102 protein-coding genes, 1 pseudogene and 1 riboswitch are annotated in these 101,288 nt (G+C 70.9%); of the genes and pseudogenes, 43 read left to right on the forward strand and 60 right to left on the reverse strand.

Annotation, left to right across the window (positions count from 1 at the left end; all coding sequences use genetic code 11):
- Positions 1–160: 160 nt before the first annotated feature.
- From ACGFZW_RS32130 to ACGFZW_RS32145, 4 genes are all read right to left on the reverse strand, one after another.
- Positions 161–538 carry an RNA polymerase-binding protein RbpA gene (locus tag ACGFZW_RS32130; protein WP_026170122.1) on the reverse strand — a complete coding sequence of 126 codons (378 nt, stop codon included), beginning with the start codon at positions 536–538 and terminating at the stop codon, positions 161–163.
- A 303-nt stretch (positions 539–841) separates the two neighbouring features.
- The gene (locus tag ACGFZW_RS32135; protein ID WP_393896904.1) at positions 842–2,197 is read right to left on the reverse strand and encodes an MFS transporter; all 1,356 of its coding nucleotides are present in this window, start codon (positions 2,195–2,197) and stop codon (positions 842–844) included.
- A 79-nt stretch (positions 2,198–2,276) separates the two neighbouring features.
- Positions 2,277–3,077 carry a glycerophosphodiester phosphodiesterase gene (locus ACGFZW_RS32140; RefSeq protein ID WP_393896808.1) on the reverse strand — a complete coding sequence of 267 codons (801 nt, stop codon included), beginning with the start codon at positions 3,075–3,077 and terminating at the stop codon, positions 2,277–2,279.
- Positions 3,074–3,760 (reverse strand): YitT family protein, encoded by a 687-nt coding sequence (locus ACGFZW_RS32145; protein WP_393896809.1) that lies wholly within the window; start codon positions 3,758–3,760, stop codon positions 3,074–3,076. Before ACGFZW_RS32145 ends, ACGFZW_RS32140 begins: the two co-directional genes overlap by 4 nt.
- A 101-nt stretch (positions 3,761–3,861) precedes the next feature.
- On the opposite strand from ACGFZW_RS32145, the gene ACGFZW_RS32150 reads away from it, so the two are divergent.
- A complete protein-coding gene (locus ACGFZW_RS32150; protein WP_393896810.1) occupies positions 3,862–5,367 on the forward strand; it encodes a PLP-dependent aminotransferase family protein in 1,506 nt (501 codons plus the stop codon).
- 73 nt (positions 5,368–5,440) lie between these two features.
- On the opposite strand, the gene ACGFZW_RS32155 is transcribed toward ACGFZW_RS32150, so the two are convergent.
- Positions 5,441–7,054 (reverse strand): hypothetical protein, encoded by a 1,614-nt coding sequence (locus tag ACGFZW_RS32155; RefSeq protein WP_393896811.1) that lies wholly within the window; start codon positions 7,052–7,054, stop codon positions 5,441–5,443.
- A gap of 130 nt (positions 7,055–7,184) precedes the next feature.
- Positions 7,185–7,379 carry a hypothetical protein gene (locus ACGFZW_RS32160; RefSeq protein WP_393896812.1) on the reverse strand — a complete coding sequence of 65 codons (195 nt, stop codon included), beginning with the start codon at positions 7,377–7,379 and terminating at the stop codon, positions 7,185–7,187.
- 197 nt (positions 7,380–7,576) lie between these two features.
- Between ACGFZW_RS32160 and ACGFZW_RS32165 the strand changes: the two genes are divergently transcribed.
- Complete coding sequence (locus ACGFZW_RS32165) at positions 7,577–7,999, forward strand: YchJ family protein (protein WP_393896813.1); 423 nt, start codon at positions 7,577–7,579, stop codon at positions 7,997–7,999.
- A gap of 43 nt (positions 8,000–8,042) precedes the next feature.
- Here the strand turns inward: ACGFZW_RS32165 and ACGFZW_RS32170 are convergent, their stop codons facing one another.
- Together ACGFZW_RS32170 and ACGFZW_RS32175 are read right to left on the reverse strand one after the other, a co-directional pair.
- Positions 8,043–8,417 (reverse strand): RNA-binding S4 domain-containing protein, encoded by a 375-nt coding sequence (locus ACGFZW_RS32170; protein ID WP_393896814.1) that lies wholly within the window; start codon positions 8,415–8,417, stop codon positions 8,043–8,045.
- Positions 8,418–8,481: 64 nt separating this feature from the next.
- Positions 8,482–9,621 (reverse strand): Ku protein, encoded by a 1,140-nt coding sequence (locus ACGFZW_RS32175; RefSeq protein ID WP_393896815.1) that lies wholly within the window; start codon positions 9,619–9,621, stop codon positions 8,482–8,484.
- 30 nt (positions 9,622–9,651) lie between these two features.
- Between ACGFZW_RS32175 and ligD the strand changes: the two genes are divergently transcribed.
- Together ligD and murJ are read left to right on the forward strand one after the other, a co-directional pair.
- Positions 9,652–10,542, forward strand: a complete 891-nt coding sequence (gene ligD, locus ACGFZW_RS32180) for a non-homologous end-joining DNA ligase (protein ID WP_393896816.1) — start codon at positions 9,652–9,654, stop codon at positions 10,540–10,542.
- 264 nt (positions 10,543–10,806) lie between these two features.
- The gene (gene murJ / locus ACGFZW_RS32185) at positions 10,807–12,375 is read left to right on the forward strand and encodes a murein biosynthesis integral membrane protein MurJ (RefSeq protein ID WP_393896905.1); all 1,569 of its coding nucleotides are present in this window, start codon (positions 10,807–10,809) and stop codon (positions 12,373–12,375) included.
- A 37-nt stretch (positions 12,376–12,412) separates the two neighbouring features.
- Here the strand turns inward: murJ and ACGFZW_RS32190 are convergent, their stop codons facing one another.
- Complete coding sequence (locus tag ACGFZW_RS32190) at positions 12,413–12,973, reverse strand: hypothetical protein (protein ID WP_393896817.1); 561 nt, start codon at positions 12,971–12,973, stop codon at positions 12,413–12,415.
- A 213-nt stretch (positions 12,974–13,186) separates the two neighbouring features.
- Here ACGFZW_RS32190 and ACGFZW_RS32195 point away from each other — a divergent pair, with 213 nt between their 5' ends.
- The 4 genes from ACGFZW_RS32195 (at position 13,187) to ACGFZW_RS32210 (ending at position 17,078) form a co-directional block, all read left to right on the forward strand.
- The gene (locus ACGFZW_RS32195; protein WP_393896818.1) at positions 13,187–13,879 is read left to right on the forward strand and encodes a class I SAM-dependent methyltransferase; all 693 of its coding nucleotides are present in this window, start codon (positions 13,187–13,189) and stop codon (positions 13,877–13,879) included.
- A gap of 372 nt (positions 13,880–14,251) precedes the next feature.
- Positions 14,252–15,118 (forward strand): endonuclease I family protein, encoded by an 867-nt coding sequence (locus tag ACGFZW_RS32200; RefSeq protein WP_393896819.1) that lies wholly within the window; start codon positions 14,252–14,254, stop codon positions 15,116–15,118.
- A 214-nt stretch (positions 15,119–15,332) separates the two neighbouring features.
- Positions 15,333–16,541, forward strand: coding sequence for a D-alanyl-D-alanine carboxypeptidase family protein (locus ACGFZW_RS32205; RefSeq protein WP_393896820.1), 1,209 nt, complete (start codon positions 15,333–15,335; stop codon positions 16,539–16,541).
- A 333-nt stretch (positions 16,542–16,874) separates the two neighbouring features.
- Entirely contained in the window at positions 16,875–17,078 is a 204-nt protein-coding gene (locus ACGFZW_RS32210; RefSeq protein ID WP_393896821.1) for a cold-shock protein, read from the forward strand.
- Between the two features lie 93 nt (positions 17,079–17,171).
- Here the strand turns inward: ACGFZW_RS32210 and ACGFZW_RS32215 are convergent, their stop codons facing one another.
- Positions 17,172–17,747 (reverse strand): GNAT family N-acetyltransferase, encoded by a 576-nt coding sequence (locus ACGFZW_RS32215; protein WP_393896822.1) that lies wholly within the window; start codon positions 17,745–17,747, stop codon positions 17,172–17,174.
- 133 nt (positions 17,748–17,880) lie between these two features.
- Positions 17,881–18,075 (reverse strand): antitoxin, encoded by a 195-nt coding sequence (locus ACGFZW_RS32220; protein WP_393896823.1) that lies wholly within the window; start codon positions 18,073–18,075, stop codon positions 17,881–17,883.
- A 230-nt stretch (positions 18,076–18,305) separates the two neighbouring features.
- On the opposite strand from ACGFZW_RS32220, the gene ACGFZW_RS32225 reads away from it, so the two are divergent.
- Positions 18,306–18,584 carry a hypothetical protein gene (locus ACGFZW_RS32225; protein WP_393896824.1) on the forward strand — a complete coding sequence of 93 codons (279 nt, stop codon included), beginning with the start codon at positions 18,306–18,308 and terminating at the stop codon, positions 18,582–18,584.
- A gap of 21 nt (positions 18,585–18,605) precedes the next feature.
- On the opposite strand, the gene ACGFZW_RS32230 is transcribed toward ACGFZW_RS32225, so the two are convergent.
- From ACGFZW_RS32230 to ACGFZW_RS32250, 5 genes are all read right to left on the reverse strand, one after another.
- Positions 18,606–21,656, reverse strand: a complete 3,051-nt coding sequence (locus ACGFZW_RS32230) for an alpha-mannosidase (protein WP_393896825.1) — start codon at positions 21,654–21,656, stop codon at positions 18,606–18,608.
- A 250-nt stretch (positions 21,657–21,906) separates the two neighbouring features.
- Positions 21,907–23,205 carry a glycosyl hydrolase gene (locus ACGFZW_RS32235; RefSeq protein ID WP_393896826.1) on the reverse strand — a complete coding sequence of 433 codons (1,299 nt, stop codon included), beginning with the start codon at positions 23,203–23,205 and terminating at the stop codon, positions 21,907–21,909.
- 73 nt (positions 23,206–23,278) lie between these two features.
- Entirely contained in the window at positions 23,279–24,142 is an 864-nt protein-coding gene (locus ACGFZW_RS32240) for a carbohydrate ABC transporter permease (protein ID WP_393896827.1), read from the reverse strand.
- Positions 24,139–25,104, reverse strand: coding sequence for a carbohydrate ABC transporter permease (locus tag ACGFZW_RS32245; RefSeq protein ID WP_393896828.1), 966 nt, complete (start codon positions 25,102–25,104; stop codon positions 24,139–24,141). Before ACGFZW_RS32245 ends, ACGFZW_RS32240 begins: the two co-directional genes overlap by 4 nt.
- A gap of 11 nt (positions 25,105–25,115) precedes the next feature.
- A complete protein-coding gene (locus tag ACGFZW_RS32250; RefSeq protein ID WP_393896829.1) occupies positions 25,116–26,408 on the reverse strand; it encodes an ABC transporter substrate-binding protein in 1,293 nt (430 codons plus the stop codon).
- Between the two features lie 472 nt (positions 26,409–26,880).
- Between ACGFZW_RS32250 and ACGFZW_RS32255 the strand changes: the two genes are divergently transcribed.
- On the forward strand, positions 26,881–27,957 hold the full coding sequence (locus ACGFZW_RS32255) for a LacI family DNA-binding transcriptional regulator (RefSeq protein WP_393896830.1): 1,077 nt from the start codon (positions 26,881–26,883) through the stop codon (positions 27,955–27,957).
- A gap of 3 nt (positions 27,958–27,960) precedes the next feature.
- Here the strand turns inward: ACGFZW_RS32255 and ACGFZW_RS32260 are convergent, their stop codons facing one another.
- Complete coding sequence (locus ACGFZW_RS32260; RefSeq protein WP_393896831.1) at positions 27,961–28,845, reverse strand: endo alpha-1,4 polygalactosaminidase; 885 nt, start codon at positions 28,843–28,845, stop codon at positions 27,961–27,963.
- Positions 28,846–29,438: 593 nt separating this feature from the next.
- Between ACGFZW_RS32260 and ACGFZW_RS32265 the strand changes: the two genes are divergently transcribed.
- Positions 29,439–30,158 carry an alpha/beta hydrolase gene (locus tag ACGFZW_RS32265; RefSeq protein WP_393896832.1) on the forward strand — a complete coding sequence of 240 codons (720 nt, stop codon included), beginning with the start codon at positions 29,439–29,441 and terminating at the stop codon, positions 30,156–30,158.
- Positions 30,159–30,323: 165 nt separating this feature from the next.
- Here the strand turns inward: ACGFZW_RS32265 and ACGFZW_RS32270 are convergent, their stop codons facing one another.
- The gene (locus ACGFZW_RS32270; protein WP_393896833.1) at positions 30,324–30,728 is read right to left on the reverse strand and encodes a MerR family transcriptional regulator; all 405 of its coding nucleotides are present in this window, start codon (positions 30,726–30,728) and stop codon (positions 30,324–30,326) included.
- A 342-nt stretch (positions 30,729–31,070) separates the two neighbouring features.
- On the opposite strand from ACGFZW_RS32270, the gene ACGFZW_RS32275 reads away from it, so the two are divergent.
- On the forward strand, positions 31,071–32,570 hold the full coding sequence (locus ACGFZW_RS32275) for a SulP family inorganic anion transporter (RefSeq protein WP_393896834.1): 1,500 nt from the start codon (positions 31,071–31,073) through the stop codon (positions 32,568–32,570).
- 70 nt (positions 32,571–32,640) lie between these two features.
- Here ACGFZW_RS32275 and ACGFZW_RS32280 read toward each other — a convergent pair whose 3' ends face one another.
- Positions 32,641–33,153 carry a nitroreductase family deazaflavin-dependent oxidoreductase gene (locus tag ACGFZW_RS32280; protein ID WP_393896835.1) on the reverse strand — a complete coding sequence of 171 codons (513 nt, stop codon included), beginning with the start codon at positions 33,151–33,153 and terminating at the stop codon, positions 32,641–32,643.
- Positions 33,154–33,360: 207 nt separating this feature from the next.
- Here ACGFZW_RS32280 and ACGFZW_RS32285 point away from each other — a divergent pair, with 207 nt between their 5' ends.
- On the forward strand, positions 33,361–33,885 hold the full coding sequence (locus tag ACGFZW_RS32285) for a MarR family winged helix-turn-helix transcriptional regulator (protein ID WP_393896836.1): 525 nt from the start codon (positions 33,361–33,363) through the stop codon (positions 33,883–33,885).
- A 59-nt stretch (positions 33,886–33,944) separates the two neighbouring features.
- Here ACGFZW_RS32285 and ACGFZW_RS32290 read toward each other — a convergent pair whose 3' ends face one another.
- The 4 genes from ACGFZW_RS32290 to ACGFZW_RS32305 all read right to left on the reverse strand — a co-directional run bounded on the left by ACGFZW_RS32290 (position 33,945) and on the right by ACGFZW_RS32305 (position 37,591).
- Positions 33,945–34,616, reverse strand: a complete 672-nt coding sequence (locus ACGFZW_RS32290) for a DUF4142 domain-containing protein (RefSeq protein WP_393896837.1) — start codon at positions 34,614–34,616, stop codon at positions 33,945–33,947.
- Positions 34,617–34,930: 314 nt separating this feature from the next.
- Positions 34,931–35,380, reverse strand: a complete 450-nt coding sequence (locus ACGFZW_RS32295) for a spore-associated protein A (protein ID WP_393896838.1) — start codon at positions 35,378–35,380, stop codon at positions 34,931–34,933.
- Positions 35,381–35,721: 341 nt separating this feature from the next.
- Positions 35,722–36,576, reverse strand: coding sequence for a lysozyme (locus ACGFZW_RS32300; protein ID WP_393896839.1), 855 nt, complete (start codon positions 36,574–36,576; stop codon positions 35,722–35,724).
- A 448-nt stretch (positions 36,577–37,024) separates the two neighbouring features.
- Complete coding sequence (locus ACGFZW_RS32305; RefSeq protein WP_393896840.1) at positions 37,025–37,591, reverse strand: transglycosylase SLT domain-containing protein; 567 nt, start codon at positions 37,589–37,591, stop codon at positions 37,025–37,027.
- 663 nt (positions 37,592–38,254) lie between these two features.
- On the opposite strand from ACGFZW_RS32305, the gene ACGFZW_RS32310 reads away from it, so the two are divergent.
- Entirely contained in the window at positions 38,255–38,569 is a 315-nt protein-coding gene (locus ACGFZW_RS32310) for a hypothetical protein (protein WP_393896841.1), read from the forward strand.
- 117 nt (positions 38,570–38,686) lie between these two features.
- On the opposite strand, the gene ACGFZW_RS32315 is transcribed toward ACGFZW_RS32310, so the two are convergent.
- From ACGFZW_RS32315 to ACGFZW_RS32345, 7 genes and pseudogenes are all read right to left on the reverse strand, one after another.
- Positions 38,687–39,379 carry a transglycosylase SLT domain-containing protein gene (locus ACGFZW_RS32315; RefSeq protein WP_393896842.1) on the reverse strand — a complete coding sequence of 231 codons (693 nt, stop codon included), beginning with the start codon at positions 39,377–39,379 and terminating at the stop codon, positions 38,687–38,689.
- A 451-nt stretch (positions 39,380–39,830) separates the two neighbouring features.
- Entirely contained in the window at positions 39,831–40,508 is a 678-nt protein-coding gene (locus ACGFZW_RS32320; protein ID WP_393896906.1) for an SRPBCC domain-containing protein, read from the reverse strand.
- A gap of 174 nt (positions 40,509–40,682) precedes the next feature.
- Positions 40,683–40,994: pseudogene (locus ACGFZW_RS32325) on the reverse strand (ArsR/SmtB family transcription factor); the annotation flags it as partial.
- 176 nt (positions 40,995–41,170) lie between these two features.
- Complete coding sequence (locus ACGFZW_RS32330; RefSeq protein WP_393896843.1) at positions 41,171–42,091, reverse strand: alpha/beta fold hydrolase; 921 nt, start codon at positions 42,089–42,091, stop codon at positions 41,171–41,173.
- A 183-nt stretch (positions 42,092–42,274) separates the two neighbouring features.
- Positions 42,275–43,516, reverse strand: coding sequence for a beta-ketoacyl-[acyl-carrier-protein] synthase family protein (locus ACGFZW_RS32335; protein ID WP_393896844.1), 1,242 nt, complete (start codon positions 43,514–43,516; stop codon positions 42,275–42,277).
- The gene (locus ACGFZW_RS32340; RefSeq protein ID WP_393896845.1) at positions 43,513–43,746 is read right to left on the reverse strand and encodes an acyl carrier protein; all 234 of its coding nucleotides are present in this window, start codon (positions 43,744–43,746) and stop codon (positions 43,513–43,515) included. Before ACGFZW_RS32340 ends, ACGFZW_RS32335 begins: the two co-directional genes overlap by 4 nt.
- Before the next feature lie 349 nt (positions 43,747–44,095).
- The gene (locus ACGFZW_RS32345; protein ID WP_393896846.1) at positions 44,096–44,548 is read right to left on the reverse strand and encodes a MarR family winged helix-turn-helix transcriptional regulator; all 453 of its coding nucleotides are present in this window, start codon (positions 44,546–44,548) and stop codon (positions 44,096–44,098) included.
- Between the two features lie 128 nt (positions 44,549–44,676).
- On the opposite strand from ACGFZW_RS32345, the gene ACGFZW_RS32350 reads away from it, so the two are divergent.
- Entirely contained in the window at positions 44,677–45,087 is a 411-nt protein-coding gene (locus ACGFZW_RS32350) for an organic hydroperoxide resistance protein (protein WP_393896847.1), read from the forward strand.
- Between the two features lie 73 nt (positions 45,088–45,160).
- Here the strand turns inward: ACGFZW_RS32350 and ACGFZW_RS32355 are convergent, their stop codons facing one another.
- Genes ACGFZW_RS32355 through ACGFZW_RS32370 form a run of 4 tightly spaced genes read right to left on the reverse strand, consistent with a single transcriptional unit; the run spans position 45,161 to position 49,772 of the window.
- Positions 45,161–46,552 carry a GH1 family beta-glucosidase gene (locus tag ACGFZW_RS32355; protein ID WP_393896848.1) on the reverse strand — a complete coding sequence of 464 codons (1,392 nt, stop codon included), beginning with the start codon at positions 46,550–46,552 and terminating at the stop codon, positions 45,161–45,163.
- Complete coding sequence (locus tag ACGFZW_RS32360; protein ID WP_393896849.1) at positions 46,549–47,442, reverse strand: carbohydrate ABC transporter permease; 894 nt, start codon at positions 47,440–47,442, stop codon at positions 46,549–46,551. The genes ACGFZW_RS32355 and ACGFZW_RS32360 overlap by 4 nt, the downstream gene beginning before the upstream one ends.
- Entirely contained in the window at positions 47,435–48,445 is a 1,011-nt protein-coding gene (locus ACGFZW_RS32365; RefSeq protein WP_393896850.1) for a carbohydrate ABC transporter permease, read from the reverse strand. The genes ACGFZW_RS32360 and ACGFZW_RS32365 overlap by 8 nt, the downstream gene beginning before the upstream one ends.
- A 10-nt stretch (positions 48,446–48,455) precedes the next feature.
- Positions 48,456–49,772 (reverse strand): extracellular solute-binding protein, encoded by a 1,317-nt coding sequence (locus ACGFZW_RS32370; RefSeq protein ID WP_393896851.1) that lies wholly within the window; start codon positions 49,770–49,772, stop codon positions 48,456–48,458.
- A 152-nt stretch (positions 49,773–49,924) separates the two neighbouring features.
- Here ACGFZW_RS32370 and ACGFZW_RS32375 point away from each other — a divergent pair, with 152 nt between their 5' ends.
- Positions 49,925–51,316, forward strand: coding sequence for an ROK family protein (locus ACGFZW_RS32375; protein WP_393896852.1), 1,392 nt, complete (start codon positions 49,925–49,927; stop codon positions 51,314–51,316).
- Between the two features lie 98 nt (positions 51,317–51,414).
- Here the strand turns inward: ACGFZW_RS32375 and ACGFZW_RS32380 are convergent, their stop codons facing one another.
- Positions 51,415–53,193: an amidohydrolase gene (locus ACGFZW_RS32380; protein ID WP_393896853.1), complete on the reverse strand. Its 1,779-nt coding sequence runs from the start codon at positions 53,191–53,193 to the stop codon at positions 51,415–51,417.
- A 92-nt stretch (positions 53,194–53,285) separates the two neighbouring features.
- Positions 53,286–54,806: an APC family permease gene (locus tag ACGFZW_RS32385; RefSeq protein ID WP_393896854.1), complete on the reverse strand. Its 1,521-nt coding sequence runs from the start codon at positions 54,804–54,806 to the stop codon at positions 53,286–53,288.
- 409 nt (positions 54,807–55,215) lie between these two features.
- Here ACGFZW_RS32385 and ACGFZW_RS32390 point away from each other — a divergent pair, with 409 nt between their 5' ends.
- From ACGFZW_RS32390 to ACGFZW_RS32415, 6 genes are all read left to right on the forward strand, one after another.
- On the forward strand, positions 55,216–55,920 hold the full coding sequence (locus ACGFZW_RS32390) for a TetR/AcrR family transcriptional regulator (protein WP_393896855.1): 705 nt from the start codon (positions 55,216–55,218) through the stop codon (positions 55,918–55,920).
- A 726-nt stretch (positions 55,921–56,646) separates the two neighbouring features.
- The gene (locus ACGFZW_RS32395; protein ID WP_393896856.1) at positions 56,647–58,236 is read left to right on the forward strand and encodes an ATP-binding protein; all 1,590 of its coding nucleotides are present in this window, start codon (positions 56,647–56,649) and stop codon (positions 58,234–58,236) included.
- Between the two features lie 3 nt (positions 58,237–58,239).
- The gene (locus tag ACGFZW_RS32400; RefSeq protein ID WP_393896857.1) at positions 58,240–58,644 is read left to right on the forward strand and encodes a roadblock/LC7 domain-containing protein; all 405 of its coding nucleotides are present in this window, start codon (positions 58,240–58,242) and stop codon (positions 58,642–58,644) included.
- Positions 58,641–58,994 (forward strand): DUF742 domain-containing protein, encoded by a 354-nt coding sequence (locus tag ACGFZW_RS32405; protein WP_393896858.1) that lies wholly within the window; start codon positions 58,641–58,643, stop codon positions 58,992–58,994. Before ACGFZW_RS32400 ends, ACGFZW_RS32405 begins: the two co-directional genes overlap by 4 nt.
- Positions 58,975–59,595 (forward strand): ATP/GTP-binding protein, encoded by a 621-nt coding sequence (locus ACGFZW_RS32410; protein WP_393896859.1) that lies wholly within the window; start codon positions 58,975–58,977, stop codon positions 59,593–59,595. Before ACGFZW_RS32405 ends, ACGFZW_RS32410 begins: the two co-directional genes overlap by 20 nt.
- Entirely contained in the window at positions 59,592–59,861 is a 270-nt protein-coding gene (locus tag ACGFZW_RS32415; RefSeq protein WP_393896860.1) for a hypothetical protein, read from the forward strand. Before ACGFZW_RS32410 ends, ACGFZW_RS32415 begins: the two co-directional genes overlap by 4 nt.
- A gap of 192 nt (positions 59,862–60,053) precedes the next feature.
- On the opposite strand, the gene ACGFZW_RS32420 is transcribed toward ACGFZW_RS32415, so the two are convergent.
- Positions 60,054–60,608, reverse strand: coding sequence for a hypothetical protein (locus tag ACGFZW_RS32420; RefSeq protein WP_393896861.1), 555 nt, complete (start codon positions 60,606–60,608; stop codon positions 60,054–60,056).
- Positions 60,609–60,930: 322 nt separating this feature from the next.
- Here ACGFZW_RS32420 and ACGFZW_RS32425 point away from each other — a divergent pair, with 322 nt between their 5' ends.
- Both ACGFZW_RS32425 and ACGFZW_RS32430 read left to right on the forward strand, forming a co-directional pair.
- Positions 60,931–61,167, forward strand: coding sequence for a DUF6400 family protein (locus tag ACGFZW_RS32425; RefSeq protein ID WP_393896862.1), 237 nt, complete (start codon positions 60,931–60,933; stop codon positions 61,165–61,167).
- A gap of 2 nt (positions 61,168–61,169) precedes the next feature.
- A complete protein-coding gene (locus ACGFZW_RS32430; protein WP_393896863.1) occupies positions 61,170–61,400 on the forward strand; it encodes a hypothetical protein in 231 nt (76 codons plus the stop codon).
- A 95-nt stretch (positions 61,401–61,495) separates the two neighbouring features.
- Here the strand turns inward: ACGFZW_RS32430 and ACGFZW_RS32435 are convergent, their stop codons facing one another.
- From ACGFZW_RS32435 to ACGFZW_RS32445, 3 genes are all read right to left on the reverse strand, one after another.
- Entirely contained in the window at positions 61,496–62,377 is an 882-nt protein-coding gene (locus ACGFZW_RS32435; RefSeq protein WP_393896864.1) for a bifunctional 5,10-methylenetetrahydrofolate dehydrogenase/5,10-methenyltetrahydrofolate cyclohydrolase, read from the reverse strand.
- A 21-nt stretch (positions 62,378–62,398) separates the two neighbouring features.
- Positions 62,399–62,486, reverse strand: a riboswitch (ZMP/ZTP riboswitch).
- Between the two features lie 59 nt (positions 62,487–62,545).
- Positions 62,546–63,202, reverse strand: coding sequence for a class F sortase (locus tag ACGFZW_RS32440; protein ID WP_393896865.1), 657 nt, complete (start codon positions 63,200–63,202; stop codon positions 62,546–62,548).
- 154 nt (positions 63,203–63,356) lie between these two features.
- Positions 63,357–63,914 carry a hypothetical protein gene (locus ACGFZW_RS32445; protein WP_393896866.1) on the reverse strand — a complete coding sequence of 186 codons (558 nt, stop codon included), beginning with the start codon at positions 63,912–63,914 and terminating at the stop codon, positions 63,357–63,359.
- Between the two features lie 596 nt (positions 63,915–64,510).
- Between ACGFZW_RS32445 and ACGFZW_RS32450 the strand changes: the two genes are divergently transcribed.
- Both ACGFZW_RS32450 and ACGFZW_RS32455 read left to right on the forward strand, forming a co-directional pair.
- Positions 64,511–65,323, forward strand: a complete 813-nt coding sequence (locus ACGFZW_RS32450; RefSeq protein ID WP_393896867.1) for a hypothetical protein — start codon at positions 64,511–64,513, stop codon at positions 65,321–65,323.
- Positions 65,324–65,486: 163 nt separating this feature from the next.
- Positions 65,487–66,227 carry a Clp protease N-terminal domain-containing protein gene (locus tag ACGFZW_RS32455; protein ID WP_393896868.1) on the forward strand — a complete coding sequence of 247 codons (741 nt, stop codon included), beginning with the start codon at positions 65,487–65,489 and terminating at the stop codon, positions 66,225–66,227.
- Between the two features lie 86 nt (positions 66,228–66,313).
- Here ACGFZW_RS32455 and ACGFZW_RS32460 read toward each other — a convergent pair whose 3' ends face one another.
- The 4 genes from ACGFZW_RS32460 to ACGFZW_RS32475 form a co-directional block, all read right to left on the reverse strand.
- Complete coding sequence (locus ACGFZW_RS32460; RefSeq protein WP_393896869.1) at positions 66,314–67,075, reverse strand: GntR family transcriptional regulator; 762 nt, start codon at positions 67,073–67,075, stop codon at positions 66,314–66,316.
- A 109-nt stretch (positions 67,076–67,184) separates the two neighbouring features.
- Entirely contained in the window at positions 67,185–68,015 is an 831-nt protein-coding gene (locus ACGFZW_RS32465; RefSeq protein WP_393896870.1) for an HpcH/HpaI aldolase/citrate lyase family protein, read from the reverse strand.
- Positions 68,012–68,902, reverse strand: coding sequence for a MaoC family dehydratase N-terminal domain-containing protein (locus ACGFZW_RS32470; RefSeq protein ID WP_393896871.1), 891 nt, complete (start codon positions 68,900–68,902; stop codon positions 68,012–68,014). Before ACGFZW_RS32470 ends, ACGFZW_RS32465 begins: the two co-directional genes overlap by 4 nt.
- Before the next feature lie 82 nt (positions 68,903–68,984).
- Positions 68,985–70,388, reverse strand: coding sequence for an MFS transporter (locus ACGFZW_RS32475; RefSeq protein ID WP_393896872.1), 1,404 nt, complete (start codon positions 70,386–70,388; stop codon positions 68,985–68,987).
- A 310-nt stretch (positions 70,389–70,698) separates the two neighbouring features.
- Between ACGFZW_RS32475 and ACGFZW_RS32480 the strand changes: the two genes are divergently transcribed.
- From ACGFZW_RS32480 to ACGFZW_RS32495, 4 genes are all read left to right on the forward strand, one after another.
- On the forward strand, positions 70,699–71,943 hold the full coding sequence (locus tag ACGFZW_RS32480) for an MmgE/PrpD family protein (RefSeq protein WP_393896873.1): 1,245 nt from the start codon (positions 70,699–70,701) through the stop codon (positions 71,941–71,943).
- 5 nt (positions 71,944–71,948) lie between these two features.
- Positions 71,949–73,136 (forward strand): CaiB/BaiF CoA transferase family protein, encoded by a 1,188-nt coding sequence (locus tag ACGFZW_RS32485; protein ID WP_393896874.1) that lies wholly within the window; start codon positions 71,949–71,951, stop codon positions 73,134–73,136.
- 47 nt (positions 73,137–73,183) lie between these two features.
- Positions 73,184–74,383, forward strand: a complete 1,200-nt coding sequence (locus tag ACGFZW_RS32490; protein WP_393896875.1) for an acyl-CoA dehydrogenase family protein — start codon at positions 73,184–73,186, stop codon at positions 74,381–74,383.
- Positions 74,384–74,467: 84 nt separating this feature from the next.
- Positions 74,468–74,893: a VOC family protein gene (locus ACGFZW_RS32495; RefSeq protein WP_393896876.1), complete on the forward strand. Its 426-nt coding sequence runs from the start codon at positions 74,468–74,470 to the stop codon at positions 74,891–74,893.
- 127 nt (positions 74,894–75,020) lie between these two features.
- Here ACGFZW_RS32495 and ACGFZW_RS32500 read toward each other — a convergent pair whose 3' ends face one another.
- The 3 genes from ACGFZW_RS32500 to ACGFZW_RS32510 form a co-directional block, all read right to left on the reverse strand.
- Positions 75,021–75,314, reverse strand: a complete 294-nt coding sequence (locus tag ACGFZW_RS32500; RefSeq protein WP_393896877.1) for a hypothetical protein — start codon at positions 75,312–75,314, stop codon at positions 75,021–75,023.
- A 96-nt stretch (positions 75,315–75,410) separates the two neighbouring features.
- Entirely contained in the window at positions 75,411–75,803 is a 393-nt protein-coding gene (locus ACGFZW_RS32505) for a YciI family protein (RefSeq protein WP_393896878.1), read from the reverse strand.
- 609 nt (positions 75,804–76,412) lie between these two features.
- Positions 76,413–77,054, reverse strand: a complete 642-nt coding sequence (locus tag ACGFZW_RS32510; protein WP_393896907.1) for a TetR/AcrR family transcriptional regulator — start codon at positions 77,052–77,054, stop codon at positions 76,413–76,415.
- A gap of 74 nt (positions 77,055–77,128) precedes the next feature.
- Between ACGFZW_RS32510 and ACGFZW_RS32515 the strand changes: the two genes are divergently transcribed.
- A complete protein-coding gene (locus ACGFZW_RS32515) occupies positions 77,129–77,578 on the forward strand; it encodes a hypothetical protein (RefSeq protein WP_393896879.1) in 450 nt (149 codons plus the stop codon).
- A 35-nt stretch (positions 77,579–77,613) separates the two neighbouring features.
- Here ACGFZW_RS32515 and ACGFZW_RS32520 read toward each other — a convergent pair whose 3' ends face one another.
- Positions 77,614–78,846, reverse strand: coding sequence for an MFS transporter (locus ACGFZW_RS32520; protein ID WP_393896880.1), 1,233 nt, complete (start codon positions 78,844–78,846; stop codon positions 77,614–77,616).
- Positions 78,847–78,900: 54 nt separating this feature from the next.
- Here ACGFZW_RS32520 and ACGFZW_RS32525 point away from each other — a divergent pair, with 54 nt between their 5' ends.
- Entirely contained in the window at positions 78,901–79,656 is a 756-nt protein-coding gene (locus ACGFZW_RS32525; protein WP_393896881.1) for an AraC family transcriptional regulator, read from the forward strand.
- A 121-nt stretch (positions 79,657–79,777) separates the two neighbouring features.
- Positions 79,778–80,383 carry a hypothetical protein gene (locus ACGFZW_RS32530; RefSeq protein WP_393896882.1) on the forward strand — a complete coding sequence of 202 codons (606 nt, stop codon included), beginning with the start codon at positions 79,778–79,780 and terminating at the stop codon, positions 80,381–80,383.
- A gap of 75 nt (positions 80,384–80,458) precedes the next feature.
- Here the strand turns inward: ACGFZW_RS32530 and ACGFZW_RS32535 are convergent, their stop codons facing one another.
- Together ACGFZW_RS32535 and ACGFZW_RS32540 are read right to left on the reverse strand one after the other, a co-directional pair.
- Positions 80,459–81,331 (reverse strand): undecaprenyl-diphosphate phosphatase, encoded by an 873-nt coding sequence (locus ACGFZW_RS32535; RefSeq protein ID WP_393896883.1) that lies wholly within the window; start codon positions 81,329–81,331, stop codon positions 80,459–80,461.
- Between the two features lie 245 nt (positions 81,332–81,576).
- Positions 81,577–82,278 (reverse strand): TVP38/TMEM64 family protein, encoded by a 702-nt coding sequence (locus tag ACGFZW_RS32540; protein WP_393896884.1) that lies wholly within the window; start codon positions 82,276–82,278, stop codon positions 81,577–81,579.
- A gap of 356 nt (positions 82,279–82,634) precedes the next feature.
- On the opposite strand from ACGFZW_RS32540, the gene ACGFZW_RS32545 reads away from it, so the two are divergent.
- The 4 genes from ACGFZW_RS32545 (at position 82,635) to ACGFZW_RS32560 (ending at position 86,121) form a co-directional block, all read left to right on the forward strand.
- Positions 82,635–82,817 (forward strand): hypothetical protein, encoded by a 183-nt coding sequence (locus ACGFZW_RS32545; RefSeq protein WP_393896885.1) that lies wholly within the window; start codon positions 82,635–82,637, stop codon positions 82,815–82,817.
- 108 nt (positions 82,818–82,925) lie between these two features.
- Complete coding sequence (tuf, locus tag ACGFZW_RS32550) at positions 82,926–84,098, forward strand: elongation factor Tu (RefSeq protein ID WP_393896886.1); 1,173 nt, start codon at positions 82,926–82,928, stop codon at positions 84,096–84,098.
- A 180-nt stretch (positions 84,099–84,278) separates the two neighbouring features.
- Positions 84,279–85,121 carry a patatin-like phospholipase family protein gene (locus ACGFZW_RS32555; RefSeq protein ID WP_393896887.1) on the forward strand — a complete coding sequence of 281 codons (843 nt, stop codon included), beginning with the start codon at positions 84,279–84,281 and terminating at the stop codon, positions 85,119–85,121.
- 208 nt (positions 85,122–85,329) lie between these two features.
- Entirely contained in the window at positions 85,330–86,121 is a 792-nt protein-coding gene (locus ACGFZW_RS32560) for a spermidine synthase (protein WP_393896908.1), read from the forward strand.
- Between the two features lie 31 nt (positions 86,122–86,152).
- On the opposite strand, the gene ACGFZW_RS32565 is transcribed toward ACGFZW_RS32560, so the two are convergent.
- The gene (locus ACGFZW_RS32565) at positions 86,153–87,484 is read right to left on the reverse strand and encodes an MFS transporter (protein ID WP_393896888.1); all 1,332 of its coding nucleotides are present in this window, start codon (positions 87,482–87,484) and stop codon (positions 86,153–86,155) included.
- 239 nt (positions 87,485–87,723) lie between these two features.
- On the opposite strand from ACGFZW_RS32565, the gene ACGFZW_RS32570 reads away from it, so the two are divergent.
- Both ACGFZW_RS32570 and ACGFZW_RS32575 read left to right on the forward strand, forming a co-directional pair.
- Positions 87,724–88,179 (forward strand): DUF4442 domain-containing protein, encoded by a 456-nt coding sequence (locus ACGFZW_RS32570; RefSeq protein WP_393896889.1) that lies wholly within the window; start codon positions 87,724–87,726, stop codon positions 88,177–88,179.
- A gap of 352 nt (positions 88,180–88,531) precedes the next feature.
- A complete protein-coding gene (locus ACGFZW_RS32575; RefSeq protein ID WP_393896890.1) occupies positions 88,532–89,179 on the forward strand; it encodes a DedA family protein in 648 nt (215 codons plus the stop codon).
- Between the two features lie 145 nt (positions 89,180–89,324).
- Here ACGFZW_RS32575 and ACGFZW_RS32580 read toward each other — a convergent pair whose 3' ends face one another.
- The 4 genes from ACGFZW_RS32580 to ACGFZW_RS32595 form a co-directional block, all read right to left on the reverse strand.
- Positions 89,325–89,981, reverse strand: a complete 657-nt coding sequence (locus ACGFZW_RS32580; RefSeq protein WP_393896891.1) for a 1,4-alpha-glucan branching protein — start codon at positions 89,979–89,981, stop codon at positions 89,325–89,327.
- Between the two features lie 106 nt (positions 89,982–90,087).
- Positions 90,088–90,804 carry a hypothetical protein gene (locus ACGFZW_RS32585; protein ID WP_393896892.1) on the reverse strand — a complete coding sequence of 239 codons (717 nt, stop codon included), beginning with the start codon at positions 90,802–90,804 and terminating at the stop codon, positions 90,088–90,090.
- A gap of 262 nt (positions 90,805–91,066) precedes the next feature.
- Positions 91,067–91,276, reverse strand: coding sequence for a hypothetical protein (locus ACGFZW_RS32590; protein WP_393896893.1), 210 nt, complete (start codon positions 91,274–91,276; stop codon positions 91,067–91,069).
- A gap of 145 nt (positions 91,277–91,421) precedes the next feature.
- Positions 91,422–93,491: an ATP-binding protein gene (locus tag ACGFZW_RS32595; protein ID WP_393896894.1), complete on the reverse strand. Its 2,070-nt coding sequence runs from the start codon at positions 93,489–93,491 to the stop codon at positions 91,422–91,424.
- Between the two features lie 279 nt (positions 93,492–93,770).
- Here ACGFZW_RS32595 and ACGFZW_RS32600 point away from each other — a divergent pair, with 279 nt between their 5' ends.
- Complete coding sequence (locus ACGFZW_RS32600; protein WP_393896895.1) at positions 93,771–94,781, forward strand: alpha/beta hydrolase; 1,011 nt, start codon at positions 93,771–93,773, stop codon at positions 94,779–94,781.
- A gap of 422 nt (positions 94,782–95,203) precedes the next feature.
- Here the strand turns inward: ACGFZW_RS32600 and ACGFZW_RS32605 are convergent, their stop codons facing one another.
- Entirely contained in the window at positions 95,204–95,743 is a 540-nt protein-coding gene (locus tag ACGFZW_RS32605) for a gamma carbonic anhydrase family protein (RefSeq protein ID WP_393896896.1), read from the reverse strand.
- Positions 95,744–95,885: 142 nt separating this feature from the next.
- Between ACGFZW_RS32605 and ACGFZW_RS32610 the strand changes: the two genes are divergently transcribed.
- Entirely contained in the window at positions 95,886–96,740 is an 855-nt protein-coding gene (locus ACGFZW_RS32610; RefSeq protein WP_393896897.1) for an acyltransferase, read from the forward strand.
- A gap of 120 nt (positions 96,741–96,860) precedes the next feature.
- Here ACGFZW_RS32610 and ACGFZW_RS32615 read toward each other — a convergent pair whose 3' ends face one another.
- Entirely contained in the window at positions 96,861–97,730 is an 870-nt protein-coding gene (locus tag ACGFZW_RS32615) for an EamA family transporter (protein ID WP_393896898.1), read from the reverse strand.
- A gap of 105 nt (positions 97,731–97,835) precedes the next feature.
- On the opposite strand from ACGFZW_RS32615, the gene ACGFZW_RS32620 reads away from it, so the two are divergent.
- Together ACGFZW_RS32620 and ACGFZW_RS32625 are read left to right on the forward strand one after the other, a co-directional pair.
- Positions 97,836–98,408 carry an XRE family transcriptional regulator gene (locus ACGFZW_RS32620; protein ID WP_393896899.1) on the forward strand — a complete coding sequence of 191 codons (573 nt, stop codon included), beginning with the start codon at positions 97,836–97,838 and terminating at the stop codon, positions 98,406–98,408.
- A gap of 133 nt (positions 98,409–98,541) precedes the next feature.
- A complete protein-coding gene (locus ACGFZW_RS32625) occupies positions 98,542–99,087 on the forward strand; it encodes a YbaK/EbsC family protein (protein ID WP_393896900.1) in 546 nt (181 codons plus the stop codon).
- Here the strand turns inward: ACGFZW_RS32625 and ACGFZW_RS32630 are convergent.
- The 3 genes from ACGFZW_RS32630 to ACGFZW_RS32640 all read right to left on the reverse strand — a co-directional run bounded on the left by ACGFZW_RS32630 (position 99,084) and on the right by ACGFZW_RS32640 (position 101,010).
- Positions 99,084–99,596: a GNAT family N-acetyltransferase gene (locus ACGFZW_RS32630; protein ID WP_393896901.1), complete on the reverse strand. Its 513-nt coding sequence runs from the start codon at positions 99,594–99,596 to the stop codon at positions 99,084–99,086. The genes ACGFZW_RS32625 and ACGFZW_RS32630 overlap by 4 nt on opposite strands.
- 25 nt (positions 99,597–99,621) lie before the next feature.
- Positions 99,622–100,029 (reverse strand): CoA-binding protein, encoded by a 408-nt coding sequence (locus ACGFZW_RS32635; RefSeq protein WP_393896902.1) that lies wholly within the window; start codon positions 100,027–100,029, stop codon positions 99,622–99,624.
- A 183-nt stretch (positions 100,030–100,212) separates the two neighbouring features.
- Positions 100,213–101,010 (reverse strand): type VII secretion system-associated protein, encoded by a 798-nt coding sequence (locus ACGFZW_RS32640; protein ID WP_393896903.1) that lies wholly within the window; start codon positions 101,008–101,010, stop codon positions 100,213–100,215.
- Positions 101,011–101,288 lie beyond the last annotated feature (278 nt).

Raw genomic sequence — 101,288 nt, forward strand, 5'->3', positions numbered from 1 at the left:
GCCCCCCCGCACCCCCCCGGCCCGGCCCCCGGGCGCGCTCCCCGGGCGCGGACCGGGGGGGGGCCCCGCCCGCCGGCCGCTCCCGGCCACGGCCGGGCCCCCCGGGGGGGGGGGGCCCCCGGCCCTTGTACGTGCTGTCGTGCCTAAGGAAGTCCGGTTGTCAGGCGGACTTGCGGTTGCTGTCGCGCGGATGCACGGCAATGTTCATGGTGCCGGAGCGCAGGACGGCCAGCCTTTCGGCCAGCACCTCCTCCAGCTCCTCGCGGGTGCGCCGCTCCATGAGCATGTCCCAGTGCGTACGCGCGGGCTTACCCTTCTTTTCCTCAGGGCCATCGCCATCCACCAGGAGGGAGGGTGCACCGCAAACCTTGCACTCCCACTCCGGCGGAATCTCGGCCTCAACCGAGAACGGCATCTCAAATCGATGGCCGTTCTGGCATGCGTACTCCACCGCCTGGCGCGGAGCCAGGTCGATGCCGCGGTCGGTCTCGTAGCTGGTCACCACGAGTCGCGTGCCGCGAAGAGCTCGCTCACTCATGAATCGTGCCTCCCGGGCTTGTCGCCCACAGGACAGGTGTCGCTGTCGTCGTCATCCGGTCAACGTCCGGTCGGCGGTGAAGATTCCCGTAAAGGGGATGCGCCCACCCGTCGCCCACCACCGCCCGTGACGGAGGCGCTGTGCGCCGCTGCCTTCCTTCGTGCCGCCCCTTGTTGTACCCACCAGCGCCCGGTTTGTCACATCTGGCAGCAGATGTCACCCAGCGCCTCGTTTCGTTGAGCGCGCAGTAACGGTCCGCCTGGTGAGCCAAAGGCGTACACTACCGCCCCGCGCGCCCCGAACCTAAATCCGGTCCGGGACGGGATTACCCGCCTCGGCGATCGCGCGCCGCATCGGCACCCTCGCCAGCAGCACGAAGCCGATCGCGAAGAACGCCACCAGGGACAGGATCGCCGCCCGGTAGCTGCCGGTCAGCTGATAGGCCACCCCGAACACCAGGGGGCCCAGCCAGCTCACACCGCGGTCGCTGATCTCGTACGCGGAAAAGTACTCCGCTTCCTTGCCGCGCGGGATCAGATGGGAGAACAGCGACCGCGACAGCGCCTGGCTGCCGCCCAGCACCAGGCCGATCCCGACGGCCAGGGCGAAGAACCAGCCGGGCGCCTTGGCGGGCAGGAAGTAGCCGGCCGCGATCGTGAGGGTCCAGGCCACCAAGGAGCCCAGGATCGTCCGCCGGGCGCCGTACCGCCGGGCGAGCCGGCCCATCGCCAGCGCGCCCGCCGCGGCCAGCACCTGCACCAGCAGGATCGCCACGATCAGCGTCGTCTGGTCCAGGCGCAGCTCCTCGGAGCCGTACACCGACGCCTGGGTGATCACCGTCTGCACCCCGTCGTTGTAGACGAGGTAGGCCAGGAGGAAGGAGAGCGTGAGGGGATGGCGGCGCATATCGCGCAGCGTCTCCCGCAGCTGCTGCCGGCTCCGGCCACGCTGCGAGGCCGCGCCCGCCGGGATCGCGGTGGGCGCGCTCGGCAGGCCCCCCGCCGCGTACCGGTCACGCAGGCGGCGCAGCGGTATCACGGTGAAGATGCCCCACCACAGGCCGGCGGTGGCCAGGCAGATGCGCACCGCCGTGCCCTCGGTGACGCCGAAGGAGTCGTGCCCGGCGAACAGCGCCAGATCGGCGACGAGCACCAGAGCCCCGGACGCGTAGCCGAACGCCCAGCCCCGGGAGGACACCGCGTCGCGTTCCTCCGGCTCGGCTATCTGCGGCAGGAAGGAGTTGTAGAGCATCATCGCCACCACGAACGACACGTTCGCGATGATCAGCAGCGCTCCGCCGAGCAGATAGCGCTCGCCGCCCAGGAAGAACATCCCGGTCGTCGCCGCGGCGCCCGCGTACGCGCAGAAGCCCAGCAGGGGCTTCTTCCGGCCGGTGCGGTCGACCAGCGCCGCGGCGAGCGGCATCGCCAGCACGGCCAGCAGCAGCGATGCCGAGACCGCGTACGCGAAGAAGGAGCCCGCGCGCACCGGCACACCCAGGGGGTGCACAAAGCCGTGGGTGTCCGCAGCGGCCTTCGCCACCGACGTCAGATAGGGCCCGAGGAAGACCGTCAGGACGCTCGTCGAGTAGACGCTGTTGGCCCAGTCGTACCAATACCAGCCGCGTTGTTCGCGGCGCCGGGCATCCGCCTCCGCCATGCTCCCGGCCACAGTCTGCGCGCTCACCGGCACACCCCCGTATCCCTCTCCCCGTGGCGCGGCGGGCAGCCGCCGGCCCTCAGACCCAGCAGCCCCGCCCGGCGAGCACCGTGCGCAGGGTGTCGATCTGATCGGTCATGATGCCATCCACCCCGAGGTCCAAAAGGGCTGCCATCCGATCGGCGTCATTGACCGTCCAGACATGGACCTGCATGCCGAGCGCGTGCGCGGCGCGCAGGAACAGCCGGTCGACGACAGGGATGCCGGAATGCCGCTCGGGGACCTGTACGCACACGGCGCTGCGCCGCACCGCCGCGCCCAGCAGCCGGTCCAGCGGCAGCACCCCGCGGCCGTAGGACCGCATGCGCAGGCCCGCCACGCCGCCCGTGCCGAGCGAGGTCGCCATCCGCCGGCCCGCCAGCCGCTGCGCCCGCCCGACCCGGGCCTCGGAGAACGAGCCGACGCACACGCGGTCCCAGGCGTCGGTGCGGCGTAGCAGGTCGAGCAGGGGCACGAGAGCGGCCTCGGCCTTGAGGTCGACGTTCCAGCGGGCTCGGGGGAACTCCTCCAGAAGGTCCTCGAACAGCGGCAGCGGCTCCCGGCCGGCCACCCGGGCCCGGCGCACCGCACGCCAGGGGAGCGCGCGGATCTCGCCGCGGCTGTCGGTGACCCGGTCCAGGGTCGCGTCGTGGAAGGCGACCAGCTTCCCGTCCGAGGTGGCGTGCACATCGGTCTCCAGGTAGCGGTAACCGCGGTCCACCGCCCGCCGGAAGGCGGCGGCGGTGTTCTCCAGGCCGTCCGCCGCCCCGCCTCGGTGGGCGAAGGGGAGCGGAGCGGGGTGGTCGAGGTAGGGGTGGCGTATGCCTGGCTTCCGGATCACTCGGGAAGTATCGCGTGCTCCTTGCGCGCCTTCGGGCCACGGGCCACCACGGGCGACGGTGGACCGGACAGCCCCTCGATCGCGAAGTGGCGGAGGAAGAACTGGGCGAGCGGCCCGATGGCCAGCGCGTAGACCACGGTGCCCACCCCCGCGGAACCGCCGAGCAGGAGCCCGGCCGCGAGCACCGCCACCTCGATCAGGGTCCGCACCAGGCGTACCGGGCGGCCGGTGCGCAGATGCAGTCCGGTCATCAGGCCGTCGCGCGGGCCGGGGCCGAAGCGGGTCGAGATGTACAGGCCGGTCGCGGCGCCGTTGAGGAGGACGGCGAAGGCCAGCAGCGGGATCCGGGCGCCGAGCCCGTGCAGCTCGGGCACCACGGCCAGCGTCGCGTCCATCACCACGCCGAGGATCACGACATTCGAGACCGTGCCGAGCCCGGGCCGCTGGCGCAGGGGGATCCAGAGCAGCAGGATCAGCGCGCCGGACACCACCGTCACCGTGCCGATCGACAACCCCGTATGGCGGGATATGCCCTGGTTCAGCACGCTCCAGGGCTCCAGCCCCAGCTCGGCCCTGAGCATCAGCCCCATGCTGACGCCGTAGAGCACCAACCCCAGATAGAGCTGGACCAGCCGGCGTGGCAGCAGCCCCCGTCGGGCGACGGATTTCTCGGTGATGGACATGACGCGTCCCCCTCCTGGCACGATTGGACTGACGCATGACACCATGTGGCATGTTCAGGCTTACGAAGTAGAGCCAATTCGGGGAAGGTGGACTGATCTTCATGGCTCAGTGGACTTCAGCGGTAGGCGCACCTCAACTCGCCCGGCTGCTCCGGTCGCAGGACGCGGGGGATGTCGAACCCCTCGGCGGGGGGCGGCGGTTGCCCGCCTACCGCAGCCTCGCCGACGGCGTACGCCTGCTCGTCCTGGAGGGCCGGGTGCCGGTCGCGGCCCGGCTGCCCGCGGAGCGGGAGCTGGCCGCCGCGTTCGGGGTCAGCCGCACCACCGTCGCCGCCGCCTACGAGGCCCTGCGCGCCGAAGGGTTCCTGGAGTCCCGGCGCGGCTCCGGAAGTTGGACCGCCGTCCCCGCCGGGAACCCCCTGCCCACCCGGGGCCTGGAGCCGCTGCCGCCGGAAGCCGCCGGCTCGATGATCGACCTCGGCTGTGCCGCCCTTCCGGCCCCTGAGCCCTGGCTGACCCGCGCCGTCCAGGGCGCCATGGCAGACCTGCCGCTCTACGCCCACACCCACGGCGACTACCCCGCGGGCCTCCCCGTCCTGCGCCAGGCCCTCGCCGACCGCTACTCCGCCCGTGGCATCCCCACCATGCCCGAACAGATCATGGTCACCACGGGGGCGATGGGTGCCGTCGCCGCGATTTGCCGACTGTGTACGAGCCCCGGCGAGCGGGTGGCCGTCGACTCCCCGTCCTACGCCAACATCCTCCAGCTGATGCGGGACGCCGGCGCCCGGCTCGTCCCGGTGGCGCTCGGAGAGCGGCTGGCCGGCTGGGACATTCCCGTCTGGCGCCAGGTGATGCGCGACGCCGCCCCCCGCATGGCGTACGTCGTCGCCGACTTCCACAACCCCACCGGTACCCTCGCCACCGAGGACCAGCGCCGCCGGCTCGTCGACGCCGCGCGCTCGGCCGGCACGCTGCTCGTCGTCGACGAGACGATGACCGAACTCCAGCTGGACGCGGACGCCGAACCGCCCCGCCCCGTCTGCGCGTTCGACCCGGCGGGCAGCGCCGTCATCACCGTCGGCTCGGCCAGCAAGGCGTTCTGGGCCGGGATGCGGATCGGCTGGGTGCGCGCCGCGCCGGACATTATCCGCAGCCTGGTCGCCGCCCGCGCCTACTCCGACCTCGGCTCACCGGTGCTCGAACAGCTCGCCATCGCCTCGCTCCTGGAGACCGGCGGCTGGGAGCAGGCCGTCGAGATCCGCCGGGACCAGGCCAGGGAGAACCGCGACGCGATCGTCTCGGCCCTGCGCCGGCACCTTCCCGACTGGGAGTTCAGCGTTCCCCGCGGCGGCCTGACCCTCTGGGCGCGTACGGGCGGGCTCTCCGGTTCCCGTATCGCCGAGGCGGGCGAACGGCTCGGCGTACGGGTCCCGTCCGGTCCGCGGTTCGGGGTCGACGGTGCCTTCGAGGGCTTCGTGCGGCTGCCGTTCACCGTCAGCGGCGCGGTCGCCGACGAGGCCGCGGTCCGGCTGGCCGGCGCCGCCCGCCTGGTCGCGACCGGCGCTCCGGTCGCGACCGAGGCGCGGCACACGTTCGTCGCCTGACGGGCGTCTGTTCGCCCGGGGGCGGCTCCGCAGGGGCGTGGCGCCCGCCGGAGTGCCGGTCGTCCGCGCCCGATCAGCGGTGGCCGGCTCCGGGGGAGGGGGCGGGCTCGCCGACCGTGGTCTGTTCCGCGGGGGCAGCGGGTTTGGCGACAGCCACGGTGCCGAGTGCGAGCCCGCCGGCCGGAACGGTGTGCTCGGGCAGCAGCGCCAGCACCGCCTGCCGGTGTGCCTCGCTCACGGCCTCGTCGAACGGGTCGGGAGTGGCCGGCACTTGCAGCCGCAGGACGGGACTCGTGCCCAGCCGCGCGTAACCTCGGCCCGGCGGCACCTCGAAGGTGGGTGTGGTGTGCGGCGGCGCCCCGAGCACCGCCCGCACCTCTTCCGCCGTGGCGGGGCCGAGCACCACACGGGCCTTGGTGTGCGCCCGCACCGGTTCGCTCAACAGCTCCGCGCCCTCGAAGTGGTCGGCCACGATCACCGTGACGCAGGCGGCCCGGCCGTGCCGCAGCGGTACCTGGAGCAGGCGCTGAGGATCGTCACGCCCCTCCGCGGTCGCGAGGTGGGTGAGCGCTGTGGGGCGGTCCGCGATGATCCACAGCGGACGCCGGGTGTCCTCCGGCGCGGACCGGCCGGCCTGCCGCGCACGGTTCGCCGAGATCAGTCGGCGCTCCGTCTCGTGCGAGGCCCACTGCAGCGTCGCCGTCGCGCCCGAGAGGCCGCTCTCGACGCCCAGCACACCCCGGCGCCCGGCCAGGCAGGCGTACTCGCCGGTCCCGCTGCCGTCGATGATCAGCACATCGCCGTCGTCCAGCGCCTGGAGCGCAAGCGAGCGCAGCAAGGTGGTGATCCCCGACCCGGGCTGCCCCAGGGCGAGCAGATGAGGTTCGGTGGACCGTCGGCCGGCGCGCCAGAGCACCGGAGGCGCATCCCGCGACTCCTCGTCGGCGACGACGGGCACGGTCCGTCGTACGGAGTCGGGATCGGTGAAGCCGAGGACGGTCTCGCCGGGCGCGGCGACGAAGCGCTGCGCCGCGATATCGGTGGGCAGCGGGCCCAGGACGGTCAGGACGAGCTGGTTGGCCTCCTCGTCCCAGTCGAAGTGGTACTCCCGGCCGCGGCCGGACTTCGCGTGCAGCACCTGTTCGATGCGGGCCCGGGACCGCTCCTCGCCGTCGGTGAAATACGCCGGGTACTTCAGGTGGAGGCGGGCGAGGCGCCCGTCGTCGTCGAAGCTGTACTCGGTGAAGACCTGCTCCCACTCGCCGTTGTGGGTGTAGAGGGGGACCGGGTCGCCTTCGATGGTGAAGTAGGGCACGAGTGCTTCGTAGAGGGCCCGCAGCCGGTTCGTCTCGGCTTCGGTGGGGCCCGCGGGGGCAGTTTCGCGATCCCGCCCCGCCCAGGCCGCCGCTCCCATCACCGCGATGAGTGCGAGCAGCGGCCCGAAGGGCGCGAGGGCCACGACCAGGACGCACGCGGCGACGAAGAACAACAGCGGTCCGCGACGTTCCTTGGGCGTCTCGGACCAGCGCCGCCCGGCCGCGACAGCCAGCCGGCGCACTCCACGGCTGATCGTGATCAGCGGGTGGAAGACGTCGGAGGCGCTGTCGGCGGCGGTACGCGCGAATTCGCGGCTGCGCGCGAGCGGTGCGCTGTTGGTCAGGATGCGGGGCAGGGGGCGCCGGGCCACATCTGTCTCCTGTTGTTCGTGCGGTGGTCGTGGTGGCTCGCGTGGGATACGAGCCGGGAAGGATGCGGCTGAGGGAACGGGCCGGCCGGGACATGGCGTGGCCCGGTCGGCCGTTGCCCTTCACACCGCGCTAGATCTTGAGACCTCCGAGGAGACTCGCCAGGCTCGCGCCGCCGGCCTTGATGCTGGGCGCGATGGCCGAGCCGGCGAGGTAGAACCCGAACAGCGCGCAGACCAGCGCGTGGGACATCTTGAGGCCGTCTTTGCGGAAGAACAGAAAGACGATGACACCGAGCAGGATCACGCCGGAAATGGACAGAATCATGGGGGGTTCTCTCCTGGGTGGTGGGGACGGTCACCATGAGTTCTTCCAGCCTCACAGCAAGTATCAAGCCCTCAAAAGCTGCATTTGGGTGATTTATCGTTGAAACCCCCCAAACGGGCGCTGTGGTGAGGCACCCTGTCCTCCCCTTGTGCTCCGCGTGTCGCGGCCCGACCCCGCCGACCCGGCACAATCGTGGGGTGTCGAAGAAGAAAACGCGCCGCTCGGCCGCTGTCGCCCCCGCCTCGCCCTGCCCCTGCGGACGCGCGGAGACCTACCGCGAGTGCTGCGCCCCCTTCCACCGGGGAAGTGCCGCAGCGCCCACCGCTGAGCGTCTGATGCGTTCGCGCTACAGCGCCTTCGCCGTCGGCGACGCCGGATACCTCCTGCGCACCTGGCATCCCTCGACCCGTCCCGACGGCCTCGACTTCGAGCCCGCGCAGCGTTGGACCGGACTGGACATCCTCAGTACGACGGGCGGCAGCGCCTTCCACGCCGAGGGAACCGTGGAATTCCGCGCGCACTACACGCTGCACGGCGAATCCGGCAGCCAGCACGAGAACAGCCGCTTCGTCCGCGAGGGCGGGCGGTGGGTGTACGTGGACGCGCTGCCGGGGGCGTAACGCGGTCGCGGGGGCGTCGGCGACACCTGCCGTGCGCGGCCCGCTACCGGCCGCGCAGCTGCTCGATCTCGCGCCGGTCCCGCTTGGTGGGGCGGCCCGCGCCGCGGTCGCGGTGCGCGATGACCGCCACCTCCTCGCGCGGTGGGGGCGGCGGGCTGTTGTCGACGAAGCACTCGGCGGCGACCGGCGCGCCCACCCGCTTGCGCACCAGGCGCGTGACGACCACGATCCGCTCCCGTCCGGCGTGCCGCAGCCGGACCTCGTCGCCGACACGCACACCGTGGGCCGGCTTCACCCGCTCGCCGTTGACGCGTACGTGCCCCCCGCGGCAGGCTGTGGCGGCGGCCGAGCGCGTCTTGGTCAGCCGCACCGACCAGATCCAGCTGTCGATGCGGGGGATCCCCTCGTCTGAAGCCATGACACGACTCTAGGCCGTTCGGCTCCCGGTCGTTCGGCATCGAACCCGCGGCGGCGCCGGTGGTTCAGGCGGATGTCTTCTTCCCGGTCTTCTTGGCCGCGCTCTTCTTCGCCGCCGATTTCGTGCCGGTGCTCTTGGCCGTGCTCTTCTTTCCGCCGGAGGACCCGGACGCGCCGCCGCCGGCGGAGGACGTGGCCTTCGCCCGGCCGCCGGACGCCTTGGGGGAGGACGCCGCCTTCTTCGCGGTGGAGCCGGTGGTCTTGCGGGCCGGTCCCGCATCCGCCGTCGTCCGCTTCGCTGCGGTCTTCTTCGCCCCGCTCTTCCCGGCCGCGCCCGCCGTGCTCCTCTTCGCCGTCTTGCGGCCCCGAAGAGACGTCACCGAAGCCGACGCCGCCTCCCCGCCCCCGGCCGGGCCTGCCGCATCGCCGTCCGCCCCGCCCTGGGCCGCCCGCACGCTCTTCTCCAGCGCCGACATCAGATCGATGACCTGCCCGCCGGCCGGACTCTCGGGCGCGACCGGCTCCCCACCCTCCAGCTTCGCGCTGACCAGTTGCTCGACGGCCTCGCGGTAGTCGTCGTGGAGTTCGGCGGGGTCCAGTTCACCCAGGGAGTCCATCAGGGTCTCGGCGAGCTTCAGCTCGTTCTCCCGGATCGCCACGTCCTCGGGCGCGATCCCGGTCGCCGGGCGGATCTGGTCCGGCCACAGCAGCGCGTGCATCACGATCGCCCCGTCGTGCGGCCGCAGCATCGCCAGCGTCTCCCGCCCCCGCATCGCCACCTTGCCGATCGCGACCTTCCCGTGCTGCTCCAGCGCCTCCCGCAGCAAGGTGTACGGCTTGGCCGCAGCCGCGCCGTTGGGGCCCAGATAGTAGGACTTGTCCATCTGTAGGGGATCGATCTCGTCGGGATCGGCGAACGACAGGATCGTCAGCGTCTTCGAGGTCGGCATCGGCAGCCGGGACAGGTCCTCGTCGGTGATCGGCACGATGGTCTCGTCCCCGGGAACCTGATAGCCCTTGCCGACCTCCTCGTTGAAGACCTCTTTCCCGTCCAGCTCACAGATCTTCCGGTACCTGACCTGCGCGCCGTCCTTCTCGTGGATACGCACGAAGGACACCGACGACGTGCGGTCGGTGGCGCTGTAGGTCTTCACGGGGATGGTGACCAGGCCGAACGAGATGGACCCATTCCAGATAGATCGCATACTTCATCCCTTGTGTGGGATTCTCATCGTATGTCGCCGATCACCGTCGTGGAGGGGCGGCGCCTCTCGCTGACCAACCTGGACAAGGTCCTCTATCCCGAGACGGGCACCACCAAGGGCGAGGTGCTGCACTACTGGACCACCACCGCGGACGTGATCCTCCCGCACCTCCGCGACCGGCCGCTCTCCTTCCTGCGCTTCCCCGACGGCCCCGACGGCCTGCGCTTCTTCACCAAGAACCTGCCGCCCGGGACGCCCTCCTGGGTGAAGACCTGCGAGGTGCCCCATACGAGTGGGGAGACCACCCGGCAGGTCCTGCTGCCGGACCTCTCCTCGCTGGTCTGGGCGGCGAACCTGATGGTCGAGTTGCACGCCCCCCAGTGGACCTGCGACGACCCGGGCTCCGCGGACCGGCTCGTCTTCGACCTGGACCCCGGCGAACCGGCCACCATCGTCGAGTGCTGCGCCGCCGCCCGGTGGCTGCGCGACCGGCTGGCGGCCGACGGACTGCACGCCTACGCCAAGACCAGCGGGTCCAAGGGCCTGCACCTTGTCGTCCCCATCGAGCACACGTCCTCACTGCACGCCACCGCCTACGCCAAGACCCTCGCCGTCGAGGCGCGGGCGGCGTTGCCGGATCTCGTCGTGCACAAGATGACCAAGGCGCTGCGCCCCGGCAAGGTCTTCATCGACTTCTCCCAGAACGCCGCCGCGAAGACGACCGCGGTCGCCTACACCCTGCGCGCCCGCGCCACGCCCACCGTCTCCACCCCCGTCACCTGGGACGAGATCGCCGACTGCACCGCACCCGATCAACTGTCCTTCCTGTTCAGCGACATCGCTCCCCGCCACGAACGCCACGGCGACCTGATGGCGCCGCTCCTCGACCCCCGACGCGCGCGCCCGCTCCCGACGGCCTGAGCGTTCCGTCCCGGAGGCGTGATCTTTCCCGCACCGGAGCGTCGTCCGAGGGGCCCGAACCTCGCCGGGACACGTCGTAGGTTGACCACCATGGTGGAGAGAGCGAGGGACGACACGATGCCGCTGCGATCGCCGGACCGGCACTTATCCGGGGCGGCTCCCGGCCGTGTCGAGTCGCAGGACGGCGGGCCGGTCCCTCGGCGGCGCCGGCATGCCGCGCCGAAGGGGCGCGGCCGGGGCGGCATGCTGCGCGCGTCGCTGCTGATGGCGCTGGGCACCGTCGCCTCCCGGGGAACCGGGCTCATCCGGCAGGTGCTCCAGGCCGGCGCGCTGGGCACCGGGCTGCTGGCGAGTACGTACAACACCGCCAACGTCGTCCCGATGAGCCTCTACACCCTGCTGATCGGCGGCGCGCTCAACTCGGTGCTGGTGCCGCAGCTCGTCCGGGCGAGGGCGGAGCACGAGGACGGCGGACGCGCCTACGAACAGCGGCTGGTCACCCTCGTCCTGAGTGTGCTCGCGGTCGGCACGCTGCTCGCGGTGTGGGCCGCGCCGCAGATCGTCGCCGTCTACACGCCGGACACCCCCCGCACGCACGCCGCCTTCGAACTCACCGTCGTCTTCGCCCGCTTCCTCCTTCCGCAGATCTTCTTCTACGGCCTGTTCTTCGTCCTCGGCCAAGTCCTCAACGCACGCGACAAATTCGGCGCGATGATGTGGACCCCCGTCCTCAACAACCTCGTTCTGATCGCGATGTTCGGCGTCTACATCGGTCTGCTGGCGGGCTCCGACCGGATCGAGGACATCACTCGCGGACAGATCCACCTGCTCGGCATCACCACCACCCTGGGCATCGCCCTCCAGGGGGTGGCGCTCATCCCGTTCGTCCGCGCCGCCGGCTTCCGCTTCCGGCCCCGTTTCGACTGGCGTGGCACGGGCCTGCGCAGGAGCATCGCGGCAGCCCGCTGGACCCTGCTCCTCGTCCTCGCCAACCTGGCGGCGATGACCGTCGTCACGCACTACGCCAACGCCGCGGACCAGCGACTTCCCACGGCAGGCGTCGGCTACACCGCCTACTCCTACGCCCAGACGATCTGGATGCTCCCGCAGTCGATCGTCACCGTCTCCCTGGTGACTGCCCTGCTGCCGAGGATGAGCCGGGCGGCCGCCGCACACCGTCTGGACGACCTGCGCGCCGAGCTCTCCCGCGCGCTGCGCGTCAGCGGTGTCGTCATCGTCCCGGCCGCCTTCTTCTTCCTCGCCTTCGGCCCGCAGATCGCACAACTGCTCTTCGCCCACGGCACGGTCGACGCCGCGTCGGCAGAACCCGCCGGCCACATGCTCCAGGCGTTCGGCCTCGGCCTCATTCCGTTCTCCGCGCAGTACCTCCTGCTGCGGGGCTTCTACGCCTTCGAGGACACCCGCACGCCGTTCTGGATGGCCACCGCGATCGCCGCCGTGAATGTCGCCCTCGCCACGGCCTGCCATCTCCTGCTGCCCGCGCGCTGGTCGGTCACCGGCATGGCCGCCGCGTACACCGTCGCGTACGGCATCGGCCTGCTCGCCACCGCGCTGCTGCTGCGCCGCCGGCTAGCCGGCAGGCTCGACGGCCGTCGGCTGTGCCGCACCTACGGCAAGCTGACCGCGTCCGCCGCAACGGCCGGCATCCTCGGCTGGGCCGTCGCCCATGCCTGCGCCGGCGTGTCCGCCGCGGCACTGCGGACACCGGCCCTGACCCTGTCCGCGGGCGGGCTCACCATGGCGCTGGTCTTCGTGTTGTCGGCCCGCCTTCTGAAGACAGGGGAGCTGCGGAGCCTGCCCGGTCTGCGGTGACGGCGGGCGCGTGGCTCACACCGTCCGGGCGGGGCCACTACGGCCGCTGAGCGGCGGCGCCGATCCAGCGGATGACCGCGCCGACCGTCGCGTCGTCGAGCTGGGCGAGCCGGTGGACGGCGGCGCCGTCCCCTGCCATCGGGGCGACACCGGCCGCCGTGAGGGCGGCCTGCAGCTCCAGCCGGCGGCGGTCGGGCGTGCTCACGGGGGACTGAAACCGGACGCCGGGGCGCGGGGGAACGAAGTCGTCGCGACGCGGAGGCTGCTGCCGGTGCTCCGGATACGCGTACCGGTGCTCGGCAGGAGGCGGGGCGCTCTGTCCGCGCGTCTGCGGGCGGAAGGCCTGTCCGATGGCCTCCGTGTGCGGCGCGGCCGCCACGCGGTCCTCGGGGCGCGGCGGCGGCAGGAGGCGATCCGGGTACGCGGGCGGCACGAGGAACCCGGCCGGGAACGAGGCCGTGGCGAGGCGATCCTCGGCACGTGGGGGAGCGGGGGTGTAGTCCGTCGCGGCGTGGTACGCCGTGGATGCGGGGCGAGCGGGACCGTCGTCGGTCCAGGGGCCCGTGCGCCAGGGGGTCTGCTCGCAGTACGTCGACATCAGGGCCTCCACCAGTCGTGATCCGGGGATCCGAAAGATCCGAAGAACCGAAGCGGTCGCCACACCCGCATGCGGTCTCGCTTGTTCGGAGGCGTGGTCCGCCCCGCGCGGTTGCGTGAGCTGCCTGGTTTCACCCGAAGGGAGCATCGGCAGGCCCGCTGCGGTCGCATAGGGGGCCTGCCCTGGCATACGCCCCTTCGTTACGGTGGCCCGATGCCGCACTCCCGCCGACCTGCGGACCCGTACTGGAATCACAATGTGCACCACCACCGACTGGTGCTCGACGCGGTGCCGGACGGCTGCGGGCGGGCGCTGGACGTGGGCTGTGGTGACGGGATGCTGGTCCGCGAACTGGCCGGACGCGTGCGCACGGTGACCGGAGTGGACCGGTCGCCCGAGATGGTCGCCCTGGCGCGCGAGCAGAGCGCCGGGATCGGCAACGTCGCCTTCGTCGAGGCGGACTTCATGGCGGTGGACGACGACATGGCCGGACGTGGCGGCAAACCCGACGGGCCCCGAGCGGTCACCTCTGCGGGTGGATACGACTTCCTCAGCGCCGTGGCCGTCGTCCACCACCTGGATTTCGCCGCCGCGGTGGACCGGATGACCGCACTGCTGGCGCCCGGCGGCCGCCTCGTCCTCGTCGGGCTGGCGAACAACCGGACGCCCTGGGACTGGCTCGTCAGCGGCGCGGGCGTCCCAGCGGCCCGCTTCCTCGCCCTGCGGCACGGGGGCAAGCACGACCCGCCGGGGATGCCCGTGCGGGACCCCGACATGGACTGGGGCGAGGTACGGCGGGCCGCCCGGGAACAGCTGCCCGGATGCCGCTTCCGCCGGCATCTTCTGTGGCGCTACTCGGTGGTGTGGGACAAACCGCGCTGCGGAGCCGATGAACGGGTGCGCTGACGGCCGGCGCCTGCGCGGTGCGCCCGGCAAAAGGAATCTGGCATTCCATGCCCATTCCTGCCGATTGGCTGCTCTAGCGGAACTCTCGCGGTTTCTGACGGGTCTTCAATGTCTTTACGTGTACCTGGCACCGCATAGTGGTGATTGCGCTGGAAATACTGGAAAGAAGCGGGCAAGAGGTGGGCCGGGAGACGCTTTCCGGGCGCCGATTCGGATGTCGCCACGGAGTGAACACACAATCGTTTCCTGACGTACACGCTGTGGTGATTACCGCGGTGGAAAGCTGCCTGCGGCCGTACACCCAACGGCCGGTACCGGCCGTGCCCCACATCTCGCGGCCGAGTGCCACATTTCGGGGAGAGGACACCATCCGTGGACAACACCCGCGTGACCCGTCGAGGCAGGACCGCGCTGGCCGTGGCCGCAGGAACGATTCTGGTCGCCGTCGGCGCACAGATCCCGGCGACCGCCACGACCGCCCCTGCCGCCCACTCCGGATCAGGTGCCGCGTCGGCCGCCCAGCACCCGTCGCCGTCCGTCGGCGCGTACGACGACACGTATTACAAGGACGCCATCGGCAAGACCGGGCAGGAGCTGAAGGATTCGCTGCACCGGATCATCAGCACCACCCAGACCGGGAAACTGTCGTACGACCAGGTCTGGGACGCCCTGAAGGAGACCGACGAGGACCCGGACAACAGCGCGAACGTCCTCCTGCTCTACACCGGCCGTTCGCAGAGCAAGAACACCAACGGCGGCAATCCGGACGACTGGAACCGCGAGCACGTCTGGGCGAAATCCCACGGCGATTTCGGCACCGCCACCGGACCGGGCACCGATATCCATCACCTGCGCCCGACGGACGTGTCCGTCAACAGCACCCGCGGCAACAAGGACTTCGACAACGGCGGCACGGAGGTCGGGGAGGCGCCGGGCAACTACACCGACGACGACTCCTTCGAGCCCCGCGACGCGGTCAAGGGCGACGTCGCCCGCATGATCCTTTACATGGCCGTCCGCTACGACGGAGACGACGGGTTCGCCGACCTGGAGCCCAACGACAACGTCGACAACGGATCCAAGCCGAACATCGGCAAACTGTCCGTCCTGAAGCAGTGGAGCCAGGAGGATGCGCCGGACGCCTTCGAGCAGCACCGCAACCAGGTGATATTCGACAAGTACCAGCACAACAGGAACCCGTTCGTCGACCACCCCGAATGGGTCAACGAGATCTGGTAACTGATGTCTGTTCAGGTCTCCCGGGTGCGCGTGTCGCGCCCGGCCTGAAACGGCCCCGGCCGCCCGCGTGCGGGTGGGCGGCCGGGTGCCGGGCGGCGGCCTCGGGACCGCGGACACACCGGATGGAGTAGGTCAACCGGCGCGCGGGCGCGGACGTTTTTAGCGTGGACGCATGTCGTCAGCAAGTTGGCCCCCCGTCAGAGTCGGTACCGCCATGGTGGTTTGTGCCGCGAGCCTGCTGGTCACGTGCGGACCGGCCGTCGCCGATGGTCCGCACGGCATCGACGACGCGCGAAGCGTCGGCTCGGGCCCCGCCATCGGAAGCCGGCTGCACCAGCCAGGAGTGCAGTTCCTCCCCAGACCGGGTGTACCCGGTCCACCCGATGTCACGGCGCTTTCCTGGGCCGTGACGGACGCGCGGAGCGGAAGAATCCTCGCGGCCAAGGACGCCCACCGCCGTCTGCCTCCCGCCAGCACGCTCAAGACCCTGTTCGCGTTGACGGTGCTACCGAAGTTCCCGCAGCGGGCCGCGCACACCGTCACCGACGCCGACCTGGCCGGCATTCTGCCGGGCAGCGCGCTCGTCGGCATCAAGGAGGACGCGCGCTACAGCGTCGCCGACCTCTGGCGCGGCGTCTTCCTCAGCTCGGGCAGTGACGCGGTGCGCACCCTCGCCGCGATGAACGGCGGCTGGGACAAGACCGTCGCCGACATGGGTGCGATGGCGCGCCGCCTCGGCGCCAACGACACCACGGTGCGCTCCGCGGACGGCTTCGACAGCGAGGGACAGTTCTCCTCCGCCTTCGACCTGGCCGTCTTCGGCCGGGCCGGCCTGGCCAACCCCGACTTCGCCCGCCTGGCCTCGACCAAGACGGCGAAATTCCCCGAGTCCGGGGGTGAACGCGCCTTCGGCATCCAGAACACCAACCGACTGCTGGTCGGCTCGCACGGCGTGGTCCCTTACCCCGGGCTGATCGGGGTGAAGAACGGCTACACGACCCAGGCCGGCAACACCCTGGTCGCCGCCGCCGAACGCAACGGGCGGACCCTGCTGGTCACCGTCATGAACCCGCAGACCGGCTCGGAGAACGCCGTCTACGAGGAGACGCGCACGCTGCTGGACTGGGGATTCGCCGCGGCGCCCCGGGCCGCGGGCGTCGGCACCCTGCCCGAGACGGTCCCCATCGAGCCGCCACGCGAAGCCGACGATGCGGTGGGCAAGTCCCAGCACGCCGTGCTGAGCAAGAAGGCCGAGCACGCCGACGCGGCGCCCGGGATGGCACTGGCAGGAGAGCGGGACGCCCAGCGGCGCACGCTGTACGTGTGGTCCCTGGCGGCGGCCGGAGCGTCCGTCCTCGCCGGTGTCGCACTGTGGTGGCGCCGGCGCAAGCAGCACAACGCCCCGCCTGCGCCGCCGATCTGATGCTCCGCCCGTGCCGGCGCCGGGTGCGTCACGCAGGTGCCGGTGTGACCGGAGCGCTTCGCCCGTCGCACAACTGTATGAACGCTTCGGGAACCGGGGGCGGCGCGTCGGGCCCGCCCGGTGAACGGCGACGCGTCTGTCGCAGTTGTGGTGACTGCCGGGTGTCGCTCGGTGTAGCGTCCTGATCAGCTGTCGTGGTTCCGAAGTGCCGGGCGCCCGTGTCGCATTCACGGGCGTTCTTGTTGTGCTGTGCCTCTCCGGACCAGGGCGATCACCTCCGGGTTCCGCAGTACGCGGAAGCCGATTCAAGCCCATTGAACGAAGGAGACAGGTATGGCTACCGGCACGGTGAAGTGGTTCAACGCGGAAAAGGGCTTCGGTTTCATCGCGCAGGACGGCGGCGGCGCCGACGTCTTCGCGCACTACTCGAACATCGACGCCCAGGGCTTCCGTGAGCTGCAGGAGGGCCAGAAGGTGAGCTTCGACGTCACCCAGGGCCAGAAGGGCCCCCAGGCGGAGAACATCCGCCCGGCGTGATCGCCGCCCACCACGGCGCCCGCTCCCGTACGGGGGCGGGCGCCGTCGCGTGCGAAGGTGCCCGTGCCGGGGGCGTAGGTGCTCATACGCCAATCATGGGCGGCGGTCGTTGAGGATCTTCTGGAAGAGCCGGTGGTCGCGCCAGGCACCGTGGATGTGCAGGTACTTCTCGGCGACGCCGAAGGGCACGAAACCGCACTTGACCAGCACACGCTGCGAGGCCGCGTTCTCCAGCAGGGTGCCCGCCTCCAGCCGGTGCAGACCCAGTTCTGTGTCGGCCGCCCTACACACCGCCTTCAAGGCGGCCGTGGCGAGCCCGCGGCCGACGTGGTTCGCGTCGATCCAGTAGCCGACGGTGGCGCTCCGCAAGGGTCCCAGCGTGATGTTGGTCAGGGTGACGGCTCCGACGATGCCGGACGGCACGGCGGCTTCGTGGCTCTCGCGGACCATGAGCCAAGGCATCAGCCGCCCGGCGCTCTTCTCGGCCAACTGCATGCGCAGTCGCGCGGCCTGTCCGGCGGGCGTGAAGAAGGACTCGTCCCGGTCCGGCTCCCACGGCCGGAGATGCTCGCGGCTGCGCCGATAGGCCCGCGCGAGGCCGTCCGCGTCCTGCGGTGTCGGGTGCCGCAGGGAAACATCGGGGGCGATCTGGAAGGGCTCGCGCGTCATCCGCCCAGCCTAATGACGGGGCGGGGGCTCAAGTGGTCGGGCACAGCTCCGCGCCCGCGCCGCGGAGTCCGCCCGAGCTGAGACGGGCGGGCGGGGCGAGCCCGCCCGGATCGCCCCCGGCGGACCGGCGTGGTCAGGACGGCGGCGGCTGGTCCTGGTCGCCCGGTGTGCCGTACTGCTTCCGGAGCTTCTCCTGGGTCGAGTCGACCTGACCCTTGTATTTGTCGTCGGTCTTGCTGTCGGCGAAGTCGCCGGCCTTGTCGATGCCCTTGGAGGTCTGGTCCTCGTGGCCCTTCAGCATGTTCTTGAGCTTGTCCATCATGGACATAGGTCATCCTCCTCGCCGGGTTCCCCGCAGTTCCCAGCATCACCCCTGGTCGCACGATATGCATCCGCGCACCGCGACGGGCGCCCCGTCCCGCTTCCGCCGCGGGGCACCGGTGCGGAAGGCCGGGAAGACCGCCATGCTCACCCGATCGGATCAGCGCCCACTCCGCTGCGGGCGCCCGCGGGCCCGCTCGACGGGCAGGGTGCCGCGGTCCGGCCGAGAATGCAGCGGTGAGCGATGAACACCGCAGTGCCGACGACATCACGCCGCGTTCCACGCCGTGTGACGAGGAGCGAAGGCTTGCCAGGAAGGCGCTGGCCGGCCGGGCGCGGGATGCGGAAGAACTGTCCTTGCTGATGGACATGCTGGACCTGGACCCGTCGCAGGACGCCCGCCACAAGGCCGCGCGCGGCCAGGACGCCGGGCGCGGTGGCGGTCGCGAGCGCCGGAACGAGGCGCGCCGCGACACCTGCCGCGACGCGCGCTCGTGGTCACCGGGCCCCGGCTGACGCCGCACCCTCCTCGGCCTTTCAGCTGTCCGTGCGGGTCCCCGCCACGGACAGCCGCAGAGTAACGATCTGGAAGGGGCGCAGCGCCATCCGTACGGTGTTGCCGTGCCGCTCGATCGCAGGGCCGTCAGTCGTCGCCCGTTCGAGGAGGTCGGTGGTGACGGCGCCGGCCAGGTCGAAGCCCGTGGTCAGGACGGCCCTGGCCCGCCCCCCGTGCGCCTCGTGGAGACGGACGACCACGTCGCCGCTGCCGTCGTCGGCGAGCTTGACCGCGGTGACCACTGTCGCGTCGTTGTCGACGGCGATCAGCGGTGCCACCGCGCCGGTTCCGGTGATCCGGCGCTCCGGCAGGTTGATGCGGTGCCCCTCGCGGACCGCGTCGCCGATCGCGGCGCCCGGCGCGAGCGCATAGCGGAAGCGGTGCAGTCCCTGGTCGGTCTGCGGGTCGGGGAAGCGCGGGGCGCGCAGAAGGGAGAGCCGGACGGTCGTGGTGCTGCCGCGGTCGCCCTCCTCCCGGACGGTGCGGGTGACGTCATGGCCGTAGGTGGCGTCGTTGACCAGGGCGACACCCCAGCCCGGCTCCTCGACGTGCACGAACCTGTGTGCGCAGGCCTCGAACTTGGCTGCCTCCCAGCTGGTGTTGGTGTGAGTGGGCCGGTACAGATGCCCGAACTGGGTCTCCGCTGCATACCGTTCGGCGTGGATGTCCAAGGGGAAAGCCGCCTTGAGGAACTTCTCCGTCTCGTGCCAGTCGACCTCGGTTTCGATGTCGAGGCGCCGCTGCCCCCGCGCCAGGGTCAGTGACTGCACCACCCGGGAGTCGCCGAAGGAGCGGGCGACGCATACCGTCGCGGCGCCCTGCGACACCTCGCCGAGCGCCACCTCGTCCGCGTCGGTCAGGTCGGTCACGACGTTGCGGTAGAAGGCGTCGACGTCCCAGGCGTCCCACATGTTCGGGAAGTCCGGGTGGATCTGCAGCAGGTTCGCCGCTCCGCCGGGCGCGACGGTCTCCCGTTCGGCAGTGAGGTCCAACGCGGAGACGACCAGACCGCGGTCGTCGATCTCGATGCGCAACAGGCCGTTGGTGAGCACGAATCCGCCGCCCTCGCGGTCCTCGGCGCGTACCGCCGCGCCCTCCCGCGACACGGTGGCGACGGCGCCTGCGGCCACTCCCTCGCGGGTGTGCGGCGCCGAGTTCGCCACCAGCTCGGCGTCCCCACTGCCGGCGAGCGCGGTGAGCGCGGCGGAGATGAGGTCTTCGAGTTCCGCGGCCACCGTCTCGTAGGTCCGCTCCGCCTCGCGGTGCACCCAGGCGATCGAGGAGCCGGGAAGGATGTCGTGGAACTGGTGCAGGAGCACCGTCTTCCAGATGCGGTCGAGCGCGGCGTACGGATACGGGTGCCCGGCCGCCACGGCTGCCGTGGCCGACCAGAGTTCGGCCTCCCGCAGCAACTGCTCGCTGTGGCGGTTGCCCCGCTTGGTCTTCGCCTGGCTGGTGAGCGTCGCGCGGTGCAGTTCCAGATACAACTCGCCCACCCACACCGGTGCCTGCGGATACTCCGCCTCGGCCTTGGCGAAGAATTCGGCGGGCTTCTCCCACACCACAATCGGCGAGCCGTCCAGGTCACGCAGCCGGCGTGCCTTGGCGATCATCTCGCGGGTGGTGCCGCCCCCGCCGTCGCCCCAGCCGGTCGGCGCCAGCGAATGCCGCGCCACCCCCTTGTCCTTGAAGTTCCGTGCCGCATGGGCGATCTCCCGCCCGGCCATCTGACAGTTGTAGGTGTCCACCGGTGGGAAGTGGGTGAAGATCCGCGTCCCGTCGATGCCCTCCCAGCGGAAGGTGTGGTGCGGGAACGCGTTGATCTGGCTCCAGGAGATCTTCTGCGTCAGCAGCCACTTCGCGCCCGCGGCCTTGATGATCTGCGGCAGGCCCGCGGCGAACCCGAAGGTGTCCGGCAGCCACGCCTCGTCGTTCTCGACGCCGAACTCCTCCAGGAAGAACCGCTTGCCGTGCACGAACTGCCGGGCCATCGCCTCCGAGCCGGGCATGTTGGTGTCCGACTCCACCCACATACCGCCCGCCGGCACGAACCGTCCGTCAGCGACGGCCTTCTTGACCTTGGCGTAGACCTCGGGCCGGTGCTCCTTGAGCCAGGCGTACTGCTGGGCCTGCGACATCGCGAAGACGAACTCGGGCTCGTCCTCCAGCAGCGCCGTCATGTTCGATGCCGTCCTGGCGACCTTGCGGACGGTCTCGCGCAGCGGCCACAGCCACGCCGAGTCGATATGCGCGTGCCCCACCGCGCTGATCCGGTGCGCGGACGCTCCGGCGGGCGAAGCCAGCACCGCACGCAGCTGCGAACGGGCCGCATCCGCGGTGCTGTTGACGTCCTGGAGGTCGATCGCGTCCAGTGCGCGCCCCACTGCCCGCAGCACCTCCCAGCGCCGAGGGGCGTCCACCGGGAGCTCCGCCATCAGCTCGCCGAGCACCTCGAGGTCCTGGATGAGTTCCCAGACCGTGGTGTCGAACACCGCCAGGTCCATCCGGGCCAGGCGGTAGCGCGGCTCGCTGCCCGCGGTCTCGGGGTCGCCCAAAGGCGTCGGCAGGAAGGGATGCACATCCAGGATGACGGGGTTGGACGCGGCCTCCACGTGCCAGGTGACCTGCTCGCCGCCCCGGACCGGTGCGCCCACCCGCACCCACTGGTTGCGCGGGTTGATGGCCTTCACGGGAGTGCCGTCGGGCGTGTGGACCAGCGCCTCGCACTGGAAGCCCGGCATCCGTTCGTCGAAACCGAGGTCGAGCACCGCCTCCACGGTGCGGCCGGCCCATTCCTCCGGCACCGTCCCGACCACCTTGAACCAGGTGGTCGCCCAGGGAGCGCCCCAGGCGTCCCCCACCGCGACGGGAGTATGCCGGGCGGCCAGGCCCTCGGCGACGGGCACCGGCTCACCGGGCGCGACCCACGCCGCGACCTCCAGGGGGACCGATCGGGGATAGAGGGCGGGCCGGATGCGCTCGTCCAGCACACGCTGGAGGCGGGCTTCGACCAGTGCGCGATCGTCATGCATGAAAGGTCGCTCCGTCGGATCGGGGGAGGGTTGCGGGCGGCGACAGGCACCGCCCGGTGCTGCGTTGCCAGTGATGCTGTGTCAGGGCGAGGTCCGATGCGGTGAACAGCTCGTCCACCGGGCCGAGCAGGGCGGCCGCCGCGCCCGCCCCGGCGAGCACCACACGGCGGCGGGGCAGCGGCTGGGTGGCTGGGCCATGAGGAGCTCCTCCGATGACGGATGCCGGTGACGTGGGGGTGACCGACGGCTCCTACGGGGTGCCCGGCCCCGAAGGGCGGCCCTGGCGCACCTCGTCCGGGGTCCGGACCTCGGTGATCCCGCGGGACGCCAAGTGGTCCGTGTCCTGCGCGAGTTCGGCTAGGACGAGCGCCGGTCGCACGCCCTCTCCGGTGAGCTGCGCCCACGCTTCGAAGACCGCGCCACCGGGCGCGCACACCGAACGGCGCGGCGCGTCCTCCGCGCCACCTGCGTCGACGACCAGCGCGGTGCTGCGTACCGATGGCCGGTGCTCGCGGCCGCGCCACTCCTCGACCAGCGCCGCGATCGCCTTCCCCGCGGGCTTGAGCGTGCGGTCGTTGCCGAGCAGGCCCAGCCCGTACTCCAGCTCGGGGAAGTCGGCGAGGGACCGCGAGACGTCGTGCGAACACCACCACGTGACACCCCACACGTCCGGGCAGTCCAGGGCGTTGACGACGGTCGCCTCGGTGAAGTCAGCCGCCCGGTCGGCGGGGATGTGCGGGGCCGGGGCGCCGACCTCCTGAAGCCACACCGGGCGGTGCGGGTCGGCCGCCCACGCCTTGGACAGCTCGATCAGATAGGCGGCGTGGTGCTCGGTGGCGGTGCCGGCAGGACCGTGCCGCTGCGCGGTGCCGTTGAACACCCAGGAGTGCACGGCCGTCACGGCGCCGAGCCGGGCGGCCTGGGCGGGCGTGAACGGATGGCCGTCGCGGTACCACGCCGCGTCGTACTCGGCGTGCAGATGCATCCGTCCGGGCGCACCGCGTTCGCAGGCCGCCAGCATCCGCTCCAGCCATGCCGTCGCCTGGCCGCGAGTGATCCGGTCCGGGTCGGGGTGCGGTCCGTCCGAGAACTGGTTGATCTCGTTGCCGAGCGTCATCCCGAGGAAATTGGGCCGGTCGGCAAGCGCGGCGGCCAGTGTCCGCAGGTATTCCTCCTGCCCGGCGAGCACGTCGGGGTCGGTGAAGAGATTGCGGCGATGCCAGGTCCGCGTCCAGGCAGGGAGGAAGTCGAAACTCGACAGATGGCCCTGCAGCCCGTCGACGTTGACGTCCAGCCCCCGTTCGGCGGCGGCGTCCGCCAACTGCACCAGCTGCTCCACGGCACGCGGCCGGATCAGCGTGCGGTTGGGCTGGAAGAGCGGCCAGAGGGGGAAGACGCGGATGTGGTCGAGACCGAGGGCGGCGAGGGAGTCGAGGTCGGCGCGGACCGCGTCCGGATCGAAGTCCAGCCAGTGATGGAACCACCCCTGGGTTGGGGTGTAGTTGGCGCCGAAGCGCAGCGGGCGACGGGCGGTGTCCTGCACGGGCATGGGCGTTCCTGTCGGTGAGGGCCACGTTCGGGCGCCGGGCGGTCGGGGTGCGGACGGCGGTGCGGGGCCTCGGTCAGCCCTTGACGGCACCCTCGCCCACACCCCGGAAGAAGTAGCGCTGGAGGCAGGCGAACATCACGATCAGCGGCAGCACGGCGATGATGGTGCCGGCCGCGACGAGCCGCTGGTTGTCCGCGAAGGTGCCGTGCAGGAAGTTCAGGCCGATGGTCAGGGTGAACTTCGACTGGTCGCTCAGCACGATCAGCGGCCACAGGAAGTCGTCCCATGCGCCCATGAAGGCGAAGATGGCGACGACGGCGAGTGTGCCCTTGACGGAGGGCAGCGCGATCCGGACGAACCGCTGCCAGGCGTTGGCACCGTCGACGAACGCGGCCTCGTCCACCTCGTACGGCAGGCCCGCGAAGGCGTTGCGCATCAGCAGGACGTTCATCGCGCCGATACAGCCGGGCAGCAGCACCCCGATCAGGGTGTTGTTCAGCTGGAGTTCCCGCATCGTCACGAACTGGGCGATCATGATGCTCTCCACCGGCACCAGCATCGCCATGACGAAGACGACCAGCGCGGCGCGTCGTCCCTTGAAGCGCATCCGGGCCAGCGCGTAGCCGGCGAGCGCGGCGCCCACACAGTTGGTCAGCACGTTCGCGGCGGCGACCCGGAGGGAGTTCAGCGCGAAGTCCCAGACCGGAATGATCTCCGCGACCCCGGCGTAGTTGTCGAGCGTGAAGTGCTGGGGGATCAGGTCGGGCGGGTAACGGTAGATGTCCTCGCCTGCGCCCTTGAGGGACGTCGACAGCTGCCACAGGAACGGCCCGACGGTCAGCGCCAGCACGGCGAGCAGCAGCAGATAGCGCAGCAGAACCTGCCACGCCGGCATCCTCCGCCGCTCCGCCCGGTCGCGTGCGGCCGCGGCACTCATGCGTCCTCCTTGCGGTTGGCGCGCAGCACCAGCAGCATGAGGCCGAGGGTGAGGGCGAAGACCACGACGGACAGCGCCGAGGCGTACCCCACCCGGCCGCTGAGGCCGGTACCGACCTGCTGCACGAGCATCACCAAGGTGGTGTCCGCGCCTCCCGGGCCGCCGGTCGGCCCGGCCATCAGATAGACCTCGGAGAACACCTTGAAGGCGCCGACCGAGGAAAGGGCGGCCACCAGCACCATCGTGGAGCGCACCGCGGGCACGGTGACGGTCAGGAAGCGGCGTACCGCCCCCGCGCCGTCGACCGCGCAGGCCTCGTGCAGCTCGCGGGGGACACCGGCCAGCGCGGCAAGGTAAATGATCATGTAGTAGCCGAGGCCCTTCCAGACCGTGACCGCCATCGCGCTGAGCAACAGCAACCAGGGGTCGCTGAGGAATCCGACCTTGCCGAAACCGAAGGTCTCCAGCACCGCGTTGATCAGCCCGCGGTCGTCCAGCAGCCACACCCAGATCAGTCCCACCACCACGACGGAGGCGACCACCGGTGTGTAGAACGCGGCCCGGAAGAACGTGATCCCGGGCAGGTGCCGCTGGACGAGCAGGGCGAGCAGCAACGGCAGCACCACCAGCAGCGGGACGACACCCAGGACGTACAGCAGGCTGTTGCGCAGGCCGGTCCAGAACATCGCGTCGTGGATCAGCTCGCGGTAGTTGGCGCCACCGACGAACTGCCCCTCGGTGAGGGTGCGCGCGTCGGTGAAGGAGTGCGCCACGGTGCTCAGGAACGGATACAGGCTGAATCCGGCGACGATCAGCAGTCCCGGGGCGAGGAACAGCCAGGGGCTGGAGGGCAGATGGGTACGGATTCCACGGCGCCGACGGTGTGCCCGGGGCGGTGGGGGAGCGGCTGACGGAGCGGGGGCCTCGGCGGGCCCGCTCCGCGGTGTCGTGTCGGTCTGCACGGCGTCCGGCCTCAGCCCGTCGCGAGGAGGCGGTTGCAGTCGGCGACCGCACCGTCCAGGGCGGCCTTGGGGGACTCGTCGCCCTGAACGGCCTTGGCGACGGCATTGCGCAGCACGGTCTTCATCTGGTCGCTGAGCAGCACCGGCGTGTAGTTCACCGCATCCTTGAGGGAGGCCGCCGAAGCCACCCGGACCCGGGTCGCGTCGGTCCCGTCCTCCTTGGTGAAGTACGGATCGCTCAGCGAGTCCTTGGTGCTCGGGAAGATCGTCACTTCCTTGGCGAACGCCATCTGGTTCTTCGCGTCGGTGACGAAGTGCGCGAAGGCGACGGCCGCCGGCTTAACCTTGCTCTGCGCGTTCACCATCAGGCCCTGTACGTACATATTGGCCTTGCCGGTGTTGTTGACCGCGTCCGTGATTCCGATGTTCTTGTGGAGACCGGGCGCTTCCTTCTTGAAGTTCTCCAGGTCGTGTGCGCTGCCCGGGTTCATGGCCACGGACTGCTGCTGAAACTTGCGGCCGGCCGACTCGGCCTGAGCGGTGAGCGCCTGCGAGTCCAACGCACCTGCCGCGTAGAGCTCCTTGTAGTGCTGCACGAGCTCGACGCCTTTGGGCTCGTTGAAGGTGAACTCCGTGCCGGACGTGTTCATCAGCCGCACGCCGTAGCGTCCGAAATCCTCGATCGACGGGGTGCTCGCGAGCATCGCTATCCGCCGGTCGCTCTTCTTCGCCATCGATACGGCGTCCTCGAAGAGCTGGTCGTACGTGGTCGGCGGCTTCCGCGGATCCAGACCGGCCTGCCGGAAAAGATCCTTGTTGTAGAACATGGGTCCTGTGTTCAGATACCACGGGAAGGCATAGACGCCTTTCATCCCCGGCATCTCATGACTCTTCCAGGCGCCTTCCAGATACTCGCCGCGATACTTACCCGCGGCTTTTTCCAGGTCCAGCGCGATACCGGCTTTCGCCAGCGGATATGCCAGGTCGGGGGAGACGTTGACGACATCCGGCAGGGTCCCGCCTGCGGCGTCGGCACTGAGTTTCTCGGGATAACCCTCGGCAGGCTGGTCCACCCAGGTGACCTCGGCATCCGGATACTTCTTCTCGAAGTCCGCGATGACACCCTCGAAATAGTCCTTGAAATTGGCCTTGAGGTTCCAGGTCTGGAAGGTGACCTTCCCCTCGACCTTGCCCGAGACGCCGTCCGAACCGCCGGAGTCACCCGAGGCCCCACACGCGGACAGGGTGAGCGCCGAGGTGATCAGGACCGCGGTGGCGGCTGCTGTTCGGCGGGATATGCGCATGGCCGGCGGGCTCCTTTGCTCGAACCGGAAACATGTGGAGATGTTGCGCGCCGGCCACCGGAAAATCGGGTCGGCCCTGGTGCATTCTGCGTTCCGCGGAGCGATGTCGAAGCCGTTCCCCGGAAATCACGTATAGGACCGAATTCCGGTCCTGTCCTTGCCGAGTGCACCCGAGTGCACCTTTCAACGGCTCTCGCATGACGACGCGGCAGACGGTACTAATGCGTTTTAGTGAGTGTCAACACCCTAGTCGCCACCGGCTTCGCCGGACGTCGATCAGTAGGCGTCCGACGCGCTGGTCAGGCCGTACGCCACCGTTCCTCGAACTCTTCACCCGGACGTTTGACAGGCGTCCACACGCTGATCAGACTGAGCGCACTAATGCGGTTTAGGGCGTTGGGCCGGGGCGGACCCGCTCGCGCTCTGCCACCGCACGGGATGCGTACGCCCCGCCGCACGAGGAGAGCCCGTCATGACAGCGCCCGGTGAGGCCGCCCGCCGCAAGCCGGCGCGCCGGCCGACGATCAAGGACATCGCACGCCGGGCCGGGGTGTCGGAGAGCGCCGTCTCCTTCGCGCTCAACGATCGGCCGGGTGTCTCCCAGGACACCCGTGCCCGGGTACGCCGCGTCGCCGAGGAACTCGGCTGGCAGGCCAACAGCGCCGCCCGCGCCCTGTCCGGCGAACGCGCCGGCTGCACTGGCCTGGTGCTCGCCCGCCCCGCGCGGACACTCGGCGTGGAGTCGTTCTTCCTCCAACTCGTCTCCGGTATCCAGGAGGTGCTCTCGGCGCGGAAGAGCGCGCTCCTCTTCCAGGTCGTGGAGGACCTCGACGCCGAATGCGCGCTCTATCGCCGCTGGTGGGCCGAACGACGCGTGGACGGCGTCCTCGTCGTCGATCCGCGTACCGAGGACCCGCGGCCCGAACTCCTCGCCTCCCTCGGGCTTCCCGCGGTCGTCGTCGGCGGTCTCGGCGCTCCGCGGCCGGCCACCACGCACCCGCAGCTGTCCACCGTCTGGGCCGACGACTCCAAGGCCATGGCCCGGATCCTCGACCACCTCCACGGCCTCGGACACCGCCGGATCGGACACGTCGCCGGGCTGCCCGGCCTCGCCCACACCGACCGCCGGATCCGCTCCCTGCGCGCCGAAGCGGATCTGCGTGGCCTCGACCCGGACCACGTCCGGTCGGTGACCACCGACTACTCCGACGCCGAGGGGGCCGAAGCCACCCGACGCATCCTCGACGCGGCGACGCCACCCACGGCGATCATCTACGACAACGACGTGATGGCGGTGGCCGGTGCGTCGGTCGCGGCGGGGCGCGGTATCGCCGTGCCGGGCGAGCTGTCGATCGTGGCCTGGGACGACTCGGCGCTGTGCCGCGTCACCCACCCCCGGCTGACCGCGCTCGTCCGCGACACCCCGGGCTTCGGCCGGCTCGCCGCCCAGGAGCTGCTCGCCGTACTCGACGGCGGGCCCGTGCGCACCGTGCAGGGCGAACTTCCCCATCTGGAGGCCCGGGAGAGCACGGGTGAGCCGGGGGCGTAGCCGTCAGCAGGACTTGCGGACGTGACCTTCGGTGCCGGCGGGCCGCACGTCGCGGTCGCGCAAGGTGACGGACAGGGACTCCCCCCAGGACCGGCAGGCGGCGGTGAAGTCCTTGGACACGTACTCGATGTCGAAGATCCTGCCGTCGTAGGCGTCGTCGAAGTCGGCGCACTCCTGGTAGCGGGCGCATTCCTCGACGACGGCGAAATCGAAGCCGATCCGCTTGCGTTGAGGCAGGAGGTCGGAGGTGTTCTTCTGCGCGACGGCCAGATGGCGATCGTGTGCGCGATCGGCCAACAGCCGGGCGAAGGCGGCGGCATGCCGACTGGTCAGCTTGCCGTCGGACCGCTCGTAGGAGTCGAGGTTGTCCGGCTCCACCGCGTCGTACCCCGCTGTGGCGCAGCCATCGATCCATGGCCCGACGATGTCCATGAGGGCCGCGCGCCGTGCCGGGGTGGAGATGTCGAGCAAGGGCTCGTCCCAGTCCTCGTCGGTGACCGGGTCCCCGCCGTCGTCCTTCAGGAGCAGGTCCGGGTGGCGCTTCTCCCACCAGGTGACGGCCTCTCCGGGCTGCGTCTGGAAGGCGTTGACGTAGCAGATGTTGTAGAGGCCATCGGCGGGTTCGGCGGTGCGGTCGCGGGAGACCGCCCGCACCTTGCCGGCCGGCGGATACGGGTCGTCGAGCTGGTAGTCGAACTCCGCGTCGGCGGCGGGCAACCGCACCTGCCTCGGCGCGCCGGACCCCGCGCCGCCGGCGGATGCTGACGGCGATGCCGGGTCACCGTCGGCGCGGTGCGGGCCGGCGGCGGAACACGCTGTGCCGAGCGCGAGGACCGGGGCCAGAACGAGGGCCACGAGGCCGATGGTGCGGGAGGGAGAAGGGACCACGCAAGGAGCCTACGTGCGGGCCACACGGCTCCACTTCCCGGCCCGGAAGAACCGAGATCCGGCCGGTGCTTCAACGGCGCGCTGCGGGCGGCTCGTTCCGCTCGGCCCCGTGCCCGTGATCAGCGGAAGACGCAGACGGAGAAGCCGCCGCCGAGTGTGCAGACGAAACCGCCGCGGAGGGTGGCGACGAAGCACCCGCCGCATCGGCCTTGGCATCCTGACAAGCGGTGAACCCGAGTGCGGCGGCGGCGATCAGCGTGGCCACTGCGGTCTTGCGACCGAGGTGGAGCGTGGTGTGATGCGACATGATTCCCCCTGGTTGCTTCCTGTGTACGTTCCGGAGCCCGGCCCCGGGGCCCACTCCGTTCCGCGGAAACCACACTCTCCGGCGGCGCTGATGATCCACTAACACACCGCTAACACCGCGGTCGGTGACATCGGGAGAGAGCCGACCAAGCCTCCCCCCGCTCCCTCCCGCGACCGATCCACCGCCGTCTACGCTCCGAATGAACGAAGGGGAGCCCACGCTGCCCTGCGGCGACTCACCGAGGCCGGCCGGCGGCGAGCGATCCGGGGACGATGAAGGAAGTGCGATGACGGATGACGAAGCGACGGCGCGGTCCCGGCGACGGGACCGGCCGATGTCCACGCTCGTGCTGAGCCGACGACCGGAAACACCGCGGGCGGCCGTCCTGCTGCTGCACGGCGGTCGCGCCGACGGGCTGGAGGCCCCCACGCGGTGGAACCTGCCGGGGCGGCGGATGGTGCCGTTCGCCAGGGCGATCGCCCGCGCCACCCGGGAGGAGAACGTGGCACTCGGCGCGGTGCGCTACCGCCACCGTGGCTGGAACGGCACGCGCGCCGACGCCGCCGCGGATGCGCAGCGTGCCCTCGACGACCTCACCGCGCTCCTCGGCGAGCTGCCCGTGGTGCTGGTGGGGCACTCCATGGGCGGCCGGGCCGCACTGCGGGCCGCCCGGCATCCGTCCGTCGGCGGTGTCGTCGGGTTGGCACCCTGGTGTCCCGACGAGGAACCCGTCGACCATCTGACGGGCAAGCGCGTCGTCCTGCTGCACGGGGACCGGGACCGCGTCACCGACCCGCGGGCAACGGCCCTGTTCGCCGGCCGCGCACGGACGGCCGGCGCCGAGGCGTACGCCCTGACGATGCCGGGCGGCGACCACGCGATGCTGCGCGGGGCCGGCGCCTGGCACGACCTGACGACGCGCTCCGTCACCGGACTGCTCGGGTGCGAGAGCCTGCCGGAAGCGGTCAGGCGGGCGGGGCTCACCCTCCCACCTGCGACGACGTAACGCCTGCGGCGACTTCGACCACGCATCCCGCGGGCCGGCGAGCATCTCGATGCTGCCGGGCGCGCACCTGCATCGGGTCCTCGACCCGGGCGGAACCGCGACCTGGAACCTCATCGCACTCGCCACCGGTGACGCCTGACGCGGCAGGGCGCCGGCCCGCGGCGATCAGCTGGAGGGCACCGGGGCGAGGCGCTCGCGCAGTGTGCCGGCGAACTCCTCGGCGCGCGCCAGTTGCCTGCGCAGATCCGCCACCCGCTCGGCGGCCCTCCGCTCGAAGTCGCGCACCCGGTCCAAGGCTTCGTTCCGTTCGCCGTCCGACAGTTCGTCGCCGGAGTCGAGCCGGTCGGTCGCCCGCAGCAGGTCGCGCATCTCGTCCAGGGTGAAACCGAGCGGCTTCATTCTGCGGATCACCATCAGACGCGTGACGTCGGCCTCCGTGTAGAGGCGGAAGCCGCCCTGTGAGCGGGCGGAAGGGATGACCAGCCCGGTTTCCTCGTAGTGCCGGATCGTGCGCAGCGACAGTTCGGTGCGCACGGCGACCTCGCCGATCTGCATGTGCTCGCTGCTCACGTGTGCACCCCTCGTGTCCCGCGCGGAGGCGCCCGGGCGGTCGGGCGTCCATCCCTACTCTAACGTTAGGGTAGAGTTGCTGGGCAATGAGATGGTCGGCCCGGCTGACCAGGTCCGATCTCCGCGGGAGGAAGCGTACGCATGTCGCTGATGCTCAGCGCTGCCGCCTGCCCGCCGTGACCCATCGCTCTTGAGCATGCCGGGAGCGCGGTCGTTCCCTGCGCAGCCCGTGACATCGCCCGCCGTGCGCGGGCTCCGCAGATTGCCGGCCCGGCCGTCTGCGCTCCCCAGCACGCCGCATGGTGATGTCAGGTGTGCCCGAGCACGACAGGTACCGCTTCCGTGTCCACCTCCGCACTCTCCCCGGCCTCCTGGATTCCCGGCTCGCGCCCGCCGTGGCTGTCCCCGAAGGTCTTTCGCACCGAGGCCCTGGCCGGTCTGGTCGTCGGGCTGGCGCTGATTCCCGAGGCGATCTCGTTCTCGGTCATCGCCGGAGTCGATCCCAAGGTGGGATTGTTCGCGGCCTGCAGCATGGCCATGGTGATCGCCTTCGTCGGCGGCCGGCCCGCGATGATCTCCGCCTCCACCGGTGCGGTGGCCCTGGTCGTCGCCCCCGTGGTCCGTCAGTACGGCCTCGGCTTCCTGATTGCGACGGTGATCCTGGCCGGTGTTTTCCAGATCGTGCTCGGCGTGCTGAGGGTGGCCCAACTGATGCGGTTCGTGCCGCGGTCGGTGATGGTGGGCTTCGTCAACGCCCTGGGCATCCTGCTGTTCACGGCCCAGATACCCAACCTTCTCGACGTTCCCTGGCCGGTGTATCCCCTGGTCATCGCCGGTCTGGCACTCATGGTGTTCTTTCCCCGCATCACCAGGACGGTTCCGGCGCCGCTGGTGTCCATCGCGGTTTTGACGGTCGTCACAGTGGCGGCCGGCATCGCCGTCCCCACCGTGGGTGACAAGGGCAAGCTGCCCTCCTCGCTGCCCGTTCCCGGACTTCCGGACGTCCCCTTCTCCTTCCACACCCTGACCGTCATCGCTCCTTACGCACTGGCGATGGCCCTCGTCGGACTGATGGAGTCGTTGATGACCGCCAAGCTGGTCGACGAGATCACCGACACGCAGTCCGACAAGACCCGCGAATGCGTGGGTCAGGGCATCGCCAACATCGTCACCGGATTCCTCGGCGGCATGGGCGGCTGCGCGATGATCGGCCAGACGATGATCAACGTCAAGAACGGGGCGCGTACCAGGCTTTCCACCTTCCTCGCCGGGTTCTTCCTGCTCATCCTGTGCATCGTCCTGGGCCCGGTGGTCTCCAGGATCCCGATGGCGGCACTGGTCGCCGTGATGATCCTTGTGTCGGTCGGTACCTTCGACTGGCACTCCATCAAACCGGCCACCCTGAGGCGGCTGCCGGTCGGCGAGACCGCGGTCATGGTGATCACCGTCGCCGTCGTGCTGGCCACCGACAACCTGGGCATCGGCGTGGTCGTCGGCAGCGTCAGCGCGATGGTCGTCTTCGCGCGCCGTGTCGCCCACCTCGCCCATGTCACCGCGGTCACCGACCCGGACGGCACCCAGGTCGTCTACTCCGTCACCGGCGAGCTGTTCTTCGCCTCCGTCAACGACCTGATGTCGCAGTTCCGATACGCGGAGGACCCGGAGAAGGTCGTCATCGACCTGACCGCCTCCCGCATCTGGGACGCCTCGTCCGTCGCGGCGCTCGACGCCATCGAGGCGAAGTACCAACAGCGCGGCAAGAGCGTGGAGATCGTCGGGCTGAACGAGCCCAGCGCCCGCCTCCACAAGACGCTCAGCGGCGAACTCACCGGCGGCCACTGAACCGAGGGCCGCGGCTCGACCGATCCGTGCCGACCGAAGCTCCCGCGCCGTGAGCGGTGGCGACGACTGATCACGCGAGGTGCTCCGCGGCATTCGCCTCCAGGCGTACGAACGGGATGGACCGCCCGGCCTCGCGGAACGCGGCCTCGCTGCCGTCCACGTCGAATCCCATGAAGGAGCACAGTCGGCGGGCGAGCCGCGGGTGCCGGGGAGCGTAACCGGCCATCAGGGCGGCACCGTCCTCCGGGGGCAGGAAGTACGCGGTGGTGGGGTAGCGGCGATTGCCGAACCGGATCGTGGCCCGCGGGTCGTGGAGCAGGTTCTGGTACCAGGCCGCGGCGGGGCCGAATCCGGACGCGATCGTCCAGCTGAGCGAGTCGCCGTTCCGCTCGTACGCGATCACCTCCAGGACCACGCTGCGGCGCAGCCCCGTGCGGCGGCCCGTGTGGTGCAACAGGAGCAGTCTCCTGCCGAAGAGCGCGCCGAGGCCCGCGCGGTAGAGGCGGATGGGCAGGCGGGCCAGGAAGCGTCGCCATCCGGTGGGGAGTTGCGGGCGTCCGTGCGTCGAGAACCGGTGCGTCATCGTCGCCTTCCGGGATCTGGAAGCTTCCGCCCTCGGCCGTGATCGGGGAGCGAGGCCGGGGGCGGAACCTTCGACCATGCAACTTTTGCACAGTCTAAATGCACTGGGGCGAGTCGGACCTTGAACCGGTGACGGCTGCTCCCGGTGCATGGCAGTGCGGGATGGCCGGGTGAGCGCGCGGGGTGCCCAGGGCGGTAGAAATGGGGAATGAGCGAGTGTGAATCCCCTGTGCCGGACGTGGATGATGTGGACGAGGTGACCCGTGCGGTGCTCACGGCATCGCGATTGCTGGTCGCGGTGTCTGCGCGCTCGCTCGCGGCGGTCGAGGAGCGGGTGACGCTGCCGCAGTTCCGGATGCTGGTGGTGCTCTCCACGCGCGGAGTCACCAAGTTGGTCGACCTCGCCGTACTCCTGCAGGTTGCCCCCTCGACAGCGATGCGCATGGTGGACCGGCTGATCGCCGCGGGCCTGGCGGACCGGCAGACCAACCCCGACAACCGCCGCGAAACCCTGCTGCGACTCACGGACGAGGGACATCGCACCGTGGAGGACGTCACCAGCCGCCGCCGCGCCGAGATCAGCGCGATCGTTGCGCGCCTCGCCCCAGGTCAGCGCACGGCTCTCGTCAAGGCGTTGACCGTTCTCAACGAGGCGGGCGGTGAGCCGCCCGCGCGGGACCAGGAGCTGCACCCGCTGGGATGGGCCGACGCCTCGGCGCAGCATGGTGCCTGAGCCGGCGGAACGGGGGACGTCACCGGTGGGGTTCGTTCACCCGGGAGTGGCGCAGGCGTTCACTTGGGAATGGTGGAGGCGACATCGTCCAGCGTCGCGTCCGTGACGAGACCGGTGTCCTCCAGCACGTCCATGTGGTCCTGGACCGTGTTGTTGGTCTGGGTCGCCAGCCGTCGTATCAGGGCGTTCTTGGTGGTGGCGCGGACCTCGCCGATGGTGACGAAGATCTTGCCGTGGGAGGCCCGCAGCAGGTCGACGAAGAGCTGGTCGAAGGCCCGGCCCCGGACATCCTTCAGCTGGTCGACCCAGCCTTGCTGCTCGGGAGTGGCCTGGTCGGGGATCGGCGCGCTCAACGCCTCGGAGTCCTCGCGGACCAGTTGGTCGAGCTTGCTGTGGCCGTCGAGCACATGCATGCCGGCGCGCTTGATGGCTTCGCTCGATGCGTGCGTCTGGGCGAGCCGGGCGGCCGGTATCTCCCACAATCCTGCCTGCCGCACCTTGATGAGGAAGGTCTTGTCCAACTCGGTGACCGCGCCTGTGCCACCGGCCTGACGGGCAGCCGGCCCGGCAGCTGCCGCGGGGAGGTTGGCGGAGACCGACTGATCGCCTGAGCTGTCTCTCTGGGTCAGCCAGACGGAGACGGCGGCGATGGCCGCCACGACGGCGACGGTGAGGGTGAGCACACGACCGCGGCCGGCGCGCTGCCTGGGATTCCGAGCGTGAGACTTCATCATGCCTCCTGGAGCGCGGGACAATTCGCCTGCGAGCGCTGCGTCACGGCGGACTGCTGGGCATGAGTCACGCTAATCTTTGCATGGGGCAAAGGATCCGATTCAGCGATGATGCGCAAAGGCGGGCAACGCTCTGGCGCCATCGGCTACGATCCGGCCTTTTGCGTGCGCCGCTACCGCCACGCGAGGCGGTTGGCCTCGAAACCGGCAGGCTCGCGGGCCCTGTGTGATTCGGGGGCATGCACAACGGGCCCCTGGGCGCGTTGCCCGGGACCCGTCGTCGACTACTCATGCGCCGCGTGGCGGCCGTCGTGTCAGCTGTGTGTCACGACCCCAGCAGCCATACGGCCGCAGTTGGACCCCGACACGCTGACGCTGACGGTCTCGATCGTGCCGCCCCAGTCCACGCACAGACCCTTCGCCGGCAGGTAGACCGGACCCGCGTAGGACGTGTAAAGGCCGCTGTCCCAAACCGCGTCGGAACTTCCGTCGCTCGCCGCGAGATAGGTGTACATGTATACCGCCGATCCGGGGCTGTTCCGGACCGTCACCACACAGTTCTTTCCGGTTTTGGAGTTGTACGTGAGATACACCTTTCCTTTTCCGGTGATCGGCACGGAATTCACTACGCTGTAGCCGCTTCCGCAGGCTCCGTTGTAGGCGGCGGGCGCCGGAGCGGCGGATGCGGTGGTGGCAGTGGCCATGGTGGCGAGGCCGGCCACGGCCAGCACTGCGGATCCTGCGATGGCACGTGAACGCTTCATGGGAATCCCCCCGTTGGATGGTGCGCGTCGCGTGGTCATTTCACAGTGTTGGACAGGGATCGGTCAGGAATGGTTGTACCTCCGGCCGATAAACTTTCTCCCCGGCCTTCGAACACCCCCGGATGCAAGTGCGCAGAGCCCCTCCGGATAACCCCGTCCCCGCACTTCAGCGTAAATTCGCCGCTCCTCGAACGGCGTTGTCCGCAGCGGGAAAATGATGATGGAAACTGTTGCGGGAGCGCCGGTCCGGCCTGCCGCCGGGGCCGGCCCCCCCCCGCGGCCCCCCCCCCCCCCCCGGGGGGGGGGGGGCCCGGCCGTGGTCGTGCGCCGGGCCGTGGGGTTCAGCCGTTCGCGAGAGCCTTGAGGCGGCTGTAGGCGCCGTTGAAGCGGTTGCGGTCGCCGACCGGCTTCCCGGAGGAGGTGTGCTGCCAGATGGTGTGGAAGCGCCAGCCGGCCGGCAGCGTGCCGACGGACGAGGCGTACCGCGGGATCCACAGCGGGTTGGTCTTGCCGAACCGGCTGGAGTTGCCGGTGCACGTCTTCCACCAGTTGGCCGAGGTGTAGATCACCGCGTCGCGGCCGGTCTGCGCCCGGTACGTACGGAAGAAGTCCGCGATCCAGCTGACCATCCCCGCGTGGCTCTTGCCGTAGCAGGTCGCGCCGTAGGGGTTGTACTCCATGTCGAGCGCACCGGGCAGCGTCTTGCCGTCCTTCGACCAGCCGCCGCCGTGGGAGGCGAAGTACTTCGCCTGGGTGGCGCCGCTGGAATGGTTCGGCAGCGCGAAGTGGTACGCGCCGTGGATCATCCCCGCGTCGTACGCGCCCCGGTACTGCTGATGGAAGTACGGGTTCTTGTAGCCCGTCCCTTCGGTGGCCTTGACGTACGCGAAGCGCACCCCGGTCTTGTGCAGTGCCGCCCACCCGACATTGCCGTTGTGGCTGGAGACGTCCACGCCGGCCACGGAACTTGACGACGTCTGCGGCTCGGTGTCCGCGGCGCGGTCGATGCCCTCATGGGCAGCGATGGTGGAGCCCATCCAGTCCTGCTCGGGATGGGCGGGACCCTGCCCCGCCTGGGACGCCCCGGCGGAGCCCGACAGCGCGAGTGGCAGAGCGAGCACGGAGAAAAAGGAAATGAGAGTTCCGGCCGCAACGGTGCGTGTGCGGCGGGCCGGACCGGATCTGCGCAAGGGCATCGCATGCCTCCGAAGGCCTTCGGGTGGTCAGGTTCGACAGCATTTGAGCAGAATCCTGCCGATAAGAAGACTTTCTACGCCGCGAGCGCCGGTCTCCTGGGCCAACAGGCCGTCAGGCCGACGACAGGCCCCGCCATCTCACTCGTGTGGCCGTCACGTACTGCGGTCCCTGCCCGGATCCGAGCGACCTGGGGCGGCTCGCCTTGTGCGATCGAAATGCCCTCGCGATCGGGGTGTGCGCCGCCCGTGCGCGTCCGCGCCTCGTACCGGGAGACACGAAAGCGGGCCCCGGCGTGTGCCGGGACCCGCTTCGCTGGCGCAGCGGCGAACGCGCCGTGTCGCCGCGTTGCCAACTGTCCGGCCGACCGTGTCGGCTCCTTCTGTTATCACGTCATGTCACTGCCGCGTTGGAACGTCCCCCTGTTCCGCCGCGTCCGATCGATCGGGCTCAGTAGGCGGAGTCGACGTTGTCGATGGAGCCGTAGCGGTCGGCCGCGTAGTTGGCGGCGGCGGTGATGTTCGCGACCGGGTCGGTGAGGTTATCGGGCGTACCGGCCACGTGGTAGGCGTCGAACGTGGGCTGGATCACCTGCAGCAGGCCCTTGGAGGGCGTGCCGTTGACGGCGTTGATGTCCCAGTCGTTCGAGACGTTCGGGTCGCCGCCGGACTCCCGCATGATGTTGCGGTGCAGGCCCTCGTAGCTGCCGGGGATGCCCTTGGCCTTCATGATGTCCAGGGACTCACGGATCCAGCCGTCGAGGTTGTTCGCATAAGTCTTGGGGGTGTCGGCCTTGGCGGCGGCCTTCTTGGCGGCTGCCTCCTGCTTGGCGACGGCCGTGACCTTCACGTCGGCCGTGGCGGAAGTCGCCGGCTTGGAGGCGGCCTGGGCGCCGGGCGCTGCGGTGACTGCCAGGCCCGTGGTGGCGGCTGCGCCGGCCAGCAGGGCGGTGGCGATCTTGTGGGTACGGGTAATGCGGGTGGTACGGGCAGCGCGGGGCAGGGTGAAGCTACGCATGCAGAGTGACCTCTTCCAGGTATGGGGACGGGGAGGTGGCCTTTGTGGCGCTAGGGAGACCGAGTGTCTTCGCCGCGCTCGCCCATCGGGGCCGAGGTCGCAAGCTCTTCTCGGTGCGTCCGGAATCCATGGTTAACGCGGGCCGAGGACGGTGGCAAAGGTGCCTTGTACTACCGCTCTTCGTGCGCGGGACCGAAGGACCCGGGGTCAGAGCGGCTCGGGCGGGGTGGGCCCCGAAGGGCCGGAACTAAGCGCGTTCGTACGTGACCTAAGTCCTGTGCCGGGCATCACCTGACGGGGGCTTCGCAGGCCCTTTTCGCGGGGTCTCGAAGTTGTCTGGCTCACAGCGAACTGCGGTTCCGCGACGGGCTTTCGCACCCATGAGGAGCATCGCGAAAAGGGGGGCGAGAATCCCGGTGGCGGCGCTCGGGGGGCCCGGAAGTGGCGTGGAGCACTTCACCGGAGGCCAGTTCAGGCGATTCGCGCCCGGTGTGTAAGAGGAAAGGGGCCGGCAGGGGTCGGCCGTTCGTGCGCCTCGTTACGGCGATACAGCGGTGCCGCTGGTCCGTTCGTATCAGCGCGGGCGCTGTCGAATGGCCGCCCGGGCCGACGTCGCGGAAGGTGAGAGCGGACACCGTCACCACTCACCGTAAGGAACCGCTCATGCTCCGTCGTCGTCTGCCCGTCGTTCTCTCCGGCATCGTCCTCGCCGGATCCCTCGCCACCGGGGTCGCCTCCGCTGCCGCGCCCGCCGACGGCCCCCTGCACATCAGCATCCAACGGACCAGCGACAGTCCGAGGCACGTCACCGACAGGGAGAAGCACGCCACCACCAAGGAGAAGCGCATCATCGTCAACGGGCGGACGGTCAAGGACTCGGAGCCGCTCACCGCGAAGGAGCGGGCGGGCCTCCGCGTCGCGGGTCAGGTGCTGCGTGAGGTCGTCGGGAGCCTGCTTCCGCTGGGCGGAGCGAACTGACACCCGCTCAAAACGGCAAACTCCAATGGCCCTGACCGCAGAAGGCGGTCAGGGCCATTGGAGTTGCCAGGGGCGGGCGGCGCCCCAGGGGGCGCCGTCCAGGTGTGCGAACTCTGCTCAGTAGGCGGAGTCGACGTTGTCGATGGAGCCGTAGCGGTCGGCCGCGTAGTTGGCGGCGGCGGTGATGTTCGCGATCGGGTCGGTCAGCTTGTCGGGCGTTCCGGCCACGTGGTAGGCGTCGAACGTGGGCTGGATCACCTGCAGCAGGCCCTTGGAGGGCACGCCGTTGATGGCGTTGATGTCCCAGTCGTTGACCGCGTTGGGGTCGCCGCCGGACTCACGGATGATGTTGCGGTGCAGGCCCTCGTAGCTGCCGGGGATGCCCTTGGCCTTCATGATGTCCAGGGACTGGCGGATCCAGCCGTCGAGGTTGTTCGCGTAGGTCTTGGGGGCGGGCTTCGGAGCCGCCTTGGGTGCGGCCTTCGGCGCTGCCTTGGGCGCGGCCTTGGGGGCGGCCTTCGGGGCCGCCATCGGCTTGCGCTCGGTGGAACGGTTCGCGGCCTGCTGGGCGGTGTGCTCGGCGGCCGCCTTCTTCTTGGCGTCCTCGGCCTTGTCCTTCGGCGTGGTCGGCTGGCCGTCGGCGCTGACCGGCTGGACCGCGGCCGGTGCGTGCGAGGCGGAGGTGTCGGCGTCGCTCGGCGCCGCGGTGAACGCCAGGCCCGTGGTGGCGGCCGCGCCGGCCAGCACAGCGGTGGCGATCTTGTGGGTACGGGTGATGCGGGCGGTGCGGAGCAGGGTGAAGTTCGGCATGCGGAGTGACCTCTTCCAGGTGCGGGTGGCGGGTGGCGGCCTTCGGCGGCGCTTGTGCGACCGAGGGAGACTGCCGTGCTCGCCTCACTGGATGAGGTCGTCGGCTCGTTCTCGGCGCTACCGGAAACATTGGTAGCGCCCGTCCTGGATGCAGGCAAAGATGCCTTGTACTACCCCTCTTCGTGAGATGGGGTGAGATGCCCGAATCGGGCCGCATTTGGTGGTGCAGGGCCGGAAACCACGCCACTACCCCTCCTCGTACGTGACGTACGCCCTGTGCCCGGCATCACCTCGGCGCGGTATCGGAGCCCCGTGCGAAGTTGCCTGGCTCACACGGGCGAGAGCCCTTTCTTCCCGTCTCGCGCGTGTGACCCCAAGGGAGCGCCCCCTGCGCGCGGGCAGGGGGCGTGAGGTGAATCGCCGGACCGCCGGGATGCGGGCCCGGTCCTGGTCAGCCGTCCAGCAGTCGGGCCGCGAGGTGCTCGATCCGGTCATGCCAGGCTGCCAGGGCGGCGTCCGTGTCGAATCCCGGCGGCCCGGTCCGGGTGAGGACGAGGCGGGCGCCGTGGCCGGTCCCGCTCCCCAGCTCCCAGCGCACGGTCCCGCCCGGTGGGCAGGCGTACGCCAGCGTCGTCGGCGCCCGCACCTCGCTGACGGGCCCGGCGGGTACTCCCTCCGCGGTGAAGCCTTCCGGGGCAGGTGCGCCGGCGGTCGGTTCGCGGCCCTCGGTCAGTTCCGCCCAGACGGCCTCGGCGGGGCGTACGAGCTGCCGCTCGAAGCGGATCCGTGGACCGTCCGCGGTGTCCTCCACCACACCTCGGCCGAGGTCGAACTGTTCGAGGTACGCCTCGTGCAGTTCGCCGGTGTCGGGGGCCACGGCGGGCGCTTCGCCGTCCAGCAGCTGCGACAGGCCGGTGAGGCACAGGTGCCAGCCGGAAGCGAAGCTGGCACCGCCGAAGCGGTCGCCGAAGGTGTGCACCAGGGTGAGCAGCGAGCCCTCCCCGTCAGGGGTGATCTCCCAGCTCAGATGGTCCTCGCCCCAGGTGAAGGCGAACAGCCGGGGCGGGTCGACGTCGGTGACCGTGCCGGTCATGGCGGGCCCGCTCACTCCGGGCATGAAGAAGGTCATCGCCCCGCCGGGGGGTGAGTTCCACGGCGACCTCGGAGGGGAACCACTGGCCGATTCGGGCCGGGTCCGTGATCGCGGACCAGACCTTCTTCGGGGGATGGGCGAGCCGGCGCACCATGTGCAGTGCGGTCCGTCCGTCGGCGGTGGTGAGGGTGTCGGAGTGCGGATTCGTCGCGGGTCGTCCTCCGTCGCGTCGAGATGCCGTTCGAGCGCGTCGAGGCTTCCGGTCCACAGGTGCCGGTAGTGCGCGAGCCATGCGTCGAGTTCCGCGAGCGGTTCGGGGCGCAGCTCGTACCAGCGGCGCTGTGCCTCTTGTCGTACCCGCACGAGCCCGGCCTCGCGCAGCACCCGCAGATGCTTGGAGGTCCCGGGCTGGCTCAGGCCGAGCTGATCGGTCAGCTCGCCGACCAGATGGGGACGCTCCAGGAGCAGATCGAGGATTCTGCGCCGGCTCGGTTCCGCGAGGACGTCGAACGGTATGGGCATGGACTCAGTATCGCTCGGCGGTTATATAACCGCAAGGGCATGTAAAGGCTCATGCGGAAACCGGAGCCGGGCGACCGTGTGCCCGGGGCAATCGGATCGCCGAGCGGTACGTTCCGCACCCGGTGCTCGCTCGACGGGCGCCGACGAACTCGGCGCCCATCGCGCAAGTGCGTTGCTCAGACGCTGAGTTGGGCCTGGTCATGCGTGGGACGTGCCGGACGGGGCCACCGCTCGGGCCTGATCGGCGTGAGGCACGGCGCCGAGCTGAGGGGTCCGTCGGTGAAGAAGCGTGCCGCCAGGTCGGCCACTTCCTGGGGGCGTTCGAGCACCACCCAGTGATCGGCGTCCGGGATCGTCAGAAAGCGACTGCCCTCGATGGTGGCCGCGAAGTCGCGCTGCCGGGCCGGGGAGGTCACCGTGTCGTGCTCGCCGCTGAAGACGAGGGTCGGTACGCCGCTCAGGCCGCCGGAGAAGTCCGGACGGTCCGACAGTGCGCGCCCCAGCGCGTCGACGGCGTGCGGGGAGTGGCGGGCCGCATGCAGCATCGCGCGCCGGACGTAGCGGAAGGCCAGCTTGCGGCGGGTGACGTGCCGAGCCTCGTCCAGGCACATCAGACCCTCCGCGACCAGCGTGGCGAAGGTCTCGATGTCACCACTCGCGAGGTGGCCGGCGGCGCGTCGCCAGTGGTCCAGCTGCGCGGCGCTGATGTGCGCCGGCACTCCGCCGAGGGCGAGCCGCGCGACATGTCGCGGATGGCGCTGGGCGTAGCCGTAGGCGAGGCCCGCGCCGTAGGAGAAGCCGAAGACGTTGATCCGCGGGACGCCCAGATCCTCGATGATGCCCCCGATCGCCGCGCACATGACGTCGATGCTCGGACCCGGCGGCAGCGGGTCGGCGCTCCCCATGCCGGGCAGGTCGGCCGTGACGACGTCCGCGACCGGCCCGACATGATCTTCCATCTGCGGCCAGCCGAACATCCCCTGCAGCGCGCCACCCAGCACCATCACGGGCTCGGTGATCCGGTCCGGCTGGCGCAGCAGCCGGTAGGAATACGGCAACCCGCCCACTGACAGAGAGCGGATGGTTTCCTCGGACATGGCTGATTCCTTCTCGGGAGACCGGCGGGGACGGGCGGTGCCGAGCGGTGCGCCCGGCCCGGCCCGCCTCGGTCGGCAGGGGGCGCGGGCCGCCGCGGGCCGCCGCCGGCCGGCACCGTGGCGGCCCGCAGGGCGCGCACGCGGCCGGTTGCGATGGTGGGGGACCGGTACGCGGGTGGGGCGTCAAGCGCGCGTGAGGACGAGCGCGGCATTGTGCCCGCCGAAACCGAGCGACGTCTTGACCGCGCAGTCGAAGGTCGACCGCCGGGCTTCCGCGCGCACGATCTCGATCGGGATCTGCGGATCGGGCTCGTCGAGGTTGGCCGTCGGCGGCACCAGCTGATGCTCCAGGGCGAGCACGGTGAGCGCGGTCTCGATGCCACCGGCGGCGCCCAGGGTGTGCCCGGTCATGGCCTTGGTCGACGTCACCAAGGGGTGGTCGCCGAGCACCCGCTGCAGCATGGTGGCCTCGATGAGGTCGTTGACCACCGTCGACGTGCCGTGGGCGTTGACATGGCCGATGTCACCGGCCGACACCTCCGCGTCGGCCATCGCGGTCCGCAGGGCGCGCTCGATGCCGTTGCCGTCGGGATCCGGCGCCACCGCCGCGTACGCGTCGCTGGACGCGCCGTAGCCGGAGACATGGGCGCGGACGGTCGCCCGGCGCGCCTTGGCGTGCTCGGGGCGCTCCAGGACGAGCAGGCCCGCGCCCTCGCCGACGACGAAACCGTCACGGGCCGCGTCGAAGGGGCGGCAGGCGGCCGACGGGTCGTCGCGGCGGGTGGAGACGGCCTTCATCTGGCAGGCGCTGGCGATCAGCAGGCGGGAGAGGGGCGACTCGGCGCCGCCGGCGATGGCGATGTCGCAGGCCCCGGTGCGCAGCAACTGATGCGCGGTGCCCAGGGCGACGGTCCCGGAGGAGCAGGCGGTCGCCACGCCCAGGCTGGGGCCGCGCGCGCCGATGTCCATGCAGACGCTGCTTGCGGCGCTGTTGACGACGGTGAGGGGGGCGAGCTTGGGGGAGACGCGGCGGGCGCCGCGGTTGGACATGGCGACGTGCTGCTCGTCGTAGAAGGTCAGCCCGCCGTGGGCGGAGCCGATGACGACGGCGACGCGGTCGCTGTCCCAGGTCTCCGGGTCGAGCCCGGCATCCGCCAGGGCTTCCCGGGCGGCGATCACCGCGAGCTGGGAGAAACGGTCCATCAGCCGCTGCGCGGCGACTCCCAGCACTTCGGTGGTGTCCAGTCCCGCGACGGTGTACATGAAGTCGCAGGGCAGATCGGCGAGTTCCTCCTGCCGCAGCACTCCGCTCGGCGTGCTGTCCTGGGTGACGGAATGCCAGGTGGCCTTCGCGCCCACCCCGGCGGCGGTCACCAGCCCCAGGCCGGTCACCGCCGCGGAGAACGGCTCTCGGCGGCCCGTCACGCGACGAGTTCGCCGTCGACGGCCGCCACCAGCTGACCCACGGTGTCCCGCGAGGTCAGCGCCACCGCATCGAGGTCGATGTCCAGCTCCTCCTCGATGAGTACCCGGAGTTCTTCCAGCGCCAGGGAGTCCATGCGCAGATTGCGCAGCGGGGTTTCGTCGGTGACGTCGACCGGTGCGACTCCGAATCGTTGGACCAGCAAGGTGTTGACAACTTCTGCCGCATTCACGTGGCGCTCCTCCGCTTGTCGTAGGCGATGCTGCCAACCGCGTCCTGGGGTGCTCGCAGGCGGCTCCGGCTGGTTCGGCCACCCTTTATACGCCTTCTTGTGCACCTTCGTCCCCGAAGACTCCCCAACCGTGGTAGCTCAATGGGGTGATGAGTGCGCCGGGGTGTACGAGAGGCGCACAACTGGGGCGCGCACCGCGGAAGGCATCTGCCCGTCCTAACGCCCCGGGCCTGCGAGAAGGTACGGGGCGGACGCCCATGGACCGGGAAAAGAGGCACGTCCGGTCAGGGGTTCCGGTGCCCCGGGCTGCGCCGGGGGTGGTCGCGGCGAAGGGAGTCGGCCGGGCCTGTCAGGACTCGTCGAGCGCGGTGGTGACCCGGCTCAACAAGCCCCGCAGGGTGCGGAGCTCGTCGACCGTCAGGCCGGTGGCGGCCAGCATCCTGCGCGGTACCGGTAGCGCCTGTTCGCGGAGGTCCTCACCCGCGGTGGTGAGGTGGATGGTGACCGAACGCTCGTCCTCGCTGCTGCGCTCGCGGCGTACCAGGCCGGCGGTTTCCAGGCGCTTCAGGAGCGGGGAGAGGGTTCCGGAGTCCAGGCGGAGCTGTTCGCCGATGGTCTTGACGGGCTGCGGGCCGTGTTCCCAGAGGACGAGCATGGCGAGGTACTGGGGGTAGGTCAGGCCGAGGTCCTTGAGGGCGTCCCGGTAGACGCCGCCGAACGCGCGCGAGGCGGCGTGGAGCGAGAAGCAGACCTGATGGTCGAGGCGGAGGAGTTCGGCGTCGGGTACCGGGAGCGTGGCCATGCGTCCAGGTTAACGCGTCGCGGTCGATTGGGTTGTGCACAACTGAGTTGTGCTCAATTTAAAAATGTGCCACTGTGGGGCTCATCGGGCGGCCGGGGAACGGTCGCCGGCTTTCGAAGGGAACCGAGATGGACGCGCTGTACACCGCTGTCGCCACCGCCAATGGCCGAGAGGGCCGGGCCGTCAGCTCCGACGGGCAGATCGACCTCGCCCTGGCCATGCCCCCGGCCCTCGGCGGCAACGGCGCCGGCACCAACCCGGAGCAGCTCTTCGCCGCGGGTTACGCGGCCTGCTTCGCCAGCGCGATGAGCAACGTCGGCCGGCAGATGAAGATCGACACCAAGGACGTCTCGGTGACCGCGGAGGTCTCCATAGGCAAGGACGACACCGGCTTCGGTCTCGCCGTGATCATGCGCGTGGAGCTGCCGGACGCCCTCGCCGGCGAGACCGGCCGCCGGCTGGTGGAGGCGACCCACGACTTCTGCCCGTACTCGAAGGCCACCCGCGGCAACATCGAGGTGGAACTCGTCATCGAGTAACGCCGCCGGACCGCAGGAGAGGGCCGGCCCCCGCGATGCCGTAGGGGGGCCGGCCCTCTCCTGCGCCCGGGGTTCAGGCCGCGTGCGGGCTGGTGCGGCGCGGATGGCCGCGGATCAGTTCGGCGTAGTGCCGGCCGCTGTCCTTGATGGTGCGGCGCTGGGTGGCGTAGTCGACGTGGAAGAGGCCGAAGCGCTTGTCGTAGCCGTACGCCCACTCGAAGTTGTCCATCAGGGACCAGGCGAAATACCCCGCCAGGGGGGCTCCCTTGCGGGCCGCGCGGGCGCACGCCGTCACATGGTCGTGCAGATACTGCGTCCGCTCGGGGTCCGCGACCGTGCCTTCGGGGCGCACGATGTCGGGGTAGGCGGAGCCGTTCTCGGTGACGTAGATCTTGCGCGGTGCGTACTCGTGCGTGAGCCGCAGCAGCAAGGTCTCGATGCCACCGGCGTCGATCTCCCAGTCCATGCCCGTCCGCGGTACGTGCAGCCGTCGCACCTGGCGGGCGTGGGGCGGCGGGCCGGACGGCTCGGCGGTGACGACCGCTGGGAAGTAGTAGTTCAGGCCCAGCCAGTCCAGCGGCTGCGCGATGATCTGCGGATCGCCGGCGCGCTCGGGCAGCTCCACGCCGTACACCTCCCGCATGTCCGCGGGAAACCCGCGGCCGTGCACGGGGTCGAGCCACCAGCGGTTGGTGTGGCCGTCCATCCGCCGTGCCGCGGCGGCGTCCGCCTCGGATCCGGTGGCGGGCTCGACGGTACTGAGGTTGTTGACGATGCCCACCTCGGCGTCCGGCGCGGCGGCCCGGATCGCCTGGGTGGCCAGGCCGTGCCCGAGCAACAGGTGGTAGGAGGCGCGCACCGCCGCGGTGAGGTCCGTGACGCCGGGCGCCATCCGGCCTTCGAGGTGGCCGATCCAGGCCGAGCACAGCGGCTCGTTGAGCGTGGCCCAGTGGTGCACGCGGTCGCCGAGCTTTTCGGCGACGACCTGCGCGTAGGCGGCCAGATGCTCCGCGGTCTCCCGCTCGGGCCAGCCGCCGCGGTCCTGGAGTGCCTGCGGCAGGTCCCAGTGGTAGAGGGTGGCCGAGGGGGTGATGCCCGCGTCGAGGAGGCCGTCGACGAGCCGGTCGTAGAAGGCCAGGCCCTTGGCGTTGACCCGGCCGTCGCCGTCGGGCACGATCCGCGGCCAGGCCAGCGAGAACCGGTAGGCGCCGACGCCGAGTCGGCGCATCAGGGCGATGTCCTCGCGCCATCGGTGGTAGTGATCGCAGGCCAGATCCCCGGTATCGTCGTTGTCGATCTTCCCCGGGGTGTGCGAGAAGGTGTCCCAGATGGAGGGGGCGCGGCCGTCCTCCGAGACCGCCCCCTCGATCTGGTAGGCGGATGTGGCAACGCCCCAGACGAAGTCGTCCGGCAGTGCGGTGTAGTCGATCCGGTTGGTCACGGATGTCCTTTCCGGCTGGGTCATTTGACGGCCCCGGCGGTGAGCCCGGCGGCCAGGTAGCGCTGGAGGAGCAGGAACCCCGCGACCACGGGGACGCTGACGACGAGCGACGCGGCCATGACCTGGTTCCAGTAGACGTCGTTCTGTGTGGCGTAGCCCTGGAGGCCGACGGACAGGGTGCGGGTGGCGTCGTTGGTCATGACGGAGGCGAACAGCACTTCGCCCCAGGCGGTCATGAACGCGTACACGGCGACCGCGACGATCCCGGGCACCGCGGCGGGCACCACCACCCGCAGGAGCGCCCCGAGCGGACCGCAGCCGTCCACCGCGGCGGCCTCGTCCAACTCGCGCGGCACCGACTCGAAGTAGCCGATCAGCATCCAGATGGAGAACGGCAGCGAGAAGGTCAGATAGGTCAGGATGAGGCCGCCGCGGGAGCCGTAGAGGGCGAGTCCGGTGGAGTTCCCGATGTTGACGAAGATCAGGAACAGGGGCAGCAGGAACAGGATGCCCGGGAACATCTGGGTGGACAGCACCGTGACGGTGAAGAGCCGCTTGCCGCGGAAGCGGTAGCGGCTCACCGCGTAGGCGGCGAAGACCGCGATGACCACCGAGCAGACCGTCGCCGAGCCCGCCACGATCAGCGAGTTGGTGAAGTAGTGGGCCAGCGGCACGGTCCGCCAGATGTCGAGGTAGGGGCGGACGGTCAGGGTCTCGGGCAGCCAGTGGAAGGAGCCCGAGACATCCTCCAGCGGCTTCAGCGAGCTGCTGACCATGACGTACACCGGCAGCAGTACGAAGCAGGCCAGGGCGGTGAGGAAGATCCGGCGGGTCCGGACGAAGGAGCGGGGCGGGGCGGTGGGGGAGCGCCGCCTGGCGGCGCCGCCAGGGTCGCGGACGGAGGGGCTAGCCATCGGCGTGTTTCCTTCCCCGTGAGGTCACCAGGAGGTAGCCGGCCGTCACCAGGAGCAGGAAGAGCAGCAGCAGGACGGACATGGCGGAGCCGGTGCCGAAGTTCCAGGTGACGAACGAGGACTGGTAGATGTGGACGGAGATCAGGTCGGCGGCCTTCGGCGCGGCCTTCCCGAACAGCACATAGGGCGTGTTGAAGTCGTTGAACGTCCACAGGAACAGCACCAGGACGAGCACCTGGTTGACGGGTCGCAGCGCGGGCAGGGTGATCCGCCGGATCTGCTGGCGGATGCCCGCGCCGTCGAGGGCCGCGGCCTCGTAGAGGTCCTTGGGAATGTTCTGCAGGGCGGCCATCACGATGAGGAAAGCGAACGGCCAGGTCTTCCAGACGGCGACGACGGTCAGCGCGACGAAGCTGTTGTCGCCCAGCAGCCAGAAGGGCCAGCCGTCGGTGAGCCCGAGCTGGTCGTGCAGCACGTGATTGACCAGGCCGTTGTCCCGCTGGAACATGAATGCCCAGGTGATCACGGCGGCGTAGACGGGCAGCGCGTACGGCGTGAGGAAGACGGCACGCAGGAGCCCGCGGCCCCGGAAGTTCTCCTGCATGCAGATCGCCGCTGCGGTGCCGAGCAGCCAGCACAGCCCGACCGTGAGCACGCTGAAGGCGCAGGTGACCAGGAAGGAGCGCAGCAGCGCGGCGCCGATCGGTGCGTCGAGGTCGACGGCGACCCGGTAGTTCTCCAGCGCGTTCCAGGGGGCCGCACCCCAGTTGCCGATGAAGAGGTGGGTCAGCTCCTTGAAGCTCATGACGATGCCGATCACCATCGGCGCCAGGTGGATCAGCAGCTCCAGCAGCAGGGCGGGCAGCAGAAGCAGATAGGGCAGGCCGATGCGGCGCAGCCGTGCGGGGAGGCGCAGCCGGCGGCGCGCGGTGGGCTTCCCGCCGTCCGGCCGCCGGCCGCGACCCGGCGGTGCCTGCTCGCGAGCGGTCACGGTGGTGGTCATAGCGGGCCGCTCACTTCGCCATCTGCTGCTCGGCCTCGGCGAGCCGGGCCCTGACCGACGCGGTGGTCACCCGGTGCCCGGCGGCCGCATCGGCGAACAGGTCCTTGACGGCGGTGCCGACGGACGTCTCGAACTGTGACTCGTCGGCGATCTGGGGGAGTGGCGCGGCACTCCTGGTGAGCGTCTCGCGCAGCACCTTGGTGTCCGGCCGGCTGAACGCCGGGTCGGCCTGGGCGGCCTTCACCGGCGGGATGGCGCCGTAGGTCTTGTTGAGCAGTCGCTGCTCGGCATCGCTCGTCATGAACTTCACGAACTTCCGGGCGCCGTCGAGATTGTCGGTGTTCTTGAAGACGGCGATATTGATGCCGGCGATCATCGAGTTGGTCCGGCGGCCGGTGCCCGGGGCGCCGGAGGGCACGGGCACCGGCACCACGCCCCAGTCCTCGGCCTTCATGCCGTGCGCGGTGAAGGTGCTGGCCGCGGCCTGCCACAGCACCATCGCGGTCCTGCCCTTGGCGAAGTCCTGGAGCGACTGATTCTGGCCGTACTCGGCGTTGCCGGGCGCGATGATCCCGTCCTCGGCCATGAAGTCGACGTACTGCTTCACCGCGGCCACCGCTCCCGGTGAGGTGAAGGTGGGCTTCCCGGAGGAGTCGAAGAAGTCGGCTCCGTGCTGCTTGGCGAGGACGAATGCCTGGTGGATGTTGTTGGAGAGGTTTCCGCCCTCGGCTCCCAGGGCCCACTTGCCGTGCTTGGAGATCTTCTTGCCGTCCGCCACCAACTCATCCCAGGTGGAGGGTGGTTGGCTGATTCCGGCTTCCTTGAACATCTGCTTGTTGTAGTAGAGCGCATAGGTGAGCGAGTAGAGCGGCACGGCGGCCGGGTCCTTGCCCTCGGCGCCGGTGGCGCCCAGCGCCGGGGCGACGAACCGGTCGCGGCCCCCGATCTCGTCGAAGTTCTCCTTGTCCCAGGGCAGCAGGGCGCCGGTGGCCTGGAGCGAGGCGGACCAGGTGTTGCCGATGTTCAGGACGTCGGGCCCCTGGCCGGAGGTGGCCGCGGCGAGGATCCGGTTGAGCAGATCCGGCCACGGCACGACTTCCAGCTTCACCTTGATCCCGGTCCGCTTCTCGAACTTCCTCAGCTCGGGCCCGAGGATCTTCTTGTCGGCCTCGACGTTCGGCCCCTGGTTGGACGCCCAATACGTCAGCGTCCTGGGGGAGTCGTTGCTGCCCCCGCCGCTGGGAGTCGATCCGCCGCCGCACCCGGTGGCCGCTGCGGCGAGCGCGGTGACGGTGGCGGTGACGGTCGCGGCTCGGAGTATGCGCATGACGGATACGCCTCTCTCTGAGGAGTCCGGAGGTCGGCCATGTTCAGTTCCTGAACGGCCTCATGGCTTAACTTAGGGTGTGAGTTAAAGCCCGAGAGAAGGGCGCGTCAAGGGATCGGGCACGGGTATGTTGCGGGGAGGGAGGGAGCCACATGACCGAGCGCAACAGACGGACGGTGCGTGACCTGCGGAGGGCCAACCGCACCGCGGTTCTGCAACGGTTGTATTTCGACGGGCCCATGAGCCGGCAGGCGCTGGGCCCCGCAACGGGTCTCAGTTCAGGATCCGTCAGCAACGTCGTCGCCGAACTCGCCGAGGACGGGCTGCTGGAGGAGGCCGGCGTCGTCGAGTCCGACGGCGGCAGGCCGCGCACCCTGCTGCGGGTGGCGCCCACGAGCGGCTGCCTGATCGGCGTGGACGTCGGCGAGACCCGGGTGAGGATCGAGCTGTTCGACCTGGCGCTCGGCGAACTCGCGCGCGCGGAACTGCCGTTGACGCACCAGGGTTACGACGTCGGCCTGATCGTGCGCCATATCGCCGACGGGATCGCCACCGTGCTGCGGGCGGGGCGCGTCGATCCGGCCCGGCTGCTCGGCGTCGGGGTCGGAGTCCCCGGAATCCTCGACCGGGGTGGGCCGGACGGTGCCGTCGTTCACGGCCAGACCATCGGCTGGCACGCCGTCCCGCTGGAATCCCTGCTGCGCGAGGCCGTCGAACTCCCCGTGGGCGTCCGCTTCTTCATCAACAACGGGGCGAAGGCGCTCGGTCAGGCCGAGATGTGGTTCGGCGGCGGCCGGGGTGTGAAGGACGCGGTCATCGTGCTGTTCGGGTCCGGAGTCGGTGCCTGCATCGTCACCGACGGCGCCATCCAGGGGGGCGAACGCGACAGCGCCGGCGAGTGGGGCCATCTGACCGTCAGCGTCCGTGGCCGGCGCTGCCGTTGCGGCGCGCGGGGCTGCCTGGAGGCGTACACCGGGTCGGAGGCGCTGCTGGAACGCTGGCAGGAGGCCGGCGGACGCCTTCCCGCGGGCGCGGACGAGGAGTCGGCGGTGACCGCACTGATCGCCGCGGCCCATCCGCAGGACGCCGGCACCGCCCCCGATCCTGTGGCAGCCGCCGTCCTGGACGAGACCGCGGAATACCTGGGCGCCGGTATCTCCGACCTGATCAACCTCTTCAGCCCAGAACGCGTGCTCATCGGCGGCTGGGCCGGCCTCCAACTGGGCCCGCACATCCTCCCCGCCGTACGGTCCTACGCCGCCGGCTACTCCCTCGCCCACCCCGCCGGGCGCGTCACCATCGACCTCGGTCTGCTGGGCCCCGACGCCGTCACGGTAGGCGCCGCGACCCTCCCGCTCGCGGACTTCTTCGCGCACGGCGGACGACGCACCGCGCCGGTCACGGAAGAAAGCGTGCCGCCGCCGGCGGAGGGCTGGCGCACCGGCCTGGAGAGCCGCGTGCAGCGCGAGGGCGGGCCGGGCGCGAACCGGGCCGGAGTGTCATGGGGAACGGGGCCGGGCGGGACCGTCGTGCGGGAGGGGTAGGGCAACGTCGTTGTGGCAGTGGGCCGTTGGCGGGCGGGGGAGGGGTCCCGCCTTGCCGTATGTCCTTCCGCCGCCCCCGGCCCGCCGGCCCCCACTCCTTACGCGTCGTCGGCCGCGTACACCCGCCGTCCTCCGACGAACGTCTGCAGAACGCGGGTCACGGCGATCTCCTCACCGGGCCCGTCGAACGGGTCGCGGTCGAGGACGACCAGGTCCGCCAGCTTTCCGGGTTGGATGCTGCCCGTGTCGTCCAGATGATTGGCGTACGCGCTGCCCGCCGTATACGCGGCGAGCGCCGAGCCGAGGTCGATGCGCTGATCCGGCAGGAAGACCGGCGCCGAGGGCGGACCGTCCGGTGTCCGGCGATTGACGGCCACATGCAGCGCGGCAATCGGGTCGGGGGAACTGACCGGCCAGTCGCTGCCCGCCGCGAGGGTGGCGCCGGAGCGCAGCAGGTCACCGAACGGGTACTGCCATGCCGCACGCCGGGGCCCCAGGAAGGGAATCGTCAGCTCGTCCATCTGCGGCTCGTGGGCGGCCCACAGTGCCTGGATGTTGGCCGTGGCGCCGAGCTTGCGAAAGCGCGGTACGTCGTCGGGGTGCACCACCTGGAGGTGCGCGAGGTGCGGTCGGGTGTCCTTCAGGCCGTTTGCGCGCCGAGCCGCCTCGACCGCGTCCAGGGCCTCTCGTACCGCTCGGTCGCCCAAGGCGTGGAAGTGCACCTGGAATTCCGCGGCGTCCAGCTCGGTGACGTACCTCCGCAGGTCCCCGGGGTCGATGAACGAGATGCCGCTGTTGTCGGAGGCGCAGCCGCACGCGGTCAGATAGGGAGTCAGCATGGCCGCCGTGTGGTTCTCGGCGATTCCGTCCTGCATGATCTTCACGCTCGTGGCCCGCAGCAGCCCTCCGCTCAACTCCTCGCGACGGGCGATGAGTTCGGGAATCTGCTCGCTACCGCGTGAGCGGTCCCACCACAGGGCTCCGGTCACCCGCGCGGTCAGCTTCCCCTCCCGCCGGGCAGCCAGGTAGGCGGGGATCGGGTCGGCCGTACCGGGACCACGGCCCAGCATCGCGTCCTGCCAGGCGGTCACTCCGTAGGAGTGGAGAAGGCGCTGCGCCCGGAGCAGCCCCTCCGTCAGCTCGGTGAGGGTCGGTTCGGGAAGGAGGTCGGCGACCAGCCGCATGGCACCTTCCTGGAGCATGCCGGACGGCTCACCGGTGGCGTCGCGCTCGATACGTCCGTCGACCGGGTCCGGCGTGCGCGCGGTGAGGCCGGCGCGTTCCAGCGCCCGGGAGTTGGCCCAGCCGCCGTGGTGGTCGCGGTTGACCAGGAAGACGGGACGATCGGGCACGATGGCATCCAGGAAGCCCCGAGTCGGCATCCCGCCGGGGAACGCCTCCATGGACCAGCCGCCGCCGGTGATCCACGGCGCCTCGGGACGGGCGTCGGCATAGCAGCGGATGATGTCGCGGTAGGCGTCGGCGGTGACCGCCGAGCTGAGATCGCACTGGCCCAACTCCATTCCCCCGCCGACGGGATGGACGTGGGCGTCCTGAAATCCGGGCAGGAGCAGCTTGCCGTGCAGGTCGACGACCTCGGTAGCGGGCCCGATCAGGTTCGCGACCTCCGCTTCGTGGCCGACGGCGAGGATGCGGTCCCCTCGTACGGCGACGGCGCTCGCCCGGGTGCGGGCGGGGTCGACGGTGTGGACGGGGCCGGAGACGAACACGAGGTCGGCGGCGTTCCGTCCGGGCGCCCCACCCCGTCCACCGCGCGGGGCGGACGCGGCGGCGGACTCCGTCCCGGCCGGGGACGGGACCCGGCCCGGGGCAGTGGCAGGGGTCGCCGGGTCTCCTTCGGGGGTGCTGACGTCCATCGTGCTGCGGCTCCTTGTTCGAGGCGTGAGTAGGGGGTCTGGGGTCAGGGGGCGGGTGTCGCGGGTGTGGCCGGTGGAGCACGCGGTCACGGTCACGGAGGTCCGGGGGTGCCGGCCGCCGCTCCGTCCATCGGCAAGGCGATCGCGTCGGCGTCCGTACCGCGCCCGGTACGGAAGTACGGGGAGCGGCGTACCCACTTGGCCCAGGCGGCGACACCCAGGCCCGCCAGCACGAAGAGCGTGGGCAGCGTCAGCATGAACCAGCCGTTGTCCGGGCTCGCCTCGAAGTGGTCACTCATGGTCGCGTAGTTCCAGAGGAGAAAGCCGCCGAGGCCGAACAGCGCCAGCGCGCTCACCGCCGGGACGAGTACGTCCCGCAGCGCGCGGACCGGCCCCTCGCGCAGGCTCTCGCGGAAGCGCACCGCGCAGGCGAGAGCGGTGAGTCCGTAGTAGAGCGCCACGGTCAGGCCGATCGAGTTGACGGCGGTGAGGATCATGTCGTTGAGCTCGGGTATGCCGACGGCGAGCACGGCGAGCAGCGCGGCTACGGCCATGATCAGGAGCGTGCCGACGGCGGGCGACCCGTAGCGCGGGTGGACGCGCTGCCACACCGCACCGAGCGTGCGGTCCCGCCCCATGGCCAGCGCGCCGCGGGCGGTGGGGATGACGCTGGACTGGAGGGAGGCGAAGGCCGAGCACATCAGCGCCGCCAGCGGCAGGGACGCCCAGGGCTCGGGCGCCAGCCGGCCGCCCAGGTAGGTGAGCGCCTGCGGGCCGTTGCGAAGGAGCTCGTCCGTGCTCATCACCCGCTGGAAGGCGATCGCGCCGAAGAGGAAGAGGCCCGTCATCGCCGCCAGGGCGATCAGCCCACCCCGCGACGCGTCGGAGGAGTTGCGCGTCTCCTCGTTGACGCTGAACGCCGCGTCCCACCCCCAGTAGATGAACACCGCGAGCACCAGCCCCTGCGCCAGTGCCTGCGGGGAGCCGACCGCGAAGGGGTTCAGCCACGAGAACGAGAAGGGCTGGTCGCCCACGATCAGCGCCCAGCCGCAGAACACCAGCAATACCGCGTACTCGAAGACCAGCAGCGCCATCTGGAGCCGGGTCGCCGACCGCACGCCGGTGATGGCGGTGGCCGTGACGACGACGAGCGCGACCAGGCCGACCGCCGTGCTCACACCGGTCGACGTGGGATCGAGCCGGAATCCGAGCGCGCTGTGCAGCCCGAGCTTGTTGAGGAACTGCAGCACCACCGAACCCGTGACGGCGCCCGTGTAGGCCATGAAGACGACGTTGCCCACCAGCACCACCCACCCGGTCAGGAAGCCGGGCCAGGGGCCTATGGAGCGGCCCACCCAGGTGTAGCCGCTGCCGCAGTTCGGCTCGGTGCGATTGAGCCGGGCGTACGACAGCGCGATGCCCAGGATGGGGAGGGCGGCGAGAAGCAGCAGGCCGGGCGTCTGCCGGCCGGCGTAGGCGGCGAGCGCGCCCATGCCGATGCCGATGCTCGTGGTCGCTGCCGTGCTCGAAGCGGCGATCGCCACCCCGTCCTTCACCCCCAGTGAGCGGCGCATGCGCACCGTTCCGGGGTCCTGCTGCACTTCGGAGGGCATGGCACTCACTCCTTGACGGGCACCGGTCGGGCCGGGCCATGGGGTTCGGAGGCGCGGGATGAAGAAGGCACGGGACGGCAGAGATGACGGGCGGGACCGGGGTTGCCGGGGCGGATGTCGCCACGCCGAGCGCCGACCACCCGTTGCGTGCCCGACCTCGGCCGCACGGATCGCATCGTGCGGGATGCGGCACCGCGATCCGTGTCCGCCGATGAAACCGCCCGGTGCGAGCTTGTGTCAACGGTGTTGTCTTAACTTGGTGATTAACTGGACCACGTGGCGGCCCACAGGCCCCGGGCCCTGTTCCCGCCGTTGGGGCCGGTGGTCCCGAGGGCCTGTCCCGGTGTCCTCGCGGAGCGAGGAAGCCGGCGAGAGCCGGAGCGTGAGCAGCGTGGAGCGGAGGGGAACGGTGTCGGACGGTGAGCGGGTGCCGGCCGAGCGCAAGCGGCGCCGGCCGACCGGTTCAGGCGTGGTGCTGTCCGTCGATCTCATCGTCGACGCGGCACGGGACCTGATAGACGCCCAAGGGGCGCAGGCGTTCACCATGCGCAAGCTCGGCGCGGCCCTCGGCGCCGATCCATCCGCCGTCTACCGCTACTTCCGCAACGCCGAGGATCTCTTCCTCGCACTGGCCGACCGCCTCATCGGCGAGTCCATGGCGGACTACTCCCCGAGCGGTGACTGGGCCGCCGACCTGCGCGACTTCGGCCTTCGCGCCTATCGCTCGGCGCTGCGGCACCCGCAGATCGCAGTCTTCAGCACGGTCCGTGTGACGGGCAGGCCGCATGAGCAACGCGCCGTCGACGCCGGTATCGGTCTGCTCCTCCAGGCCGGTTTCGACGAGGCCACGGCCGTCCGGCACTACCACGCGCTGGTGGACACGGCCCTCGGCCACGCCGCCTTGGACGCCGGGGTGCTCCGGTTGGCCCCGGCCCAGCGCGCTGCGGACGAAGCGGCCTGGCAGGCGGCATACGGCAGTCTGCCGGCGGACGAGTTCCCCCACGTGCGCCGCGTACGGGACCACCTCCCGCTCATGGCGGGCTCGGCGGTCGAGCCCGCGCTCGATCTCCTCATCGCCGCACTGCGCCGCGAAGCGGGCGACCGGCGGGAGTGACGGTAGGTCCGGCCCGGTGCCCCTGCGCCGTGACGCGACCCCCTGCACGACAGCCGCCGTGCCGCGGCCCGTCGCCCCTTGCCCTGAGCATGTAGCTAATGGGTCGGTTGGTCGGCGCTTTCGGGTGTGGTGCGTCGTCATGAGGCGGCCGATCAGGCTTGGTTGGCGATCGAGCAGCTGCCGGCCCGTCGCCGGACGGGGCGCCAGGTTCGGGGGCGAAGGCGGGTCCTCAAATGAAATCTTGCGGAACCCCCGTCGACCTTCGACAGGATCGAAGTTCGACAGAGGTGCGCCGAGAGCGTGGGGCCGGCTCAACCACCGTCGGGGCGAGCGTCCAGCCGTCCGGGCAATTGATGGCGAATAGTTCGCCGCCAAGCGGACACACTGCCCATCCGGCCGCTATTCACCACACAATGCAGGAGATCGCCGCCACGGGTATCTTCACGAGGCGCAAGACCACCATGACCGCAGGCGCTCCGCGCCCTGCCGATCGTGGTGAGAACAGCTCCCCGAGCAGTCGCGCAGCACCTGCCGACCAGGTCAGAGGCCGTGTGTGACTGGAGATCAAGTATGGTTATAGTGTTATTAGTTGAATGCATTGGGGTGCGAACTCATTGTGCGAACCCGGACCGGTAAATAGGCCCGGGTTCGCACAATGAGTTCGACTGTTGTCGCCTGTGCCGCGCATCCCGTTGGTTCTGGATTTCTCCCTGATTGAGGATGCTGATGGTTCGTACTGCGTCGTCACCCGGAGGCCCCTCGACAGGCCTTTCCGCGGCGTGGTCGGTTCCCGCTGCCCTGATGGCCGTGGCCACGGCCATCATCGCGACGATCGCGCCGGCGGGAGGCAAGGCACCGGTCATCTGGTGCGGGGTCGTCGCCACGGCGCTTGTCGCCGCCGTCTCGGCCGAGACCGTCCGCCGCGGCCGTGCCGCCGCCGCACTGCGGGCCGAGCACGCCGCGCGTGAAGCGGCTCTGCTCCAGGACCTGCGCCGGCAGGAGGCCGCGACGATCCGGCTCGCCGAGCAGCATCTGCCGGCGGCCGTCGCCCGGCTCCAGGAAGGCGAGTTCGCCGAGGACGTCCTGCTGTCCGTCTCCGCCCAGGACGAGGGGCTCAGTCCGCAGTCCCAGGCGGCGCACCAGGCACTGCTGAGGTCCGTCGTCGAGGCCGTGCAGGCGGAGGAGAGCATGCGTGACTCGGCGCAGCGCGGTGTGGTGAACATCGCGCGCCGGGTCCAGGCAATCGTGCACCAACAGGCGACGGACCTGCGGGCAATGGAAGACCGGCACGGCCAGGAACCGGCGTTCTTCGCCGACCTGCTCCGGCTCGACCACGGTACCGCCCTCATCGGCCGGCTGGCCGACAGCATCGCCGTACTCGGCGGGGCACGGCCCGGCCGCCAGTGGGGCAAGGCGGTGCCCCTCTACAGCGTGCTGCGTGGCGCCATGTCCCGGATCCTCGACTACAAGCGTGTGGAGCTGCACACCGTCGCCGAGGTCGCCGTTGTCGGCACCGCCGTCGAGCCGCTCATCCACGCACTGGCGGAACTGCTGGACAACGCCACCCGGTATTCGCCGCCCAAGACCCGCGTCCATCTGACCGCGGTGGAGGTGCACATGGGCATCGCCATCGAGGTGGAGGACGGCGGTATCGGCCTCAGCGAGGAGGCGCGGTCGCGGGCCGAGGGGATGCTCAAGGAAGCACGGGCCGGCATCGACCTGAACGACCTGGGGGAGTCGCCGCGGTTGGGACTCGCCGTGGTCGGCCGCCTCGCGCAGGCCTACGACTTCAAGGTCGCGCTCCCGCCGTCCGCCTACGGAGGCGTGCGCGCGGTGCTGACCGTGCCGAAGACGCTGCTCACCACCGCACCCGCGACGGGGCGGGCGCACGGCATCGGCGCCTCGTCCGGGCCCCGGTCGGCGGACCGGCGGGAGGCCGCGCCGTCCCGGGCGGCAACCGAAGTTTTCGCACCGCGCTCCGCGTCCCCGCACGCCTACCGGAACGCCGGTGCGACGGTGGACACGCACGAGGCCGTCGAGACCGACCGGCCCGCCCCGGCACGCGCGGCCCGTACCGCGGAAGAGGCACCGGCCGCGACCGAACGGACGACCAGCGGGCTGCCCCAGCGCCGCCGCCGTCGTCCTTCGTCCGGCCAGGCGGCGCGGACCACGCCTCTGCCGGGACCGGCGGCGACGGCGCACGAGGAACCGGCGCCCGGCGTCTGGATGGCCGAGTTGCAGAGCGGTCTCGCAGCCGACAAGCCCAGGGCGGCACCTTCCCGGGCCAACAGTGACACGTCAGACGAGGGTGAGTAACCGATGCAGCAGCGCGCGGACATGGACTGGATGCTCAAGGATCTCGCGGAGAGCGTCCCCCAGACTCGCCACATCGTGGTCCTGTCGTCGGACGGCCTGTGCATGGCCCGCTACGACACGGACATGGACACCGCGGACCGCCTCGCCGCAGTCGGTTCGGGCCTGCAGAGCCTGTCCGTGGCCGTCGCCTCCGAGTTCCCGCACAGCGACGGGCGGATGCGGATGGTCGTCATCGAAGTCAGCGGCGGCTTCATGTACCTGATGGCCGCGGGCGCCGGCGCCCATCTCGCGGTCCTCGCCGACGAGGGGGTGGACGCCGGACTGGTCGGTCAGTGCATGCGTGACCTCGTCGCCCGGATCGGCGCGCATCTCACCAGCCCGCCGCGAAGCGACGGGCAGGTGCAGTGAGCACATCCGACCGGGACTGGGATGAGGGCGGGCCCGAGCGGCTCTACGTCATCACGGGGGGCCGGGCGGATTCATCGGAGCAGGCGGACCTGGACCTGGTCACCCTGATCGTGTCCCGGGAGGAGCCGCAGGCCGGCATCCAACCGGAGCTCGCCGCCATCCTCCGGGTGTGCCGGTCACCGGTGTCCGTCGCGGAGATCTCCGCTCACTTAACTCTGCCGGCCAGTGTGATCAGCGTGCTCCTCGCCGATCTGCTGGCCGACGGACGGGTCGAGGCCCGCAGGCCCGCCCCGTCGCGTACCGACATCGCACTGATAGAGGCGGTAATCGATGGTCTCCAGAAGCTCTGACACTGTCACGGAGCCTCGGAGCGAGGACCGGCTGCCGGCATCGGCCTCCTCCGCAGTCAAGATCGTTATCGTGGGCGGGTTCGGCGTCGGCAAGACCACCTTCGTCCGCTCGGTGAGCGAGATCAGGCCGCTGACCACCGAGGAGACGATGACGCAGGCCAGTGCCGAGGTCGACGACATCGCCGGCGTGGAGCGCAAGACCGCGACCACCGTGGCAATGGACTTCGGCCGGATCACGCTCAACGAAGAGCTGGTGCTCTATCTCTTCGGCACACCCGGCCAGCAGCGCTTCTGGTTCCTGTGGAACGGTCTGTTCGAGGGCGCGTTGGGGGCGATCGTGCTCGTCGACACCCGGCGCCTGGAAGTCAGCTTCGACGTGATCGGGCGTCTGGAGGAGGCCGACGTGCCCTTCGTGATCGCCGTCAACTCCTTCCCCGACGCGACCTCCTATCTCACGGAGGAGGTGCGCACCGCACTCGACCTTCCCGAGAGCGTGCCGATCGTGCTGTGCGACGCACGCGAGCGACCGTCGAGCCGGGACGTGCTGATTTCCCTGATGCGCTATCTGCAAACCTCCGCAGCGACCACACAGCCCACGTGACCGTCAACGCCCCCGAGCACGCGACGGGCAGCCCGGCGACTCCGCCGCCCGGCTGCCCGGCCCACGGTATGGCTTCGGAGGCGCTGCACCGCCTCTACGGCGCCGAGGCCCAGGCCGACCCGATGGGTGTACGAGAAACTGCGGGCCGCGCGCGGACCCGTCGCCCTGTGCTCGTCCACGGCGACACCGCCACCGACACGATCGTCGGCATCGCCACCCGGATCCCGCATCTCGGCGTGGCGCGGGCCGGGCTGGCCCGCGCGTAGCTGCGCGCCGTCGGCACCCGGTGCGGCGGGTCCGCGAGGTTGCTGCGAGCAGCGCTCCTGCTCGCAGCGGGGAGGCGCGGGCGGAGGCCGGCGAGAACAGTCGCGGGCCAAGAGCGGGCCGACGCCGTGCCGGCCTCTTCCGGCTGTCCGCCCGCTCCCGTCAGCCGCTTGTGGCCGTCCCCCTGCTCCGCGCTACTGCCGGGCGCCCGCCACGCAGCCACCGCAGTTGTAGTACGTGACGTCCCAGTGATCACCCTCCTTGTAGTAGACGTTCCCGCTGGCGGACTTCCACTTGGAGCCGCCGATGGAGGAGAACGTCCCGGTGATGTAGTTGGTCAGGCAGGTGGAGAGGCTGAAGTCGACCTTGTAGCCGTTCCAGTGGCTGTAGGTGCCGCTGGCGTGGCCGGTTTCGGTGCCCCCGGTGAGGTTGATCGCGCAGCCGGTGGCACCTCTGAGGGTGATCACGCCGTCCACAGTGGCGGAATTGATCTGGTCGAACGAGGTGCAGGTGGAGTTGTTCCGGTCCGAGCAGCCGCCGCTGGAGGACCAGGTGATGCCGGCGGTGCGGAACTTCCCGGTGGCCTGCGCGTGGGTGAGCTTGGCGAGCAGGCCGGCGTCGGGCTGCCCGGAGGCTCGGGTGGCGTCGGAGGCGGGGGAGGCGGCGTACGAGGTGGGGGCGGCGCCCATGAGGGAACCCGCCGCGAGCATGACAACGCCAAAGGCGGTCGCGGCCGTACGTCGGAACATGAGGACCTCCTGGAAGAAGGATGAGGGCTCCGAGAGTGGCCCGGCCGGCGGGGCGCGTCAACAAGGCCGCGGAACCGTCATTGGATCAAGCCTTTGGCACCGGATGAAATACGTCACACCGCTTACTGCATCTTAAAATGGGGCAAAACACATAAAAGGGCGGGCTTAGTGGTCCCTTTGGGGTGGATATAAGGCGACTCGTATCGTCACGCACCGAAGCCGCAGTGGTCACCCCGTCGCCCCTCGTTGCCTGACGCTTCCTCAAGCCCGCGCCTCTTGGTAGACACGTTCGCATCATCCGCACGTGCACGGGAAGCGCACCATGACCGACCGTAACGCCTCTGACCAGCAGATATTTGAGTTCGATCTGGCCGACCACGAGTCCAGGCGCCGAACCGAAGTGGTGGCGGCGCTGGGGGACACCTGGGACCCGCTCGCGGTGATGGAGTCCGAGGACGAGGCGAACCGACTCCTCTACTCCGGCCTCGACGCGGAGCAGCAGGCCACCTACGACATGCTGGTCGCCGCCGGAGTCCTGCCGGCGTCCGGGCGGGGCTGACGATGCTGCCGCTCGATCCCACAGCCGACATCGGCCGCCGGGCCTGGGTGCCCTGCCCCCGGTGCGAGGACCAGCAGGACTGCGCGACCTGCCTGGACGGCCGCACCTGCGGCGATCACTGGCGCTACCTCCTGACGAACAAGGGCAGCACGCTGCACCTGCAATGCCCCAACTGCACTCACCTGTGGGCCTGGCAGTCGGGCTTCGGGGCGGGCGGCCGGTCGGAGGGCTGACCGCGGTCGCACAATTCCGGCCGTCGAATGGCCACGTACGGGACGCCTGCGCCCGCTGAAGTAACTCTTGTGCACGAGTGGGGAGTTGCGCCATCTCACCCGGCTCCGGTGTACGCCTCCGCTCCGAGGGCGCCCAGCTGTCGGGCCGCCGCCTCGACGGTCTGGGTGAGCAGGGTGGCGATGGTCATGGGACCTACGCCGCCGGGCACGGGCGTGAGGAGACCGGCGCGACGCCGCGCACTGTCGAAGTCGACGTCTCCGACGTTGCCGGGGTGATAGCCGGCGTCGATCACGACCGCGCCGGGCCTGATGTGGTCACCGTGCAGGGCTCGGGGCCGGCCGACCGCGACGATCAGTACATCGGCCTCCCTGGTGACAGACGGGAGATCCGCGGTGCGGGAGTGGCAATAGGTCACCGTGGCGTCGCGGGCGAGCAGCAGCATCCCGACCGGCTTCCCCAGGATCGCGCTGCGGCCGACCACGACGGCACGCCGGCCGGCCAGTTCGACGTCGTGGTGCTCCAGCAGCCGCATGATGCCGCCGGGTGCGCACGAGGCGAAGCCGTCCAGGCCGAAGCTCATCGCGGCGAACGAGTGGGTGGTGACGCCGTCGACGTCCTTCTCCGGGGCGATGGCCTCGAACGTCGCGCGCTCGTCGAGGTGCGGGCCGACCGGATGCTGGAGCAGGATTCCGTGCACGTCGGGATCCCGCGACAACGAGGTGATGGCGCCGATGAGTTCGGCCTGCGTGACCGAGGCGGGCAGTGCGACATGCCGGGATCGCAGGCCGGCGCGCTCGCAGCGGTTCCGCTTCATCCGGACGTAGGTCACCGAGGCCGGGTCCTCACCCACCAGCACAGTGGCCAGGCACGGGCGTTGTCCGGTCCGCCGGGAGATCTCCGCCGCACGCTCGGCGGCGCGCTCGACCATGCGGCGCGCGAGATCGCTGCCGTCCATCACACGAGCGGTTCGGGACATGGTGCGCTCCTGGGCGTCGATACGAGTCGCCCAGGCGCACGGCACTGACCAGGTCGGTCGGGCCGCTCCCCGGTGGTACCCCACCCAAGCGCCAGTCACGGCCCGGCACCACTGTAGAGGACGAGGATGTCGAAGAACGCGCGTTCACGGCGGCCAACACATCGGGACTCAGGCGTCCTTGGACGACGCGAGGTGGGCGAAGACGACCACGTTGTCGGCGTAGTCCTTGGCCTTGCGGTCGTACTCCCCACCGCACGTGATCAGGCGCAGCTCCGCGGACGGTGTGTCGGCGTAGACCCGGTCGTTGGGGAAGTTCGCCTTGCTGAAGGTCTCCACACTGTCGACCTTGAACGTCGCGACGGTGCCGTCCTCCCGGGCGATGTCCACCGTACTGCCGCGCTTGAGCGTGCTGAGCTGGAAGAACACCGCGGGCCCTGTCTTGGTGTCGACGTGGCCCGCGACGATCGAGGCGCCTCGCTCGCCGGGCGACGCCCCCTCCTCGAACCAGCCGACCAGGTTGTTGTCGTCCGCCGGAGGCGCCGCGAGTTGGCCCGATTCCTCGATGGCCAGCGGGGTGAACGGTGCGTCGACCGCGATCTCCGGGATCGAGAGCCGCGTGGGCGCTGAGTGCGGCAGTGTCGGCCCGGGGGTGGCCGAGGCGGCCGCCGCCGGGGGCCGGGACTGTGGCTTGGGGTCCGCGGAGGTCTCGAAGGAGTTGTAGACGAGGAGGGCACCCAGTCCGACGGCCACGGCGGGCCACATCAGGGAACGGCCGGGCGGGCGTTGGGCTGTCGTGGTCCGGGGGGAGTTCTGCTGCGCCGACATGAACGGGCCTTTCGTGAACGGAAGCGGTGCGGCGTCCGGGCGCCGTCGCCTGCGGGCCGCGGGCGGGCCGGTGACGGGAAGCGCATCGCCGCGACCACCGCCCGGTCGGACGGTGGCCGCGACAACACAGCGACCTGTGGCGGATGCGGCCCTGTCAGGCTGCAGCGGCACCTGACGCGTTGCGGCGGCGCAGCATGTACGCGCCGGCGCCGAGCCCACCGAGCAGCAGCACCGAGCCGGCGGCCAGACCGCTACCGGACATCGCCAGGGCGCCGCCACCGGTGTGGACTCCACCGTGCGGCTTCTTGCCCTCCCACGACTTGTTGTGCTCGCCCTTCCACTTGTCGTGGTTGCCCTTCCAACCGCCCTCGCGGTCGCCCTTCCAGCCCTCTTCGCGGTCGTCACCGGAGGGGTAGTCGTCCTGGTCCCAGTCCTGCGTCAGCGACGTGGCCAGGGCGCCGCCGCCGGTGCGCATACCGCCGTGAGGCTTGCGGCCGTCCCGTGACTTGTCGTGGTCGTGCTTGTGGCCCTTGTGGTGCTTCCCGGACTTGTCGTGATCGCCCTTCCCGGACTTGTCGTGGTCGCTGCTGGAAGAGGACGTGCTGTCCGGGGTCCGGTCCTCGGCCGTGGTCAGGGCGTACGCGGCCGGAGCGGATATCGCGAGGGCCGCGGTGATGGCGGCCGAGGCGAACAGGGTGCGAGCAGTGCGCATGGGGGCATTTTCCTTTCGCTGCGTCTGCGAAGGCCGACGCGTCATCGGCACACGGGATCGCAGGTGCGGCGTGATCACCGTCAGCCGGATCACGGCGCGCCACCACCGGAGAACGCCGCATTCGGGCGACGCGCTGGGCTCTTCGGGTGGATAAGGGCCCGATAATCACCCGTTGAGCGGCGCGCGCTTTCGCCGTGGCGGGGTCGTTGTGCTGTAAAGGGGACTCCGGTGGACCGGCGCGTGCGTGGCGGTCGACGGCGCCGACACCGCCGGCCATCCGCCCGCCGTCCGTCACCGGTGCAGGCGTGCGCAGCCGAGCGGTGCCGGAACGGTCGGCCGGATGGGGCCGAATGGCGGGCGTGGCGTCACACGATCGGCCGGATGGGGTGTGTCGCACGGCCCACGAGGCGCTCGATCGGTAAGCCTGGGCGCCTCAGTCGTGAAGCGCCCCGAGACGGCCCACGTACCCGTAACGTTATTGTCATTTCGTGGGTGTATGCGTGCTTTGGGGTGCTTTATTGCGCCAAAACGGTTCAACCGCGTTGTTGAAACGTTGTCCGGGTATGGAGCCTAGAGAGTTGTGGGACCGCAACGCCGTGCTGGCGGAAGCGTTTTGTCTGGGAGACGAGCGGGTGCGCGAGGCGCAGGCCAGGCTTGATGAGGCGCAGGCCGACCGGTCACGGGTTCTGGCGGCGTTCGCGGTGACGGTGGGCAGCGCGGGCGCGGTGGCCGGCCTGTTCGGATTGAACGAGCGGGAAGTGCGGGTCGCCCGGCGCACGGTGGGCAAGGACGACGCCCGCGCTGTCGCCGAGGAGTTGCTGGCCGGGGGCCCGACCGCGCTGATCCGGGAACCGGAGATGCCGGAGGCGCCTGATTACTCTTCCGAGGTTCCGCCCGCCGCCGCCGCGCCTGCGCAGGGTTCCGGGGCTCGGCAGTCGGCTCCGCCGCGCGAGGCGACGAGCAGCCCTCAGGAGCAGGGGTGGTCCGCGGCGATGGATGCGGTGCTGATCGGCAGTTGGCAGACCGGGGTGGATCTGCGTGAATTGGCCACCGAACTCGGCTTGGACCTGACCCGTTTGGTCAGCCGTGCCCAACAGCTCTCGGCCCAGGGCCGTTTCCCCGGCCATGAGGGTCATGCGGGACGTCATCGCCGAGGCCCCGGTGAGATGCACGAAGCCGAATACGCCATCCCTGCCCAGCAGACAGCTGCATGGAATGCGGCGCCCACGGCGCATGCGGTGCAGTCCGCCTGGTACCAGGGCGCGGTGCCGGCGGGGGAGACGGTCCAGGATGTGGCGCTCGCCCAGGACTGGGACAACGCCCTCGCCCCGTGGGGCACGATCGCTTCCCCTTACGAGGAGGCCGCGGCCTCCCCCCAGCCTTGGACCCAGTACCACCTCAGCTCCTGATGTACCGCAGGGCCCGGCAGGAGCCGTAGTGCCTGCGGCGCGGCGATCGCAGGAACGAAGGTGGGGGGATGGGGTGGAGGGACCTGGGCCGGCTCCTCCCTCCACTCGCAGAATGCGTCAACGCATGGTTGACGACCGCGGATCGACAACCTACGGTTGACGCATGACGAATCCACTTCGCATGAACCCTCAGGTCCGCCTCGACGATCTGATCGAGGCGATCAAGAAGGTCCATCCCGACGCCCTGGACCAACTCTCCGACGCGGTCCTCGCCGCTGACCATCTCGGCGACGTCGCCGACCACCTGATCGGCCACTTCGTCGATCAGGCGCGGCGCTCCGGTGCCTCCTGGACCGAGATCGGCCGGAGCATGGGAGTGACCAAGCAAGCAGCTCAGAAGCGGTTTGTCCCCAAGGACCCCGGCGGTCCCTCGGACCTCGACCCGAGTGCGGGCTTCAACCGGTTCACGCCCCGGGCACGAAACGTCGTGGTGGCCGCGCAGGACGAGGCCCGGGCGGCGGGCGACAACGAGATCCGCCCGGCGCACCTGGTGCTGGGGCTGCTGAGCGAGCCGAACGCGCTCGCCGCCAAGTTGATGGTCGCGCAGGGCGTGCCCCTGGAGACCGTACGGCAGGCCGTGACCCGGACGCTGCCGCCGGCGGCCGAGCAGGTGCCCGAACTCATCCCGTACGACACCCAGGCGCGCAAGGCGTTGGAGCTCACGTTCAGGGAGGCCCTGCGGCTGGGGCACAACTTCGTCGGCACGGAGCACGTCCTGTTGGCGCTGCTGGAGCTCGAAGGAGGCGAGGGCGTACTCGCCGGTCTCGGCCTCGACAAGGCGGCGACCGGGGACCGCATCACCGACGCGATCGCGGCGGCCCTTGCCGCGGAAGAGCCGGAGTGACCTCGGGCTGACGTGTCGTCAGGCAGCCGGAGAGGGCCGGGCGCAAGGGCGGTGGGGCGAGCGAGCTTCGTGTGGCGATGCCGCCCTCAGCGGCGTAGCCGGACGCGGTAGGAGTACAGCTCGGGCAGGAAGTAACTGATCGCCAGCTCGATGCGGCGGCCTTCGGAGGTCGTGTAGAGGCGGTCGATCCGCAGCAGCGGATGCTGCGGCTCGCACTTCAGCTGCTCGGCGACGACGTCCGGGGCCGGGGCGACCGTGATGCTCTGCTCGGCCCCGGTGATGGGCTGTTCCAGCCGGTCGTCGAGCAGGCCGATGATGGTGAAGGTGCTGGTCGCGCCCGCCTCCGTCAGCTGGTCGACGGAGGTCAGGGTCTCGCCGACGTCCGTCGGCAGCCACACCGTGGTGTGACAGAACGGCACCTCGTCGTGCAGCCGCCGGAAGGCGAGGGTGTGCACCATGTCGCTGTCCAGCCGCAGCCGCCCGGCCGCGTCGATGTCCACGCGCCGCCGCAGCGGGCTGGTCAGCTGCATGGTGGTGTCGATGGACAGCCCCATCAGGTCGTCCACCGAACCGAACTTGCGCAGGTAGCGGCCGTCGCGCGGGGCGGCGAACGTCCCGCGCCCCGGGACCCGGTAGACCAGGCCCTCGGCGACCAGGTCGTGGAAGGCGCGGCGTACGGTCTGGCGGCTGACCTGGTAGGTCTCGGCCAGCTCGGCCTCCGTCGGCAGCCGCACCCCTTCGGGGTAGCGGTCGTCCGCGAGATCCGCGCGCAGATCGTTCGCCACCTGCTGGTACGCGCTCTGCCCACGGGCCGGCTTGTTGGCCATCACATCCTCGTCGCCGTTCACATCCGGGAAGGAACGGCCAGCCTATCGGCCCCCGAAGGGGCAGGTCACCCGCAGGGATGCGGGGGCTGCTCATAGGCGTCCGGATGCGGCGGACGGCCTGTCCCGCGGCTCAGTCCCGTGCCGCGGCCTCCAGGATGCGGCGCGCCCGCTCCACAACGGGTCGGTCCACCATGCGACCGTCGACCACGCTGACCGCTTCACCGGCACCCAGCACCCGGCGCGCCCACGCCCGCTCGGCGGTGGACGGTGCGAACCCCTTGTGAACGGCGTCCAGTTGGCATGGGTGGATGCACAGCTTCCCGGTGAATCCCATCCGGCGGGCGTGCGCGATGTCCCCCGACAAGGGTTCCGCGTCGTTGAGGTCGGTCGTGACGCCGTCCAGAGGCAGCGCGAGCCCGGCGGCTGCTGACGCACACACCACCCGCGAGCGCGCGTACGCCAACGCCTGATGATCGGCGGGGTCCACGCCGAGCTGCGCCGAGAGGTCGACGTTGCCGAAGGCGGCCCGCAGCACGTTCGGTGCCCGGCAGAGCGAAGCGGCGTTCTCGACCCCGGCGGCGGTCTCGATCAGCGCCAGCACCGGTGACCGGCCGCGCGTCTCCAGGGCGATCGCCTCCGGTACGGCCGGGTCCTCGGCCTTGGGCAGCATGAGGGGGACGCCGTGCGCGGCGGCCATCGCCAGGTCGGCCTCGAACCACGGGGTGCCGGGCGCGTTGATCCGGACCACCGCCCGGCCGCCTTCGGTCAGCCACGCGGCCACCTCGGCGCGGGCCGCGTCCTTCCCCTCGGGGGCGACCGCGTCCTCCAGATCGATGACCACGCCGTCGGCGCCCGCGGCGACCGCCTTGTCGTAGCGGTCGGGTCGGTGCCCGGGGACGAACAACAGGCTGCGGGCGGCCGCCAGAGCGGTGGCCCATGCGTCCATGTCGGCGCTGCTCATGCGAAGGTCACCTCCGCCGTGGCGTGTTCGGTCGCGCGCGGCCCGGTGACCCGCAGTCGCACGCCCCCGTCGAACGGTTCACCGCAGGCCAGCAGCTGTTCCCGGCAGAACGCCGGCTTGTGCAGCCGGTAGGACAGGGTGCGGACGGTGCGCTCGGGGGCCTGCCTGCGGACCACCTCCAGCATCATCAGCGCAAGCAGCGGGCCGTGCACGACCAGCCCCGGATATCCCTCGACGTCGGTGACGTAGGGGGCGTCGTAGTGGATGCGGTGGGTGTTCGCGGTGAGCGCGCTGACGCGGAAGAGCACGGCCGGATCGGTCGTCCACGGCAGCTGCCACGGTGCGTCGCTCCGCGGTTCGGCGTCGGTGTCCACGGTGACGGCCGCCGGGACCGGGGCGCCGCCGCCGCTGCGGTAGACGATGTCCTGCTCCTCCGCCACCCGCAGCTCGCCGTCCTGGCTGAACTCGTTGCGTACGGTGACGAACAGCAGCCCGCCGCTGCGTCCCTTCTTCGCCTGCACCTTCACCACGCGACTGGTCTGTTCGGCCGGGTGCCCGGTGGTCAGCGGCGTACGGATCTCCAGCCGGCCGCCGGCGAACATGCGGCGCCGCTCCGGCAGCGGCGGCAGGAAGTGCCCGTCGCGCAAGTGCCCGTCCGGGCCCAGATCGCTCTGCCGCGGCCAGGTCAGGAAGTGCAGCCAGTGCCACAGCGGCGGCAGCGGCCTGCCTGCCGTGGCCACCGACTCAGGCAGGTCGAGTACGGCGGAAAGCGCCGCGACCGCCGCAGGGTCCAGCGCGTCGGTGGCGTGAGCGCCGGCCGGGTGCCAGGTACGGGCGGTCTCTTCGAGAACGCTGAAGTCGGCGTCGGAGGCATCGGCGGGGGGCAAGGCGGCTCCTGTCGTGCGAGGGGCGGAACGGAGGGAGAACGGGGCGGCTGCCGGGTGGCCGGGGCCGGTCACCCGGCGGGAGTCAGCGGACGTCTGCGGTGTGGGCGGCCTGGGTGGGCACCGGTTCCTCCTGCGCGGGTCGGGCGTGCAGTTCCTCCAGTGCCGCGTCGCGGGTGTCGAGGCCGAAGAATGCCACGGTGAGGGCGGCGATGAGCCAGGCCCCGGCCACGAAGGCGAACACGCCCACGTAACCGAGCCCGGGTGACGTGTAGATGGCCGCGATGATCAGGGGGGCGACGATGTTCGCGGCCCGCCCGGCGCCGTTGCCCAGCCCCGAACCCGCGGTCCGCAGGGCGGTCGGGAAGTACTCGGGCGTGTAGGAGTACAGGACGGCGATATAGCTCTGGCTGAGCGCGGCGACCAGCACGCCGAAGACGACGATCGCGGCGGTGCTGGTGCTGAGCCCGTAGCTGATGCCGACCACGGCGACGAGGAGCCCGAGGACGACCGAGAGGTGCTTGCGCGAGAACCGGTCGATGAACGGCGCGGCGAGAAAGGCGCCGGGCACCGCGCCGATCGTGGTGATCGCCGACATCGTCATGGACTTGGCGAAGTCCTGGCCGCGCTCGGCCAGGAGGGTCGGCACCCAGGAGGCGAATCCGTAGAAGCCGGTCAGCGCGAAGATCCATACGACCATCATGACGAGGGAGTTGCGTCGTTGGCCCGGCGCGAAGAGGTCGGCGAAGCGGGCCTTCGGCGGCAGGAGCTGCTCCGCCGCGGGCACCTCCTTGTGCGGCTGCGCGGCCCCCGGGCGGAATTCCGGAACGAAGCGGCGGACCGTCTCCTCGGCCTCCTCGGTCCGGCCCCGGGAGAGCAGCCAGCGTGGCGACTCCGGCAGGCGCCAGACCAGCGGGAGCAGCAGGAATCCGAGTGCGCCCGCGACGAACAGCCAGCGCCATGCGGTGGGGTGGGACACGGTGATCGCGCGGGCCGAGAAGGCGACCAGCGGGATGCCGACGAGGCCGACACCGAGCGCGACGGCCTGGAAGCGGCCGCGGTGGGTGGCCGGGGTGACCTCGGAGAGGTAGGAGATCGCCACCGCGGTCATCGCGCCGAGACCGAAGCCGGTCAGCGCGCGGGCCGCCGCCATCAGGCCGGGTGTGGAGACCACGGCGTTGAGCAGGGAGGCGGCCGAGAAGATCAGGACAGCGGCGGACATGCCGACCCGGCGGCCCAGCAGGTCGGCGGCGCGTCCGCCGAGGACGGCGCCCACCGCCATCCCCGCGAAGCTCATCGCGGTCACGACGGCCACGTCGTGCACGGTGAACAGGTGCGCGGCCCGGATCGCCGGTGCGGCGTAGGCGAACGTGTTGAGATCGGCGAGATCGAACAGGAACATCGCGCTCACGGTCAGCAGCACCCTGCGGTGCATACGGCCGATGGGTGCCCCGCTCAGTGCGGCGAGGGCGGGGGACGGGGTCGACACTGACCTACCTCCAAGGGGTCCCGGCATACGGGCGGCGGCTCATCAGGTGAGGGGTGCGGAGGCGACGTGTCCCGCGGCGCTCACAGGCCGCACGGCGTCCTGGCGGCCATTGATGAAGCCATTTGATGTATTGCTACGTACAAAGCACCGGCATTCTGTGGTGCGCCTCACTCTGCCGTCAAGGGTGCGCCGAAATCCCCGATGGTGCCTGGATTTCGCCTCGTTGACACGGGCAACATTTGGCCGTACAAATTGCGCAGAGCCGCCGCACGGCACACTCGGCGGACGCCGAACATCGGAGGGGACCCGCATGACCGCCGCCCGAGCCCTCGCGCAGTGGGCCCACGACCACCGGCCCGACCCCGACGACCTCGTGCTCGCCGACCGGGCTCTCGCCGACACCCTCGCCGTCGCGCTCGCCGCCCGCGCCCACCCGCTGCGCCCGGTGGCCGCGCCCCTGCCCGATGCGGCGCGCTGGGCGGCGATGGCCCACGTGCTGGACTTCGACGACCTGCACACCGACACCACCACGCACATCTCGGTGGTCACCGTCCCCGCCGTACTCGCCGCCGGCGGCGGCGCCCGCGCCTACCTGGCGGGCGCCGGCGTCATGGCCCGGCTCGGCGCGATGCTCGGCTGGCGTCACTACGCGGCCGGCTGGCACGCGACCTGCACCGCGGGTGCCCCGGCAGCCGCCGTGGCGGCCGGCATCGCCCTCGGGCTGGACGTCCCCCGGCTGGCCACCGCGATGGCGCTCGCCGTACCCGCGGCCGGCGGCGTCCAGGAAGCGTTCGGGACGCACAGCAAGTCCCTGCAGGTCGGCTTCGCCGCGGACGCCGGAGTGCGAGCCGCCCGGCTCGCCCGGGCCGGCGCCACCGCCGACCCCCGTGCCCTGGACGCATGGCTGGAGCGGGTCGGCGGCACGCCCACGACGGAATGCGCCGAGCGTCCGGCCGTCCCCGGTGGTCTCGCGATCAAGCTGTTCCCCTGCTGCTACGCCATGCAGCGGCCGATCGCCGCCCTGCGCGAGATCCGCGACCGGCTCATCGGTGGTCACACCGGCGGCGACGTCACCGGCATCACCGTCACCACCCCCGCGGGTACCGTGCATCCGCTCCTCCACGACCGGCCCGTGACCGGCCTCGCGGCGAAGTTCTCCATGCCGTACGCGATCGCCACCGCGCTGCTCGACGACTACCCCGGCTTCGAGAGCTTCACGGACGAGGCGGTGAACCGGCCTGAGGCGCAGAAGATCATCGACCTGGTGACCGTCGAACGGCTGCCCGGCGAGACCACCACCCTCCTCGACGGCACCGTCGCCCTGCGCATCGACCTCGCCGACGGCACCGCGGTCCACTCCGAGATGGCCCTGCCGCCCGGCTCGCCGGGACGCCCGCCCACCGCGAGCGACCTGCGCGAGAAGTTCGCCGCCTGCGGAGCGGATGTTCCCGGGATGACGGCGGGCATCAGCTGGGAGGGCGCCGCGACACTGATGCGGACGGCGTTCCCGGCGGCGGACGCCGATCCCGCCCCGAACCCCGACCAGGAGGCGTGAGGACCGTGCAGCAGCAGCTCCCGCTCGAAGGCATCACCGTCGTCAGCATCGAACAGGCGGTGGCCGCCCCCTTCGCCACCCGCCAGCTCGCCGACCTCGGCGCCCGCGTCATCAAGATCGAACGCCCCGGTGACGGCGACTTCGCCCGCCGCTACGACCGGACCGTGCACGGCCAGTCCAGCTACTTCGTGTGGCTCAACCGCTCCAAGGAATCCGTCACCCTCGACCTCAAGGACGAGCGGGGCCAGGAGATCCTGCACCAACTCCTCGCCGGGGCCGATGTGTTCGTCCAGAACCTGGCCCCCGGCGCCGCCGACCGTCTCGGCCTCGGCCCCGACGTGCTCACCGCCCGCTATCCCCGGCTGATCCCCTGCACGGTCTCCGGCTACGGCACCAGCGGCCCCTGGGCCGACCGCAAGGCGTACGACCTGCTCATCCAGTGCCAGACCGGCCTGGTCTCCCTCACCGGCACCGCCGAGGAAACGGCCCGGGTCGGCATCTCCGTCGCCGACATCTCGGCGGGCATGTACGCCTACAGCGGCATCCTCACCGCCCTCTTCGCCCGCGCCACCAGCGGCGTGGTGCACCCGGTGGAGGTCTCGCTCTTCGAGGCGCTCGCGGAATGGATGAGCCAGCCCGCCTACTACACCCGGCACAGCGGCACCCAGCCGCCACGGATCGGCACCCAGCACGCCACCATCGCCCCGTACGGCGCCTACACCGCGGCCGACGGCAAGGACGTCCTCTTCTCCATCCAGAACGAGCGCGAATGGGCCGCGCTGTGTGCCGACTTCCTCGGCCGGCCCGAACTCACCGACGACCCGCGCTTCGCCACCGGCTCCGACCGCGTCGTCCACCGCGACGCGCTCAACGCCATCATCGCCGAGCGGTTCGCACACAGTGCTGCCGCCGACATCCTGAAGTCCCTCGACGAGGTCGGCGTCGCCTGCGCAGGAGTCAACTCCCTCACGGAGTTCCTCGAACACCCTGTGCTGGAAGGCCGCGACCGATGGCGCGACGTCGCCGTACCGGGCGCCACCGTGCAGGCCCTGCTACCGCCCGCGGACCTCGCCGGGGTCACCGCCCGTATGGACCCCGTACCGAGCGTCGGCGAACACACCGAAGCGGTCCTCACCGCCCTGGGCCACAGCCCCGAGTCCCTCGCCGCGTTGCGCGCCGACGGCACCATCTGACGCCGGCCCACCGCCCACTTCCTGCCGCCCGCACCCAAGGACCCCGCATGAGCACGCTGGACAGCCTCCCCGAAGACGAACGCTTCGTCGTCGAGACCGTGCACGACTTCGTCGACAGGGACGTCAAGCCCGTCGTCCAGGAACTGGAGCACGCCAACACCTACCCCGAGCAGCTCATCGAGAAGATGAAGGCCCTTGGGATCTACGGGCTCGCCATCCCCGAGGAGTACGGCGGCACCGCGGTCTCCACCTCCTGCTACGTCCTGGTCACCGAGGAACTCGCCCGTGGCTGGATGAGTCTGGCCGGCGCGATGGGTGGCCACACCGTCGTCGCCAAGCTGCTGCTGCACTTCGGAACGGAGGAGCAGAAGCGGCGCTACCTGCCGAAGATGGCCACCGGCGAGATCCGCGCGACCATGGCCCTCACCGAGCCCGGCGGCGGCTCCGACCTCCAGGCCATGCGCACCACCGCCCGCAGGGACGGTGGAGATCCCTCCGACGCGAGCGAAGCCGGGGGTGGCGGAGACTACCTCGTCAACGGCACCAAGACCTGGATCACCAACTCCCGCCGCTCCCAGCTGATCGCCCTGCTGTGCAAGACGGACCCGGCCGCAGCCCCCGCGCACCGCGGCATCTCCATCCTCCTCGTGGAGCACGGCCCCGGCCTCACGGTCTCCCGCGACCTCCCCAAGCTCGGCTACAAGGGCGTCGAGAGCTGCGAGGTCGCCTTCGACAACTACCGGGCCGCGCCGGACGCGTTGCTCGGGGGCGTGGAAGGCCAGGGCTTCGGCCAGATGATGAAGGGTCTGGAGACCGGCCGCCTCCAGGTCGCCGCCCGTGCGTTGGGCGTCGGGCGCGCCGCCCTGGAGGACTCGCTCGGCTACGCCCAGGAACGCGAGTCGTTCGGCAAGCCCATCTGGAAGCACCAGTCCGTCGGAAACTATCTCGCCGACATGGCCACCAAGCTGACCGCGGCCCGACAGCTCACCCTGCACGCCGCCCGTGAGGCCGACGCGGGCCGCCGGGTGGACATGGAAGCCGGCATGGCCAAGCTCTTCGCCTCCGAGACCGCGATGGAGATCGCCCTCAACGCGGTCCGCATCCACGGGGGTTACGGCTACTCCACCGAGTACGACGTCGAACGCTACTTCCGCGACGCGCCACTGATGATCGTCGGTGAGGGGACGAACGAGATCCAGCGAAACGTCATCGCCGCCCAGCTGGTCAAGCGCGGGGGCCTGGAATAGGGGGCGGAGGACGGCCGGATCCCCAGCCGTGACACGCGCCTGTCGCCCGTCCGTTTCGGCCACGGCTCACGGCACAGTGGCGGCATGAACGCAGACGACGGAAACATTCTGGCCCGGGGACGCGTGGCGACCAGGCTGCCGGCACAGGACCTGGACCGGGCACGGCGCTTCTACGCCGAGCAGCTCGGACTGGAGCCCGTGGACGAACGTCCGGGAGGGCTGCTGTACCGGTGCGGGGACACGGAGTTCGCGCTGTTCAAATCAGCGGGCGCGTCGCCCGGCACCTTCACCCAGATGGGCTGGGTGGTCGACGACCTGGGGACCCTTGTGTCGGAACTCAAGCAGCGCGGTGTGATCTTCGAAGAGGTCGACGTGCCCGGCCTCCGGACGAAGGAGGGGATCGCCGACATCGAGGGGAACTACCCGAGCAAGGGAGCACGGGGGGAACGCGCCGCCTGGTTCCGTGACAGCGAGGGAAACATGCTGGGCATCGGCGAGCCGGTCGTCTGAGCGGAGCGCCATGGCTCCGACGGACGTGCACAGATGCCCAGCGTGCACCCCCGCGCACACGCATCCAACTGTGGCGCCCGTCGGGCCACCTGGCGGGCTCAGCCACAGGCGCCCGGCGCCGCCTACGTCACGGGCATCGCTCCGCCTTCTTGACCACGCCGATCTTGATCGGGCTGCTGACGGGTGCGCCCGGGGCCGGTACCTGGGTGCAGGTCTTCCAGTTCGCGGGCCAGAGGACGTGCCTCTTGAGCCCGCTCACGTCCCGGACGTCGACCCTCGTACCGGCGTCGACGGTCCGGTAGACGGTCATGAGGGGTTGGCCCTTGTAGCTCGGCATGGGGGCGGGGCCGGTCTGAGCCTGGCCCGCCAGGCCCAGAGCGGACGCCGCGAGGACTCCTACGACGGTGATGATCTTGTTCATTACCGGTGAACGACCACTGTCGGAGTTGGTCACACGTACGCGCCGACCTGCCCGCCACCCGAGTGCGGTGGCGGGTGCTCTGCCGTGGGCCCGGGATCAGCCCGCCGTCGGGTCGGCGGGGACCGGGTGCACCTCGACCGGCTCGTTGCTCGGCGCGCCACCGGGGCCGGGACAGGCCGAGGCCCGAGCGGCGATCGCCAGGGCGCGGTCCTCGCTCTTGACGTCGACGACCCAGTAACCGGCGAGGATGCGGTCCGCCTCGGCCGGTCCCTCGCTCACCACCGGGCGCCCGTCGTCCCCGGCCCGTACGGTCTTGGCCAGCGCGGGTCCGCCCAGTCCCCGAGCCTCCACGAGCTCCCCGGCGGAGGTCAGCTCCTCGTTGAGCGCGTTCATGTGGGCGAACATCGCCTTGGTGTCCTCCTCGGAATACGCGGACATCATCGATTCCCACTGGGGGGCCGGGACGTTCAACTGGATCATGTACTGCATGATTCTCACCTTCCGGGCGGGTGCTGTGCTGTCGAAGGGATAGACGCCCGGATGCGGCAGAACTCATCGGTCCACTCCGCACGACGAGCGGATCTTCGAGACCGCGCCGCGGACGAGTGGCCCGAGCGGCTGGGGCAGCACATGTACGCCGCGATATGCGGCTTTCCCATGCTAATGGTGCGATCTCATGGGACCGGGCGCCACGCCGCCCCACCCCGAGCACCGGGACGGCAAAGGCTCCGCGCAGCCGGACGGCCCTCTTCACGCCAATGCCGGAACGGCCGGTGCGCACCGGCACTCCCGAACCGGGGCCCGCCGGCCGCACGCGGTGCGGCTTCTCCCGTGCCGCTGCCAGGCGCCCTGGCCGCGCTGCTGCCGCGCCCGCGTAGGTTCTTGACTCTGACGCCGTGTCAGGCGGTCAACTCGGCGACCCGCTGCGGCTCGTGGACCTGCCGCCCGTCGAGCAGGTCGCGACGATCGTGCGTCGCGGCTCGATGGGCGCGACCCAGCCGTCGATCCAGACCCTGGGGCCGCTGGATCGACGCCATCGGCTACCGCTCGGCGGGCTGCCCCAGGGGGGCAGTCGCCCGGATCCCCGCGCGGCTGCGATCAGTCCGCATCGCAAGGCGCGGCGGTGTCCGCATCGTGATCGATGAGGGTCACGTCCGATGCCAGGGCGCGGGCGGTGTCGGCGAAATACTGCTCGTCGGCGCCGGAGGCGAGGCCGAGAATGACGCCCTGGCTGAGGCCGACGAACAGCGCCCTGAGCGCGGTGACCAGGCGTTGCGCCTGACGCGACGTCACGATCCGCCCCTCGTGCGCTCGTCCGGCGAACAACGTGATCAGATGGCTCTCCTGCGCCAGGACGGACTCGGCGATCCGGGAACCCAACTCGGGGTCGTGCAGGGCCATGTCCAGCAAGGTGATCTGCAGCGACATGGCGGGCAACGCATCGGGGGAGTCGCAGCTGCGCCGGTAGTAGCGCGCAAAGGCTTCCACCGCCTCCAGCAGGTCCGACCCAGCGGGAACCGCCTGCTCGATCTCTTGATAGTGCGGCCGCAGGTAGTCGGTGACCAGAGCGACCACCAGGCCGTTCTTGCTGCCGAACAGCGAGTAGATGGCGCCGGTGGTCAGGTCGGCGCGCTCCGCGATCTCTTCGAGCCTGGCGCGGTACCCGTCTCGGGAGACGACCTGGAACGCGGCGTCCAGCAGGGCGCGGCGGTTGCGTTCCTTGGTCTCCGCTCTCGTCATTCTCATAATCTCATTATTATAGTAATCAAGTTATGGAAGCGACGGTCGGCAGGCCGATATCAGGGGGAACGCTCATGACCCAGACCCAGACCCAGACCCGACGCCGGGCCGTGGCAACGGCATTGACCGGCCGGATGGTGGGCGTCATCGCCGACGGCGTCGTCAAGGTGTTGCTCGGTTCCGCGTTCATCGTCGGCGCGGCGCGGATCGGCCATCTGCTCGGGGCGCCCGCCTGGCTGATGGTCGTCTCCGGCGTGGCCCTGCTGCTCGGAGGGGGGATCGAGATCAGGTACGTCCGCAGCCGTGCCATGCGCACCTTCACGCGACTCATGGTCGCCTACGACAGCGGCTGGGCGCTGGTCACGCTTGCCGGCCTGTTGATGACCTGGCAAGGGACGGGCGCCGGGGGCGAGATCTGGCTCGGATACCAGGTGGCGGCACCCATCGCGCTCGCCGTATCGCTGGTCGCAGCCGCCCCCGTGCGGGCGGCTGCGGACTCCCACGCAAGGGACTCCGGCCGCTGACGGCCGGCCTCCGGCTCGCTCAGGCCGCCGATCCGTCAGCGGAGGCCCTGGCGCCCGACGCCCGACGCCCGACCGGGAGCGACCACGGCGTCGGCGTCGCCCTCCTGCTCCGGGGCTGCCGCTGCGGCGTGCGGCACGGCCGGTTCCGGCAGGCTGCGGAACAGCAACCAGCTCAGGGCGGGCAGGAGGATCAGCGGTGCCAGCGCGGTGCGCAGGGACGTGGCGTCGGCGATGCTGCCGATGAGGGGGCTGGCCAGGCCACCGATGCTGACGGTCAGGCCGAGGGTGATTCCGCTGGCGGTGCCGACACGGGTGGGCAGGTAGTCCTGCCCGAGTGTGACCTGGAGAGAGAAGGGGACGTAGAGGGTCGCCGAGGTCAGCGCCACGAACAGGTACAGCACCGGACCGGGGATGAACACGACCCCCGCGATCGACGGGATCGAGATCAGGTACGACCAGCGGGTGACGGTGACGCGGTCCCAGCGGCCGGCCAGCCAACCGCCAAGGACGGAGCCCACCGCGCCGCCGGCGTAGAGCACGAACAGCGCCGCCGTGCCCGCCGCCGCGCTGCCGTCCATACGCTCCTTGGCGTACAGCGAGATGAAGGTGCTCAGGCCGATGAAGACGACCGACCGGAAGACCACGGCCAGCGACAGCTTCACGAACGACGCCTTGTCGTCGCGCCCGGCCACCGCCGTCGAGGGGGATCCGGTGGAACGCCGCCGCTCCAGTTCCCGCAGCACCGGAAGACACAGCACACTGCCGATGAGCGCCGGCACCACCAGCAACGGCGTCAGTCGCAGGCCCCCGGGCGCGACGACCGCGGCGACCATGAGGGGGGCCAGCGCGAAACCGATGTTGCCGCCCACCGAGAACCAGCCCATCGCGCTGTGGCTGCCCCTGCTCGCGAGCCGGGCGACCCGCGCGGACTCGGGGTGGTAGGCGGCGACGCCGACCCCGGACACCGCCACGAACACCAGCGTCAGCGCGTACGAGCCGCTCATGCCGCTGAGCGCGATACCGACACCGCCCAGGACGGTGCTCGCCGGCAGCAGCCAGGGCATCGCCCGGCGGTCGGTGAGCAGACCGAACACCGGCTGCGCCACGGAGGACAGCAGGGAAGCGGCGAGCACGATGCCCGAGACGGCGGCGTAGCTGTACGCGCGTTCGGCGACGAAGAACGGGACGAGGGCCGCGACGGCGCCCTGATAGACGTCGACGCAGGCATGCCCGACGGCAAGCAGGGTGATCGATTTGTTTTTTGCCACGTGGCCATGGTCCGCACCGAGCGAGGTGTCGTGCTTCCGATAAACTGCCAATCAATGCAGCAAATCCGCCACGAGCCGATTGCGCCGACCCGCACCCAGCAGCTGGCCCACGGGGCTGCGATCGACGCCCACCGGCACGACGATCACCAGATCGTCTACGCCGGCCGCGGAGTCCTGGCCGTCACCACCAGCGCGGGCTCCTGGGTCGCACCGGGCACCCGCGCCATCTGGGTACCGGCCGGCACGGTCCACGCCCACAAGGCCCACGGCGAACTCGAACTGCACGTCGTCGGGCTCCCCAGGAGCGAAAATCCGCTCGGACTGGACACGCCGACCGTCCTGGCCGTCAGCCCCCTGCTGCGCGAACTCATCCTTGCCCACACGCGCACCCCCGACGACGACAGTCCCGAACGCGCCCGGCTGCGCGCCGTCATGCTCGACCAACTGAGGGCCTCTCCACAGCAGCCACTGCACCTGCCCACACCAAGTGCCCCGCAGCTCCGGGCACTGCGCGAGATCCTGCACGCGAACCCGGCCGACAACCGGACACTGGCCACGTTGGGCAGAGAGGTCGGAGCGAGCGACCGCACTCTCTCCCGCCTTCTGAGAAGCGACCTCGGGATGACCTTCCCGCAGTGGCGCACCCAACTACGCCTCCATCACGCTCTGGTGCTGCTGGCAGAACACACACCGGTGACCACCGTGGCCCACCTGTGCGGCTGGTCCTCGGCCAGCGCGTTCATCGACGTCTTCCGCCGCACCTTCGGCCACACACCGGGCAGCCACCGTCCGCAGGACCAACCCTTTTGAAGCGAGGGTAGGGCCGCAGCTCCAGCCAGGGGATCCCAGCGATGGGGGCTGACTTGGGCGTCCGATCACGGCGAAATGACAATCGGCGCGCAGCTTGTGCCGTCATGGCAGAGTGACCAGCATGACTCTCTCAACGCATCGGCGACGAAGACACTTTGCCGCAGTGCTCCTCCTGGGCGCCGTGATCGCCCTGACTGCCTGCGGCCAGCAGCGTGTCGCGGCCGACGCGCCCGGCGCATCCTCCAACCCGAGCCCTTCCAGCCCGAGCCCTTCCCACCTCGGTGCCTCCCCCTATGTGGAACCCGGAGCGAACGACGGGGCCCCGCATCACGGCGAGAACAACGCCGGCCGCCAACCCCGCGAAATGTCCTCCGCCGGCGAGGAAGACGCACAGCGGGAAGCCAAGCGCATCGAGCCCGTCCTCAAACGCCTGTGGAAGCAGGGCAAGTGGGACCCCAAGAGCGTTCGCTCGGAGTTGCTCGCGCTCGGCTACAGAGACCTGCGAACCGGCCCCAAAGGTGAGCACCTCGGTGGGAACCTCGAAGTGCGTGGCATGGAATCCCGCTTCGAAACCGACCACTACGTCACACCCGAAGGTGCCCGGATCGGCCTCCACGTCCGCAAAGACGCCTGCGTCACCGCTTTCGTGCAGAAGACCAACTACCAGGTGCAGGTCAACGGGCCATACCTGGAGACCGGCTGCTTCGCACCGCCCTTTGCCCACTGAAGGGGAGCGAGTTTGCGGTCCTCTCTCGACACTCCGGTGAGCAGTGCCGAGCCTGAGAGGCGCCCCCCTTCGCCCTCAGCCCGCCGATTCGCCCGCGTGTGGGCTCAGTGTTCCCGCGGCGACCAGGGCGAAGAGCACGATGCCCAGCAGGATGCGGTAGATCACGAACGGCATGAAGCTCTTGCTGGAGATGAACTTCATGAACCAGGCGATGACCACGTAGCCCACGACGAACGCGATGATCGTGGCGAAGATCGTGGGGCCCCAGGAGACGTGTCCTTCGCCGGCGTCCTTGAGCTCGTAGGCACCCGAGGCCAGGACCGCGGGGATGGCGAGCAGGAAGGAGTAGCGGGCAGCGGATTCGCGGGTGTAGCCCATGAGCAGACCGCCGCTGATGGTGGCGCCGGAGCGGGAGACTCCCGGGATGAGGGCCATTGCCTGGCAGACGCCGTAGAGCAGGCCGTCCCTGACGTTGAGGTCGTCGAGCGACTTGCGCTGCTTGATGGCGCGGTGCCGGCCGCCGACCTCGTCGCGGGCGGCCAGTCGGTCGGCGATGCCGAGGACCACACCCATGACGATCAGGGTGGTCGCGATCAGCCGCAGGTCGCGGAACGGTCCCTCGATGGCGTCCTTGAGCGTGATGCCCAGCACGCCGATCGGGATCGAGCCGACGATCACCAGCCAGCCCATCTGTGCGTCATGGTCGTGCCGCAGTTCCCGGTTGAAGAGTGAGCGTGCCCACGTCGAGATGATCCGCCCGATGTCCTTGCGGAAGTAGATGATGACGGCGGCTTCGGTGCCGATCTGGGTGATGGCGGTGAACGCCGCACCCGGGTCGTGCCAACCGGCGAAGGCCGCTGTCAGGCGGAGGTGCGCGCTGGAGGAGATGGGCAGGAACTCGGTCAACCCTTGGACGAGCCCGAGGACGAAAGATTCAAACCAGGTCATGGAAACTACGCTATCCAGGGGTGATCAAGCGCTTACCGGCGCGGGCGGGGAGAAAGCGGGCGGCGACGGCGGATGCTCATCATCGGCCGACGGAGGGCAGCGTAACGCCCGAAGATGTCCGGGCGGCCAAAGGGCCCCGCGCACCGGGACTCCCGGACGCACCCCGCGCGCCCGGTGACGAGCCGTGAGCCGGAGGCCGCGCGTGGGGCAGGGAGGAACTGCGCGCGGGCCAGGAGGGTCTGGCCTCAGCGTCCGCGCAGCGCCTTGCGTTTGCACCACGCCACGATCAGTCCGCCGAGTCCGCTGACCGCGATGAACCCCATGGAGATGAGGAACGCCGGGGAGGTCGGAGCGGCGGCTCGTGCCCCCGCGATCACGTACGCGGCGGTGTTGGGGATGCTGCCGAGCGCCGTCGCGAGGAGGTAGGGGAGCCAGCCCATGCGGGACACGGCGGCGCAGTAGTTGCTGGCGCAGAACGGCAGGCCGGGGAAGAGACGGATGGCCAGCATCGAACGGAAGCCGTGCTCGCTCAACTGCCGGTCGGCAGCCGCCAGCCAACGTGCTCGCAGCAGCGGGCGCAGCGCGTCCTGGCCGAGCAACCGGCCGAGTCCGAAGGCCAGCCCGGCGCCCAGCACCGTGCCGGCGAGCGCGGCGGCGAGGCCGAGCCGGTCGGCGAAGAGGGCGCCCGCGGCGAGGTTGAGGATCGGGCGGGGGACGAAAGCGGTGGTGCACACGCCGTACGCCAGCGCGAAGACCACGGCGGCGGTCGGACCGGTCAGCTGTGGCGGCCAGCCGTCGGCCAGCAGGCGCTGCGGCTGCCAGAGCAGCATCGCGGTCGCGGCGCAGGCCAGCAGGGCGAGCAGCAGGCCCAGGCGCGCCCAGGGGGAGAAGAGCACACGCGTGCAGCGCGCGGCGAGGCCGTCGGGCGTTGCGGCGGGTTCGAACATTCGGGGAGCGTAACCGACAGGGGTGGCAAGGAGCCGAATGCGGGACGGGCGGGCCCGACACCGGTTCCACAGCGCCGAGGGCCACCACCCGGCCGGGTGACGACTCCCGGTCCGGCTCGCGGTGATTACGGTGTCGGGTGGGTGATGACCCCCGGTGGGAAAACCGGCTTCGTGGCTCTGCGACCCCGGCTGCCCTGCGGCGGTACGGCCATCCGTCGGGCCGGTGAACCACTCGTACGGCGTTGCGCGGAAGCGGTGGTGACAGGGCGTCGGCCTCGCCCCGGCTCGTTACGCCTGCGTCTCCCGCTCCGGTAAATCGTTCGACGTCGCAGCGACGGCCCGGCACCATATGACGCATGTTCCGGCACGCCTTCCTTCCGCTCCCGTCCGCAGTCGCGGACGCGCCGAAGGCTGCCTTCCACATCCTCGCGGCCCTCGCGGCCGCGGAGTGCGCGGCCGCCGCCTCCGTGGCCGCCGCCGCTCCCGTCGCCGCCGCAGCCGTCCCGGCCGCAGCGGCGACCGACGGCGCACGAAGCTGACCCTCTCCGGATCGTCCGGCGGACCCCACAGGGGGAGGGTCGGATCGGCCCGGGGTCCCCACGGCGCGAAGACGCCGTCCTCACCGCATTGTTGCGAGGAAGAACACCATGCCCAAGACGGCATACGTGCGCACCAAGCCGCACCTGAACATCGGCACCATGGGCCACGTCGACCACGGCAAGACCACGCTGACCGCTGCCATCACCAAGGTCCTCAGCGACCGGGGGAGCGGCACCTTCGTGCCGTTCGACCGGATCGACCGGGCCCCGGAGGAGGCCGCCCGCGGCATCACCATCAACATCTCGCACGTCGAGTACGAGACCGGCACCCGCCACTACGCCCATGTCGACATGCCGGGGCACGCCGACTTCATCAAGAACATGGTCACCGGCGCCGCCCAGCTCGACGGCGCGATCCTCGTCGTCTCCGCGCTCGACGGGATCATGCCGCAGACCGCGGAGCATGTGCTGCTCGCCAAGCAGGTCGGCGTACGGCACATCGTGGTCGCCCTCAACAAGGCCGACGCCGGTGACCCCGAGCTCACCGACCTGGTGGAGCTGGAGGTGCGGGAGCTGCTGGGCGCGCACGGCTACGACGGGGAGCACGTCCCGGTCGTCCGGGTGTCCGGGCTGCGGGCGCTGGAGGGCGACCCGCGCTGGACGCAGGCGATCGACGCGCTGCTGGACGCCGTGGACACCTATGTGCCGATGCCGGAGCGGTACGTCGACGCGCCGTTCCTGCTGCCGGTGGAGAACGTGCTGACGATCACCGGGCGCGGCACGGTCGTCACCGGTGCCGTCGAGCGCGGCACGGTGCGGGTCGGCGACCGGGTAGCGGTGCTGGGGGCGGACGCCGAGACCACGGTCACCGGGCTGGAGACCTTCGGCAAGCCGATGGAGTCCGCCGAGGCCGGGGACAACGTCGCGCTGCTGCTGCGCGGTCTCCACCGCGACCAGGTACGCCGCGGACACGTCGTCGCCGCGCCGGGCAGCGTCACCCTGCGGCGCCGCTTCACCGCCGAGGTCTATGTGCTGTCGGCGGAGGAGGGCGGACGCCGTACGCCGCTGTCCACCGGCTACCGGCCGCAGTTCTACCTCCGCACCGCGGACGTGGTCGGGGACCTCGACCTCGGCGAGCGGGCGGTGGCGCGGCCCGGGGAGACCGTGACCGTCTCCGTCGAGCTGGGCCGGGACGTGCCGCTGGAGAAGGGGCTCGGTTTCGCCATCCGCGAGGGCGGCAGGACCGTCGGCGCGGGCACCGTGCGCACCGTCGAGGACTGAGCGGACCGCACGTGTCCTGACGAGAAGAGAGGGCCGGCTGCGCCCCGCACCCCGACAGGTGCGGGGCGCAGCCGTGTGCTGTCCAGGCGATGGGCGGGGTGCGAGACTGCTTGCCCGGACCGGGCGGCCCGGACAGGCCGCGCGCTCCGGGGGGAGAGCCGGGGGAAGAAGGGACATCGCATGGCGGGTACGGCACTGGTCCTCGGCGGAGGCGGGATCACCGGCATCGGCTGGGAGATCGGCATGCTCGCCGGTCTCGCGGAGGCGGGCATCGACCTCGCCGCCGCCGATGTCGTCATCGGCACCTCGGCCGGATCGATCGTCGGCGCGCACCTGACGGCGGAGCGGCTGTCCCTGGAGGAGATGTACCAGCGGCAGCTCGCGGTGCCCGAAGGCCGCTCGGGCGCCAGGATGGGGCCCGCGGCGATGGCGCGCTTCGCCGCCATCGCGCTGCGCTCCCGGGACGTGGTCACCTTCGGCGCGCGCATGGGACGCCTCGCGGTCGCCGCCCGTACCGTCCCGGAGGCGGAACAGCGCTCGGTGATCGCCCGGACGTTGGGTTTCGACGACTGGCCCGCGCGGCGTCTTGTGGTCACCGTGGTCGACTCAGCGACGGGGAAGCGGGCCACCTTCGACGACACCAGTGGCGTTCCGCTGGTCGACGCGGTCGCGGCGAGTTGCGCGGCGCCGGGGGTCTATCCGCCGGTCACCCTCGGCGGAAAGCGGTGGATCGACGGAGGCGTGCACTCCAGCGCCAACGTCGATCTGGCCGCCGGCTACGCCCGGGTCGTCGTGATCGCGCCGATGGCCGTCAGCGGCGGGCCGATCGCCGCACCGCGGACCCAGGGCGAGACCCTCGCCCGCCAAGGCGCCCGGGTGTGCGTGGTCACCCCCGACCGCGAGGCCAGGGCGGCCTTCGGCCGAAACGTCCTGGACCCGGCCAAGCGCGCGGACGCGGCCCGTGCGGGACGCCGCCAGTCCGCCCGCCACACCGCAGAGATCCGCGAGGTCTGGTCGGACTGACCGCGCCGCGGCCTCACCGTACGCCCCGCCGATACCTGCATCGAACGCACGGGGCCGGACGAACCGGCCTCCCGACGCGCCTGAAGCCCGGTGCCCCCGGAGCCGGTCGGAACTGGGCCCCGGCTCCGACCGGCACAATGAGACCGTGGACGAGACACCCGAGCCGATACCCGTCACCCGGACCGTGGACTGCGGCACCGCCAAGCTGATGCCGGACGTCGACCGCGCCCGCGCGTGGCTGCTGACGGTGGACGACGCGCCGCAGTCCTACGTCGACCTCGATGCGCCCACGCACCTGGAGTTCGAGTACGTCCGCAGGATGGCTCACGTCCTGGACGAAGCCGGGGCTCCCGGCAGCCCGCTCGACGTGCTGCATCTGGGCGGTGGCGCGCTGACCCTTCCGCGCTACGTCGCCGCCACCCGCCCGGCCTCCCGCCAGGACGTCGTCGACGCGGACGGTGGACTGCTGCGCCTGGTGAGCGAACACCTGCCGCTGCCCGACGGCTCCGGCATCGCGGTGCGGGCGCAGGACGCCCGGACGGCGCTCGAAGCGGCGCCGGCGAACAGCGCCGATGTCATCGTGGCGGACGTCTTCGGCGGCTCGCGGGTGCCGGCGCACCTCACCTCCGTCGAGTACGCGCACGCCGCCGCCCGGGCGCTGCGCCCGCACGGCATCTACGCCGCGAACCTCGCCGACAGCGCACCTTTCGGCTTCCTGCGGGGCCAACTCGCCAACTTCGCAACCGTCTTCGACCACCTCGCGCTGATCGCCGAGCCGTCGGTGCTGCGCGGCAGGCGCTTCGGCAACGCGGTGCTGATCGCGTCGCGGGCCGACCTCCCCCTCGCCGCGCTGGCCCGCCGGACGGCGGGCGACGCCTTCCCTGCGAGGGTCGAGCACGGCCCGGCGCTCCGGCGGTTGATCGCGGGCGCCGCCCCCGTACGGGACGTCGACGCGGTGGCGTCCCCGGTACCGCCGGACGGCGCCTTCAGCATCGGCTGAGCCACATGCGCGCGGGCACTCGGTGGCGGCGTCACTCCCCGGCGGCGGCGCCGTCCCGCGGAGGAGCGGGCGGCGGGACCGCGCTCGGCATCGCCCCCGTGACCGGCTCCTGGGCCGGCGACGGAACAGCGACCGGCGGAACCGCGACCGGCGGCGTCGCGCGCCGCGTCAGCCGTCGAACGTCAGGGACGCAGAGCACTCCCACCGTCAGCAGGGCGACCAGCGCGGAGCACCCCCACAGCGCGGCGGGCCGGCCGATGAGGTCCTGGACGGGGCCGGCCAGCGCCGTGGCGATCGGCACGATGGCCAGGGAGCCGAACCAGTCGTAGGAGGAGACCCGGGAGAACTTCTCCTCGGGGATCTCCTGGTGGAGCGCCGTCATCCACGTCACCGAGAAGACCTCTACCGAGATCCCCGTGCCGAACATGATCGCGGTGAGCCAGGCGGCCGGCAGCGGCACGGCCAGCGCCGCGGAGGGCAGCGCGAGCGGGAAGATGCAGAGCACGCCGACCAGGAGCATGCGCCGGGGTTTGAAGCGGGTCATCGCCAGCGCGCCGACCACGGTGCCGGCGCTGAATGCGCCGAGTGCCAGCCCCCAGGGGCCCGCGCCGCCCAGATGTTCCTCGGCGACCAGCGGCCCGTAGACCGCCTCGGCCGCCGCGATGACCGCGTTGACGAGGGCGAACTGCACCACGACCGCCCACAGCCAGGGTCGTGAGACCACCTCGCGCCAGCCGTCCCGCAGATCGTGCAGAATCCCGCCGCCCGGCGCACGCGCGGGCACCTTGCTGACGTCGAGGAACGCGCGGAGACCACCGGCGACTGCGAAGGAGAGCGCGTCCACGGCCAGCACCCAGCCGGGGCCGACCGCGGCGACCAGCGCGCCGCCGATGGCCGCGCCACCGATGTTCGCCCCGTTCATCCCCATGCGGAAGACGGCGAAGGCCCGGCCCGAGTGCTCGCCCGAGACGCTGGCGAGGACCATGCCCTCGGACGCCGGCGCGAAGAATGCCTGCCCGGTGCCACCGAGCGCGGCCAGCAGCGCCATCTGCCACAGCTGCGGATCCCCGGCCAGTACGAGCAGGGCGAACAGTCCCTGGGAGAGGCAGCTCAGGGTGTTCGCTGCGACCATGACGCGGTGCCGGGGGACCCGGTCGGCGAGCGCGCCGCCGATCAGCAGGAAGAGGACGAGCGGGATCGTGCGGGCCGCGGCGACCAGACCGACGTCGGTGGCCGTACCGCCGGATTCCAGGACCGCGAAGGCCCCCGCGATGAGCGCCCCGGAGCTGCCCAGGCTCGCGATCACGGTGGCGACGGTGAGGAGGGTGTAGTTGCGCCCCGCCCAGGCGGGGCGGGCTGTCACCAAGACCGCACCGGTCGGCGGGCCGCGACGGGCCGGGGAGTGCGCGGGCGCGGGGTCGTCGGTGCACGGTGGGCCGGGTGCGTCGCCCGCTCGCCCCCGGTGTCTAGCAGTCCTGGCCACATGGATGCCAACGATATGCGGGCCCCGGACACGGCGGAACAGCGCCTGTGGGCGGGACGGCCGGCCCGGATCGCGGCGGGCTCTTCCCAGTGCAAGCTACTGACAGGTAACATGTCGCCATGTCCTCCGAGACCCTGCCGTCGATCGGCGAAATGATGGCGGCATCCGTGCCGATGGCCCGCACCCTGAACCTCGACTTCGCGGAGACGACCACCGAGCGTGCCGTGGTCCGCATGCCCGACCAGCCCGACTACCACAATCACGTCGGCGGCCCGCACGCCGGAGCGATGTTCACCCTCGCCGAGTCGGCGAGCGGGGCGATCGTGATGGCGGCCTTCGGCGACCAGCTCGGCCGTGCCGTGCCGCTGGCCGTGCGCGCCGAGATCGGCTACAAGAAGCTCGCCATGGGAGCGGTCACCGCGACCGCGGAGCTGGGCAGGCCGGCTGCCGAGGTGGTCGCCGAGCTCGACGCCGGCGGACGCCCCGAGTTCCCGGTGAACGTCGCCATCACGCGCGAGGACGGCGCCGTCACCGGCGAGATGACCATAGTGTGGACCCTGCGCCCCAACAAGTGATTTCCTCGGCCGAATGACGTCCTTGGGACCGGCCCTCAGGGCGCCTCGGTCGGGCTCGGCGCGCCCCGGCCACCTGGACGGGGCGGTCATCCGGCCCGCCCGCACCACTTCGCGGCCCGCCGTGCGACGCACGGCGGGCCGTCGTCGTGCCCGCGACACCCGGCGAGGTTTGCCGGACGGTGGACCGCCCTGGTAGGCGTTGCTGGACGGCGCATGAACCGGCCCGCGCCCAAGGCGATCGAGTACGCTTCGCGGGCGTCCTGTGCGGCGCGGCAGGGTATCGACCGGCACCGGTGTCATCGACCCCGGTCAGCGGCCCACGGGGGCCCCACAGCATGCGGAGGAATCGGCGTTGCACATCCAGGAGTGGCTCGAGACCGTACCGGCCGTGAGCGTCTACCTCCTGGTGGGGGTGGTCATCGGACTGGAGAGTCTGGGCATTCCCCTGCCCGGTGAGATCGTCCTGGTGAGCGCGGCGATCCTCGCCGCCACCCAGGACCACATCGACCCGTTCGTGCTGGGCGCCTGCGCCTCCGCCGGCGCCATCATCGGTGACTCCATCGGGTACATCATCGGACGCAAGGGGGGCCAGCCCCTGCTGACCTGGGCCGGCCGGAAGTTCCCCAAGCACTTCGGTCCCGATCATGTCGCCATGGCCGAGGCGAAGTTCGACAAGTGGGGGATGTGGGCGGTGTTCTTCGGCCGCTTCGTCGCCCTGCTGCGCATCTTCGCCGGCCCGCTGGCCGGTGTGCTGAAGATGCCGTACTGGAAGTTCCTCATCGCCAACGTCCTCGGCGGCATCGTCTGGGCCGGCGGCACCACCGCCCTCATCTACAGTGTGGGCATCGTCGCCGAGCCGTGGCTCAAGCGCTTCTCCTGGCTGGGGCTGGTCGCCGCCCTGCTGTTCGGTGTCGGCTCCTTCATCGTCATGAAGCGCCGCGCGCAGAAGGCCGCCGCCGAACGCGAGGCGGAGGCGCCGGTTCCCGCCGCGGTCGACTGACACGCGGGAGCCACTTCTGACCCGCGGCCGACCGGCAGCTGGACAGACGATCATTCCCACGGCCCGGCAGCACACGCTGCCGGGCCGTCGCCGTTGGCAGACCGCGTACCAGGAGCCGGCGCGGTTACGTCCACCTCGGCCACGGCTAGGGCGTGTCCAAGGTGGCGAAGAGCCCCGAGGCGTGGACGCCGTCCGGCAGCTGCCAGGCGCCGCCGATATGCCCGATCGCCCCTTGTGGAAGGAGTGGACGGCCCCCCGGGGTGGGGCGCAGGAGCCGGTGCAGGCGGAGAGTCATGCCGTGCGGTGCGGACATCTCGGTGCCCTCGGAGCTGTCGGCGGCCGAGGCGACGACGTCCGTTATGAGGGAGCCCTCGCCCGTGTACGAGCGGGTGACCTCCCGGTCGGGGGCGTCACTGGTGTTCTGGTCCTGGGCCTGGACCCGGCCTTCGACCAGGGCCAGCATCTGGGCCACCAGCACCGGGTCGTGACAGCCGTCGTATGCCCCGCGCCGCCCCAGCACCCCGTGCTCCATGACGCCGACGAGCGCGTGCTCCGCCCCGGCGAGCGGGGCACCCCGATAGGTGAGCGGCACCGAGTAGGTGGTCGGGCGAGGACCGGAGGCGTCGGTGACCACGAGGAACTCGATCCCGACCTCGCCCTGCGGATCGTCCAACCGGAAGCCGCCTGCCTTGGCCAACCTCGGTTCCCCTGCCCCGCCGCGGTACCACGGGCGGGTGGGCAGCCAGGAAGCGAGCAGCTCCAGCTTGGTCGGCTTGAGGACGGTGTGGTGGATGACGGCCATGACGTAGGTTCCCCCTCGGTGGATGCGCGCCCTCACCCTCCCACCTGCGGGGCGGTGAAGGAGCGGTGATCCAGTACATCGGCCGAGGGGGAGGCCCGCCACGCCTCTAGGCGACGTCCGCGTAGCTCGTGCCGACTCTCAGCCCGTCGATCCAGTTGATGACCCGCTTGTTCGTGACGTCGGCGCCGTAGGTGCCCCACCGGGTGTCGTTGCCGAGGTCGTCCCAGGTCCGTCCGGAGAACGAGGCCACCTTGGAGCCGTTGTAGTACGCCTCGACCCAGCCGGTCGACGCGTCGTCGGAGGTGTGGATCCCGAGCACGATGCGCTTGTACGTGCTGGTCGCGACGGGAGTGCTCCACTTCAGGGTCCACTTCTCACCGGCCTCGATGTGGAACAGCTTCAGGACACCGCCCTCCACCTTCATCAGCACCGGGTAGTTCTGCTGCTGCTGGTCCCCGGCGCCGTACGACTTCCACTGGAAGATGGTCGCCGCGTCCGCGGTGTTGGTGGAGGTGTCCCAGCCGAGGTAGTACGTCCGGTCGTTGTGGAAGGTGTAGCGCGAGCCGCCGACCGAGAGGCCGTGTGCCTCGCAACGCTCAAGCCCCAGCGGCTTGTTGAACTTGAAGACCATGCCGCGTCCGTCGTGGTTGTCCTGCGCGGTGACGCTGCCCGGCGCGTCGCACAGGACCGAGGAGAACACGGCGGTGCCTCCGGCGGCGTCACCGTTCCAGATGACGGAGGCGACGGCGGGGGAAGCCAGAAGGAGGGTCAGTGCCGAGCCGATGACGGGGAGGGCGCCGAAGACGCCCGCGCGGATGCGCATTGCCGTTCCCTTCGGTCGAGAGCCTGGTGCTTCGGCCGACCGGGCTCTGCGAGCCGCCCGCCGTCCGCACGTCCTGAACGGTTTGTACACACGACCCGTCAAACGCTCAAGTAGTTCAGTGGAGTTGTTTGTTTTGAGCGATTGGGGTGGTGTGGCCGGACCGGCGGCAGCAGCTGCGTGGACTGGCGAACGCAGTGGGGGCGGGCAACGAGGACGGCCGGACGCACGGAAGGCGCCCGGCCGTACAGGTGGTGTGTCTCCGTCAGGACATGGTCCAGATGTCGGGGCCGCCGTCGCGCCATTCGAATACTCCGGCGTCCTCCCAGATGAACTTCGTGGTGGCGAAGCCGGCCCGACGCAGGAACGCGGCCACGTCACCGGTGCGGCGTGCCCGCCCGAGGTCCTGGCCGTAGAGCGTGACGCGACGGCCGCCGGTCGAGGGCGGATGCACGATCACAGGTGCACGGTTCATGAGCTCAGCATGCCGCCGCACCGGCGCACTCGCATGCCGACGGCATTCGGGTGATGACACTGTGTAACAGGCGCAGGTCGCCGGCGTGCCGGACCGCCATCGGCTCTCGGCTGCCGGCGCCGCGTGTCTCGAACCGCCCGTCCCGTCAGGACCACGTCCGGGTCCGGGTGAAGAACGCAGCCGACCGCGGGCCGGGGCCGCCGCGCTGCCACCACCGGGCCGCTCCGGGGCCGTTCGCCGCCGGGCGCGAGGCATTCCCCCCGCGACGCAGGCCGCCCAGCATCGCCCGCGCCCCTGCGATGAAGAGCGGATCGCCGACGAGCCGCTTGGCCGCCAGGGCCTTGCGGCAGGCGCGCAGTGCTGCATCCGGCCGACCGTGGGACCGCTCGACGAGGGCGCGCGCGTACAGGATCGTGGAGTACAGCCAGAAATCCCCGTCGGAGTGCCGCGCGGCCCAGGCGCGGCGGGCGGCGGCCTCGGCTCCGGCCGGGTCACCCACCGCCAGCGCGACAGCGAGCAGCGCCCAACTGTGCGCGGGCCCGGGACCGAACCACGGATCGGCGGATCGATGCCGTGCCGCCTCCTCCAGGCACCTCACCGCTGCCCCGGTGTCCTCCCGGTAGAGCGCCAGCACCCCGTATGCATGCGCGATACGGGCCAGCCCGTCGGAGTCGGCGTGCATCACCGCCGCCTTCCATGCCCGCGCCAGCGTCGCCTCGGCCGCCAAGAGCGCGTGTTCCTGGGCCGCGAGCCAACCGGACAGCCACAGCGCGCGTGCGCGCAGGGGAGTGTCGTCCGGGGAGAGCAGGAGCAGCCGGTCGAGGTGCGCCCGGCCCTCGCGCCGGAAACCGCAGGCGGCCCACAGGAACCAGAGGGACACCGCGATATCCAGAGCGCTGAGGGCGTCGTCGGCATCCAGCGGAGGCAGGGTCAGCGCGGCGTCCAGGTGGTGCTGTTCGTCCTCCACCAAGCGGACCGCGACCTGCTGATCGGGGCCCTGCCAGGCGATCTGCGCCTCGGCCGAGAGAGCGGCGCAGCCCTGACGGAATCGCCGCAGCACCGTGGTCTCCTCGCCGGCCTCACGCAGCTTCGTGCGGCCGAAGTCCCGGGCGCCGCGTGGCAGCCGGTAGCGCGCCGGGAGCGTGGCCGCGCCGTGCGGGCCGCCGCTCGCCTCACGTACGCACACCAGGACGGAGGCCCGCCGCAGCCGCTCCAGCGCGGCGTCCACCGCGACTGAAGAAACGTCACTGCTGATGCAAACGCAGCCGGCGAGCCAAGGATCGAAGTCCCCGGGGAGCACCGAAAGCCGGGCCCACACCCGCCGGTCGACGGGCGAGCTGAGGGCATAGCCGGCGGCGTGGGCGGCGTACAGGGAGGTGTGCCGCGCCGTGGCGGCCGGGCCGGAGCAGAACAGCGGACCGTCCGTGCTCAGCTGGGCCGCGAGCTGCGGAAGCGACATCCGGTCCAGTTGGCAAGCGGCCAGTTCGATCCCCAGTGGCGACCCCTCCAGCACCTCGCAGACGGTGACCAGAAGCTCCGGCGCGGCGCCCTCGCACCGGGCGGCGAGCAGCTCGGCGGCCGGTCCCGCGATGCCCTCGCCCAACGTCACCGGAAGCGGCGCGAGTTCGACGACGTGTTCCGCGGCCAGTCCCAACGGACTGCGCGACGTCACGACGATGTGCAGATCCGGTGCGGCATCCAACAGCCGCCGGACCAGTTCCGCGCACTCGTCCAGCACCGGATCACAGTCGTCGAGCAGCAGTGTCATGCGGTGGCGCACGCAGTGCGCGGCCAGCGCGGAGACCGCCTCGTCGTCCGGGTCCGGCTCCGCCACAACCCCCGCGGCGGCGTACGTCGGGGCGCGCTCCGCTGCGTACGGGAGCGGGCTTGCGGCACACGGGTCGGCGGCCCGAGCGGTGTCCCCGTGGCAGGCGTCCGGCGGCCGGTCCGTCGCCCGGCGCAGTGCGGTCAGCAGACCTCCGGCGGCCAAGCCGTCCCAGCAGCCGACCCGGACGAGCGTGCCCTCGTGTCGCGCCAGGTGGTCGTCGAGGACGGCACGGGCCAGGAAGCTCTTGCCCACCCCGGCGCCGCCGGTCAGTGTCACCAGAGGGGTGCTGCTGAGCAGCCCCGAGAGGTGTTCGTGCTCAACGGCCCGCCCCACGACACCGGGCAGCGGCCGGTGATCGGCCCACATGCTCATCGCGTCCCCGTCCACGGCACGGACCGTGCCGCAATCCTCGTCGCCCCACGATGCCAGAACCGCCGGTCGGGCAAACAGCGCGCGGGAATTATCGATCGGGGGAAGCGCCGCCGGTGCCGTTGACGCGCGGATCGGCTCCCTCGGCCGCTGATGACACGGAATCGCCCGGTCGGCGACGAGATCGTGGCGGCGCTCCGTGCCGGTCCGTCGCTCCTATTCTGGAGCCTTTCGTCCGGTGCCGCGGCGGCAGAGCGGGCTGTCACGGGGCCGGGCCGTGCACGAGGAGAACGTCCGATGAAGGGCCTGCGTGTCTGGGCTGTGGTGAGTGCGGTCGCGGTGGCGTTCCTCCTCGCCGGGCTTGCCGGGTGCGGCATCCTCGGCGGGCACACCGCAGGCGCTTCGGGTACGGCACGGGCGCCCGCGCGGGCCGCGGACGGCGGCAACGGCAGGCTTCGCATGGTGCCGCCCCAGGGCCCCCGCTCCGCAATGCTGCCCTACCGCTCGACCGGGGCTGACGGAACGGCGGTCGTCACGACGCGGTGGCACGGTCGCAAGTCCGGGTTCACCGGCGACATCTGGGCCTGGGTACCGCCGCAGTACCACCGGCCGGAGTACGCCAGGAGCGGCTTTCCGGTGCTGATCGCACTGCCCGGAGCCTGGGGCTACCCGTTCAACTACTGGGCGGGGAAGGGCTTCGCGCTGGAGGAGCGGATCGCGCGGTGGTCGCGGCAGGGCAGGACGCTGCCGTTCATCGTCGTGATGCCGGTGCTCAACCCGGGCAAGAAGTACCACGACGGCAGCGATATCCCGGGACGGCCGAAGATGGGCACCTGGCTGACCGAGGATGTGCCGGCCTTCGCGCGCGCGAACTTCCGCACCTATGACGGCCGGGAGGGTTGGGCGTTCATGGGATCCTCGTCCGGCGGGTTCGCCGCGCTGAAGGCGGTGCTGAAGTATCCGCAGAAGTTCAAGGCGGCCGTCGTCAACGGGCCCGACACCGCCCCGGATTCGCCGATGTGGCGGGGGCATCGCGCCGCGAAGCGGGCGAACGACCCCCGGCGGCTGGCGCGGCAGCTGGTCGAGCGGCACGGTCCCGAGATCTATTTGGCCTTCGAACTCGGCTCCGACGAGGCGGCGGTGCCCGACGTGAAGGGCTTCATCCGCGACCACACCGGCGGGCCGATCCACACCACGCTCTTCGAGACACCGCACGGCGTGCACAGCGGCCACACCTACCTCCGGCGCATGGCGGAGTCCTTGCACTGGATCAGCGAGCAGATGCAGGGGCCTGTGCCCTCCGCCTGATGCATCATCATGACCATCCTCATGACGCTCCTCATGATGCCTCAGGCGGTTTGCCTGCTGCGGTGTCGGGGCCTGTCACGGTGCTCAAGAGGTGTGTGGCGCTCACCCGGGGGCCGGTCGCGAAGCTGCTGCTTCTCGGGCTCCCGCGGCTCTGCGGACCGCGAAGGTGATGATGAACGACTACGCGGGGGCGAACCGCCGCCTCGCCTTGTGCGCGCCACCCTGGTCGATGCGGTACGCACGAACGTCCGTGCCGACCGCGGTGGCCGGCCGGCGAGGCCGAGGGACCGGGGCCGGGCCGGGTGCAGCTGGAGCGGCGCCGCATCCGGCCCCGGTTCCAGCCGGGCGCCAAGTGGCCTGCCGGCCCGCCCCCGCCTTTGTGCCGAAGCGTCAGGCGGCCGACCGGCGGCATCGCTTCCGGCTCAGCTCTCCCCGTCGCTCACGGCGTCCCGGTGCTGTGCCGCCAGCTCCACGTACATCGTGGCGTTGAGCTTGATGACCTCGCGCTCCTCGTCGGTCAGCTCCCGCTTGACCTTTGCCGGCACCCCCGCCACCAGCGAGCCGGGCGGCACCTGCATCCCCTGAGGGACCAGCGCCTGCGCGGCGACCAGGGAGCCGGCGCCGATGTGGGCGCCGTTCAGGACCGTGGCGCCCATGCCGATCAGCACATCGTCCTCGACGGTGCAGCCGTGCAGGACGGCGTTGTGCCCGACCGAGACGCGCTCGCCCACGGTCACCGGGAAGCCCGGGTCGACATGCACGGTGCAGTTGTCCTGGATGTTGCTGTCGGCGCCCAGGACGATCGGGCCGCAGTCGGCGCGGAGCACCGCGTGGTACCAGGCGCTCGCGCCCGCGGCCATGGTGACCTCACCGAGTACGACGGACGTCGGGGCGGCGAATGCCCCCGGATCGAGATCCGGTTCCTTGCCGCCCACCGCTGAGATCAGTGCCCGTCCTGTCATTCCGGCCTCCTTGCCAGTGCTACGCCGCGCCTTGAGCACCGTAGAGGACGGGGCCGGCGTTCGGCGGCGGCAGCGGCCGGTGGGGTGAAGATCACAGCGCAGTGCGCGGTGGGTGGTCCGGGGGGCTGAGTACGGTATCCCCGTGCCGATAAAGCAGAACGTGTTCTCATCCGTCGCGGCCTGGCGGCGCCGGGCCGTGTCGCGCGCCGTCCACCGCGGCGCGCGGTGGGTGAGGCGGGCCGGAGCCGTCACGTCCGAGCGGCCCGGGCCGTACCGCTTCCGCCGCATCGGCTCCGGTGCCCGGCTGGCGTTCCCGCAGGGCACGGTCTTCGGCGATCCGTGGATCGAGATCGGCGAGTACTGCATCATCGCCCAGGACGTGACCCTGACGGCGGGCATGATGCCGGACCTCGACCTGGGGCCGGACCCGATCCTCACGCTGGGCAACGGCGTCGTCCTGGGGCGCGGCAGTCATGTGATCGCGGATGTCCGGCTGACGATCGGCGACGACTGCTTCTTCGGCCCCGGTGTCTACCTCACCACCACCAACCACAGCTACGACGATCCCGACGTGCCGATCGGCAAGCAGTGGCCGCGCAGCGCCCCGGTCAGCATCGGCTCCGGCAGCTGGATCGGTACCGGGGCGGTGATCCTGCCGGGCGCGCGCCTGGGCAGGAACGTCGTGGTCGCGGCCGGAGCCGTCGTCCGCGGTGAGGTTCCCGACCACGCGGTGGTCGCGGGCGCCCCGGCGAAGGTCGTCCGCCGGTGGGATCCGCAGGAGGGCTGGCAGCCGCCCCTGCGTACGCCGACGCCCCGGCCGATCCCGGACGGCGTCACCTCGGAGCAGCTTGTCGCCGTGGCGGAGTGGCAGGCCGAGGCCGGTGGGACGGACGAGACGGACGCGCTGCCGCAGGCGGGGGAGACGGCGGAGCCTTCCTCGCCCCGGACGCCCGTGGGCGAGGCGGATCAGGTCCGGTCATCGGCGGACGTGCCGTAGGCAGGTGCGGGGAGCCCCGGGCGGCGGCCGACGGGTCCGCGGTCCGCTTGAGGGGCGGTCAGATGACCGGCCGCTTCTGCACCATTCGTGATCGCCGATGTGCCGGCGCGCCCGTGGTGGTCACCCGCCCGAGGCGAGCAGGACCGTGCCGACCAGGGCCAGCGAGGCGCCCGCGGTCTGGATCGCCCGCATCCGCTCCTTCAGTACGCCGAGTGCGGCGAGCGCGGTCACGACGGGATACAGGGAGGCGAGTACCGCCGCCATGGTGACCGGTCCGTTCTGGGCGGCCAGGGCGTAGGTGCCGTTGGCGGCGACATCGGCGATACCGATGAAGCCGAGCGCGGGCAGGGTCTCGCGCAGCGCCCCGATGCCTCCCTCGGGCAGCGCCTGGGTGCCGCGCCGGACCGAGACGTAGAGGGCGGCGCCGCCGACGGCGACGTTGCACAGCCGCTGGACGAACAGGGCGAGGAAGAGACCGGTGAGCGTCGTGGACGCCTCCGCGATGAGGGCCATCACGGCACCGAAGCCGAGCGCGGAGACCAGGGTGAGCGCGACCGTCTGGCGGGCCACCGAGGCACCGCCGACCCGCGGTCCGCCGGCCAGCAGGACACCGATCACGGCGACGACCATGCCCGCGGCCTGTAGGAGCCCCGGCCGCTCACCCGCCACGAATCCGACGCCGAGCGGCACCAGGACGGTGCCGATCGAACCGAGCGGGGAGACCACACCCATCGGGCCGAGCGCCAGGGCCCGGTAGAAGCAGAGCATCGCGGCGGGGCCCACGACGCCGGCGGCGACCGCGAACCACAGCTGTGGCCCGGCCTCCCGCCAGCCACCGGTCGCCAGCACGATGGCGCCGAGCACCAGCGCGGCGAGGGTCTGCGAGACGACCACGACGGTCAGCGCGTGCAGCCGTCGGGTGAGCAGGCCGCCGCCGAAGTCGGCGAGCCCCCAGAGCAGGCTGGTGGCCAGGGCGAAGACCGCTGTCATGGTGAACCTCGCAGTACAGTGTGCTGAACGATGAAGTGCAGCTCACCGTAGTACAAGAAAAGCGACTGCGGAATTCAATATATTGACCTCCGACCGGGATGGACCGTGACCGACCTCGATCAGCTCACCCAGTCACTCGCCCGCAACCTCAAACGCTGGCGGACCGAACGCGGCTACACCCTCGATGCGTTGGCGGCGCGGGCGGGCGTCAGTCGGGGCATGATCATCCAGATCGAGCAGGCCAGGACGAACCCGAGCGTGGGGACCACCGTCAAGATCGCCGATGCCCTCGGGGTGAGCATCACCACGCTGCTGGACTACGAGCAGGGGCCGCAGGTGCGGATCGTGGCCCCGGAGAACGCCGTCCGGATGTGGTCCACCGACGCCGGCAGCCACACCTCGCTGCTCGTCGGCGCCGAGGCCCCCGGCCCCTTCGAGCTCTGGGGCTGGCGCCTGATGCCCGGTGAGGCCAGCAGCTCCGATCCACACCCGCCCGGCACCTTCGAACTGCTCCATGTCCGCGCCGGCACCCTGACGCTGGTCGTGGACGACGTGGAGCACGCGGTCGCCGAGGGTGCGTCGGCGACCTTCGAGGCGAAGGTGCCGCACGTCTACCGCAACGACGGCACGGAGCCGATGGAGATGACCATGGCGGTGATCATTCCGCCGGCCCGCTGAAGCGCGGGGAGCGACGGAGCCGCGCAGCCAGGGCCGCGGCGTCGGAGCGGCGGGGCGGACTCCCGTCCGCGCCGTGGGACGACGCGACCGGCGACCCGGCGAGGCTGCTAGCTTGGCTGATATGCCCGTTCCGATGGATGCATTCGACGATGTCAGGCCCGCCATCGAGTGCCTGGATCTGCTGACCGAACCCGTGGCCGCCGCACTGCGCGTCTGGAGCGGTTCGGTGCCCGTCGAGGAAGTCCGGTTCGTCGACACCGACCCGGCCATCGCGGACACCGAGACCCTTGTCCGGCATCACGGCCCCTGGCTGCTGGAGCAGTCCGCGAACTGCGTGGTGGTCGCCGGCAAGAGGGGCGGCGAGGTCACTCTGGCCGCCTGCCTCGTCCTCTCGCACACCCGCGTCGACGTCAACGGTGTGGTGCGACGCCAACTGGGCGCCCGCAAGGCGTCGTTCGCGCCGATGGACACCGCGGTCGGCGACAGCGGGATGGAGTACGGCGGCATCACCCCGATCGGTCTGCCCGGCGCGTGGCCGATCCTGGTGGACGCCGCAGTCGCCGACATCCCGTACGCGCTGATCGGCAGCGGCAGCCGCCGCGGCAAGCTCATCGTGCCGGGCAAGGCCCTGGCCGAACTGCCGGGCGCCACGGTCCTGGACGGGCTCGGCGTCGGCTAGCGAGTGCCGGCCACGGGCGACCCGGCAGGCGTGCGGGAGCGCAGGTCAAGGGAGAGCGCAGTGGAGTGCTCGGTGAAACCCAGGCTGCGGTACAGCGGCTCGGCGCCGTCCGTTGCGTGCAGGTCGACGCGGGTGACGCCCCGCTCGGCGAACCAGTCCAACAGCGCCTCCGTCGTCGCACGCGCATAGCCGCGGCCCCGATACCGGGAATCCGTGCAGACGTTGAAGACGAAGGCGAACCTCCCCGACGGGTGGCCGGGCGCGGGCAGCCGTTCCTCGATCCGCCCTACCGCGCACGCCGCGAGATGTGGCGAGCCGCCACCGTCCCCGTCCACCACGAACCCGCCCAGCGCGGCGTCCGGCCCGGTCAGCTGCCGACGGGCCACCACCTCGGCGTCCCGTTCCCAACTGCCGGGCTCGTCCCGGCCGTTCATGGCGGAGAACATCAAGCGGCGCAGCCGGACCAGTTCGGCGGCGTCCTCAGGGAGAGCGGCACGTGGCGTGATCATGCACGGACGCTAACGCAGACGCCACTCAGTCCACACGCGGTATCTCGATGGCCGGACAGCGGTCCATCACCATCTCAAGGCCCGCCTCGCGCACCCGGCCCCACGCCCCCTCGTCGACCACCCCGAGCTGGAACCACACGGCCTTCGCGCCGATGGCGACGGCCTCGTCCGCGACCTCTCCCGCCAGGTCGCTGTTGACGAAGACGTCCACGACGTCCACGGGGAACGGGATCGCCTCCAGGGAGGGATATCCCCGCTCGCCGTGCACCGTCTCGGCCTTCGGGTGGACGGGCACGATCCGCTTGCCGTAGCCCTGCAGCACCTGCGCGACGCCGTAGGCCGCGCGCTGTTCGTTTCGGGACAGACCCACCACCGCCCAGGTGTCACCGAGCTCGGTGAGAATCCTGCGGATCGTGTCGGTGTCGCCGTACACGCACTGCCTCCTGCACATCGGAAGGTTCCTGTGCGGACAACGGATGCCGTAGCCCGGAGATTCCCGGCCGCGGACCGCGACGTCCACGGTCGGGGCGCCGGCGCACATCCGGCCGCGGCTTCCGGGCACACGGCCGCCCCGCCCGAAGGGGAAGACGGGCGGGGCGGGTCCGTGTGCCGGCGGTCAGCTCGCTCCGCCGGCCGCCCCACTACCGGCCATCCCGGCGCCCACCGTGCTCTCCTCCCCGGCACGCGCCGGCTTGCCGATCGCCATCCCGGCGCCCACCGGCTCGATCCCGCCGGCCCCGGTACCGGGACGCAGCGCCCCGGCGGCCACCGGCTCGGGAGCCTCGTCGGCGTCCTGCGCGGTACCGCTGCCGGCGGCGGCCAGCGCCGCGCGCAGCTGCTCGGTGTCCAGCAGCATGCTCACCGGGCCGGTGGGGTTGATGTAGAGGGAGTGGCCAGGCGGCAGCTGCTCGGCCAGTTCGGCCACCGGCCGCCGGTCGTAGAGCAGCCGGCCCACCGATTCCAGGTACACCGAAGAGGTGTAGACGGGGATCACCGGCGTGCCCTCGGGAGAGGCCGCGGCCAGCGGCGTGCCGGTCGCGGTGACCAGTACGGAGACCTCCGCGCGGGCCAGCGCCGCCGGGACGTCCTCGGCCGGTCCGTAGCCGGTCGCGGCGAGCTGCACCGCGCTGTCGACCGCGTCGGCCGGGTCCGGCCAGTCCAGCATCTGCGGGGACGGCCGGTACTCCGGGTTGTCCCGCCACTCCTCGATCTCGCCGGTCGGTCCCGACCGCCACTGCCCGATGAGCGCCCAGAGGGGCGGTGGCCCCTCGCCCGACCAGGTCAGGTCGATCATCGCCAGCCAGTGATCGGGTGCGTTGCGTGCCGCCTCGACGACCTCCGGGGGTGGTTCGGGCATGTCCTTGCCCGTCACGGGATCGCCCGCCGTCATCGCCGACTGTGTGTCCTTGTCCATGAAGCCTCCGCCAACCCGCCGTTCCGGTTCGTGCGTGTACGAGCCGGCCCCGGAAACACGAGGCCCTCGCCCTGGGGGTCACAGTGCCCACGGGCGGCCCGAACGTCTTCCCGACGCACCGTGCGCGCCGCGCGCGTACGCCGCCTGGCCGTGCGAGAGAGCCCGTACGGCGGACACCGGGGCGCGGCGTGACCCCCGCGGGCGCCCGGTGCCCGCCCGCCGGTGGGGCCGCATAGGCTGGTGCGATGCAGGAGCAGTACCGGACTCTCGCGCGCGAG

The organism is Streptomyces sp. NPDC048248, assembly GCF_043201875.1.
Classification (GTDB): domain Bacteria; phylum Actinomycetota; class Actinomycetes; order Streptomycetales; family Streptomycetaceae; genus Streptomyces.

Excerpts from the sequence above, each read along its gene's own strand:
- ACGFZW_RS32130 (WP_026170122.1), bottom strand. The coding sequence starts at position 538 with ATGAGTGAGCGAGCTCTTCGCGGCACGCGACTCGTGGTGACCAGCTAC.
- ACGFZW_RS32135 (WP_393896904.1), bottom strand. The coding sequence starts at position 2,197 with ATGGCGGAGGCGGATGCCCGGCGCCGCGAACAACGCGGCTGGTATTGG.
- ACGFZW_RS32145 (WP_393896809.1), bottom strand. The coding sequence starts at position 3,760 with ATGTCCATCACCGAGAAATCCGTCGCCCGACGGGGGCTGCTGCCACGC.
- ACGFZW_RS32150 (WP_393896810.1), top strand. The coding sequence starts at position 3,862 with ATGGCTCAGTGGACTTCAGCGGTAGGCGCACCTCAACTCGCCCGGCTG.
- ACGFZW_RS32160 (WP_393896812.1), bottom strand. The coding sequence starts at position 7,379 with ATGATTCTGTCCATTTCCGGCGTGATCCTGCTCGGTGTCATCGTCTTT.
- ACGFZW_RS32170 (WP_393896814.1), bottom strand. The coding sequence starts at position 8,417 with ATGGCTTCAGACGAGGGGATCCCCCGCATCGACAGCTGGATCTGGTCG.
- ACGFZW_RS32175 (WP_393896815.1), bottom strand. The coding sequence starts at position 9,621 with ATGCGATCTATCTGGAATGGGTCCATCTCGTTCGGCCTGGTCACCATC.
- ligD (WP_393896816.1), top strand. The coding sequence starts at position 9,652 with ATGTCGCCGATCACCGTCGTGGAGGGGCGGCGCCTCTCGCTGACCAAC.
- murJ (WP_393896905.1), top strand. The coding sequence starts at position 10,807 with ATGGCGCTGGGCACCGTCGCCTCCCGGGGAACCGGGCTCATCCGGCAG.
- ACGFZW_RS32190 (WP_393896817.1), bottom strand. The coding sequence starts at position 12,973 with ATGTCGACGTACTGCGAGCAGACCCCCTGGCGCACGGGCCCCTGGACC.
- ACGFZW_RS32195 (WP_393896818.1), top strand. The coding sequence starts at position 13,187 with ATGCCGCACTCCCGCCGACCTGCGGACCCGTACTGGAATCACAATGTG.
- ACGFZW_RS32205 (WP_393896820.1), top strand. The coding sequence starts at position 15,333 with ATGGTGGTTTGTGCCGCGAGCCTGCTGGTCACGTGCGGACCGGCCGTC.
- ACGFZW_RS32210 (WP_393896821.1), top strand. The coding sequence starts at position 16,875 with ATGGCTACCGGCACGGTGAAGTGGTTCAACGCGGAAAAGGGCTTCGGT.
- ACGFZW_RS32215 (WP_393896822.1), bottom strand. The coding sequence starts at position 17,747 with ATGACGCGCGAGCCCTTCCAGATCGCCCCCGATGTTTCCCTGCGGCAC.
- ACGFZW_RS32220 (WP_393896823.1), bottom strand. The coding sequence starts at position 18,075 with ATGTCCATGATGGACAAGCTCAAGAACATGCTGAAGGGCCACGAGGAC.
- ACGFZW_RS32230 (WP_393896825.1), bottom strand. The coding sequence starts at position 21,656 with ATGCATGACGATCGCGCACTGGTCGAAGCCCGCCTCCAGCGTGTGCTG.
- ACGFZW_RS32235 (WP_393896826.1), bottom strand. The coding sequence starts at position 23,205 with ATGCCCGTGCAGGACACCGCCCGTCGCCCGCTGCGCTTCGGCGCCAAC.
- ACGFZW_RS32240 (WP_393896827.1), bottom strand. The coding sequence starts at position 24,142 with ATGAGTGCCGCGGCCGCACGCGACCGGGCGGAGCGGCGGAGGATGCCG.
- ACGFZW_RS32250 (WP_393896829.1), bottom strand. The coding sequence starts at position 26,408 with ATGCGCATATCCCGCCGAACAGCAGCCGCCACCGCGGTCCTGATCACC.
- ACGFZW_RS32255 (WP_393896830.1), top strand. The coding sequence starts at position 26,881 with ATGACAGCGCCCGGTGAGGCCGCCCGCCGCAAGCCGGCGCGCCGGCCG.
- ACGFZW_RS32265 (WP_393896832.1), top strand. The coding sequence starts at position 29,439 with ATGACGGATGACGAAGCGACGGCGCGGTCCCGGCGACGGGACCGGCCG.
- ACGFZW_RS32280 (WP_393896835.1), bottom strand. The coding sequence starts at position 33,153 with ATGACGCACCGGTTCTCGACGCACGGACGCCCGCAACTCCCCACCGGA.
- ACGFZW_RS32285 (WP_393896836.1), top strand. The coding sequence starts at position 33,361 with ATGAGCGAGTGTGAATCCCCTGTGCCGGACGTGGATGATGTGGACGAG.
- ACGFZW_RS32290 (WP_393896837.1), bottom strand. The coding sequence starts at position 34,616 with ATGAAGTCTCACGCTCGGAATCCCAGGCAGCGCGCCGGCCGCGGTCGT.
- ACGFZW_RS32295 (WP_393896838.1), bottom strand. The coding sequence starts at position 35,380 with ATGAAGCGTTCACGTGCCATCGCAGGATCCGCAGTGCTGGCCGTGGCC.
- ACGFZW_RS32300 (WP_393896839.1), bottom strand. The coding sequence starts at position 36,576 with ATGCCCTTGCGCAGATCCGGTCCGGCCCGCCGCACACGCACCGTTGCG.
- ACGFZW_RS32305 (WP_393896840.1), bottom strand. The coding sequence starts at position 37,591 with ATGCGTAGCTTCACCCTGCCCCGCGCTGCCCGTACCACCCGCATTACC.
- ACGFZW_RS32310 (WP_393896841.1), top strand. The coding sequence starts at position 38,255 with ATGCTCCGTCGTCGTCTGCCCGTCGTTCTCTCCGGCATCGTCCTCGCC.
- ACGFZW_RS32315 (WP_393896842.1), bottom strand. The coding sequence starts at position 39,379 with ATGCCGAACTTCACCCTGCTCCGCACCGCCCGCATCACCCGTACCCAC.
- ACGFZW_RS32320 (WP_393896906.1), bottom strand. The coding sequence starts at position 40,508 with ATGACCTTCTTCATGCCCGGAGTGAGCGGGCCCGCCATGACCGGCACG.
- ACGFZW_RS32330 (WP_393896843.1), bottom strand. The coding sequence starts at position 42,091 with ATGTCCGAGGAAACCATCCGCTCTCTGTCAGTGGGCGGGTTGCCGTAT.
- ACGFZW_RS32345 (WP_393896846.1), bottom strand. The coding sequence starts at position 44,548 with ATGGCCACGCTCCCGGTACCCGACGCCGAACTCCTCCGCCTCGACCAT.
- ACGFZW_RS32350 (WP_393896847.1), top strand. The coding sequence starts at position 44,677 with ATGGACGCGCTGTACACCGCTGTCGCCACCGCCAATGGCCGAGAGGGC.
- ACGFZW_RS32355 (WP_393896848.1), bottom strand. The coding sequence starts at position 46,552 with ATGACCCAGCCGGAAAGGACATCCGTGACCAACCGGATCGACTACACC.
- ACGFZW_RS32360 (WP_393896849.1), bottom strand. The coding sequence starts at position 47,442 with ATGGCTAGCCCCTCCGTCCGCGACCCTGGCGGCGCCGCCAGGCGGCGC.
- ACGFZW_RS32365 (WP_393896850.1), bottom strand. The coding sequence starts at position 48,445 with ATGACCACCACCGTGACCGCTCGCGAGCAGGCACCGCCGGGTCGCGGC.
- ACGFZW_RS32370 (WP_393896851.1), bottom strand. The coding sequence starts at position 49,772 with ATGCGCATACTCCGAGCCGCGACCGTCACCGCCACCGTCACCGCGCTC.
- ACGFZW_RS32375 (WP_393896852.1), top strand. The coding sequence starts at position 49,925 with ATGACCGAGCGCAACAGACGGACGGTGCGTGACCTGCGGAGGGCCAAC.
- ACGFZW_RS32380 (WP_393896853.1), bottom strand. The coding sequence starts at position 53,193 with ATGGACGTCAGCACCCCCGAAGGAGACCCGGCGACCCCTGCCACTGCC.
- ACGFZW_RS32385 (WP_393896854.1), bottom strand. The coding sequence starts at position 54,806 with ATGCCCTCCGAAGTGCAGCAGGACCCCGGAACGGTGCGCATGCGCCGC.
- ACGFZW_RS32395 (WP_393896856.1), top strand. The coding sequence starts at position 56,647 with ATGGTTCGTACTGCGTCGTCACCCGGAGGCCCCTCGACAGGCCTTTCC.
- ACGFZW_RS32400 (WP_393896857.1), top strand. The coding sequence starts at position 58,240 with ATGCAGCAGCGCGCGGACATGGACTGGATGCTCAAGGATCTCGCGGAG.
- ACGFZW_RS32410 (WP_393896859.1), top strand. The coding sequence starts at position 58,975 with ATGGTCTCCAGAAGCTCTGACACTGTCACGGAGCCTCGGAGCGAGGAC.
- ACGFZW_RS32420 (WP_393896861.1), bottom strand. The coding sequence starts at position 60,608 with ATGTTCCGACGTACGGCCGCGACCGCCTTTGGCGTTGTCATGCTCGCG.
- ACGFZW_RS32425 (WP_393896862.1), top strand. The coding sequence starts at position 60,931 with ATGACCGACCGTAACGCCTCTGACCAGCAGATATTTGAGTTCGATCTG.
- ACGFZW_RS32430 (WP_393896863.1), top strand. The coding sequence starts at position 61,170 with ATGCTGCCGCTCGATCCCACAGCCGACATCGGCCGCCGGGCCTGGGTG.
- ACGFZW_RS32435 (WP_393896864.1), bottom strand. The coding sequence starts at position 62,377 with ATGTCCCGAACCGCTCGTGTGATGGACGGCAGCGATCTCGCGCGCCGC.
- ACGFZW_RS32440 (WP_393896865.1), bottom strand. The coding sequence starts at position 63,202 with ATGTCGGCGCAGCAGAACTCCCCCCGGACCACGACAGCCCAACGCCCG.
- ACGFZW_RS32445 (WP_393896866.1), bottom strand. The coding sequence starts at position 63,914 with ATGCGCACTGCTCGCACCCTGTTCGCCTCGGCCGCCATCACCGCGGCC.
- ACGFZW_RS32455 (WP_393896868.1), top strand. The coding sequence starts at position 65,487 with ATGACGAATCCACTTCGCATGAACCCTCAGGTCCGCCTCGACGATCTG.
- ACGFZW_RS32465 (WP_393896870.1), bottom strand. The coding sequence starts at position 68,015 with ATGAGCAGCGCCGACATGGACGCATGGGCCACCGCTCTGGCGGCCGCC.
- ACGFZW_RS32480 (WP_393896873.1), top strand. The coding sequence starts at position 70,699 with ATGACCGCCGCCCGAGCCCTCGCGCAGTGGGCCCACGACCACCGGCCC.
- ACGFZW_RS32490 (WP_393896875.1), top strand. The coding sequence starts at position 73,184 with ATGAGCACGCTGGACAGCCTCCCCGAAGACGAACGCTTCGTCGTCGAG.
- ACGFZW_RS32495 (WP_393896876.1), top strand. The coding sequence starts at position 74,468 with ATGAACGCAGACGACGGAAACATTCTGGCCCGGGGACGCGTGGCGACC.
- ACGFZW_RS32500 (WP_393896877.1), bottom strand. The coding sequence starts at position 75,314 with ATGAACAAGATCATCACCGTCGTAGGAGTCCTCGCGGCGTCCGCTCTG.
- ACGFZW_RS32505 (WP_393896878.1), bottom strand. The coding sequence starts at position 75,803 with ATGCAGTACATGATCCAGTTGAACGTCCCGGCCCCCCAGTGGGAATCG.
- ACGFZW_RS32510 (WP_393896907.1), bottom strand. The coding sequence starts at position 77,054 with ATGACGAGAGCGGAGACCAAGGAACGCAACCGCCGCGCCCTGCTGGAC.
- ACGFZW_RS32515 (WP_393896879.1), top strand. The coding sequence starts at position 77,129 with ATGACCCAGACCCAGACCCAGACCCGACGCCGGGCCGTGGCAACGGCA.
- ACGFZW_RS32525 (WP_393896881.1), top strand. The coding sequence starts at position 78,901 with ATGCAGCAAATCCGCCACGAGCCGATTGCGCCGACCCGCACCCAGCAG.
- ACGFZW_RS32530 (WP_393896882.1), top strand. The coding sequence starts at position 79,778 with ATGACTCTCTCAACGCATCGGCGACGAAGACACTTTGCCGCAGTGCTC.
- ACGFZW_RS32535 (WP_393896883.1), bottom strand. The coding sequence starts at position 81,331 with ATGACCTGGTTTGAATCTTTCGTCCTCGGGCTCGTCCAAGGGTTGACC.
- ACGFZW_RS32540 (WP_393896884.1), bottom strand. The coding sequence starts at position 82,278 with ATGTTCGAACCCGCCGCAACGCCCGACGGCCTCGCCGCGCGCTGCACG.
- ACGFZW_RS32545 (WP_393896885.1), top strand. The coding sequence starts at position 82,635 with ATGTTCCGGCACGCCTTCCTTCCGCTCCCGTCCGCAGTCGCGGACGCG.
- tuf (WP_393896886.1), top strand. The coding sequence starts at position 82,926 with ATGCCCAAGACGGCATACGTGCGCACCAAGCCGCACCTGAACATCGGC.
- ACGFZW_RS32555 (WP_393896887.1), top strand. The coding sequence starts at position 84,279 with ATGGCGGGTACGGCACTGGTCCTCGGCGGAGGCGGGATCACCGGCATC.
- ACGFZW_RS32560 (WP_393896908.1), top strand. The coding sequence starts at position 85,330 with ATGCCGGACGTCGACCGCGCCCGCGCGTGGCTGCTGACGGTGGACGAC.
- ACGFZW_RS32570 (WP_393896889.1), top strand. The coding sequence starts at position 87,724 with ATGTCCTCCGAGACCCTGCCGTCGATCGGCGAAATGATGGCGGCATCC.
- ACGFZW_RS32580 (WP_393896891.1), bottom strand. The coding sequence starts at position 89,981 with ATGGCCGTCATCCACCACACCGTCCTCAAGCCGACCAAGCTGGAGCTG.
- ACGFZW_RS32585 (WP_393896892.1), bottom strand. The coding sequence starts at position 90,804 with ATGCGCATCCGCGCGGGCGTCTTCGGCGCCCTCCCCGTCATCGGCTCG.
- ACGFZW_RS32590 (WP_393896893.1), bottom strand. The coding sequence starts at position 91,276 with ATGAACCGTGCACCTGTGATCGTGCATCCGCCCTCGACCGGCGGCCGT.
- ACGFZW_RS32600 (WP_393896895.1), top strand. The coding sequence starts at position 93,771 with ATGAAGGGCCTGCGTGTCTGGGCTGTGGTGAGTGCGGTCGCGGTGGCG.
- ACGFZW_RS32605 (WP_393896896.1), bottom strand. The coding sequence starts at position 95,743 with ATGACAGGACGGGCACTGATCTCAGCGGTGGGCGGCAAGGAACCGGAT.
- ACGFZW_RS32615 (WP_393896898.1), bottom strand. The coding sequence starts at position 97,730 with ATGACAGCGGTCTTCGCCCTGGCCACCAGCCTGCTCTGGGGGCTCGCC.
- ACGFZW_RS32625 (WP_393896900.1), top strand. The coding sequence starts at position 98,542 with ATGGATGCATTCGACGATGTCAGGCCCGCCATCGAGTGCCTGGATCTG.
- ACGFZW_RS32630 (WP_393896901.1), bottom strand. The coding sequence starts at position 99,596 with ATGATCACGCCACGTGCCGCTCTCCCTGAGGACGCCGCCGAACTGGTC.
- ACGFZW_RS32640 (WP_393896903.1), bottom strand. The coding sequence starts at position 101,010 with ATGGACAAGGACACACAGTCGGCGATGACGGCGGGCGATCCCGTGACG.